The organism is Dyadobacter sp. BE31 (assembly GCF_031457695.1).
In the GTDB taxonomy this organism is placed as follows: Bacteria; Bacteroidota; Bacteroidia; order Cytophagales; family Spirosomataceae; genus Dyadobacter.
Window position 1 is genome coordinate 1 of sequence record NZ_JAVDXA010000008.1, and the last position, 115,343, is coordinate 115,343.

The 115,343-nt window shown below is 49.2% G+C and carries 95 protein-coding genes and 4 tRNA genes (1 of these 99 running past the window's edge); 51 read left to right on the forward strand and 48 right to left on the reverse strand.

What is annotated here, in order from left to right; all coding sequences use genetic code 11:
* The first annotated feature begins 143 nt into the window (after window positions 1-143).
* Window positions 144-746 carry a recombinase family protein gene (locus tag J2Y43_RS29940; protein WP_309991377.1) on the forward strand — a complete coding sequence of 201 codons (603 nt, stop codon included), beginning with the start codon at window positions 144-146 and terminating at the stop codon, window positions 744-746.
* 5 nt (window positions 747-751) lie between these two features.
* Here J2Y43_RS29940 and J2Y43_RS29945 read toward each other — a convergent pair whose 3' ends face one another.
* The 9 genes from J2Y43_RS29945 to J2Y43_RS29985 form a co-directional block, all read right to left on the reverse strand.
* Window positions 752-1,318 (reverse strand): hypothetical protein, encoded by a 567-nt coding sequence (locus J2Y43_RS29945; RefSeq protein WP_309991380.1) that lies wholly within the window; start codon window positions 1,316-1,318, stop codon window positions 752-754.
* 33 nt (window positions 1,319-1,351) lie between these two features.
* Window positions 1,352-5,062 (reverse strand): hypothetical protein, encoded by a 3,711-nt coding sequence (locus J2Y43_RS29950; RefSeq protein ID WP_309991383.1) that lies wholly within the window; start codon window positions 5,060-5,062, stop codon window positions 1,352-1,354.
* Between the two features lie 238 nt (window positions 5,063-5,300).
* Window positions 5,301-6,254, reverse strand: coding sequence for a toll/interleukin-1 receptor domain-containing protein (locus J2Y43_RS29955; protein ID WP_309991386.1), 954 nt, complete (start codon window positions 6,252-6,254; stop codon window positions 5,301-5,303).
* A 33-nt stretch (window positions 6,255-6,287) separates the two neighbouring features.
* Window positions 6,288-7,217 (reverse strand): abortive infection system antitoxin AbiGi family protein, encoded by a 930-nt coding sequence (locus J2Y43_RS29960; RefSeq protein WP_309991389.1) that lies wholly within the window; start codon window positions 7,215-7,217, stop codon window positions 6,288-6,290.
* 56 nt (window positions 7,218-7,273) lie between these two features.
* Window positions 7,274-8,098 (reverse strand): SOS response-associated peptidase family protein, encoded by an 825-nt coding sequence (locus tag J2Y43_RS29965; protein ID WP_309991392.1) that lies wholly within the window; start codon window positions 8,096-8,098, stop codon window positions 7,274-7,276.
* A 14-nt stretch (window positions 8,099-8,112) separates the two neighbouring features.
* A complete protein-coding gene (locus J2Y43_RS29970) occupies window positions 8,113-8,589 on the reverse strand; it encodes a hypothetical protein (protein ID WP_309991395.1) in 477 nt (158 codons plus the stop codon).
* Window positions 8,590-8,604: 15 nt separating this feature from the next.
* On the reverse strand, window positions 8,605-11,838 hold the full coding sequence (locus J2Y43_RS29975) for an error-prone DNA polymerase (protein WP_309991398.1): 3,234 nt from the start codon (window positions 11,836-11,838) through the stop codon (window positions 8,605-8,607).
* Window positions 11,839-11,852: 14 nt separating this feature from the next.
* On the reverse strand, window positions 11,853-13,352 hold the full coding sequence (locus J2Y43_RS29980) for a DNA polymerase Y family protein (protein WP_309991401.1): 1,500 nt from the start codon (window positions 13,350-13,352) through the stop codon (window positions 11,853-11,855).
* A 5-nt stretch (window positions 13,353-13,357) separates the two neighbouring features.
* Entirely contained in the window at window positions 13,358-14,095 is a 738-nt protein-coding gene (locus tag J2Y43_RS29985) for an Error-prone repair protein ImuA (protein ID WP_309991405.1), read from the reverse strand.
* A 69-nt stretch (window positions 14,096-14,164) separates the two neighbouring features.
* Here J2Y43_RS29985 and J2Y43_RS29990 point away from each other — a divergent pair, with 69 nt between their 5' ends.
* Together J2Y43_RS29990 and J2Y43_RS29995 are read left to right on the forward strand one after the other, a co-directional pair.
* On the forward strand, window positions 14,165-15,004 hold the full coding sequence (locus tag J2Y43_RS29990; protein WP_309991408.1) for a LexA family transcriptional regulator: 840 nt from the start codon (window positions 14,165-14,167) through the stop codon (window positions 15,002-15,004).
* Window positions 15,005-15,117: 113 nt separating this feature from the next.
* Complete coding sequence (locus J2Y43_RS29995) at window positions 15,118-16,533, forward strand: hypothetical protein (protein ID WP_309991411.1); 1,416 nt, start codon at window positions 15,118-15,120, stop codon at window positions 16,531-16,533.
* Between the two features lie 800 nt (window positions 16,534-17,333).
* Here the strand turns inward: J2Y43_RS29995 and J2Y43_RS30000 are convergent.
* The 16 genes from J2Y43_RS30000 to J2Y43_RS30075 all read right to left on the reverse strand — a co-directional run bounded on the left by J2Y43_RS30000 (window position 17,334) and on the right by J2Y43_RS30075 (window position 33,629).
* Window positions 17,334-17,561: a DUF2442 domain-containing protein gene (locus tag J2Y43_RS30000; RefSeq protein WP_309991416.1), complete on the reverse strand. Its 228-nt coding sequence runs from the start codon at window positions 17,559-17,561 to the stop codon at window positions 17,334-17,336.
* Between the two features lie 24 nt (window positions 17,562-17,585).
* Window positions 17,586-17,891 (reverse strand): hypothetical protein, encoded by a 306-nt coding sequence (locus tag J2Y43_RS30005; RefSeq protein ID WP_309991417.1) that lies wholly within the window; start codon window positions 17,889-17,891, stop codon window positions 17,586-17,588.
* A 298-nt stretch (window positions 17,892-18,189) separates the two neighbouring features.
* A complete protein-coding gene (locus tag J2Y43_RS30010; protein WP_309991420.1) occupies window positions 18,190-18,324 on the reverse strand; it encodes a hypothetical protein in 135 nt (44 codons plus the stop codon).
* 130 nt (window positions 18,325-18,454) lie between these two features.
* Entirely contained in the window at window positions 18,455-19,111 is a 657-nt protein-coding gene (locus J2Y43_RS30015) for a hypothetical protein (RefSeq protein ID WP_309991422.1), read from the reverse strand.
* A 17-nt stretch (window positions 19,112-19,128) separates the two neighbouring features.
* Window positions 19,129-19,440, reverse strand: coding sequence for a hypothetical protein (locus J2Y43_RS30020; RefSeq protein ID WP_309991425.1), 312 nt, complete (start codon window positions 19,438-19,440; stop codon window positions 19,129-19,131).
* 171 nt (window positions 19,441-19,611) lie between these two features.
* Window positions 19,612-20,844, reverse strand: a complete 1,233-nt coding sequence (locus J2Y43_RS30025) for a site-specific integrase (RefSeq protein ID WP_309991428.1) — start codon at window positions 20,842-20,844, stop codon at window positions 19,612-19,614.
* 249 nt (window positions 20,845-21,093) lie between these two features.
* Window positions 21,094-21,180: transfer RNA gene (locus J2Y43_RS30030), tRNA-Ser, on the reverse strand.
* Between the two features lie 68 nt (window positions 21,181-21,248).
* The gene (locus tag J2Y43_RS30035; RefSeq protein ID WP_309991431.1) at window positions 21,249-22,322 is read right to left on the reverse strand and encodes an asparaginase; all 1,074 of its coding nucleotides are present in this window, start codon (window positions 22,320-22,322) and stop codon (window positions 21,249-21,251) included.
* Window positions 22,319-23,089 (reverse strand): TatD family hydrolase, encoded by a 771-nt coding sequence (locus J2Y43_RS30040; RefSeq protein WP_309991433.1) that lies wholly within the window; start codon window positions 23,087-23,089, stop codon window positions 22,319-22,321. The genes J2Y43_RS30035 and J2Y43_RS30040 overlap by 4 nt, the downstream gene beginning before the upstream one ends.
* Before the next feature lie 119 nt (window positions 23,090-23,208).
* Complete coding sequence (locus J2Y43_RS30045) at window positions 23,209-23,832, reverse strand: polysaccharide deacetylase family protein (protein ID WP_309991435.1); 624 nt, start codon at window positions 23,830-23,832, stop codon at window positions 23,209-23,211.
* A 113-nt stretch (window positions 23,833-23,945) separates the two neighbouring features.
* Complete coding sequence (locus J2Y43_RS30050) at window positions 23,946-25,454, reverse strand: glutamate synthase subunit beta (protein ID WP_223408298.1); 1,509 nt, start codon at window positions 25,452-25,454, stop codon at window positions 23,946-23,948.
* Between the two features lie 49 nt (window positions 25,455-25,503).
* The gene (gltB, locus tag J2Y43_RS30055) at window positions 25,504-30,084 is read right to left on the reverse strand and encodes a glutamate synthase large subunit (protein WP_309991440.1); all 4,581 of its coding nucleotides are present in this window, start codon (window positions 30,082-30,084) and stop codon (window positions 25,504-25,506) included.
* A 399-nt stretch (window positions 30,085-30,483) separates the two neighbouring features.
* Window positions 30,484-30,906, reverse strand: coding sequence for an STAS domain-containing protein (locus J2Y43_RS30060; protein ID WP_309991442.1), 423 nt, complete (start codon window positions 30,904-30,906; stop codon window positions 30,484-30,486).
* Between the two features lie 50 nt (window positions 30,907-30,956).
* Complete coding sequence (locus J2Y43_RS30065) at window positions 30,957-31,892, reverse strand: phosphoribosylaminoimidazolesuccinocarboxamide synthase (protein WP_309991445.1); 936 nt, start codon at window positions 31,890-31,892, stop codon at window positions 30,957-30,959.
* A 16-nt stretch (window positions 31,893-31,908) separates the two neighbouring features.
* Window positions 31,909-32,628 carry a tetratricopeptide repeat protein gene (locus J2Y43_RS30070; protein ID WP_309991447.1) on the reverse strand — a complete coding sequence of 240 codons (720 nt, stop codon included), beginning with the start codon at window positions 32,626-32,628 and terminating at the stop codon, window positions 31,909-31,911.
* A gap of 38 nt (window positions 32,629-32,666) precedes the next feature.
* Window positions 32,667-33,629, reverse strand: coding sequence for a VWA domain-containing protein (locus tag J2Y43_RS30075; RefSeq protein WP_309991449.1), 963 nt, complete (start codon window positions 33,627-33,629; stop codon window positions 32,667-32,669).
* Window positions 33,630-33,761: 132 nt separating this feature from the next.
* Here J2Y43_RS30075 and J2Y43_RS30080 point away from each other — a divergent pair.
* From J2Y43_RS30080 to J2Y43_RS30095, 4 genes are all read left to right on the forward strand, one after another.
* Window positions 33,762-33,848, forward strand: a tRNA-Ser gene (locus J2Y43_RS30080).
* 56 nt (window positions 33,849-33,904) lie between these two features.
* Window positions 33,905-33,978: transfer RNA gene (locus J2Y43_RS30085), tRNA-Pro, on the forward strand.
* A gap of 111 nt (window positions 33,979-34,089) precedes the next feature.
* A tRNA-Arg gene (locus tag J2Y43_RS30090) sits at window positions 34,090-34,163 on the forward strand.
* A gap of 193 nt (window positions 34,164-34,356) precedes the next feature.
* Window positions 34,357-34,914, forward strand: coding sequence for an HIRAN domain-containing protein (locus tag J2Y43_RS30095; protein ID WP_309991452.1), 558 nt, complete (start codon window positions 34,357-34,359; stop codon window positions 34,912-34,914).
* Here J2Y43_RS30095 and J2Y43_RS30100 read toward each other — a convergent pair.
* Both J2Y43_RS30100 and J2Y43_RS30105 read right to left on the reverse strand, forming a co-directional pair.
* Window positions 34,906-35,364 carry a hypothetical protein gene (locus J2Y43_RS30100; RefSeq protein WP_309991454.1) on the reverse strand — a complete coding sequence of 153 codons (459 nt, stop codon included), beginning with the start codon at window positions 35,362-35,364 and terminating at the stop codon, window positions 34,906-34,908. The two genes, J2Y43_RS30095 and J2Y43_RS30100, sit on opposite strands and share 9 nt — an antisense overlap.
* Before the next feature lie 402 nt (window positions 35,365-35,766).
* Window positions 35,767-36,825, reverse strand: coding sequence for a hypothetical protein (locus tag J2Y43_RS30105; RefSeq protein ID WP_309991457.1), 1,059 nt, complete (start codon window positions 36,823-36,825; stop codon window positions 35,767-35,769).
* Window positions 36,826-37,123: 298 nt separating this feature from the next.
* Between J2Y43_RS30105 and J2Y43_RS30110 the strand changes: the two genes are divergently transcribed.
* The 11 genes from J2Y43_RS30110 (at window position 37,124) to J2Y43_RS30160 (ending at window position 51,418) form a co-directional block, all read left to right on the forward strand.
* The gene (locus J2Y43_RS30110; RefSeq protein ID WP_309991460.1) at window positions 37,124-37,699 is read left to right on the forward strand and encodes a sigma-70 family RNA polymerase sigma factor; all 576 of its coding nucleotides are present in this window, start codon (window positions 37,124-37,126) and stop codon (window positions 37,697-37,699) included.
* A 112-nt stretch (window positions 37,700-37,811) separates the two neighbouring features.
* Window positions 37,812-38,819 carry a FecR domain-containing protein gene (locus tag J2Y43_RS30115; RefSeq protein WP_309991463.1) on the forward strand — a complete coding sequence of 336 codons (1,008 nt, stop codon included), beginning with the start codon at window positions 37,812-37,814 and terminating at the stop codon, window positions 38,817-38,819.
* Between the two features lie 239 nt (window positions 38,820-39,058).
* A complete protein-coding gene (locus tag J2Y43_RS30120; RefSeq protein WP_309991464.1) occupies window positions 39,059-42,457 on the forward strand; it encodes a TonB-dependent receptor in 3,399 nt (1,132 codons plus the stop codon).
* Window positions 42,458-42,468: 11 nt separating this feature from the next.
* A complete protein-coding gene (locus J2Y43_RS30125) occupies window positions 42,469-43,935 on the forward strand; it encodes a RagB/SusD family nutrient uptake outer membrane protein (protein WP_309991467.1) in 1,467 nt (488 codons plus the stop codon).
* A 9-nt stretch (window positions 43,936-43,944) separates the two neighbouring features.
* Window positions 43,945-45,831, forward strand: a complete 1,887-nt coding sequence (locus J2Y43_RS30130; RefSeq protein ID WP_309991471.1) for a glycoside hydrolase family 97 catalytic domain-containing protein — start codon at window positions 43,945-43,947, stop codon at window positions 45,829-45,831.
* Window positions 45,828-48,140, forward strand: coding sequence for a glycosyl hydrolase family 95 catalytic domain-containing protein (locus tag J2Y43_RS30135; RefSeq protein WP_309991473.1), 2,313 nt, complete (start codon window positions 45,828-45,830; stop codon window positions 48,138-48,140). The genes J2Y43_RS30130 and J2Y43_RS30135 overlap by 4 nt, the downstream gene beginning before the upstream one ends.
* Window positions 48,141-48,167: 27 nt before the next feature.
* A complete protein-coding gene (locus J2Y43_RS30140) occupies window positions 48,168-48,890 on the forward strand; it encodes a ThuA domain-containing protein (protein ID WP_310226715.1) in 723 nt (240 codons plus the stop codon).
* A gap of 71 nt (window positions 48,891-48,961) precedes the next feature.
* The gene (locus tag J2Y43_RS30145; RefSeq protein ID WP_309991477.1) at window positions 48,962-49,426 is read left to right on the forward strand and encodes a hypothetical protein; all 465 of its coding nucleotides are present in this window, start codon (window positions 48,962-48,964) and stop codon (window positions 49,424-49,426) included.
* A gap of 16 nt (window positions 49,427-49,442) precedes the next feature.
* Window positions 49,443-49,772 (forward strand): DUF3817 domain-containing protein, encoded by a 330-nt coding sequence (locus J2Y43_RS30150; protein WP_309991480.1) that lies wholly within the window; start codon window positions 49,443-49,445, stop codon window positions 49,770-49,772.
* Between the two features lie 7 nt (window positions 49,773-49,779).
* Entirely contained in the window at window positions 49,780-50,778 is a 999-nt protein-coding gene (locus J2Y43_RS30155) for a c-type cytochrome (RefSeq protein ID WP_309991482.1), read from the forward strand.
* A 49-nt stretch (window positions 50,779-50,827) separates the two neighbouring features.
* The gene (locus tag J2Y43_RS30160) at window positions 50,828-51,418 is read left to right on the forward strand and encodes a TetR/AcrR family transcriptional regulator (protein WP_309991484.1); all 591 of its coding nucleotides are present in this window, start codon (window positions 50,828-50,830) and stop codon (window positions 51,416-51,418) included.
* A 28-nt stretch (window positions 51,419-51,446) separates the two neighbouring features.
* Here J2Y43_RS30160 and J2Y43_RS30165 read toward each other — a convergent pair whose 3' ends face one another.
* From J2Y43_RS30165 to J2Y43_RS30175, 3 genes are all read right to left on the reverse strand, one after another.
* A complete protein-coding gene (locus J2Y43_RS30165; RefSeq protein ID WP_309991487.1) occupies window positions 51,447-52,772 on the reverse strand; it encodes a hypothetical protein in 1,326 nt (441 codons plus the stop codon).
* A complete protein-coding gene (locus J2Y43_RS30170; RefSeq protein WP_309991489.1) occupies window positions 52,759-53,316 on the reverse strand; it encodes an RNA polymerase sigma factor in 558 nt (185 codons plus the stop codon). Before J2Y43_RS30170 ends, J2Y43_RS30165 begins: the two co-directional genes overlap by 14 nt.
* 91 nt (window positions 53,317-53,407) lie before the next feature.
* A complete protein-coding gene (locus J2Y43_RS30175; protein WP_309991492.1) occupies window positions 53,408-54,358 on the reverse strand; it encodes a hypothetical protein in 951 nt (316 codons plus the stop codon).
* Between the two features lie 202 nt (window positions 54,359-54,560).
* Here J2Y43_RS30175 and J2Y43_RS30180 point away from each other — a divergent pair, with 202 nt between their 5' ends.
* Both J2Y43_RS30180 and J2Y43_RS30185 read left to right on the forward strand, forming a co-directional pair.
* Window positions 54,561-55,589 carry a hypothetical protein gene (locus tag J2Y43_RS30180; RefSeq protein WP_309991495.1) on the forward strand — a complete coding sequence of 343 codons (1,029 nt, stop codon included), beginning with the start codon at window positions 54,561-54,563 and terminating at the stop codon, window positions 55,587-55,589.
* A 102-nt stretch (window positions 55,590-55,691) separates the two neighbouring features.
* Window positions 55,692-56,231, forward strand: a complete 540-nt coding sequence (locus tag J2Y43_RS30185) for a hypothetical protein (protein WP_309991498.1) — start codon at window positions 55,692-55,694, stop codon at window positions 56,229-56,231.
* 11 nt (window positions 56,232-56,242) lie between these two features.
* Here J2Y43_RS30185 and J2Y43_RS30190 read toward each other — a convergent pair whose 3' ends face one another.
* Window positions 56,243-59,350: a two-component regulator propeller domain-containing protein gene (locus tag J2Y43_RS30190; protein WP_309991501.1), complete on the reverse strand. Its 3,108-nt coding sequence runs from the start codon at window positions 59,348-59,350 to the stop codon at window positions 56,243-56,245.
* Between the two features lie 354 nt (window positions 59,351-59,704).
* Between J2Y43_RS30190 and J2Y43_RS30195 the strand changes: the two genes are divergently transcribed.
* Window positions 59,705-60,334, forward strand: coding sequence for a response regulator transcription factor (locus tag J2Y43_RS30195; RefSeq protein WP_309991504.1), 630 nt, complete (start codon window positions 59,705-59,707; stop codon window positions 60,332-60,334).
* Between the two features lie 253 nt (window positions 60,335-60,587).
* Window positions 60,588-61,214: a response regulator transcription factor gene (locus J2Y43_RS30200; RefSeq protein ID WP_309991507.1), complete on the forward strand. Its 627-nt coding sequence runs from the start codon at window positions 60,588-60,590 to the stop codon at window positions 61,212-61,214.
* 11 nt (window positions 61,215-61,225) lie between these two features.
* Here J2Y43_RS30200 and J2Y43_RS30205 read toward each other — a convergent pair whose 3' ends face one another.
* The gene (locus J2Y43_RS30205; protein WP_309991510.1) at window positions 61,226-61,870 is read right to left on the reverse strand and encodes a response regulator transcription factor; all 645 of its coding nucleotides are present in this window, start codon (window positions 61,868-61,870) and stop codon (window positions 61,226-61,228) included.
* Between the two features lie 179 nt (window positions 61,871-62,049).
* Here J2Y43_RS30205 and J2Y43_RS30210 point away from each other — a divergent pair, with 179 nt between their 5' ends.
* Entirely contained in the window at window positions 62,050-62,718 is a 669-nt protein-coding gene (locus J2Y43_RS30210; protein WP_309991513.1) for a response regulator transcription factor, read from the forward strand.
* A 112-nt stretch (window positions 62,719-62,830) separates the two neighbouring features.
* Here the strand turns inward: J2Y43_RS30210 and J2Y43_RS30215 are convergent, their stop codons facing one another.
* A complete protein-coding gene (locus J2Y43_RS30215) occupies window positions 62,831-63,964 on the reverse strand; it encodes a hypothetical protein (protein ID WP_309991515.1) in 1,134 nt (377 codons plus the stop codon).
* A gap of 229 nt (window positions 63,965-64,193) precedes the next feature.
* Between J2Y43_RS30215 and J2Y43_RS30220 the strand changes: the two genes are divergently transcribed.
* The 8 genes from J2Y43_RS30220 to J2Y43_RS30255 all read left to right on the forward strand — a co-directional run bounded on the left by J2Y43_RS30220 (window position 64,194) and on the right by J2Y43_RS30255 (window position 77,662).
* Window positions 64,194-67,352 carry a lantibiotic dehydratase gene (locus J2Y43_RS30220; protein ID WP_309991519.1) on the forward strand — a complete coding sequence of 1,053 codons (3,159 nt, stop codon included), beginning with the start codon at window positions 64,194-64,196 and terminating at the stop codon, window positions 67,350-67,352.
* 59 nt (window positions 67,353-67,411) lie between these two features.
* On the forward strand, window positions 67,412-68,215 hold the full coding sequence (locus tag J2Y43_RS30225; RefSeq protein ID WP_309991522.1) for a LytTR family DNA-binding domain-containing protein: 804 nt from the start codon (window positions 67,412-67,414) through the stop codon (window positions 68,213-68,215).
* A gap of 10 nt (window positions 68,216-68,225) precedes the next feature.
* Complete coding sequence (locus J2Y43_RS30230; RefSeq protein WP_309991525.1) at window positions 68,226-69,362, forward strand: histidine kinase; 1,137 nt, start codon at window positions 68,226-68,228, stop codon at window positions 69,360-69,362.
* 513 nt (window positions 69,363-69,875) lie between these two features.
* On the forward strand, window positions 69,876-73,937 hold the full coding sequence (locus tag J2Y43_RS30235; protein WP_309991529.1) for an FG-GAP-like repeat-containing protein: 4,062 nt from the start codon (window positions 69,876-69,878) through the stop codon (window positions 73,935-73,937).
* An 88-nt stretch (window positions 73,938-74,025) separates the two neighbouring features.
* Window positions 74,026-74,847, forward strand: a complete 822-nt coding sequence (locus J2Y43_RS30240; protein WP_309991531.1) for a helix-turn-helix domain-containing protein — start codon at window positions 74,026-74,028, stop codon at window positions 74,845-74,847.
* Between the two features lie 326 nt (window positions 74,848-75,173).
* The gene (locus J2Y43_RS30245) at window positions 75,174-75,851 is read left to right on the forward strand and encodes a GNAT family N-acetyltransferase (protein WP_309991534.1); all 678 of its coding nucleotides are present in this window, start codon (window positions 75,174-75,176) and stop codon (window positions 75,849-75,851) included.
* A gap of 89 nt (window positions 75,852-75,940) precedes the next feature.
* Entirely contained in the window at window positions 75,941-76,828 is an 888-nt protein-coding gene (locus tag J2Y43_RS30250; RefSeq protein ID WP_309991537.1) for an oxidoreductase, read from the forward strand.
* 15 nt (window positions 76,829-76,843) lie between these two features.
* Entirely contained in the window at window positions 76,844-77,662 is an 819-nt protein-coding gene (locus J2Y43_RS30255; protein ID WP_309991540.1) for an AraC family transcriptional regulator, read from the forward strand.
* An 82-nt stretch (window positions 77,663-77,744) separates the two neighbouring features.
* Here J2Y43_RS30255 and J2Y43_RS30260 read toward each other — a convergent pair whose 3' ends face one another.
* From J2Y43_RS30260 to J2Y43_RS30285, 6 genes are all read right to left on the reverse strand, one after another.
* Window positions 77,745-78,659 (reverse strand): pirin family protein, encoded by a 915-nt coding sequence (locus J2Y43_RS30260; protein ID WP_309991543.1) that lies wholly within the window; start codon window positions 78,657-78,659, stop codon window positions 77,745-77,747.
* 29 nt (window positions 78,660-78,688) lie between these two features.
* A complete protein-coding gene (locus J2Y43_RS30265; RefSeq protein WP_309991545.1) occupies window positions 78,689-80,293 on the reverse strand; it encodes an ABC-F family ATP-binding cassette domain-containing protein in 1,605 nt (534 codons plus the stop codon).
* Window positions 80,294-80,471: 178 nt separating this feature from the next.
* Window positions 80,472-80,972, reverse strand: a complete 501-nt coding sequence (locus J2Y43_RS30270) for a methylated-DNA--[protein]-cysteine S-methyltransferase (protein ID WP_309991548.1) — start codon at window positions 80,970-80,972, stop codon at window positions 80,472-80,474.
* A 425-nt stretch (window positions 80,973-81,397) separates the two neighbouring features.
* Window positions 81,398-81,610 carry a hypothetical protein gene (locus J2Y43_RS30275; RefSeq protein WP_309991551.1) on the reverse strand — a complete coding sequence of 71 codons (213 nt, stop codon included), beginning with the start codon at window positions 81,608-81,610 and terminating at the stop codon, window positions 81,398-81,400.
* A 219-nt stretch (window positions 81,611-81,829) separates the two neighbouring features.
* A complete protein-coding gene (locus J2Y43_RS30280; RefSeq protein WP_309991554.1) occupies window positions 81,830-82,240 on the reverse strand; it encodes an OsmC family protein in 411 nt (136 codons plus the stop codon).
* 77 nt (window positions 82,241-82,317) lie between these two features.
* On the reverse strand, window positions 82,318-82,902 hold the full coding sequence (locus J2Y43_RS30285; protein ID WP_309991556.1) for a TetR/AcrR family transcriptional regulator: 585 nt from the start codon (window positions 82,900-82,902) through the stop codon (window positions 82,318-82,320).
* 228 nt (window positions 82,903-83,130) lie between these two features.
* On the opposite strand from J2Y43_RS30285, the gene J2Y43_RS30290 reads away from it, so the two are divergent.
* From J2Y43_RS30290 to J2Y43_RS30300, 3 genes are all read left to right on the forward strand, one after another.
* Window positions 83,131-83,523, forward strand: coding sequence for a hypothetical protein (locus J2Y43_RS30290; protein ID WP_309991559.1), 393 nt, complete (start codon window positions 83,131-83,133; stop codon window positions 83,521-83,523).
* Between the two features lie 81 nt (window positions 83,524-83,604).
* A complete protein-coding gene (locus J2Y43_RS30295; protein ID WP_309991562.1) occupies window positions 83,605-84,246 on the forward strand; it encodes an SCO family protein in 642 nt (213 codons plus the stop codon).
* Window positions 84,247-84,335: 89 nt separating this feature from the next.
* Window positions 84,336-84,917 carry a DJ-1/PfpI family protein gene (locus J2Y43_RS30300; protein WP_309991565.1) on the forward strand — a complete coding sequence of 194 codons (582 nt, stop codon included), beginning with the start codon at window positions 84,336-84,338 and terminating at the stop codon, window positions 84,915-84,917.
* 72 nt (window positions 84,918-84,989) lie between these two features.
* Here J2Y43_RS30300 and J2Y43_RS30305 read toward each other — a convergent pair whose 3' ends face one another.
* Together J2Y43_RS30305 and J2Y43_RS30310 are read right to left on the reverse strand one after the other, a co-directional pair.
* A complete protein-coding gene (locus J2Y43_RS30305; RefSeq protein ID WP_309991568.1) occupies window positions 84,990-86,105 on the reverse strand; it encodes a hypothetical protein in 1,116 nt (371 codons plus the stop codon).
* 88 nt (window positions 86,106-86,193) lie between these two features.
* A complete protein-coding gene (locus tag J2Y43_RS30310; RefSeq protein WP_309991571.1) occupies window positions 86,194-86,757 on the reverse strand; it encodes a hypothetical protein in 564 nt (187 codons plus the stop codon).
* Window positions 86,758-87,149: 392 nt separating this feature from the next.
* On the opposite strand from J2Y43_RS30310, the gene J2Y43_RS30315 reads away from it, so the two are divergent.
* Window positions 87,150-88,049 carry a DMT family transporter gene (locus tag J2Y43_RS30315; RefSeq protein WP_309991574.1) on the forward strand — a complete coding sequence of 300 codons (900 nt, stop codon included), beginning with the start codon at window positions 87,150-87,152 and terminating at the stop codon, window positions 88,047-88,049.
* A 26-nt stretch (window positions 88,050-88,075) separates the two neighbouring features.
* On the opposite strand, the gene J2Y43_RS30320 is transcribed toward J2Y43_RS30315, so the two are convergent.
* The 3 genes from J2Y43_RS30320 to J2Y43_RS30330 form a co-directional block, all read right to left on the reverse strand.
* Entirely contained in the window at window positions 88,076-89,056 is a 981-nt protein-coding gene (locus J2Y43_RS30320; protein ID WP_310226718.1) for a glycosyltransferase, read from the reverse strand.
* Between the two features lie 175 nt (window positions 89,057-89,231).
* A complete protein-coding gene (locus J2Y43_RS30325) occupies window positions 89,232-89,645 on the reverse strand; it encodes a response regulator (RefSeq protein WP_309991579.1) in 414 nt (137 codons plus the stop codon).
* Window positions 89,638-91,251: an ATP-binding protein gene (locus J2Y43_RS30330; RefSeq protein WP_309991582.1), complete on the reverse strand. Its 1,614-nt coding sequence runs from the start codon at window positions 91,249-91,251 to the stop codon at window positions 89,638-89,640. Before J2Y43_RS30330 ends, J2Y43_RS30325 begins: the two co-directional genes overlap by 8 nt.
* Before the next feature lie 443 nt (window positions 91,252-91,694).
* Between J2Y43_RS30330 and J2Y43_RS30335 the strand changes: the two genes are divergently transcribed.
* From J2Y43_RS30335 to J2Y43_RS30410, 16 genes are all read left to right on the forward strand, one after another.
* A complete protein-coding gene (locus tag J2Y43_RS30335) occupies window positions 91,695-92,054 on the forward strand; it encodes a DUF4180 domain-containing protein (RefSeq protein WP_309991586.1) in 360 nt (119 codons plus the stop codon).
* Between the two features lie 4 nt (window positions 92,055-92,058).
* Window positions 92,059-92,622, forward strand: a complete 564-nt coding sequence (locus tag J2Y43_RS30340) for a Crp/Fnr family transcriptional regulator (RefSeq protein WP_309991590.1) — start codon at window positions 92,059-92,061, stop codon at window positions 92,620-92,622.
* Between the two features lie 74 nt (window positions 92,623-92,696).
* The gene (locus J2Y43_RS30345) at window positions 92,697-93,026 is read left to right on the forward strand and encodes a multidrug efflux SMR transporter (RefSeq protein WP_309991591.1); all 330 of its coding nucleotides are present in this window, start codon (window positions 92,697-92,699) and stop codon (window positions 93,024-93,026) included.
* Window positions 93,027-93,096: 70 nt separating this feature from the next.
* Window positions 93,097-93,783, forward strand: coding sequence for a phosphoribosyltransferase family protein (locus tag J2Y43_RS30350; protein WP_309991594.1), 687 nt, complete (start codon window positions 93,097-93,099; stop codon window positions 93,781-93,783).
* Between the two features lie 160 nt (window positions 93,784-93,943).
* A complete protein-coding gene (locus J2Y43_RS30355) occupies window positions 93,944-94,171 on the forward strand; it encodes a hypothetical protein (protein WP_309991596.1) in 228 nt (75 codons plus the stop codon).
* Window positions 94,172-94,305: 134 nt separating this feature from the next.
* On the forward strand, window positions 94,306-95,307 hold the full coding sequence (locus J2Y43_RS30360; protein ID WP_309991601.1) for an aldo/keto reductase: 1,002 nt from the start codon (window positions 94,306-94,308) through the stop codon (window positions 95,305-95,307).
* A 52-nt stretch (window positions 95,308-95,359) separates the two neighbouring features.
* The gene (locus J2Y43_RS30365) at window positions 95,360-96,277 is read left to right on the forward strand and encodes a helix-turn-helix transcriptional regulator (protein WP_309991604.1); all 918 of its coding nucleotides are present in this window, start codon (window positions 95,360-95,362) and stop codon (window positions 96,275-96,277) included.
* 111 nt (window positions 96,278-96,388) lie between these two features.
* Window positions 96,389-96,952: a dihydrofolate reductase family protein gene (locus tag J2Y43_RS30370; RefSeq protein WP_309991607.1), complete on the forward strand. Its 564-nt coding sequence runs from the start codon at window positions 96,389-96,391 to the stop codon at window positions 96,950-96,952.
* Window positions 96,953-97,111: 159 nt separating this feature from the next.
* Window positions 97,112-97,666 (forward strand): hypothetical protein, encoded by a 555-nt coding sequence (locus J2Y43_RS30375; protein WP_309991610.1) that lies wholly within the window; start codon window positions 97,112-97,114, stop codon window positions 97,664-97,666.
* A 59-nt stretch (window positions 97,667-97,725) separates the two neighbouring features.
* Window positions 97,726-99,369 (forward strand): helix-turn-helix domain-containing protein, encoded by a 1,644-nt coding sequence (locus J2Y43_RS30380; protein WP_309991612.1) that lies wholly within the window; start codon window positions 97,726-97,728, stop codon window positions 99,367-99,369.
* Window positions 99,370-100,156: 787 nt separating this feature from the next.
* Window positions 100,157-102,814 (forward strand): T9SS type A sorting domain-containing protein, encoded by a 2,658-nt coding sequence (locus tag J2Y43_RS30385; RefSeq protein ID WP_309991615.1) that lies wholly within the window; start codon window positions 100,157-100,159, stop codon window positions 102,812-102,814.
* 118 nt (window positions 102,815-102,932) lie between these two features.
* Window positions 102,933-103,574 (forward strand): LuxR C-terminal-related transcriptional regulator, encoded by a 642-nt coding sequence (locus J2Y43_RS30390; RefSeq protein WP_309991618.1) that lies wholly within the window; start codon window positions 102,933-102,935, stop codon window positions 103,572-103,574.
* A gap of 79 nt (window positions 103,575-103,653) precedes the next feature.
* Entirely contained in the window at window positions 103,654-106,263 is a 2,610-nt protein-coding gene (locus J2Y43_RS30395; RefSeq protein WP_309991621.1) for a zinc-dependent metalloprotease, read from the forward strand.
* 215 nt (window positions 106,264-106,478) lie between these two features.
* A complete protein-coding gene (locus tag J2Y43_RS30400; RefSeq protein ID WP_309991624.1) occupies window positions 106,479-107,852 on the forward strand; it encodes a proprotein convertase P-domain-containing protein in 1,374 nt (457 codons plus the stop codon).
* Between the two features lie 134 nt (window positions 107,853-107,986).
* Window positions 107,987-109,981, forward strand: a complete 1,995-nt coding sequence (locus J2Y43_RS30405; RefSeq protein ID WP_309991627.1) for an SdrD B-like domain-containing protein — start codon at window positions 107,987-107,989, stop codon at window positions 109,979-109,981.
* 268 nt (window positions 109,982-110,249) lie between these two features.
* Entirely contained in the window at window positions 110,250-110,942 is a 693-nt protein-coding gene (locus J2Y43_RS30410) for a hypothetical protein (protein ID WP_309991630.1), read from the forward strand.
* A 287-nt stretch (window positions 110,943-111,229) separates the two neighbouring features.
* Here the strand turns inward: J2Y43_RS30410 and J2Y43_RS30415 are convergent, their stop codons facing one another.
* From J2Y43_RS30415 to J2Y43_RS30430, 4 genes are all read right to left on the reverse strand, one after another.
* On the reverse strand, window positions 111,230-112,165 hold the full coding sequence (locus tag J2Y43_RS30415) for an NADP-dependent oxidoreductase (RefSeq protein ID WP_309991633.1): 936 nt from the start codon (window positions 112,163-112,165) through the stop codon (window positions 111,230-111,232).
* Window positions 112,166-112,200: 35 nt separating this feature from the next.
* On the reverse strand, window positions 112,201-113,019 hold the full coding sequence (locus tag J2Y43_RS30420) for an enoyl-CoA hydratase/isomerase family protein (RefSeq protein ID WP_309991636.1): 819 nt from the start codon (window positions 113,017-113,019) through the stop codon (window positions 112,201-112,203).
* Between the two features lie 91 nt (window positions 113,020-113,110).
* Window positions 113,111-114,007: an AraC family transcriptional regulator gene (locus tag J2Y43_RS30425; protein ID WP_309991639.1), complete on the reverse strand. Its 897-nt coding sequence runs from the start codon at window positions 114,005-114,007 to the stop codon at window positions 113,111-113,113.
* 474 nt (window positions 114,008-114,481) lie between these two features.
* A protein-coding gene (locus J2Y43_RS30430) for a fumarylacetoacetate hydrolase family protein (protein ID WP_309992427.1) crosses the window boundary here: on the reverse strand, window positions 114,482-115,343 show its 3' portion. 2 nt of this gene lie beyond the right edge of the window; only the last 862 of its 864 coding nucleotides appear in the window; its start codon straddles the right edge of the window (only 1 of its three bases is visible, at window position 115,343); the stop codon is at window positions 114,482-114,484.

A 115,343-nucleotide genomic window follows, 5' to 3' on the forward strand; every position in this document is an offset into this window, starting at 1 on the left:
GGTAAAATTGTCAGCCCATCAGAATCTCTCAGATCAGAACCTAAATTAGAGGGGTCAGTATGCCCGGTACGGGGTCAGCTTCAACGGAATATCCAATCAAATTACAGTATATTGCGACGATAGGGGTTATAATGTAATTTGAGATGATTTTTGGGTACGTACGGGTTTCGAAGAACGAACAGAATCAGGACCTGCAATTCGATGCTCTCCGAAAGGCCGGGTGCGAGAAGATTTTTCATGAGAAAGTATCGGGTGCGTCGAAGGAGCGCCCCGAGTACGCCAAGATGGTTTCCGAGCTCCGAAAGGGCGATGTAATCGTTGTCTGGAGAATTGACCGCTTAGGCCGGGCCACCTATGAACTCATAAAGCTGATGGTGGAGTGGAAGGAAATGGGGGTTGACTTCCGGAGTATTTCTGAGGGGATTGATACGTCTACTAAGATGGGAAGGCTCTGGTACATGTTGAGCTCTGTGTTTGCGGAAAATGAAAGAGAGATTTTGATGGAAAGGACATTAGCAGGAATGGAAGCTGCCCGCGCAAGGGGCCGAGTAGGAGGCAGGCCAAAAGGACTTACAAAGAAATCTAAGGAGCTAGCAAGTTTGGCTGCGATATTATACCAAAGCAAAAAATACACGACGAAACAGATCTGTGATCAATTGAAGATCGGGAGTAAAGCCACTTTGTATAATTATCTCAGGCATGAAGGAATTGAGATCGAGGGCTGGGAGAGGTCAAAAAGGATGTAGGGACACTACTTATCGCCTCGTAGTTCATTGCGGCCCACAAAAATTCTAACACTGTACTTTTCGTCTGTTTCTGTAGTAATGTCATTGCCGTATATGTCTTGATAGATAAAGCAGACAACTGGCCAGTCAGTATTAAACAATGCCATAAGATTTACTTTTTGCGATTCCCCAGCCATGATTGGTGGGAGCACCTTCTCGGAAAGGTACGTACCATCAGTATTCTTGATCGTCACTCGGGGATTCAAAGCCGGACCGATACCGATGTTTTTTACAACCTTATAGTTTGCACTATCCACTTGGAGAACCAAAATTGGCCTGTTTCGCGCGTCTTCAAGTTTTTGACGTTCTTTTTCTCGATTTGATTCTAAAACGCTAACGTAATAGGTCAGCGCGAAAATCATGATTAAACTAACGACACTTAACCATAGTGTAAAAAAATCACTAAAATGAGCCCAGATTTCCAAATCATGGGATAACTCCAATGACCCAAACATTTGGTAGTACAGATATACTGGAACAGAAATAACAATGAGCGATGCTGCGGTTGCTGCCTGTAGAATTGTTACTTTCATAATAGTTTAATTCGTTTCGAAATTGGGTTCAACCTACCTGTTTCTTACCATTCGTTCATCAACATCTTTTTGCTCTTCTTCGATGGCTCGTTGAATTTCTGTAATTTGCTTCCCTGCCCAAACTTGCAACTTAATTTCCGGAATTTCTTGCCATTTTTTCAACATCGGCAGAAGGGACGAAGGATGCACATTATGCGGTTCAATTAAAGTCCGTGAAACGAGACGGTATTTAAGAGCCTCTAGCACGCCTGAGTGCGAATGGTAAGTCCGGACATAGCTTTCAGTAGCCGGATGCCAAGTTATGTCGCTGTCAACCTTAGAAATAATAGGCAACCATGCGATAACCCACTTGGCTCTGGTGTCCAAGTCCTGCTCAACCCATCGCATATACGTCTCCTTAGCTATTCCAAATATTAGGCCTGGCCCAAGATGGTCGGTGTAGGTAGGCGACAACAAATCGTCGAAAGGTATATTTGTCGTTCGATCGAACCAAGGTAACGCTGATTTCCAAATCTCGTCCGGAAACCGCCCAATCAGGTATTCAAAGCACTTGTAGATTACGTCGTGATATCGACGCGAGTGACTTAATGTCGCCATGGTATCGAACAAATGTACGCCGAGGCGATATGCATCTGTTGAAGTAATAGAGTCTGTACTAATAAGAGACTCGACTAGACTGTCGGTATCGACGTTCGTTTCATCAAATAGGTCAACTGCAAAGAGAACCCGAAGAGTCAGTTCATGAAGTTCTTTTGACCTTTCAGGTTTGTGGTCGAGTACATGGGAAAGGATAATAATTGATGCTACAACGCCTTCTTGACCAAAACTAAGGATCTTATCAATAAGCCGATGCCAGGCCTCGATAGGTAAGTAGCAAAGTTTCTGTAAAAAGTTGAAAATGTTAAAGTCTTGTGGATGAATTTTACCTGAGTCTAATAGATCAATAAAAATTGTCGCATCCTCTGTGTCAAAGCAATATATTTCGTACGCGGACAAGGGATTAATGCTTTGGTTTTGTAGTGTGCCTGATTTTATTAAGTTCGAAATACAGTTTCTCGCTAAGTCGATTTCTTTGAGGGACATGCCAAGGATTATCCCTCTAATAACATCGATATTTGGACTACCTTTTCCCATGCCGAGCTCAGTAACAGCAATGTTGAATAGGTGCGCCGGTGAATTAGAGCATTCCGCTAATTTCTTACAAAAGAACAAGGTGTTCTCTGCATCACTCCAAAGCAGATTCTCGATCAGGGACGCGATGCTTTGGCTATCGTTGACAACCGATTCCGCTAAGCTGTCGAGAATCTGCTGAGAATGGTAATAATGTTCAGGCGAGCGCTCTTCAAAAGTTGTTTCCGGATCTTGTAAACCATGCAGCCATTGTGTGTGTAGCAGGATCATTTCATTGTGGCTTTCGGGAAGAAGCGACTTGTATAACGTTTTGATTTCGTCTACGAAATCAGCTTTAAAATCTTTACTTTGAAAATATATCCATTCATTTAGTTCTTTGATGATTAAGAATCGAGGCATTCTCTCTTCTCTAAAATCGTTTACGAGATCGTGGATGTACGCAGTGTCAATTCTATCCAATAGTACTTTAAAGTGGTCAGTTATTACCTTTCGTGCAAACAGCGATAGTTCATCTTCCTCATTGATAACCTTTTTTAATAGACGAACACAAGAAATAATGTAGTCACTTACTTCTGTCTCGTCAATTGGTTCGTATTCTTTAAGAGGCTTATGGCTTCCTATCTGACCAATGCCAATATGCCATTGCCTGAAATGTGGAAATTGCAACATGTTATCGATTGCCATGATGGATAGTTCTTTTTCTGAACGATCGAGGGATGCTATTCCATTTTCCAAGATTCCTAACCGATCCGCTAAGGATGCCTCCGTGTTACAAAAATGAATTTGGAATAGTCTTTTGAACTGTCGGCGTGAATTGTTGTCAAATTGGAATTGAGCTTCACCAATTGCAAATTTTCGAAATCTCATGACAGCACGATGAAAATACTTTTTAGGAAAGAGTAATTTCCCAAATGCTTCTACGATCCAAGTTCTTCCCTCGATTACGCTTTCGATTTCCGCGATACTGGCTCTATCGATGATTTTTTCAAGAGTCGTCAATGCCGCATCTGGATTTATGTGAACTAACCTATAAAAGCATTCTGCGCCACTGCTGTTTGAAATCGCAGCAAGGTTTCCGAAATTCTGGTGCTGTAAAAGTACATTAGCAAAATGTTGCGCTTCAGTCGTTGTATCAATCCATTGGAATCGCCGCAATAGGCTCAATTTAAGGCCGATAGGGGCTATGTTGAAGAAAGTAAGAAGTTTTCCTTCAGGTAATGATCTCACACGTTGCTGAGCAAGGATTGCCGCAAGTGGTATTGGATTTATCTGCCATAGGTCGCCACGATGCCCTACAATACCTCGATCTATAAACCTACTGATATGTTGTATGAAATCGTCCTCTGTGACAGATAGTAAATGAGTCGCAATAAACTCAGCCTCACGCCCCCATCGCTCAGAAAAGCCTACCCAATCAAACAGACATAGCGACTCGATTGATCGTTGAACTGCATGATCTGGTACATCTTTGTTCCATAAAATTCTTAAAATTAACTCCTGTACTGACGTTACCAAGTGTTTCTGATTGTGCGCTTGTTCGGCAGCCAAGATGGCCATTCGTGGGAAGCCCTCAGACAGTTTAATTATGAAATGAACGTCATCTGCGGCTAAGTTTGGCGTTTTGGATCTAATTATTCCAAACAGAAGATTGTTCGACGCCGGTTGCATGGAGACTGTTAGGGTTCTTGTAGACCTGTGAATTCCAGTTTCGATGTCAATTGTAATTATACGAAGTTTGGACCCAGTATAGTTGACAAACTCGACGAGCTTTTGGTGCAGTTCATCAGGGCACTCATCTACAATTAAGATGGTTGAGTATTGAAGTTCCGCAATCTCGAGAGCCAAAGATCGTATTTTGTCGTCTCCAGTATATTCGGTATATACTATTTCACTTTGGTGAACCTTTTCGCCAATTGTATCCAATTTGTTGAAAATTTCATAAGCAAATCGAGATTTTCCATACCCAGATGGGCCGCAAATCCTGATTGATCGTATCCCGTTTAACTCAAGTTGTTCATATATTAATTCGCGAATACTATCAAAATCAAGAATGTTTCGATCGCCGTTTTTATCGTCTTTAATATTGCTACCGGTTATCCAGTATCGCTTTTCTTTATCGTTGACCCACTTATTATTTGCAACAAGCTTTCCCAACATAGTATGTGTATAGAATCCCGAATATGGACGGGTTCTACCCTGAGAATTTAACCAGAGCGCAACACTTGGGTGTGACATTACCCAATCAGAAATTTTATTCGCATCGTAAAAGTGCACTTTGTTAGAATCAATTTTTTTTCCTCCTGCAGCGACAATTTCACAGATGGATTTTTCTAACGTTTTAACTTTCTTTTCTACACACGGTAAAGAGCACAATATCAGATAGTCTGAGTTCGTTTCAATTGCTTCGCAGATTGCCTTATTTAGATACTTTTTCCCCTTTTTACCTTTTATTATCTCCCGTTCAATGTCAGAGGTGTCGAACTTCTTAGCTGCTTTTATCTGAATAATGCATCTATTTGATGGTAAATAGTTAGTATGACTAATTTCAGATTTCCACTCAATTCTCGCATCTTCGCCCCCGTCTGGAACTGTAATTTGCAGGGGTACGCTCATCGCCCTCAATGGTATGTTGAGATAACGGCTCTCTGCGAACAAGAGCAACCTTGTCAGACTAACCAATTGTGTACTATTGAGTTCAGCTATTTGAGACGCGGATGAATTGAAGATCATTTAAGGGCTGAGTTAATTTTTGATACGACGGTTAGATGCCATTCAATACCAGAACATTGGACTTTTGGAAATTATAGAATTACTTTATACTTGTGACTTCAAAAAGGTAGTCTAGTTAGCTCTAATTGAATATTGGCGTGCCGTCTGTTTGGATACGGTAGTCAAACAATACTTCGTCGTATAAAAAGCGATTTGTCGCCGCTTCCACGTGGAGAATTTTTATAGCACAATAGAAACCGTTGACATTTCTGAACACAGCAACCTGCCCCGAATAAATCGTCCTGGATCGGGATGTATAATCAAGCTTGGAAGCATCTCCGACGCCTGAGATAGCAGACTGATTACCTGCGGATGCGACAGAATCTATTGTATCTGAGTCACTAAGAACGTAGATTACTCCTGTCCCTGCGCGGCTAAACTGTATTTCAAATAGGAGGTTTCCAGTTCCTACGTTGTAAAGTCCATCATTATTTGAGTAATCGAAATCTACTGTTCCCTGGATAGATGGCGATGAGAATCTTTCATTTTTTGCCACTAAACGCTGTTGACTAAACATCTCGATATTTCTGAAAGGATTTTTACCTATTTCTGGTATGGGTAAAATTGGTTCGTCCAATAATTCTCGTAATAAAGCGATGTAGTTTGATTCATAGAGACGTTCATCAGTAAAATCAATATACATTCGCCCTTTCAAGCATGTGGGCGTTTTTGATTTTTCCGCACTTGTTCGAATAAGCGGGAGTACCCAGCTGGTGTTTTGATTGTCGAGCAGTTCTGCCGTGAATATTGTTTTTTCGTATCCAGCACCGCCTTTTCCGTTGTTTGCTTTGTCATTGTAACGATCGGTACAAATGCAGACCACCCGGTTTGCTTTGGATAAGCCAAGCTCCATGAACAATGCCAGATTTGACCCTATCCGAAGATTCCATTGATCAAGGATGACGTCTACGCCATTGGATCTAAGTCTACTTGCGAGGCGAAGGACCCAGCTTTTATGTTCTTGGCTGTCGTGGGAGTACGATATGAAAACTTTGGGTGCTTCGTAACCTTTATCCTCATTTTCAAGATTTTCCACTGGTATTGTTTTGAGTTTTACGGATTTGTTGGTCTAGTTGGCAAAGATGTTGTTTTGAATATTTTCATAAGAAATTAATTTGCTTATCAAAAGATAGATATCGTCCCTGTTTTTCAAAGTGTTTCCTCCTATTGTGGATTCATTGTCGGCTGACAACAACCACTTAATGATTTGTTTAAGTGTTTCATCGGTATCAACTATAATGTACTCTATATCAGTAGATTCAAATTTCAAATTTTCGAATTTTCCATACAAGTCACGTTTGTTTTTGTGGAATTCCCATACGTATTTTGTGAAGAAGTTTTCGATATTTTGTTCAGGAAGAAATCCGGCCCGTTTTCGCCAGAAAGAAAGGTCTCCATAATATGGCAATCGTTCAATTTTACCTGGAATGTAGCGCCACTCTCTCTCATCGTAAAACGTGTAGTCTGGAAATTTAGGTTCACTTGATTTAAAGGCGCCTCCGTAGTTATAGTCGCCTACGATAGGTTTAAAGTATAAGTCTGCTTTTAATACTATTTGTTTTTCCACTTCATTGCGGAAGGAAGTATAAATCTCGATATAATCTCTTCGATAGGCAGATTCGGTAAATGCGCTCAGTGTCTCTGTTGCCAGTAAATCTTTGAAAGCCATTGATGCGGTCGCTGTCGAATCCCGAAATGGCCCGTCAGGGTCTGAGTATATTACGGGTGAGCAATTTTTTATGCCCCAGGCTCTCGAAAGACCAAGGCCGAACGGGGTTCGTCCTCCATATATTTTTACATGATTTTTAACTAACGAGATTGGAATGTCACAAAAGCATACCATTGGGATTGCAAGGGCGAATTTTGCGTGTTTGTTTCTCCCCTTCAAGATTGAGTTAGTTTCGATAGAAACGTTTACTCTGAAGCCATTTGAAATTATGCTTTGAAATTTTTCGATATTGTTTGTGAAGTGAAATAATGCGGATGAACTTATTGGCATGGCGAAGGTTTACGGTTGAGACTATTTCGTATATTTCGAGGTGGCTTATGCACTTTTCAGAATAGAGAAAATTGAGATGGGGTAGCTTGGTCGTCACCCAGTGGCGGCAAATTTTCATACCGCCAAAATTCAAATTTTGGCTTCCCGTCCGGCCGCGGCTTCGTTGCTCTGATACTAAAAACCGTGTGGTAGTCCAGTGCTTCCGATGATAGCATGAAATCAAACAAAGCCTTCATATCCGCATCCGTAAAATGCTCCGAAAGCCAAAACTCTTCCAGCTCTGGCGTCAGAAACAGTGGCATCCGGTGACGAAACTCGCCGTCGTTATGAATGTTCGCCATGAGCTCATTAGCCGTCCGCGTAAGCATCCCAAAGCTTGCGCTCTGTCTTTTTTCACCGGCTGGTCCGATCGATTCAATGACTTGAAACAGCCCTGGCAGAAACTGCATCTTGCGGTCTTTGGGCCAGATGTAGTAGGGTACTTTCTTTGCCCAGCCTTGGATCGCACGATGCTCATAAGTACCTGTTACTGGAATAAGACACCGGTTCCGCCGGATTCGATGCGCGTAGGAGCGGGTGTCACCCAGCACGCGCTCGGACTGGATGTCGGCCATTTTGGTACGGCGCTTCCGACGCTCGACTGGGTTTTTCTCGTAGACAGGATCCAGCGACCATTCCATTTCAGAGAGGACAAGTTCTGTTCCCTGGCGCGTGATCACCGGGTACTCAGGAAAGGCAAACGAGCTGATGTGATCATAGATGGGCGAGTCTTGGACAATTCGCTTATCTTTGATTTTGGGAAAAACCTCCTTGGTCACCTCAATATCGCTGTGAAGGGATATGTCGTAACAGAGCTGACGTCGGAGAAGGTACTGCATCATATATAAAAGGGTGCTTATCTTATCATTTCATACAGGTCAAACTCATGCTCGGGCCCGTTCGCTGTGACCGTGGCTTTAAGCCTACCGAATTTCAAATCGATCTGGATCACGATCGCATCGTTGGAATTGACCGGCATATGAGCTTTGATGTAAGATATCATATTCCGCTGATATAATTTAATCATTTTCTTGTTCCAGGTCTCTTCCCGGAAGGTGCAAAGGAAAAGGCTGTACCGGGGATCGTTGATCAGCGCGGTGATCTTTTTGATGTCAGCAGAGAGATTAAGCAGCTTTCCTTCCTTGTCCGAGAGCTGGGCGGCATGCGCTTTGCCTGATTTCTCGTCCTTATAGGGGGTTGCCATAAAGCCAAAGCCTTCTTTGATCCCCGGCCAGTTGAATCGTTGCAACACGATGAAATGGTTGCCGTGCTGAGTGATGCGCCGGATCATGGGCAGGTTCAGGATTTCGAAAGGGTTGTAAGCGGCTACCATGGCACAGAATACGGGTTAACGGAAGTTACGCCCGGAAGGAAAGATTTCCAATTGCACGGGCTTCTTTCGGACCTGGGTTTTGCGGTTAACAGCCTGGGAGACATATTCATCTTTTTCATCGGCGCGCGAGAGGGTCAATACATCCGGATCTTCATCTTTTTGGTTGAGATTTCGCAGCAGCGGGGACATATCATAGCAGCGCCGGACGACCACATGGATCACTTCCCCTTCGATTTGCAGCTTGCCTTCAACCATCAAAAGCCGCGAGCGAAGGATCTCCTTCCGATATTTTTCGAAAAGGCTCTGAAAGACCACCAGGTTAGCCACACCTGATTCGTCCTCGATGGTGATAAAGCAAACCCCGCCGGCAGTTCCCGGCCGCTGGCGCACGAGCACCAGGCCTGCAACCCGGACAAACTGCTTGTCGCGTAGCCCCGCAAGATCAGCAGTCTTGAACACCCGTTTGGCGGCAAGATCTGGTCGTACAAAGGAAACCGGATGCGCTTTCAGCGAAAGCGAAGTGGACATATAATCCTGCACAACATGCTCGGAAAGCGAGAGCTTTGGCAGCTCGACCGGGGCTTCGAACTCGCTAGCTGACCGGTGACCTTTAAAAAAAGCGCCCATCGGCCGGTCGGAGAGCGCTGTCGCCTCCCACATGGCCTGACGCCGGTCCATTCCCATCGATCGGAACGCGTCTGCATCGGCGAGCTTTTCCAGCGCTTCCTGCGATACGCCCACATCCCGCATTAAATGGATTGCCTTGTAGGGCCCGGTGCGCCCGGCGATCAAAGCCAATGCATCTCTTTCGGCCAACCCTTTCACCTGCCGGAACCCCAACCTGATCGCCCTATATTCCCCTTCTGGTTCTTCGAGGGTGTTGTCCCAGCTGGAAATGTTCACATCCACCGGCCGCACTTTCACCCCGTGCTTTTGGGCATCAATCACAAGCTGGGATGGCTGGTAAAAACCCATAGGCTGACTATTTAATAGCGCAGTGGTAAACACATCCGGATAGTAACACTTCATCCAACAAGAGACGTACACCAAAAGCGCGAAGCTGGCCGCATGGCTTTCGGGAAACCCGTAGCTTCCGAAACCTTCCAGCTGCCGGAAGATCCGGCGCGCATATTCTTCCGTATATCCACGTCCGGTCATGCCGTCGATTAGCTTTTTTTCAAACTGGGTGACAAGCCCGTTGAGCTTAAAGGTTGCCATGCTGCGCCGGAGCTTATCAGCTTCGGCAGGGGTGAAGCCCGCCGCGACGATCGCGATCTTCATCGCCTGCTCCTGGAACAGGGGAACACCCAGCGTGCGGCCGAGAATGTCTTCGAGTTCCTTGGAAGGATATTCGACCGGCTCTTCGCCGTTCCGGCGGCGCAGGTAAGGGTGTACCATATCCCCCTGGATCGGGCCCGGCCGGACTATGGCGACTTCGATAACCAGGTCATAGAAGTTCTCGGGCCTGAGCCTGGGCAGCATCGACTGCTGCGCCCGGCTTTCGATCTGGAAAACCCCGATCGTATCAGCATGCGAGATCATCTCATACACCTTCGGATCATCCTGTGGCACCGTGGCCAGCGTGTAAGTTTTCTGGTAGTGGTTTTTCAAAAGGTCAAACCCTTTGCGGATACAGGTCAGCATGCCCAAAGCAAGCACATCGATTTTCAGAAATCCCAGCGTATCGATATCGTCTTTGTTCCATTCGATATTGGTGCGGTCTTCCATCCGGGCGTTAATGATCGGGCAAAGGTCGGTGATTTTGCCCTGGGTGATCACAAACCCGCCCGTATGCTGGCCCAGCTGGCGCGGAAAGCCCATGAACTGCTTGGTCAGGTCCAGCACTTTCAAAAGGTGTGGGTCATTAGCGTTAAAGCCTTGATCGGAAATCCGCTTTCCTTCAAACCACTCATCGGTAAACTCCCAGATTGAGCTGGAAAGTTTGTTTATCGCATCGACCGACATCCCCATCGCTTTGGCCACATCGCGCACCGCACCCTTCTGGTGGAGCTGGGTGACGGTGGCCACGATCGCTGAGCGGTCACGGCCATACTTCTGGTAGATGTACTGGATTACTTCCTCCCGGCGCTCATGCTCAAAGTCTACGTCGATATCCGGTGGCTCGTTACGGGCTGATGATATGAACCGCTCGAACAAGAGGTCAAACTTGGTCGGATCAACGCTGGTGATGCCAAGGCAGAAGCAGACGGTCGAGTTGGCGGCAGAGCCGCGCCCCTGGCAAAGGATGCCGCGCTCACGTGCGAAGCGGACAATATCATAAACCGTCAGAAAGTAGGCGGCATAATCCATTTCAGCTACGAATTTGAGCTCATGCTCGATCGCGGCCGCTACTTTTTCCGGCACCGGTTCCCCATAAAAATCCCTGGCACCTTTCCAGGCCAGGTACGTCAGCTCCTGCTGCGGGCTGCGGTCGCCGCCAGTGATTTCTTCGGGATACACGTATTGCAGTGTGTCGAGCGAGAAGGTGCAGGCTTCTGCGATTTCCTGCGTGCGGGCTATGGCGTCGGGATACCCCCGGAAGATCCTGAGCATTTCGGCCTGGTCTTTCAGGTAGCGCTCCGCATTCTGGTGAAGCCGGAAGCCGGCATTGTAGATTGTGCATTTCTCACGCACGCAGGTAACGATGTCTTGGAGCTGCCTGCGGTCCGGGTGATGGTAATGCACATCGTTGGTAGCCACCAGCGGAATACCCAGGCGCTTTGAGATTTCAGAAAGCCGGAAGAACTTTTTGACATCACTTTCCACGTAAGAGCGGGTAGCAGCCAGGTAAAGCTCACTGCCCAGCTCCGCGCGGTACTCGCGCAGCGCCCTTTCAAAGCCCGGATCAAACCCAAACGATGCATTCAGCGTCATTGGCGCAACGGCAATGAGCTTCATTCCTTCCGCATGCTCATAAACATCCCTTCGGTAGAGATCACATTTTCCTTTCTCAGTCCTTCGGTTGCCCAAGGCCAGCAGCGCCGAAAGCCGCGCGTACGCGGGCTTGTCAGTAGGGTAGGCCAGAAGGCTGGGCCCATCGATCAAGTCCAACCGCGCCGCCGGGATAATATCAAAGCCTTTGCCGCGTGCAGCTGAGTGCGCGCGCACGATCCCGGCCAGCGTGTTCCGGTCTGTAATGGCAATCTTGTTATAGCCGTAGTGGATCGCCTGCTCGACGAGCTCTTCGGGATGCGAAGCGCCGCGAAGGAAGCTGAAATTGCTGGTTACCTGTAATTCGGTGTACTGCATGGCAGGGGAAGGTTTTATGCGAAAAAGCCGTGGATGAACCACTCGGCGGTGAGCTCTTCATTGTAGTGGCCAAGCCGGAAGATCCAGTAGCGGCCTCCGTGCTCATCTTCGACAGCGTAGTAGTCGCGGTGCATGCCGCCCGTGATCCACCATTCCTGCTCGATCCGGTTTGGCCCGTCCGCCTTTTTAATCCGGTGGATATCGCCTTTATAGCGGAAGAGCATAGGCGGGTAATCCGGTACCGGGGCCGAGACAATGATCCGCTCGGGCTCTGCCAGCAGCTGCACCGGCCGGTGCTGGTCGGTCCGCCATTCTATTTCCGGCTGATCGGTTAGCGAGTTGGCCTCGGTGATCGCGCGCTCTGGCCAGTGGTGTTGGGCGGGAAGGTAGCGGTGGATGACGCCAGTGCCCGCCCGCGCTGAAAGCCGGTCGATCAGCTCTGCGATTCGCGTAATCTTATTACCGGTGTTTAAGTCCCATAGCGCTTCCTGCCCGTTAGCCAGCGGCTCAGTAACCGGGGCTTCCATTACAAACAGTTCAATGCCTAAGGCTGGCTCGATGCTGGCAACTTTCAGCTCGAAAAGCTTGAACATATGCGAGGCGCTACATGAGGGCCCGCTGGTGCCGATCTGAATCTGCTGGATCTCTCCGTCGATCCGGTAGCAGCGCAGCACCGCCTGCCGGGCTCCCTGGCCGTCTTTGACAAGGCGCTCGCAGAGCTTTTCCAAAAGCTTCTGGATCGCGATCTCGATGCCAGCGGCCGTCTGGATTGGTTCCAGGCTGGAAAGCCGCTCCTGATAGGGCTCACAAGGATGTACCGGCTCAAAGGCCTCGTGTGTGTTGCCGAGCGCTTTGCCGATCTGGTCGAGTGTGGCCTGGCCAAACCTTCGGCGAAGCACCGAGGGCGGCATATAGATAAAGCTTTTAATCTGGTAAAGCCCGAGCTTCTGCATTTTCTCAATGACTGGGGCCGGTAACCGCAGCGCATGCGGCGGCAGCGGCAAGAGCGCAGACAACTGTTCGCCTGGCGCTATGATCGGGAAACTCCGCGAGTAGCGAGATACCGCCCAAGCCGTGCCGATCGTATCAGCCATAGCGGTACGCACATCATAGCCAGAGGATTTCAGGCGCGTTGCAATGTCTTTCAGGTAAGCTGCTTCTGATCCCCAAAGGTGCGTGCATCCGGTAGCGTCCAGGATCAACCCGTCAGGCAGGTCAACGGCCACCAGCGGCGAGTAGCGGATCGCCCATTCCGCCAGGGCGCGTAGCAGCTTTTCAGGTAGGGCCTGGTCATAGTCGAGTACTTCCAGGTCCGGCTGCACTGCGCGGGCGTCGGCGAGCACCATGCCCGGCTCGATACTCAGCTTCAAAGCATCCCGGCTGGATGCTTTCACCACCATCCGGTTACGCTCCTTGGCGGCCAGCACAAAAGGTTTGCCTTCCATCTCTGGCCGGGTGAGCAGCACGCGGTCTACCAAAAGGTGCCTAAGCCATATCGCCACATATCTTTTCATGACCGCTATCCAACCTTGGATATATACTGGTGAAAAGAAACAGAGTCATCAACGAGCTCGAAATTGCCATCGCGGAATTCGAGCGACCAGCTGCCTGGCTCGCCGTTACGTACTTTTTCGATCTCTACCTGCCAGCGTGGGAACCCGATGCCAGGTAGAATTTGGTCTTCGACGCCGGGGAGCGGGCTGATCCGCCAGCGGCAGACGGCGGCAACTGGATTTGCAAGGCGAGGGGACACCCTGTGCAGAAGGCCGGTCACCTTGCTTTCTTCGACGGTGAGCTGTAACCGGCGCGACTCGGTCAGGTTGAGCTCTTTGATCTCACCGACAACGACCGACAGCGCGTCACATTTGAGCGCTTCCTCGATCGCCCACAGAAGGTCTTTGTCTTTTTTCAGATCCACGAAGATCACCCGGTCCGGTGAGACGCCAAACTGGCTCAGGCCGAAAGGGTAAACTGTGCGGCGAGTGCCCACCCAGACGCAGAGCCCGTCCTGTTTCATCATCTTACCGGCTAGGGCGGCCATAAAGCCCGATGTGGCCGCGGTTTGCTCTGCTGACTGGCTGATAAACTCATGCATTCCCACGCGGGGGAATACGCTCTGCGGGAAAGCTTTCATTACCGGCCCAAGGCCAAAGTCGTCGTGTTTGACGCCCAACGCCGGCGCACGGAAGCCCTGCAAAGCGGCGATGTCGCTTCTGAGCCTGGCAACCAGCTCACTTTTTTTTAATGCAGTTTCCATAATACTAATGTTTTACTATATTTGGTATTAATAGTACCATTGACGTGATTTCAATAATAACATTATGCCATGACAAGCGCAAAACTTTTTTTCGGTAGCAACATCCGGTTTCTCAGGGAGCGAAGGAAACTAACCCAGGAAGATTTCGCCGAGCAGCTGGGCGTCACAAGGGTGAAACTTGCTGCCATAGAGGCTGGAAGAACGGAAAACCCGTCAGCGGTTGACCTGATCAAATTCTCGGATTTTTTCGGGCTATCGATCGACAATCTTTTTCGCATCGATCTGCGTGGGGTAGGGGAGCTGCCGTTACGGGAGCTGGAAGCGGGGAATGAGCTCTACATCAAAGGGACGAACCTTCGGGTGCTGGCCATTTCGACAGATAAAGCCAATAAGGAGAACGTCGAGTATGTGCCGGTGAAAGCCAAGGCAGGTTACCGGAGCGGGTATGCCAACCCGGAATTTATCGCCTCGCTGCCGAAATTCTCAGTACCAGGCCTTCCGCAAACGGGAACATTCCGGATGTTTCCGACGACCGGCGACTCGATGCTGCCGGTGCCCGAGGGCGCTGACGTCATCTGCCGGTATGTCGAGGACTGGACGGCCATAAAGCCGGGGACGCTATGCATTGTGATCCTGGACGGTGAGCAGGACTTTGTTTTCAAGAAAGTGACGGTTCTTCCAGAAGAGAATAAAATGCTTCTGGAATCGCTGAACAGGGCGTATGAGCCGTATGAGATCAGCGCTGGCGACGTGCTTGAAATCTGGAAATTTCACAGCTACTTTTCCAAGGATGTGCCGGAAAGAGTCTCAGAGGTGCAGCACATCTCGCAGACAATGGACACCATTTTGAAGCAATTAAACATGATACAGGAAAAAATCGGCATCATTCCTGATAATAGTAGAATATAAGGATTTTGTAAGGTTGAATGCACAAACATCAATTGTTGTCACCTTGAACTGAATGATTACTTGGTAAATTCAATTAGATTGGCTAAAATTTACGGAAATAATTCTATTGCCACATGCCATTTTCAATCGAACAAGTCCGGGCGATGTTGATCAGTGTTAATCTACCCGTCGATCAAACCGGACTTAATGCTCTGGTAGAAGGCTTGATAAATTTTCAAAGCGATCAGGCAGTCCTGGGTCGATACGAACACCTATTGAAAGTTCCAAAATATGAGAGCCTGGACGTGTTCGAGTCCAAGGCTCATGCCAAGCAATTTAACGCCACTCTCCAGAGTAGTAATCTACTTCCCTACGGGGATAAAGCAATTCGCTATGATGACAAATCAATAAGTGACCTTTTAGCATACAATATAATCACCTCCGAAGATGTCATTGGTGAAAATGAAATTCGATTTGATCCAATGCCTAAGATGCTACATCTAGTAACATCGAAGTTTGGGGCTACCAACCATAGCAACAGCATTTATGTTGACGAGAATCGTGCTCTTGAATTTGTTGAATATTTTAAAGATTTTTCCCTATTAAATTGGGCCAAGATACAAGAAGATCCAAATTTTCCATTATCCTACGATGTTCTAATGGCTGGAAAGGATCTTTGGGACTGGGATAAAATTTCGGCATCGGGTAAAATTAGATTTGATGAATTTACAATTGACCTGCTAAGTGAATTCCTCAATTTCTCAATTTTGTGTAAAAACCCTCATGCTCAATGGAACAACAGCTTGATAGAAAAATACCAAGACAAAATCAACTTTAAATCATTAAGCTCCAGTCCTTACCTTCCATTTCATCACGATTGGAGATACTTCTATGAATCTAAGCTTGATCTTCCGAGTTTGGTCAAAAATCCAAGAGTATATTGGGATTTAGAGCTCTTTGAGCGATATATAAAACCCACATTTTCAGATAATTACCTAGTAAAAAAGGATGATATATTCTTTCAACTTATTTCTTATGGTCGGCTCTCTACATCTGTAATATCTGAATGTGAGAAACTATTAGATCAAAAGATAACTATTGATCGCTATGTAAGAAGAAACTCAGATGGTTACAGAGATTATTCCACTGAACATAAATTATGGGAATTCTTCACGACTAATCCCAATATCTTTTGGGATGATGAATTGTTTCTTCGATATTATAAAAAGATAGAGATTAGAGCTATAAGAGGTAAGATTAGATTATCCGTTAGGAGCTTATCCGAATTGAAAGACTATATTGTACCATATAATACTGGTGATATAGAAGATTATGACGGAAATGTAGACGTGTATCCAGCTCAACCATTGTTTGAAGTTATAAAAAATAAATGTTCCATATACGGGTTAAACTATGACAATTTCTTGAAAAATGAGATATCTTGGTGGGGAACGTTTAACAGTAACGAATTTTTAAACCCTTCAATCAACGCAATTCTAAAGAGGTACTTTGGCATTCGTGACGAACATTTGTTAACTGTGGCAAGGTGAGTTTTCTTTTTTTATTTGTTTAAGTATTTGTAAATGCTGACCGTTGCTTAGGTCAGCTTCTCTAAGAAGGGAAGAAGCTTCTGCCCAAATCAGCAGTTACCATTTCATAGTGCTGATATTGTAAGTATGGGGAAACTGTAAATCTAGGAATTCGATTCCTAACCTTACAAATTCTATTTAACATAAGAAAAGTTATAGAAATTCGGCAGCGGCCCGACGATTTGGCCGACCAAGAGGCCCGGCGTCCAGGGTCGCACCAAACGGGCGTTTATTGCGACCAGAACCATTTCTGATTTTGTCCTGCATCAATTAAACTTAATGAACTCCTGGATGCTCTTCCAAATCATTATTAGTGATATCCCCATGATCATCACATACAAAAATGCCTCGTGGCGGACACGACCCGACCCAGGAAGAGCAGCCGCCCCACTCGTTAAATCCAGCCTGACCTCTATACTATCGGCTTTCATTGTGCTGCGAAAAAACTTGCTCCCACAGGTGAAATCATGTTCTACTCCTTGATATTCAGCATATATGTGATTTGGAAATTTCAATGTCCCCGCACCTCTTTCCCGACGTGTAATTTTCATGTACACCAATTTCCCCCTGCTTCCTATTTTATCCTTTCGGGCGGCATTCCGGTACATCCCAAACGTCAAGAAAATTAATAATAAAGCTAATCCCAGCGACAGAATTAGCCAAAACAACCTGTACTTTTTATAATCTGCCGCTGGCTCTGCGCTCATAAAATCAATCACTGCCGATTCAAAAAACAATAGAACTTAAATAACCGTATCGTCTCAGAGCTTCGAGTAGGTGTAAAAACCTTCAAAACTCAAATCTTCATCCAGATCCGGCCAATGGATACCAAAGGGGGATAGCTCAAGTTTCTGACGCTCTGCCAGAGAGCCATTGAAGAGTTTAGGAAACCATTTTAGCGGCTGACTCCGCTCTTCTCCAGATGTCGTTTGGATAAAGATGCACTCATCCTGAAACCAAACAGATTTAACGCTAATTTCCTTATCCATGCTCGTCCAATTTTAATCTGATCCTTATCTACGCATATTCTTGCTTTGGGCCACCAGGTATGAAACCAAGACGACCATGTTGACTGGGATATAGCAAGCTACAATCACCATGATCGTTTGATCTTGTAAATTTTCGACTGCGTATCCGAAAGCAATGAAGCACAGCCCTAACAAGCCTAAATAACTCCCGCCAAGTCTGGCTGCTTTCTCTTTATCAATGATTTCACCTCCTTTGGGGACATTGCTCAGCCAACCGACTTGTCTGAAACGCCAGATAGCGATACCCAACAAAATCACCAAAATACCTACCGATGCCAATATCCAGTTCATACCTGTTAATTTAGCGACCAACAAATAAACAAACCCCGACCCATAGAACTCCGATCACCGACACCATAGCGGTCTTCCACCGCCCAGGCCAGTGCCGGATCGAAAAATAAAGCGCTACTTCCACGGCGAAACCTGCTGCACCTGCCAGCAAAAAATACCGGAGCGGCAGCCTATCGGTTGAAATAATTCTCTCCAATGATGAGTAAAACATCGAATACAAAAAGTATCCGATAATCATAAACCGCGACGCGTCCCGTGATAGCTCTTCCTTTTGGGCCTGATCCATGCTCTGTACATTTTATTGCTTGAAATACAGCCAAGTCCACATCACCCCGCCTATCAATGCCAGCGCGCCGGCGATCAGCTTGTTGGTGGCCGGCCTGGGCACCTGCCGGATTGGCACTCCATTCTGGAATGCGCCCTTGACCTGCATCGGCTACTGGTAATGAGTATTGTATGTCATATTTTTTAGCAACTAAAGTGATTTGTTTAACACTTCATTACCTCTTTTGAGGTTTAAATTTTCTCACACTCGCAAATGTAACTGTTAGTATGATTCCAATTTATTTAACTGAATCTTTCTGGGCACCAACTTGGAAAAGCTCATTAAAGATGGCCGCTTTTTGTATAATTGCCTGCCGGTCAAAAACATCATTGGTACCTTTGCGAATTTCTATAAGTCCGAACCACCCAGCAAAATGCTCAACAAAGCGCCATCTGTAGATCAGTGCTGGTTCCAGGTAAAAACCTTCAAACCGTGTTGAGGGAACTGGTTCCTGCAAATGGGGAAATGCCTGAATGACTTTGGAAGCGTAGAAGCCTGTCTCTTTTTCTTGGGCTCCATACCGGTGCAGCAGATAAATCGAATACGCCCAGCCGAACTGGCCGATCTGGGCATCGGCTTGATCCAAGTAAGCCCAATTAAATTGCGTGGTATACGTGTCAAATACCTGCCAAAATAGAATATTGCGCTCTTTGGACAACGATTTTTGGCCTGATTGAGTAAGCGATAATGCATTGCCTCGCTTTTTGACATCGGGGCTTATTAGGATGCAGGCTTTCAAAGCCTGTATGAAAGCCACATTATCCTCGGAGATCTTTTTCGTATAACCTTTTTGTATATCGTCTTGTATTAAAAGCTTGCGCTCATACAGTTCACGACAAACCGACACGGGTAAATTTCCTTTGGGGGTCAGCTTAATTGGCCCATTTGAAAGCATCCCGTAAAGAATTTCTATTAGACAAAGAAAGGGACCTGGTCTATGGTCGTGTCAGCAGGTGTTGGATGCCGACGGATAATGGAGCCGTGGCCGAAGGGGTCGTTAAGGAGCAGATGCATCTGCTCGGCGGACAGCCCATCAAATCCGGCAACCGGTTTTCGGTTGCGATTTTGCATAAAAGCGCTCAACTTTTGGTTGAGCTCCTCTTGAGACCAACGTCCCCCGGCCGCATCGGGGTGTGCGTCGAGAAACTCCCGCATGATCTCGTCAGCGAACCCCATAACAGTTGTGATTATCTGGCTGTAAATATAGTAGTCCTGCGAAGTCATGCCTAGCGGTTAGGCTAAATTTCAACAGCAGGTCGTGAGAACCCTGTATGCCGCAGTCAGCGCGTGGGTGGAAAATATGGTCCCACAGACCCCCTTATTCCGTGACGGATTGACGATTCTAGGAATGCCGGAGCTCCTGGCACGGGAGCTCGGGCATTCCTAGAATGCAAGTCAAGAAGGCTGGCATTGCTTGACTAGTATACCTTTTAATTTAGCCATGTCGTCAGCAATCTTCTTGTCGACAACTTTGGCATATTGCTGAGTCGTTTTGATGTTTCGATGCCCAAGCATTTTAGAAACGCTTTCTATCGGAACTCCATTGGTAAGAGTAACAGTAGTGGCAAAAGTATGTCGCGCCAAATGGAATGTGATGACTTTCTTTATACGGCAAACATCTCCAATCTCTTTCAGATAAGAATTCATTTTCTGGTTTGACAGAACGGGGAGTAACCTGTCTTTTGCAATGCACTCAGCGAAGCCGGCGTATTTGTCGAGCACAATTTGAGCCATCGGCAAAATTGGAATACGCGACGGAGTATCTGTTTTCTGTCTTTTTATTGAAAGCCACTTTTCGCCGTCTACGCCGTCAACAATCTCGGAACGTTTGAGCTTGTAGACATCGGCATACGCCAATCCAGTGTAGCAGCAGAAAATGAAGATGTCTCGGACGTGCTCAAGTCGCTGATTATCGAAATCCCTGTTTGAAATCGTCTGAAGCTCAGCCGGAGTGAGCGCCTCCCTATTGACTTCTTTCAACGTTATTTGGTAGTTTGCGAATGGATCTCGCACTAGCCAACCCTTCTTGACACAAATGATGACGATTTTTTTGAAATTCGTCAGGTATTTCATTGCCGTGTTGTGGCCTAGCTGCTTTTCCGCCTTCAACCAGAACGCATATTCTGATATGAAGTCGTAGTCAAGCTTTGTGATATCAAATTCAGTCGCTTTATATTTCCACTCAATAAATGCCTTTGTGTGGTCGAACGAGGTTTTGTACCGTCCAAGCGTTCCCAAGGCATAGTCACTGCCTACCATCCGCGCCAATTTCTCGTTGTGATCCCGAAAAACTTCAAGGATATCTTTCGATTTGTCCGACACACCATTAATTCTGTTCCGAAGCTTTTCAGCACTCAGTTCGACGTTCGATTCCAGCATCTGCTTTTGAATGTCATACACTTTGAGTTGCATGCTGTCGAGATAGCTATTCAAAACTCGTGCATCTTCCCGTGTCCCGTTTTTGCGACCTGTAACCGAATTCCATTTTTCCGGCTCGCATTCTCTCTTTGTGGAAATCTCAAATCGTTCGCCATTGGTTGTTATCCGCAGATATATCGGTAACGGGCCTTTAACATAGCCGCTTCTTTTTTTCAGGTAAAAGAGCGTTGTGAGGTTTCTAGATAACATAATGATAGTTTTAAGTGAATTAAATCTACTATCAATGCCGTCAAAAAATCAAGATGTTTCCTTCGTAAACAGGTTGTAATTCAGTGTGTTATATCGGTTCTGGTGAGCAGATTGTTTACTTTGACAATGCTCACCAAATGCTCACCAGAATATTGGGTAAAATTGAATATTCTGGCAGAGGCTTAAAAAAGAAAAAGCCTGTAAATGACTCATTTACAGGCTTTTGTTGCTTTTTGTTACTCTTATCAGCAGAGAGGAAGAGATTCGAACTCTCGATGCAGTTACCCACATACTACCTTTCCAGGGTAGCCCCTTCAACCACTCGGGCACCTCTCTATCGGGCTGCAAAGATAGCAAAGGGATTGTTGTTTCCAAATGCAAATTGCAGAATTAGTGCCGGAAAATCATACACTCATTTCTCCGCGCAGCGGCTTGCCGAGCATGTCGATGCAGGCGCCGCCGCGGCTTTCGCAGGCGAAAACGTACATCATTTTGGTGATGGCGGCTTCGGCGGTAATGTCCGAGCCGCTGATAACGCCGATCTGTTGCAGGAATTTGCTGGTTTGGTACTGGCCTTGCGACACGCGGCCACCGTCGCATTGGGAGACGTTGAAGATCACAATGTCGCGCTCGATGGCGTTGCTGATCGCATTCAGGAACCAGGGCTCGGTGGTAGCGTTGCCGGCGCCATAGGTTTCGAGGACTATGCCGCGCAGGCCTGCAATGTTCAGGATCGATTCCACCACTTGCTGGCTGATGCCCGGGAACATTTTCAGGAAGGCCACGTTGCTGTCAAAAGCCTTATGCACTTTCAGCTGCAAGCCGGGTTGGTAAGGTTTGATGTACGGCAAGTTGTACTCGATGTTTACGCCTGCATTCGCGAGGGCAGGGTAGTTTTCGGAATGAAATGCATTGAAATCGGAGCTTTCCTGCTTTTTCGAGCGGTTGCCCCGGAGCAAGTGCGAGTTGAAATAAATACAAACCTCGGTAATGATAGGATGACCTTCGGCGTTTTTGGCTGCCGCTAATTCCAATGCCGTAATCACATTCTCCCGCGCGTCCGAGCGGGCAACGCCTATGGGCAGCTGCGCGCCTGTAAGGATGACGGGTTTGTTCAGGTTTTCGAGCAGGTAACTCAATGCAGATGCCGTGTAGGCCATCGTATCTGTGCCGTGCAGGATCACAAAGCTGTCGAACTGCTCGTAATGCGCCTCGATAATGGTCGCCAGCTCGATCCAGATCGACGGATGCATGTTCGATGAATCGATCGGCTCGGACAGCGAGAGGAAAGTAATGTCAAAATCGAGTCGGCTGATTTCAGGAACTTTCTCGATGATCTGCTGGAAATCGAACGGGACGAGTTGCTTGCCCTTCGTTTCGTATACCATTCCCAGCGTGCCTCCGGTGTAAATTACGAGCACGGAACCGACCGTCGGTTCGGGGGATATGGGGTTAATGTGTATTTTGGTATAACTCATTGTGCTACTTTTTTGAGCATGCTTTTCGCATTCGAGGTGGTGGCGGCGATCACGTCCGCTTTGTTCATTTCTTTCAAATCGGCTACGCGTTGGGCTACGAGATCAATGTAAGCGACTTCGTTGCGTTTGCCGCGGAAGGGAACGGGCGCGAGGTAAGGCGCGTCGGTTTCAAGCACCAAATGCTCGATATCGACGTGGGGAATCACTTTGTCTAATCCTCCATTCTTAAACGTAGCCACGCCGCCAATGCCGAGCTTGAAACCGAGTTCAATGGCCCTCTGCGCTTCTTCCAATGTGCCTGTGAAGCAGTGGAAAATGCCGGTCAATGCGGGATCAGCGAAATCTTCGATGAGTTTAACGGTTTCCCAAAACGCGCTCCGGCTATGAATGTCGATCCAGAGGTCATGCTTGCGCGCGAGACGGCATTGGTATAGAAATGCTTTTTCCTGCTGTTCTTTGAAGGTAACATCCCAAAAAAGGTCCATACCGATCTCTCCGACGGCGATGAACTCATATTTGCTCAGCCATTCCTCCATGATCTGTAATTCTTTTTCAAAACCTTCCTTCACATAAGTGGGGTGCAGGCCGATCATCGGGAGGCATTTACCGGGGTATTTTTCAGCGAGTTCGAGCATGCCGTCGATGGTCTCGTGGTCGCAGTTGGGCATCCATATTTGCTCTACACCGGCATTCCAGGCGCGGTCGAGCATTGCGGTGCGGTCTTCGGCGTAATCGTCGCTGTATATGTGGGCGTGGGTTTCGATCATTTTTTTGTGCTTTAAGCCTTAGGCTATAAGCTTTAAGCTTTTTTATTGTTGAAAAAAATGGGTGATTATGCAAAGTATGTACAGCAATAGCTTAGGGCTTATAGCTTAAAGCTTACAGCCTAACGCATTCCCAAAGCTTCAAACCTGTAACCGCGTTCCGTAAAGTGTTCCAGGTAGCGGGGGAGGGTGTGAAGCATGTTTTTGGACGCCTTAATGCTGTCGTGAAAGAGCACGATAGAGCCGGGGCGGGTGTGTTGGATGGATTTTTTTAAACAAATTTCAGGGTTGATCTGCGGGGAAAAGTCGCCACTGAGCACGTCCCACATGATGATCTGTTTATCGCGCAAAACCACTTTCGACTGGCTTTTCTTAATGCGGCCATATGGCGGACGAAAGAGTTTGGTCTCGAGGTTCAGCTGCTGCGTGCATTGCCGGATGTTTTCCAGGTAAATGGCATCCTCCGTTTTCCATCCGTTCATGTGGTTGAATGTGTGGTTACCAATCGAGTGCCCGCCGTTTCTTACCATTTCATACACATCGGGGTGTTTGAGTACGTTATTGCCAATGCTGAAAAACGTGGCTTTGGCATCGTATTTGGCCAATAATTCCAGGACTTGTTCGGTAATGTCGGGGATAGGCCCGTCGTCGAATGTGAGGAAAATACTTTTCTCTTTCGTAGGAATATGCCAGGTAAAACCGGGGAAGAACGCTTTCAGCCAGAATGGAGAATGATGCAGGAACATGCTGTCGATGAAATTTGCACTTCAAATATAAAGGGATATAAAACAAGAAGCTGCCGGGTGGGGCAGCTTTCTTGCAATAACAATATATAGAGGCTGGCTTAAACCTGTACCGCTTACGCGTGTGCAAATACAGGATTCAGCATCGATACAGCCTTGGCTTCAAGGAATGACTCGCCCATCAGGTACTCGTCCACCGAACGCGCCGCTTCACGGCCTTCGGAGATCGCCCAAACAACCAAAGATTGTCCGCGACGGCAGTCGCCTGCTGCGAAGATCTTCTCGTTGGAAGTCGATTGGTACCCGTTGGTTTTGATATTGCCGCGCTCGTCGAATTCCAGGTCGAGGTCGCTCAGCAGGCCTTCTTGCTGCGGGTGCAGGAAGCCGGCTGCCAGGAACGCCAGGTCACAAGGAATGGTGCGCTCGCTGCCTTCCACCTCTCTCATTTGCATACGACCTGTCTCAGGGTCTTTCTGCCAGTCGAGGTCGACGATTTTCAATGCGGTCAGATTACCATTTTCGTCACCGATGAATTCTTTGGTGTTGATAGACCAGTGTCTGTCGCAGCCTTCCTCGTGCGAGGTCGACGTGCGGAGCATCATCGGCCAGTTTGGCCAAGGCGTGCTTGCGTCGCGCTCTTTCGGAGGGATAGGCATGAGCTCGATCTGCGTGACGGATTTCGCACCGTGACGGCCCGAAGTACCTACGCAGTCGGAACCTGTGTCACCACCACCGATTACCACTACGTGCTTGTCGGTAGCGAGGATTTCGCCGTTTGCATAAGCCACGCCGCGGTGATCTACCACGCGGTCGATACCGGCTACGCGCTTGTTCTGCTGGCTCAGGAATTCCATTGCGAAGTGTACGCCTTTGAACTGGCGACCTGCGATTTTTACGTCGCGAGGAACGGTCGATCCCATCGTGAGCAACACAGCGTCGAATTCATTTTGCAATTCTTCGGCTTTGATATCCACACCCACATTCACACCGGTACGGAATTCAACGCCCTCAGCTTCCATTACCGCCATACGACGGTCGATAATGCTTTTGTCGAGCTTGAAATCAGGGATACCGTAGCGTACCAGACCACCGATTTTATCCGCTCTTTCGAGCAATACCACCGAGTGACCGGCCTGGTTCAGCTGGTAAGCGGCCGCCATACCCGCAGGCCCCGAACCTACCACGGCTACTTTCTTGCCGGTGCGGGTTTTCGGAATGCGTGGTTTAACCAAACCTAATTCAAATGCTTTTTCGATGATCGATTTCTCGATGTACTCGATTGCTACCGGTGGCTTGTTGATGCCCAACACGCACGATGCTTCGCAAGGAGCGGGGCAAATGCGACCTGTGAATTCAGGGAAGTTGTTGGTAGACGCTAATATTTCGTAGGCCAGTCCCCAGTTTTCATCATACACCGCGTCGTTGAACTCGGGGATGATGTTGCCCAGCGGACAACCATTATGGCAAAAAGGAATTCCGCAGTCCATACAACGGGCTGCCTGCTGTTTGGAATTAGAGTCGGTCGGTGCGGTTTCAATCTCACGGTAGTCCTTCAAGCGCTCTTCTACGCTTCTTTTTTTCGGCAACTCCCTTTCAAACTCTAAAAATCCGGTTGGTTTTCCCATTCTTATTACTGATTTAAAAAATTCTGATAGTTGATCTTGAAACTGAAAATTACTGGTGTACCACGTCTACGACGATGTCTTTGTACACCACGTTCTTGTCGGCAATCTGCTGTGCGAGCGTGATACCGCGTCCTTCCAGCGCTTTGCGGAAGTCGGATGGCATTACTTTCACAAATTGCTTCACAGATTCTTCCCAGTTCTGGATCAGTTGGAAAGCGATGTTGCTGGTCGTGTACTGGAAGTGTTTATCCAGGTACTCGCGCAGGATGCCTTTGTCTTCATCCGTAAGCGCTTCAAGCGACACCATTTCTTTATTCACTTTCTCTTCGAAGGTTCCGTTTTTGTCGAGCACGTAAGCCACACCGCCGGACATACCCGCCGCGAAGTTGCGGCCGGTTTCGCCGAGGATAATCGCCAGACCGCCCGTCATGTATTCCAGACCGTGGTCGCCGACACCTTCTACCACCACTTTCGCGCCCGAGTTACGTACGCAGAAGCGCTCGCCCGCGGTTCCGCGGATGTAGGCGTCACCCGAAGTAGCCCCGTAGAATGCCACGTTACCGATGATGATGTTCTCTTCCGGCTTGAACTTCGCGTCTCTGTCGGGGTACACGATCAATTCGGCGCCGCAGAGGCCTTTTCCGAAGTAGTCGTTCGCGTCACCTTCAAGTTCGAGGCGTACACCCAATGTGTTGAATGCACCGAAGCTCTGGCCCGCAGTACCGCGGAACTTGAAGTGGATATTGCCGGTTGGCAAGCCCACGCCGCCGTACTTCTTCGAGATTTCGTTAGAAAGCATCGTTCCCACCGACCGGTTCAGGTTGTTGATCGGGAACTCGGCGTAAACTTCATCCTTGTTCTCCAATGCGGGCTGTGCCGAACGGATCAGGTCGAGGTCGAGGATGGCATCGATACCGTGATCCTGCTCTTCCTGTTTGAATTGGGCTACCGAAAGGTCTCCTTCTTTGTACAGGATCGCGTCGAAGTTCAGGTTTTTGTATTTCCAATGTTTGATATCATTGCGCAGTTCGAGGTACTGAGCCTGGCCAACCATTTCATTGACCGTTCTGAAACCCAATTGCGCCATGATCTCGCGCAGTTCTTCCGCCATGTAGGTAAACATGTTCACCACGTGCTCAGGCTTACCCGAGAACAATGCGCGGAGTTCTTTGCGCTGCGTGGCCACACCCACAGGGCAGGTGTTCAGGTGGCATTTACGCATCATGATACAGCCTGCGGCTACCAATGCAGCCGTTGCTACACCCCATTCTTCGGCGCCGAGCAATGCGGCGATCGCGAGGTCGCGGCCGGTACGGAGCTGTCCGTCGGCCTGAACGGTTACCCGTCCGCGCAATTTGTTTCTTACCAAAGTCTGGTGCGTTTCGGCCAAACCAAGTTCCCAAGGCAGACCCGCATGGCGGATCGAGCTCAATGGGGAGGCACCGGTACCACCGTCGTATCCCGAAATGAGGATGTGGTCGGCGTGTGCTTTCGCTACACCGGATGCCACGGTTCCTACGCCTGCTTCGGACACCAGCTTCACGCTGATACGTGCGGCACGGTTGGCATTTTTAAGGTCGAAGATCAGCTGTGCCAAATCCTCGATCGAGTAAATGTCGTGGTGAGGAGGAGGAGAGATCAAGCCTACGCCCGGCGTGGAGTGACGGGTACGGCCGATCCAGTCGTCCACTTTGAAGCCCGGAAGCTGACCACCTTCACCCGGTTTTGCACCCTGGGCAGTTTTGATTTGCAGCTCGCCCGCATTGCTCAGGTAGTGGCTTGTTACACCAAAACGTCCCGAAGCAACCTGTTTGATCTGCGAGTTCATGCTGTCGCCGTTCGGTAGCTTGTTGTAACGCAGTTCGTCTTCGCCGCCTTCTCCGGAGTTGGACTTACCGCCAATGCGGTTCATCGCAATCGCCAGGGTTGTGTGAGCTTCCCACGAAATCGATCCGAAGGACATCGCACCTGTTGCGAAGCGTTTGAAGATATTTTCAACAGGCTCTACCTCGCTCAATGGAATCGGATTGCCTTTTTTGAATCTCAGCAATCCACGCAATGTCAGCGCCTTGTGGCTCTGGTCGTCGATCAGTTTAGAGTACTTCTTGAACTGCTCGTAGCTTGCATTGCGGGTAGACTGTTGCAGCAAATGCACCGACTGCGGGTTGAAGATGTGCGCTTCACCACGTTGTTTCCATTGGTAGACACCACCTACTTCGAGTCTTGGCTTCTGCTCCGCGCTTTCGTGGTAGGCCACTTTATGGCGGGTCAGGATTTCGCGTGCAATCTCAGGAATGCCCATACCGCTGATCCGCGAGATGGTTCCTGTGAAATATTTGTCGATTACGTCCTTGTTCAAGCCCACGCATTCGAAGATTTGCGCACCCTGGTACGATTGCAGGGTAGAGATTCCCATTTTCGAGAATATCTTCAAAAGCTCCTTGTTAACGGCCTTGATGTAGTTGTAATGCAGTTTTTCGTCGGTGAACTCGCCTTCGATCATGCCCTTGCGGTTCATGTACGAAAGCGTTTCGAACGCCATGTAAGGGCAGATACCCGCAGCGCCGTAGCCGATCAATGTCGCTACGTGGTGGGTTTCCCAGACGTCTCCCGCTTCTACCAACAGACCCACTTTACCACGCAATCCTTCACGAATGAGGTGGTGGTGGATGGTTGCCGTTGCTAGCAATGAAGGGATCGGTGCGTGGTCGGAGTCGATGGCGCGGTCGGAGAGGATAAGGATTTCAAATCCGTCTTCGATAGCGTCTACCGCGTAACGGCAGATTCTTTCCAATGCTCTTTCCAGTGCTTTTCCGCCTTCGTCGGCGCGGAAATAGGTATTGATCGTTTTGGCCTGGAAGCCGTCTTTATCTACAAAACGCAGCTTGTCGAATTCCTGCACCGAAAGGATCGGATGCGGCAATGCGATCTGACGGCAGTGTTTTGGAGTTTCTGTAAGAATGTTCTCTGTGCTGCCTACGAAAGAGATCAAAGACATGATCGCACGCTCGCGGATCGAGTCGATCGGCGGGTTGGTAACCTGTGCGAAAAGTTGTTTGAAATACGTAGACAAATGCTGAGACTGTTCCGAAAGAACTGCCAGCGGAGAGTCAGTACCCATGGAACCGATCGCTTCCATACCCGTCTGAGCCATCGGCCCGAGGATCATGCGTAAATCTTCCGAAGTGTAACCGAATGCGACCTGACGTTTCAGCAATGCATTTTCGTCATATGCGCGGTAGGTGCGGATCGGGTGATCGAGCGCATCCACGTGCAGCTTGTTCTCATCCAGCCATTGCTGGTAAGGCTGCGCGGTACAGATTTGTTTCTTGATTTCTTCGTCAGGAACAATGCGGCCCTGCTCCATATCCACCACGAACATACGTCCGGGTTGCAAGCGGCCTTTGGTTACTACTCTCGACTGATCCACTTCCAACACACCCGCTTCCGAGCCCATGATGATGGTATCGTCGTCGAGTACCCAGTAGCGTGAAGGGCGCAGACCGTTACGGTCGAGCGTAGCGCCTACCATTTTACCGTCGGTGAAAGAGATCGACGCTGGGCCATCCCATGGCTCCATAATAGCCGCGTGGTATTCGTAGAATGCCTTGCGTTCTGCGTCCATCTGCTCGTTGCCGTCCCATGCTTCGGGGATCAGCATCATCATCACGTGTGGCAATGAGCGGCCCGAAAGGTGCAGCAATTCGATCGCGTTGTCGAGGTTAGCGGAGTCGGACTGGTTCCTGTCGCAAATCGGCAGGAGCATGTCCATTTCTTCTTTGGTGAAGAATTTCGACTCGAAAGATTTTTCCCCGGCGCGGATCCAGTTCACGTTTCCTTTCACGGTGTTGATCTCACCATTGTGCGCAATGTAGCGGAATGGCTGGGCGAGCTCCCATGAGGGGAATGTGTTGGTCGAGAAACGCGAGTGTACGACTGCCAATGCAGATACCACCGACTCGTTTTCAAGATCCGGGAAGTAATATTTCAATTGGGCAGTGGTGAGCTGTCCTTTGTATGAGATGGTACGGCATGAAAGCGACGAGTAATAGAAATTCTTCGCGCCTTTCACCGTGTCCTTAATCAATCGTGCAGAAACCTGGCGGAGAATGAACAGCTTGCGTTCAAACGCCATATCGTCCGTAATGTCGTCCGGACGTTTAATAAAAACCTGCTCTACTGCCGGTTCAACGGAGAGAGAGCCTTCACCCAGGGTGTTGTTCAGGGTAGGTACCTTTCGGTAGCCGAGCAGTTGCAAGCCCAGCATCTTGATCTTTCGGTTCAGGATATCCCTGCTTTCTTCCCTGGCAAGCTCATTGCCGGGGAAAAAGATCATCCCTACACCATACTCACCTGCCGGCGGCAGGTGGAAGCCCAACTTGGTAGATTCTTCTACAAAGAACTCGTGAGGGATCTGAATTAAAATACCAGCACCGTCACCGGTGTTAGGGTCAAAACCAGTTGCACCCCTATGCTCCATCCTTTCGAGCATATGAATGGCATCAGCCACGATCTGGTGCGACTTACGACCCTTGATGTTAGCCCGGAAACCGATTCCACATGCATCATGCTCAAATTCCGGGCGGTACAGTCCCTGATTTTCTACCATTTGTTCAGACATTTGCGACATTTATCGAATTGTAGGTAATTAACAAATTCGTAATTAGAATCTGTTTAAATAAGCACTTTAAAAGGAAAGCGAAAACGCCAGTGTGTGATGTTTTGGGTAAAGCCACGCAATATACCCATAAAAAATATTTGGCTTATTATGGGAATGGCAAAATTTTCTATCACTAATATGCATTTGGCCGAATTATTACAATTATTATCAAAATATTGATAAACGTATAACGAATACCCGTATTGGTTACCATTTTGGAAAGCTGCAAACGCCGTTTTCGTCGACTTGGAGGATTACAAAAAGCGCCTAAGGAAAATATAAAAAATGTGGGAATGACATCAAAAAAACGTCCCGCCGAAGCCCGGCGGGACGTTTCCCTAAGTAACTGAAAATTATATTATTCAAATATTAAGGCTCTTTCGATTCGCTCACACCTTCGTAATCTTCGTCGTCATAATCGTCGTCTCCCGCACCGAATTCGTTTTCAAGACTGTGCATAAAAACAGCGTCGATCGCTTCTTCTTTCGTAGGCAAAACGGTGAGGTCGGGAATGCGCAGGTCTTCCAGGGTATCCATGAAATCGTCGTCACGGGTCACGATCACGAGCAGGCCGAGGTCGTTGGCGCAAAGGCGGTTTACTTTCTTTAAGGTGGTGATCCCGGTCGCATCCAGTGACTTCACGGTTTGCATGTTGACGATCAGGCTATGATAGCCCTCGCGGAAGAGGCCGCGGGCTGTTTCTTCGAAAGAGGCGGGTACATCGCCGGCGAATGCAGGCGCATCCGTTTCGATGTAAACGTATTGTTCTTTCTTTTCCAGTTTAAAATCCATTTCGGTTGTCGTTTTGTCAAACAGATATTTTGTCAAGTGAGTAGCGGTCCTCAGGCAATCGCACGCAGAATGGCCTTCTCGATTCGTTCCAGCGGGTGGTCCAGGTTGTTTTTCTGGAACTTCATGCCCGTCACTTTCTCGAACAGCTCGATATAGCGCTCCGAGATCGAGGTCACCTTTTCGTCGGTCATTTCGGGCACGGTCTGGCCATCTTTGCCCTGGAAGCCGTTCTCGATGAGCCATTCCCTTACAAATTCCTTGCTAAGCTGTTTTTGAGACACACCTGCGCGCTGATTTTCCTCATAAGTGTCTTTATAGAAGTACCGTGAGGAATCGGGTGTGTGGATTTCGTCGATCAAATAAATCGTGCCATCCAGCTGGCCGAACTCATATTTGGTATCCACCAGGATCAATCCCTGATCGGCCGCCATTTCGGTGCCTTTCGCAAACAATGCGAGCGTGTAGCGTTCGAGGTGCTCGTACTCGTCCTCGCTCACGAGCCCCTGCGCGAGGATCTGCTCGCGGGAAATGTCTTCGTCGTGGCCTTCATGTGCCTTGGTCGTAGGCGTAATGATAGGCTGGGGGAGTTTGTCGTTTTCTTTCAGCCCTTCGGGCAATGCCACGCCGCATACTTCACGTTTACCGGCTTTGTATTCACGCCACGCGTGGCCTGCGAGGTAACCCCTCACCACCATTTCCACCGGGTAAGCCTGGCATTTGATACCAATGCTCACATTCGGATCCGGCACCTCTTCGAGCCAGTTGGGCACGATGTCGGAAGTGGCGTTCAGGAAGTGCGCGGCGATCTGGTTCAAAACCTGTCCTTTATAAGGGATAGCACGCGGCAGGATCACATCGAATGCCGAAATGCGGTCGGTGGCGATCATTACCAGACGTTTTTCAAACGAATAAACGTCACGGACTTTCCCTTTATAGAAGGCCGTCTGGCCGGGGAACTGGAAGTTGGTTGCTGGTATGCTGTTCATTAGATTATGGGTAAAATTACCACTCGATTTCGCTCTTTTGTCCGGGCTTCGTATTGTACTGCTTGCGCCGGAGCTGGTAAATATATTGGGATTCGTTCGATTTCATGGCATCGAGAATCGCCCGCGCCTGTTCTTCGGACATGTTCATCGCCTTAAGGCTTTTGAGCAATTCTTCCTTTTTGAGATCCTCGCTCACCTCGCGTATTTCCTGCGGCGGGGCTGGCGGAGGTGCCGGTTGCACCTGGTTCGTTTGCTGCTGGTTCGACTGGCGTTTCCGCGTGGTCATGTCCGATTGCTCGTCGACACCGGAAAAGCTCTTTTTCAGGATAATATAGTTGGTCCTTGCAAGTGCATTGCCCGGTTCGAGACGCAATGCGGTTCTCAGGTTCGTCAGTGCACTGGCGGTATCCTTTTTGTTGACGAGGATCAATGCGATCTGTGCGTTTGCGACCGAGGCAATGCTGTTATTCTCAATGTCGCTCAGTAGCCGGTAATGTTTCAAAGCCTGCTTGTAGTCGCCTGCTTTATATAAGGAGTGGGCCAGGTTCAACCTTGCAGCGGGATCTGAAAAGATCGAGCCGTAAGTGATTTGCCGGTACAGCTCGGCCGATTTAGTAAACTCCTTTTTCCGGAAAGCCTGCTCCGCGTCGAGCTTTCTCTGGTTCGCCTTGGTAATGGAATCGAACGTACGGTTATCCCAAAGCCAGAGCAGGACATAAAGGATCAAAGACGTCATATCGGTTCACATTTGCGTGCAAAAATAGGGAATTGCGCTTAGAGTCGGAACGTTCCGATGGTAATTAAAACATCGAGCAGGATCAGTACCAGCGCCGCGCCCAGGAAATAATAGTACTTGTTGGAAACCACCGTGATCGTCCGCGAATCTACCAGTGTCCCTTCTGCCTGGTTAATATCGCTGATCAGTTTCTGGACGTCGTTCTTTGAATTGTTGAGTTCATAATAAGATCCGCGTGCCGAATTGGCAACGCCGCGAAGGAAGTTCTCATCCAGTTTGCTGATCACCAGCTTGTCGTTTTTGTCCATGAGCGGCTTGCCGTTCTGCTGGATGCTGATACCCACTTTTGTGCCCACGGCTACCGAATACACCCCGATCCCGAAGCGGCGGAGGTTATTGAATAACGCATTGCTGCAACTCGAACTGTTTTCCCCGTCCGTGAAAAGCACCATCATCTTGGCGCGGCTCGTGGGAGCTGCCGCGTTCATTAGCTTGGTGTAGGCCATTTCAATGGCGCCGCATACATTGGTACCATTCGTCGGGAGCAAATCCGTTTGCAGCGACTGTATGAAAAGTTCGAGCGCGGCCACGTCGTACGTGAGCGGTACGTGTATGTACGCGTCGTTCGAAAAAATAATGATCCCGATACGGTTCGACCGCTCGTTCTCCACGAAGCGGTTCAATTCAAACTTTACTTTTTCCAGGCGCGAGGGCGTCACGTCGGCGGCGTCCATCGACTTCGAAAGGTCGACTACCATAAATATGTCCTTACCCTTCGCCTGAATATCGCGCTCGGCCTCTCCGAACGAAGGTCCGAGCAGGCTGATGATCAAAAGTGAGAAGGTAATGGTGCGTAAAAAGAGTTTGATGATAAGTGTCCGGGCAGTGGTTTGAAGCTGTCGGGCGACCCGAACAGTGCGTATGATATAGGCTGTGTAAGCGAAAATGAAAAAAAATATAAAAAAATATTCGGCGCTCTCAAAGGGGTAATTCCAGTTCATAATGAACGTATTGTGTGATTTAAACTTGGGCAAAAATAGGCATTTCGCGCTTCTGGTGAAGTTTTTTTTCTTGGAATGTTTGCTTTTCTGAAATCGAACCAGCTATATTTGCACCCAAGAACGACGGACGAAGGAGGGATGGGTGAGTGGCTGAAACCAGTAGTTTGCTAAACTGCCGTACTCGCAAGGGTACCGCGGGTTCGAATCCCGCTTCCTCCACGCGGTTTCCGAACGTTCGAAAATGCTCCTTCTTAAAGTAGAAAGAGAAAAATTATCGGGGAGTGGCGCAGTCCGGTAGCGCATCTGGTTTGGGACCAGAGGGTCGCAGGTTCGAATCCTGTCTCCCCGACAAAAGCAAAAAGGCAGTAAGCCGTATGCAGTAAAACTGCACTGCTGACTGCCTTTTTTTATGACCTTAAATGGCGCAACTGCCTTCTAAGCAGTAGGTTCTCAAATATCAGGTCCCGTAGCTCAGCTGGATAGAGCAACTGCCTTCTAAGCAGTAGGTCTTTGGTTCGAATCCAAACGGGATCACTTCAAAATCAAGCACTTAGATTAGTTTCTAAGTGCTTTTTTGTTGCAATGAATTTGGAGTTGCAATACAACTTGCAATAATGAATTGCAAAAAGAAAGCCCGACGTAATGCCGGGCATCTTAGTATTGTGGTTTGTGTAGGGAAAGAGTAACCGTCGCTTACTTTGTATGTTAGTTTTACCCTTTCTCTATCATGGCAAGAAAAGCATACAGAAGCGACAATTCCGTTCAGGCTGAAATAAAAATGCTCGCTGACTTTGGATTTGATTATGCCGACAAGGCTGGCATCCGGTACGATAGTAAATCATATCGACTAGTAAGAGAAAAATTCAATCCATACGACGCGAACGCAATTGTGCTCTACATAAATCAGGTTAAAATCGGATACGTCGAGCGAGGAGTTGCAAAGCTGATAGCGCCGCAAATGGACGAGGGTGACGTTTTCAGCGCGAGGCATGTCCACTCTACAAAAGGGAATCATTATGAAGAAAAATTCGACAACAAGTATAACGATGGATACTACCGCAACCTGACCGTTCAAATCTACAATGAGTCTGCGATAAGCCGAGATAAAGGACAGCCGCTACCAACGGAGGTCACGAATTCATTATCCACATTACTCCGAAATCCGTCTCTGTCAGATAAGCACAACGAACGGGATCGAGTTGGTGGAGGAGGCTGTGGATGCATGGTATTGATGGTCGCATTAAGCGGGTTAGCGTCGCTGATTCTAGTATTCACGCTATTTTGAATATTCAATGCCCTGATTCGGGATCCCGTTTGAGACCCGTACCATTTCTCGGAAAGTATAAACATACATATCTCCGAGAGCCCCCTTGTTCTCTATATCATGAACGAAGTCGTGGTCGAGCTGCTGAATAGACTTCCCCTTGATTTTGAGCCTGTTGTTGTTAGTTAGCAAGAAAGTAAATCTAGCGCTCCAAGTAAATTTCACATTCTTTTCTTTAGTCTGGATCATGCCCAGCTCCGAATTCATATTATCCACCTCGTATCCTTTGTCAATAATATGAGAAACGAGCTGTGCTAATAAATCCTTAGAAGATCGTGTGCTATCAAGTGTTAAGATTATAGTCTTTGTCCCTCTCGGGATTTTCGAAACCTGAGCTTTCAGCTGTTGATCCGATTGTGCAAAACAGGTTGCAGAGCACAATACTAAGAATGCGGCTATAAGGATCTTCATACTTAATCGAGGGGTTCGGTTCTGGCGTAACATAATATATCTCCCTAACATCCGCAAGGGAGAGCTCGAAGTCAGGATAGGTTTCCTTGGCAGGATCTAGTGAATGTCAGACGATAATCCCGTCATCAACCCTGTGATAAGTTATTTCATTGATCTGGATGCCATCGACAGTTACGAGGACAAAGTATTTGTGAGCATGCAGCTTTCCTCGCTAATATTTGTGTTGCGGTTTGAGTGCCATTAAAACATCGCCCTGCACAAAAGAGCCCCTCATGCCATTATCCATGCTGTCTAAGCAGCAGGTCTTTGCCGGGCCGCCGGGCGGTTCGAATCCAAACGGGATCACTTCAAAATCAAGCACTTAGATTAGTTTCTAAGTGCTTTTTTGTTGCATAATCCCATTCACGGCTTCGAATACGAAGAAAATACGATTTGCTTGTCGGCATTATAACGGAGCATCCATTGTTCGCCCCGGCCGTTATCGAGCCAGAAAATGTAGCTTGTGACGCCTTCATATTCGTTCCGGTAACTTCTCATGAGATTATAGCCTACATCCAGTCCGAAATTGAGAAAATGGGAGGGGGCGCCGAGAATATCGGTAAAGGTCGATATCTCTTTTCGCGTAAGGTTGGTATCGAAGCTGCGCCCTGTGAAGTCTTCGTTGTATTGCCTGATCTGATTGAAGCTACCTACCCATATCAGATTGTAATCCTTGTCGAAGAGCAGACTTTGCGAATCAACCCCCAGAAATCTGACAATGACTTCGTATGTTTTTGTCCCATCGAGGTTAATATAAATGGTACCACCCCCGAATTCGAATTCGTTGTTTCGGGCGATCATCTGCCTTGTTTCTTCATTGAAATTGGTGAGCGTGTTAACAAATGTAGGGTTAGGTTTACTTCGTTTTTGGATGAAATCGATAATGGGGTCTGGTAAATCGTTGATGTTTCTGATATGGTACAATCTTGGATGAGGGGACATGTAAATGGAAGAGGGCCCAAAAATTGCCACGAAATCCATTCCATTCAGGCGATAGTTTACGGCAGGAGTAGCTATATATCCATCGAACAGGGTAATTGTGCGGTAGTCCGAAATCGCGCCCCCTTTGATTGTTGCATTTTGAAGCTTGTTGACCAAAGAATCGGGTACTTGCTCTCCGCTGGTTCGTGCAGTTGAAATAATCTCGGTGTTGTTGGCAATGGCCGAATACCGTTCGTCATCCACGTTGAATGCGAATTCAAACACCTTTCCTTTTTCGATGACGGTACCCGACAAGTTCCTGGCATCGGGATATTTCTCATAAACCAGGCGCTGCACATGCTCGGAAATCGTCGGGCCGTTTGGAACGGTTTCTTTCATCGTGCAGCCATACATGAGTAGAAGCAGGATCAAGGCAAGCACGGTTAGCCAGCGGGAAGCGTAAAGGTATTTCGATGAAGAGATTGCGGGATTCGTTTTCAAGGGATTAATCAATGCTTTCGCTAAGAAATGTTCAAGTGAGGTTGGATCACATCTCAACCAAATGACAGACGGATTTGTTCACCTGAACCGTTGCCTTTCAGATTCAAATAAACACAGATCAGGAAGCTGGCGTGATGGACGGAACGGATTGTTGGCAACGTATATGTTTTATCGGTAGTACTGTTTTTTGGATTTAAACTGATTTCTACGGTGTTGCGGGCCGTGTAAGGGAGAGAAATAGGACATTACGTCTTTATTTTTTTGTTATTTTTGTTTTCGTATCTCGACAATCCCTTTCATGTATATCGACGAAAATGCGGCGGACGATGCTCTGGTAGCCATGCTGATAGATGGCTCGGAGGCTGCATTCGACTTGATTTATGAGCGTTACTGGAAAAAACTCTATAATGAAGCCTACAAAAGGCTCAACGATTCTTCGGATAGCGAGGAAATCGTCCAGGATGTTTTTGTCGATCTTTGGAATAAAAGAGAAAACCGGCAGATCGATAACCTTCACGGATATTTGCTGGGGGCGGTGAGATACCAGGTTTTTGCGGTCTATCATAGGCGGAAAAACCTCCCCGCTTTCGAAGAGCCGCTCGATTATATGGCGTTTTCCAGTGACGACGCCGATTCGGGCTACATGAGGGATGAACTCCTGTCGAGTATTCACCTGTGGCTTGAAACGCAGCCGGAAAAACGCCGCGAAATTTTCCGGTTACGCTACCTGGAAGGGCTTTCCACCCTGGAAATCGCCGAACAACTCGATATTTCGAGAAAAACGGTTCAGAATCAACTCAATACATCACAGCAAAGCCTGCGCGAAAGTATCGGTAAGCTCCTTGCCATTGCCATTTTGCTGCTTCGCCCGTAGCCGTTCACACCAGTTTTTGGGGTGTTCTGGAAAAATTTTTGAAAAAATTAGAAGTTCGTCTGGGACTTTTTCGGGAATTCCTGCACTGGTTAATAAACAGCGTTTTATAAACATGCCAAGCGGAAATAGGAATAAGTTCAGGTCGATCGTCGCCAGGTACCTCAGCGGGAGTGCCGATGAGGAGGAATCGGACATGATCGAAAAATACTATGAACTTTTCGCAGGAAAGCCCGACCGGCTATCGAAGCTCTCGCCTGACGAGCTTGTGGACATCCGGGAACGGATGAAAGGGAACATTACCAAACGCATTGCACCGTCGGCACGGTCACGGCCGCTTCTGCCCGGCTTTTTCTGGCGCGCGGCAGCGGCTGCACTCATTCTGATCGGTGCGGGCTGGGTTTTCTTCCTGGTAAGGGAACAGCGGAAACCCGGAGTCAGTCTATCGGTGGGGAGGAAGGTGGTGCACCATTCTGTGAAAGGCCAGACGAAGTTTGTGGTGCTTCCGGACGGAAGCCGGGTCGTTTTACATGGCGACACGCGGATCGAGTACGACCGGGATTTTAACCGCCAAACCAGGGAAGTATCGCTTACGGGGGAAGCTTATTTTGATGTGGTGCATTTAAATGTGGGTGGCCGGAAGCCTGCCTCCTTTGTGATTAAAACCGGTAAAATCAGTACCACAGTACTCGGAACAGCATTCAGTATCAAATCTCTTCCTTCGGAAAGCGAGGTAGTGGTGACGGTTACGAGAGGTAAAGTGCGGGTGGACGACGGCGATAAACACACCAGCCTGCTTACCGCAAACCAGCAGGTGACGTACAACACCCACACGACCGTCGCGGACGAGAAAATCGTGAAATCGCAGGAGCTTACCGCCTGGGTACAGGCCGACATGGTATTTCAGGAAATGCCTTTTGGCGACCTGGCGGAAACGCTGGAAAAACGTTACGGCGTAAAAATTTCTTTTCAAAACCCGCAATTGCAGCAATGCCTCATCACCGGACGGTTTTCAGGGACAGAAACCCTGGATGAAGTCTTTAAGGTGCTGACGCTCACGAGCAACACAAAATATTCCCTGGAAAGCGGCGAACTGGTATTAAGTGGCGAGGGGTGCCGCTGAATTAACTGATAACTAAATTCTTATGAAACAGATTTCCATCCATTCGGGCCGGGCGCCGTAGCTTCCCGGTAGTCATATGAAAAAGCTCCCCGGCCTTGGACAGCAATAGGGAGCTTTGAATAGAAAATTCGCTAAAACAAATTTCTAGACATTACAAATATATGAAAAAACCTATATCCGTAGGCAGAAGAACTGTGCCTATCCGGCAAGGTATCTTGTGTCGATATCTTTGCAATCTAATGAAGATCAGCGTTTATGGTGTCGGTGTTTTGATCATGGCAACGCAACTGCTGCTGGCAGGGGTGAGCGGCGCGCAGGACATCAGAGATGCCAATGTCACCTTGGGTTTAGAAAAATCTTCTTTAAGGGAAGCACTTCAAACGCTTCAAAAGGAATCGGGCTACAACATCTTCTATCTTTCAAAGGCAGTCTCGCCTTTTGACAACATTAGCCTCCGAAAGGAATCGCGCACGGTTCAGAAAACACTGGAATTGATTCTGGACAGGACTAACCTGGCGTTCAGGCAGGAGGGCAAAAATATCATTCTCACGGAAAAAGAAGTGGTTATTCCCGAAACGAAGACCCGGGCGCCTGTCAGGGGTAAAGTGACCGACAAGGACGGGCAAGGCTTACCGGGCGTGAGTGTCATCATCAAAGGAACCAGCCACGGGACCATCACCGATCAGAATGGCAGCTATAATCTTGAATTACAGGACGACAAGCCGGTACTGATATTCAGCTTTGTGGGCTATGTGGCCCAGGAGCTGGAAGTAGGCACGCGGGAAGTGCTGGACGTGGTACTGGCAACCGACGAAAAGGCATTGGAGGAAGTGGTGGTGATCGGGTATGGTACCCAGAAGAAGGTGAACCTGACCGGCGCGGTAAGCAACGTAACAGGCTCCGAGCTGACCACCCGGCAAGCCCCGAACACGACTTCGCTTTTGCAGGGAAGAATGCCCGGCGTGCAGGTAACGCAAAACTCCGGGCAGCCGGGCGCGGAGAATGCGAGTATCCAGATCCGCGGGCAGGGCACATTCAGCGGCGCGGGGAACGATCCGCTCATTTTGATCGACGGTGTGGAAGGTAACCTGAACAACGTCAACCCGAACCAGATCGAGAGCATTTCCGTGTTGAAGGACGCGGCTTCGGCGGCCATTTACGGTTCTCGGGCAGCCAATGGGGTGATTTTGGTGACGACCAAAACGGGTACGGCAGGCCGGTTGAATGTCGATTACAGCTACAATTTCGGCAGCCAGCGGGCTACCTCGGTTTATGACAGGATCACGAACTCGGTACAGTTTATGGAGCTGCTCAACAAGGCCATCGCCCACACGGGAACCAACGCCAACCAGCTCTACACGCCCGCACAAATCGAGGAATACCGGCAGGGAAGCATTACCAATCCCGCGCAATATCCAAGTTATGACTGGATGGATGCCGTTTTCCGGACTTCGCCGATGCAGCAGCATTATGTGAGCGTGAATGGCGGCAAGGAAAATACCACTTACAATTTCGGAGCGGGTTACCTCAATCAGGAGGGTATCCTGATCGCGACGGGCTACAAACGGTATGACGCCCAGTTCAATTTCAAAACGAGCCTGAACAAGACAATTACCTTCGGCACTAACCTCGCTTTTTCCAAAGGCGACCGGAATGAGACGGCATTGAACACCCAGTTTGACGGAAATTCGACCGAGGACCAGATTTTGAGCGCCTTGGCAGCGCACCCTACATTCACGCCGAAGCTCCCGGATGGAAGCGGCCGGTATGCTGCCAAAGCTTACATTCAGGAGGGCGGCAACAAGAACCCCGTTGCGCTCGCAGAAAACGGCGGGCGGTATGTCAGGAATTACTACGCGCTGGCGTCGGCATTTATGGATGTCAATATTTTGCCGGGTCTGAAAGGGCAGATTAAAGGTGCCGTCAAATTCAACGACCGGCAAACCAAAGTTCACGTGGTGGGTATTCCGGCCTATATGTTCTTACCCGATGCCAGCGGACAATATCTGTACAACACCCAATGGAATGGTACCGTGGGTGAAAACAACCTGACGGTCCGGAAGGAAAATGATGTGCAGTACACGGTATTCGGTACTTTGAACTACACGAAAAAAATTGGTACCAATCACGACCTGAATGCATTGCTCGGTGTGAGTCAGGAAACTTTCCGGTATGACCGCTTGCAGGGCTTTAAACGGAATGCGCCGTCCAACGACCTGCTCGAACTGGGTGCGTATTCTCCCGGTGGACAACTGGCCGATGGCCTGGCCTATGAGTGGGCATTGCAATCGGTGTTTGGTCGGGTAAGTTATAATTTCAAAGAGAAGTACCTGCTCGAAGGGAATTTCCGGTACGACGGCTCGTCGCGCTTCCCGAAAGGCAATAAATGGGGCTTTTTCCCGTCGGCATCGGCAGGATGGAGGCTTTCGGAAGAGCAGTTCCTGAAACAGGTTACCTGGCTCGAAAGCTTGAAAGCGCGCGTATCGTGGGGGCAGGTCGGCAACCAGAACGTAAACCGATCGCTGAGCGGTGAATCGGTACCTTATCCCTACCAGCAGGTTTTGAATCCCGTGGTGTACAATATCGGCGGCTCGTTGCAGCAAGGCGTAACGCAAACCGACCTCATCAACCGCAACATCACCTGGGAAACCACGACTGTGACCGACGTCGGTTTTGACTTCGGGCTGTTCCGGGCATCGGTGTTCGGGAGTGTGGATTGGTATTCCAAAAAGACAACGAATATCCTGCGGCCCTTGCAGGTACCTGACTTCATCGGCGTGGCCGGTCCGACGGTCAACCTGGGCGAAATGAGCAATACGGGTGTTGAAATCTCATTGGGTTACCAGAGCAGGGTCAAGGACTTCCGCTACAAAATCCAGGGAAATTTTGAAACCTACAAAAACAAGGTGGTGAAGTTTGGCGCGCGGGAAGTGAACAATGGAAATGGCACGGTAACCCAGGAGGGCTTGCCTTACAACTCCTATTTCATGTATGTTTTTGATGGTATCTATCAAAATCAGGGTGAAATCGATAATGGTCCGACGCCGCTCGTGAAGCCTAAACCGGGCGATATGAAGTACCGCGACATCAGCGGGCCGAATGGTGTGCCGGACGGTAAAATCACGACCGACGACCGTATGGTTGTAAGCGGTGCATTTCCGAAGTTCAATTACGGACTGACTTTCAATGCGGATTATAAAAACTTTGACCTGGGAATCTTCCTGCAAGGCGTGGAAGGCCGCAAGATTTACATTAAGGAGTGGGGGATAGCGCCTTTCCGGCAGGCAGGACCGCCGCCCACGTTCTGGGAAAAGGCCTGGGATGGCGAAGGCACGTCGAACACCATCCCGCATATCTTTAACGAAAACTACGCGCCCAACACCCAGGTATCCGACTGGTGGCTGCAAGATGCATCCTATTTGAGGTTGAAGAACTTTCAGCTGGGTTACAGCTTCCCTGCTAAGCTGATCAACCGCGCGAAAGTCCAGATGCTGAGGCTGTATGTTTCTGGTGATAATTTGCTGACATTCAGTAAATTCTTCAAAGGGATTGACCCCGAGCGCGCATCCGCCAGCGGCCGGGCGGCTATTTATCCGCAGGCCAAGATCTACTCATTTGGTGTTAAAGTCACATTTTAATTCGTAATGCCATGACAACCAGATTCACAAAAAATATATTTCTCTTCCTATTGACTACGGTGGCGTTCGCCTGCAAGGACACGCTGGACAAGAACCCGCTGGCCAATCCGAACTCGGAGAATTTCTGGAAAACGGAGACAGAGGCCAACAAGGCGCTGATAGCCTGTTATGCCAAACTCAAAGAACCCATTATATCCAACGGTCCGGCGCAAAGCGGAAACTTCCTCTTTTGGGAATCGCTGTCCGATAATGCGTCCAACACCTCGGGTTACGAGTCTTTTGATGTAGTGATGCGCGGCGAGCATAATTCGGCCACCACCGGGATCGTCAGCAAGTCGTTCACCATCGGGTTTCAGGGAATTGCAGCATGTAACTACTTCCTCGCCAACATCGACCGGGTAACGGTTACCACCGACGCAGTGCGCAACCGAATGAAAGGGGAAGCACTGTTCCTGAGGGCTTTTTATTATAATGACCTTACGCAGCTTTATGGCGATCTGCCTATTCTGGTGAAGCCCGCGGAACTCGACGACAATATCCGTGCGGTTCCCAGGTCCCCCAAAGCGGAGGTAGTTGCCCAGATTCTCAAAGACCTGGACCTTGCCATTTCATATCTTCCCGCGAATGCGTATACAGACGGGCGTGCGGTTAAGGGTTCGGCTATTGCATTAAAAACGAGGGTATTGCTCAATAACGAGCGGTATAGCGAAGCGGCCGATGCGGCGTGGAGCCTGATCGGCGATGCCGCGAATCCTTTCAAACTAGCTGATAACTACTCCGGGATATTCTTTGGAAACCAGGCCAACAACCGGGAGATCATGTTTTCTGTTCAATTCAAGGCGCCGGACGATTACCATTCGCTCGACCAGGTGATCGGCGCCCGGATGTCCGTATTCCCGACAACCGAGCTCCGGGATGCCTATGAACCGAACGATCCGCGCCGCAAAATGACCATTTTTGAAGCGGGCGATCCGTGGGCTTATAATCCGGCGGGTTTTAAACAAACCGGGAGTCTCGCGGAAGGACAAATTCCTTATACAGGCATGGCCTTCAAGAAATGGGTTAACCCGGCGATCAACAATGGATCGGGCTCGACATTGAGCGAGCAGCATATGGTGAAAATCCGTTACGCCGACCTGCTGCTGATGTATGCCGAGGCGATGTTTGAAAGCGGGAAAGGAGGCGACGCCAACGCATTGAAAGCACTAAACGACGTGCGGGCAAGGCCGGGTGTGGAAATGCCTGCCAAAACTGCCCTCGCGCGCGACGTGATCCGAAACGAACGGCGTGTTGAGCTGGCTTTCGAAGGGTTGCGCTACAACGACCTTGTCCGCTGGAAACTGGCCGACAAAGTGATCCCACAGGTCGCTTACGATGCGAAAGGCACGAAACGAAAGTTCAAAGCCTACCTGCTGCCGATCCCGCTCGGGCAAATGGACATTATGAAAGGGGTTTGGACGCAAAACGAAAATTACTGATAACAGAAAATGATGTTTGATATAAAGAGATTGGTGGTGCTGGTCCTTCTGGCATCTACCCGGCTATTGTCTGCGCAAAATTTGACCGTCAAGAGCCCTGATAACAGGATTGCGTTTCATCTTTTTACGAAAAGTGACTCCCTTTTCTACCGCATTGCTTGCGACGGCAAGGAAGTGATCGAAGCTTCGCCCATTCGTATGTCGCTGGACGCGAAGTCCATTACCGACAAAGTCAGCATAGGCAAAGCGGAGCGCTACCAGGTGAAGGAAGAGTATCCCTGGAATGGTGTTCATTCCGTAGCCAAGAGCCATTGCAACGGCTCGAAAATCAGCATCAGCCAGGGCGTGTTGCGGTACACCGTCGATGTGAGGGTGTTTAACGATGGCGCGGCATTTCAGTTGACTGTTCCCGGCAAGCCCGATGTCAGGCGCATCGCCGACGAATCCACCGTTTTCAGATTGCCTGCCGGAACCACGGCCTGGTACCACGACCTGTACATGCATTACGAAGGCGAATATGCGCGTAAAAACATGGATACCGTGCAAGCGGCACAGTGGGCGGCGCCTTCGGTGACCTTCCGGCTGCCGGATAGCCAGCTCTACCTGTCGGTGACGGAGGCGGATCTTAAAAATTACGGCGGAATGGCTTTGCAGACCGACGGTAACAGGGGAATGGTACTGAGGTTGCCTCAAAATCAACCGACTTCCTACCCCTACAAATTGCGTTACAGTGCCGAGGACGTGCTCCGGCTGGCGCAGCCTGCGGTTATCACCGGAACGGTAACCACTCCGTGGCGCGTGATTGTGGTTGCAAATGGGTTGAATGCCCTGGTTAACAGCGACATCGTGCATAACCTGTGCCCCCCGCCGGATAAGAAACTTTTCCCGCAAGGCATTAAAACCGACTGGATCCAGCCCGGCTCCGCAGTTTGGAAGTACCTTGATAATGGAGGGGAAGGCACGCTGGAAACGATGAAGGAATATTCCCGGCAGGCTGCCGAGTTGGGTTTCAAACACAATATCCTCGAAGGTTTCTGGAAAAAATGGCCGGATGGCGATCTGAAATCGCTCGTAGACTACTCCCGGGCAAAAGGCGTTCACATCTGGTTGTGGGAGCATTCCAAAGAGCTTCGCGACGCGAAAACGCGCCAGGCGTTTTTCAAACATTGCCGTGACCTGGGCGTCAGCGGGTTGAAGCTCGACTTTTTTGACCATGAGGCGAAAGAAGAAATTGATTTGTACCAATCGATCCTGCGCGAAACGGCGGAGTTGCAGCTCATGGTGGATTTCCATGGCGCCAACAAACCGACCGGTCAGGAACGCACCTGGCCCAACGAGCTGACGCGCGAAGCAGTAAAGGGAATGGAAGCCAGTAAGCTGAAAGACCGCGCCGGGCATAATGTAACCTTGCCGTTCACCCGTTTCGTGACAGGGCACGCGGAATATACACCCGTGCATTTTGGCGAGCGCCGGAAAAACACCACCTGGGCGCATCAGATCGCCAGCGCTGCCATATTTTCGGCTCCATTGCTTACCTATTCGGCTAGTCCGCAGCATTTGCTGGAAAACCCCGCAGTGGACATGATCAAAAGCATTCCGTCCGTTTGGGACGAGACGATCGTACTCCCGGGATCTGCCATCGGTGAGGCGGCCGTGTACGCCCGCCGGAGCGGGAAGAGTTGGTTTCTCGCTGTGATGAATGGCGCTACTCCCAGGCGCATTGATATCCCGTTGAATTTCCTCGGCGAGGGTACTTTCAGTGCATCCGAAGTAAGGGATTCGGCTGAAAACCCTGCCAGTGTAACACTTGGAAAGGGAGGCTATGACAAAAACGGCAGCATTTCCCTGAACCTGGGAGAGGGAGGCGGTTTCATTGCAAAATTTGTACGCCCATGAAAGCGATTTTAAGGATAATGACCATTCCAGTATTATGCATTTTGATGGTGGTGCTATTAAACTCACCGCAAGCGGCAAATGCTCAGGAGATTTATGCAGGACGTTATAAAGCCGTTTTCACCAGCGCACCTCGTAAAGTACCGACCGCCAAAACACCCGACGGGCCGTTGGCAGGAAACGGGGACATCGGGCTGACGCTCGGTGGCGACCCCGACAAACTGCGGTTTTACCTAGGCAAGAACGATTTCTGGCGTGCTTATCCGGTTTATCCCGGCGGCGGCATTGCCCTGCCGGGATGGTTGGAAATCAACATTCCAGCGCTCGCCGGAGCCGATTACTATGCAGAGCAAATACAGGACAAAGCGGAGATCGTCGCCAGGTTTAAGAAGGATAATCTTTCCATATCGGTGAAAGCCTGGGTATCTGCTACGGCCAACACCGTTGTAGTGGAGCTGGGGGCCAACGAGACGTGCGCCATGCATTTTGCATTGAAAGCGGCTGAGGGAAATACGTCCGTCAATGCGGAAGGTACCCAGGCAGGTACGTATTGGGTAACGCGCTCTTTTGAAAATACTCCATTGCTTGCATGGCCCTCGCATGTGGCGATGGCCGCAAAAGTATTGGAAACGAAGCCGGGGGCCGATGGCAGCGTTACCTTGGCACCCGGCGGCAAGGTAACTTTGGTGGTAAGCATGTATTCCAATCACGATTCGAAAGATTGGAAACAAAAGGCCATAGCCGAGGCGAAAGCAGCGACGCCTGCGACGATTAGCCGGTTGCAGCAAGAGCACCAGGCATGGTGGGCAAAATATTGGAGCCGGTCGGCAGTACACATCGGTGACCCGTTCCTGGAAAAGTATTACTATGCATCCCAATATCTTTTCGGGGCGACTTCGCGGGCGGGCAAATTTGCGCCGGGCATTTGGGGACCCTTTATCACGAAGGATTCGGCTGCATGGGGTGGCGATTACCACTTGAATTACAACTACCAGGCACCTTACTGGGCCGCCTACTCTTCCAACCACATCGATGAAACCGACAATTTCGACAAGCCTCTGCTCGATTACATGGAAAGTGGGAAGCAGCACGCCAAAGAATTGCTTGGGATCAGAGGAATCTATTACCCGGTCGGGATTGGGCCGCTGGGGCTGGTTACTACCCGCTGGCCACTCACGCCCGATGAAATGGAGAAAAGGTACGCTTCCCGCGAAAATACCATCGATGGAGGGTACAAATTCCTGGGACAAAAGATCAATGCGGTGTTCGGCGTGGGCAATATGCTCATGCGTTTTTACAGCACATATGATGCTGCGTATGCGCGCAGGGTGTACCCGTACATGCGCGAATGCGCGAATTTTTGGGAAGACTATCTGAAATTCGAGAATGGGCGGTACGTCATTTATATGGACCACTACAATGAGGTGATGCCCAACCTGAAAAACAAAGGCCAATGGCGCCAGCTCCTGGGTGATTTCAACTCCACATTATCGGTTGGGTTGGTCAAAATGCTGTTCAAAGGGATGGTCGATGTGAGCGAATTTTTAAATGTCGACAAGGAAAGAAGGCAGAAGTGGGAGCATATTGTAACGCATATGAGCCAGTTCACAGTGGGTGAAACGGATGGCAAGCCGAGCCTCAAAAATGTCGAATCCAGCCCTTCACCGATCCATAGCAGGGTAGAGGGGCTCGCCAGGGTGTCGATTCACGGGCTGGTGCTGCCGGGAGGCGTATGCGGGCCGGTGACGGATTCTGTATTCAACCGGGTTCTGCTGAGCGATATCGGTCGTTGGAAAGACAAAATGAAAGCACCGGGAGAGTGGGCCAATACACTGGGTAATGGTGTCGAAACCTGTTTTCCTGCCGCGGTCAGGGTAGGATATGATTCTGACGAGGTGATGAAGCAACTTACAGACCGCATCAAGCGCCAGTCACTGCCTAATCTCTGGATTACTGCGGAAGGTGGCGGTATAGAGACCCTGTCGGCCGTTCCACTGACGATCAATGAAATGATGATGCAGAGTTATGAAGGCGTCATCCGGATATTCCCTAATTGGAATAAAACAAAAGATGCCAGCTTTGACCAGCTTCGTGCATATGGCGCTTTTCTGGTCAGCGGTGAGTTGCAAAAGGGCAAAATCGGGCGTGTCAAACTGCTGAGTGAAGCCGGGAGACCTTGCGTAATGGAAAACCCCTGGCCCGGTCGTTCGGTGCAATTGCTTCGAAATGGAAGGAAAGCGGAGCAGCTGAGTGGAAAAACGTTTTCTCTTGCGACTTCGAGGGGGGAACAGTTGGAATTCATCGGTCTTTAAGCATCATTCTCAACCCGTTGATCTGCTATGAAATCAATGTTGATGACCTTTTTACTATGCATTGTTCACCTGGTGGCCATCTCCCAGGATAAGTACCGCCTGCTGGTGATCACAGGCGGGCACGGTTTCGAGAAAGTACCGTTTTACAATATGATGGATTCATTGGGTAATTTCTCCTATGACCGGATAGAACAGCCCAAAGCCAATGAACTGATCGCTTCCCCCGAGGTAGACCGGTACGATGCGCTGGTTTTTTACGACATGAACGATTCGATTACGCCCGTTCAAAAGCAGGCCTATCTGCGCTTGCTGCAAAAAGGCAAAGCGATGGTCTTTCTGCATCATTCGTTGGTTTCTTATCAGAATTGGGATGAGTTCAAGCGGATAATCGGCGGTAAATATTATGAAAAGGTTACCATGGTGAATGGGAACTCGGTGAAATCGAGCTACCAGCACGATGTGATCATTCCGGTGAAAATAGCGAATCCGGCACACCCGATCACGAAGGGACTCGCCGATTTTGAGATTTATGACGAGGTGTACGGGAATTTCCTCACCCAGCCAGCTATCCGGCCATTGCTGAGCACGACACATCCCGGAAGTTCAAAATACATTGCGTGGACCAACCCGTACGGTCGCAGTGAGGTGCTCTTCATTCAGCTGGGCCACGGGCCGGAGGCTTTTGGCAACTCCAACTACCGGAAATTGCTGCGTCAGGGCATTGAATGGTCGATCAGGCGGCATCGTTAAAAATATCTTAAACCAAAAACATACTACTTAGTATGTTTTTGGTTTAGCTTTGCATGGAAACCAATAAAACCATGCATCAAGCACTTCTTATCTTACACTCCATCAACAGATGGCTTGTCCTGGCAAGCCTCTTCTATGCAATCGGGACCGCCCTGTCTGGCCTTCGGTCGGGCAGGGCGTTTTCCGGCGCCGACAATGCCGTCAGGCACATTACGGCCACCATTTCGCACATCCAGTTATTGCTCGGGCTCTCGCTTTACATGATCAGTCCGGTGGTAAAATTCGATGTTGCCGACACCGTTGGTACCGGACTGGTCAGTGAGCACACCTTCTTCCGGCTGATTCATATTGCTTTCATGGCTGTTGCGGTCGTCGTTGTCACAATCGGATCGGCCAGGGCAAAGCGCATCCAGTCGGACAAGGAAAAATTCAGGACAATACTGGTCTGGTTTGGAGTTGCCCTGCTCATCGTCCTTGCAGCCATTCCATGGCCGTTCTCTCCCCTGGCTAAGCGGCCCTATTTCAGATCATTTTAACTACCAGCTATTTCTTATGTTGCAACTACTCAAAACGCCGATCGGGCGCCTGAGAATACTCGGTTTTTTCGAAGGTATTTCGTTGATCGTCCTGGTTTTCATTGCCGTTCCCCTGAAATACTGGGCTGGCGAGCCTATGCTGGTGAAGGTTGTCGGGCCGGTTCATGGCCTGCTTTTCACGCTGTTTGTATTGGTAACACTGAGCGCCGGGGTGACTTACCGATGGAAATTTTCGGAGATCTCCTGGAAGGTCCTGCTTGCCTGTGTCATTCCATTCGGGACTTTCTACATCGACAAGCATATTCTTGCAAGTGAGCAAGCTGTCCGGGAGAATAGTCCCAATTAATATGGCTGTGTTGAGGACAGACGGAGAGCCGCGTACCGGACTGGTGGGCCTGCGGTGGCTGCTTCTGGGGGCGGTATGGCTGGCGGCGTGCAACAGTGCTCCGCGCACGATTGAAAATAATGTTTCTTTCAAAGGCAAATTGTCGGAGTATGCATTGTTTAAAGGCAATATGCCGGAACTTCTTCCGGCCGACGGCGTGGTGCCGATCCAGATCGGCTCATCACTCTTCACCGACTATGCCGAAAAGCAGCGTCTCCTGAAAATTCCGGATGGGCAAAAGATGGTCATTCAAGGCGACGGACTTCCCTCATTTCCGGATGGCACGCTGCTCGCGAAGACGTTCTACTATTCGAAGTCCGGCAAGGGGACGAGGCTGATCGTAGAAACCCGCTTATTACTGTATTCCGGCGGCAAATGGAACGCCGCTACCTACCGGTGGAACGAAGCACAAACCGACGCGGAATTGTTGGTGGAAGGAGCCACGGTGCCGGTATACTTCGAAGACAGGTATGGAAAATACCGGCATTTGGAATACAAAATTCCGGCGCAGAACGACTGCGGGACCTGCCATCGTTCAGGCAATGAGCTGGTCCCGCTCGGTCCTCAAATGCGGAATCTGAATATCGCTATCAATGTGGGAGGTGAAAACGTGAATCAGTTGGCCTACCTGATGCAAAGAGGAGTGCTCGCACAGGCTGACATCACGGGAATCGCATCGCTTCCTGATTACAAAGATTCGTCCCTGGCATTGGCACCGCGGGCCAGGGCTTACCTCGAAATGAATTGCGCGCATTGTCACCGCGAAGCCGGTTCAGCGGCCGGTACATCACTGGATCTGAGTTTTAACACACCATTTGAGAAAACGGGTATGGGCTATAACAAGGAGAATATGGTGATCCGGATGAGCACGATGGGCGAATACCATATGCCTAAAATCGGCACGACGACACCCGACGAGGAAGGTGTACGGTTGATCAGGGACTATATTAAGGGTCTGGCGGACTAAATTGACCTGTAAAAATTGTAGGTTTGGGGAAAATGGATTGAGCAAACCAATGAAAAAGGCAGAAGCGACCCGGTTGACTATTCTTGAAAAGGCATTTGAGTTGATCTATGTGAAGGGGTACCAAACCACGAGTATCGACGACATTATCGCGACTACCAAAGTGACCAAGGGCGCCTTTTACTACCATTTCAAAAACAAGGACGAAATGGGCCTGTCGATCATCAACGACCTGTTGAAACCGACACTGGCAGATAGCTTTATCGGACCTCTGCAAACCGGCGCTGATCCCCTGACAGCCATTTACGATCTGATGTACAATCTGCTGATGGAAAACGAATTTCTCAAAGTGGAGCATGGTTGCCCCGCGGCTAACCTCACCCACGAAATGACCTCCTGGAATGCAGATTTCAATAAAGCACTCAACGAGTTGACCCAGCAATGGATCGATGCGATGATCGATCTGATCGAGCGTGGTAAAACGGACGGTGTCATTCGCAAAGACGTAAATGCGCGACAGGCCACCATGTTTGTGATGTCGGGTTACTGGGGCATTCGCAACTTTGGCAAATTGGAAAGAAGCAAGGAGGTTTACTTGTCTTATCTGAACGAGTTGAAAAAATATCTCGAAACCTTGCGTTAATCGGCAGCCCCGCCGCGTTTTATTGCCGCTACTTTGTTCTGTTCATCCGCAAGCCCAGCGATAACCCGACCTGATTGGGACGTACCTTGATACTATATTCGGCAGTAGGCACCTTGTTGAAATTGTACTCGAAATAGGGGCCGACGATGAAGTCTGTGGTTTTGTTCACGGTGAAGATCTTACCCGCTGAAATCGAGCCGGTGAGGAAATTCCGCCCACTGGATTGCAGTTGCCGCGAATAGTCGGCGCCAATTTGCGCGAAAAAGCGCCCGCTACGTTTGCCTTTGAAATCGAATTGCTTTTTGATCCCTACTCCTGCCAATTCCACTTTGCTGGTTACCGTCTCGGCTTTTCCAAGCCGCTCAAAAACATAACGGTTAGCTCCCTGTTCATCGGCCTTGAATTCATCAATTGCATAAATGTATTCTGCTTTCCAGCTGAGGTGACTGTAATGGAACAGCCATTGTAAACCCAGCGTTTGGAACCCGGCGCTGAACTTATACCCCAGGTTCGCGGTCGATACCGGGAATGAGACTTTCAGGATGCGCGATTCGGCATTGGGCAGCAGGTAAATGCTCTGAAATGTGTTGGTTGCGGAAAGATTAAAAATCCAGGCAAAGGATTTTTTATCGGACGGCTGATAGCGCGGGAAATCGAGCTTTTCCCGCACCGGCCGGGGCTCCGGTTCCAGCAATGTCGAATCCTCCACATTTGCGTCAAAGCTGATTTCCGGCATGGCCAGATCAACAGGCAGCGGAACCAAGCGGCCGGTTGCGATCTCGTTAGCGTCAATGGCACGGGAGGCAACAGCGTTGTCCTGTATTTGAACGGGCAATGCGGGCTCGGTCTCCATGACGGGCAACGTGTTGTTTTCAGCAGGAAGAACCGGCCCCGCGCCGGCCTTAACCTTATAGGGTACCGGCTTTGCATGCTCGTGCAGTATACTGGCGGGTTTTGCCGGGGTTGCTGTCCTCAGTGGTCTGCGAACGTTCGGCTTGGCCGGATTCGCATGAGCGCTACGATGCGTATGCGACGGTTGGTCGGCGCTTACCACAATGCTGCCGTGAAGCGGTACCACATTAGTACCTTCTTTGAGTTCCTCGTTGGTTGCCCGCGAGCGGGTAATTGCCCGGAGGGAAGCGTAACGTTCGTTCATTTCCTTGACCCCGAATCCGAGCAGGAGCAGAAGCACCGCGGCAGCAGAAAGCAGCAGCGGTCTTACCCTCGTCGGTTTGTCGAGGGCTTCATATATTTTCTGGTCAATGGACGCGCCAGGTTTTCTTTCAAAATTCTCAAACGAATCGTGAAGGGCCTTCTGAATGGCATCGTTTAATTCGTCATCAAAAGATTTCATGCTGCTTGATCCCTTTTTGTTCCAGTTTTTTAATTAAAAGATTCCGTCCCTTCAACAGTTGGGAGCGGGATGTTACCTCTTTAATGCCCAGCATTTCAGCTATTTCCGCATGTTTGTACCCGTCAATGAAATGCATGTTGATCACAATCCGATAGCCGTCGGGTAGCTCGTTGATGGCTTCGAGAAGCAGGCTGATGTCCAGCTTGCTGAACAGGAGCGTGTAGTCGTTGTTCTCCCAATCCAGTTTGACATCGTCGTGGGATGCGCTCAGCATTTCCTTGCGCGTCACCTGGTTGTAGTAATCGATCGCATGGCGGACCATGATCGTCTTGACCCAGTTATCGATCGCCTGAGGATTTTGAATATCGTTGATCTTCGCGAAAATCCGCAATATCCCCTCTTGAAAAATGTCTTCCGCCTCGGCCACGGTTTTCGCATACCGAAGGCAAACACCCAGCAATCTGCTTTTGTAGCGGTCATAGAAAACAGCCTGTGCCCGCGAGTCCTGCCTTTGGCAAGCCTTCACGAGCTCCGCTAATTCCATTTTGGTTTTTGTTTGAAATAAGGCCATTCGCAAGTTTGATCGAAACAGAGACTGTTAATGGCTGACTGTTCGAAGGTCCTGCATGAACAAGCTATCTAAAGACATAGGATGAGTATTGGTCATAAATGATTTCCCCTGTGGTGGCGTTGACAAAAACTTCTCTCAGTTCATTAATGAATGTGCGTGTGCCTTCCACTCCCGATTTTTTCTGAAATACATACCGGACACTTTTCAGGCCGTCGAACTGCGATTCGAACGCGACGGCGGTAGGCGTCGTGAAGTCTTCATATCCCTCGCTTGCCTTCGCCAGCAGCTCCGCATTTCCCACCTCATTATTAGGCTTGTTGACGACACCCGTGCCGTCGGAATTGCGAGCAATCCATAGCAGCGCCCCGTCCTCACTGAAAATCACCGGGAACAATTGCGAAGCAGGGTAGATGTAATAGGCCTTCTTGCCGTCGGAGTCGGTGATGAGACTGATCGTGGCGTCGGTCAGTGATATCGCCTTTTGCTGGCAGAACGACTGGATTGCCTGCGGCAAATCCCCGGTATCGACAGCGAACGACTCGGTGGGCGCTTTGGCCGTCAGTTTGATAATGTGCCAGTCATTGAGGATGTAGTAGTTCAGCAGAAAGGGCTTCCCGTTGAAAACGTATCGCATCCTTGCCCCGTTATCAGTGGCTTTGTCGGCCAGCTGCACGCCGGATATCGCCCCGCCTCTTACTTTCAGCTTGTCGGTAAGGTCTTTGTAAAGCGAAAGGTCTGCCGTTTCGCGGTACACCTGGGCAACGATCGCCGTAGGACTCACCTGTGTTTCAAAATTGGAAGCATTACTGACAAACTTTGCTTTCCATAATTTGTCTTTCAATAAAGTTTTGAATACAAATTTCGCCGCATCCGGGTAGTCATCTTTAATGGCCGTAATGGTCGCCTCGGGAACGGTTTCAGTATCGGGTTCCTGCACATCGACAACCTTATTGCAACCGATCATGATCGATATGCAGAGGATTGTGACAAAAAGTGCAATCTTTTCGAAGTTCATTAATATTATAATAGAGCGTATTGCCGACTTGTTTGCTTTACAGACAGGGCAGCTGCCGAAAAGTGTTGCCTGTGTCGACGAATTTTTTTTGAAAATGTTTTTGGAGATATAAAACCTGAAACGATTTATTTAAATATCAGGCAACGTTTAAAATCCGAAAACAGGTCTATGATGTGAGTCCGCAAAACTACGCCGAAAATCAATGAGATTCTTTTTACTTTTCGCAATCGTACTATTAGCCATTCACGGATGTAAATCTCCTGAAAATCCGGGAACTACGCCACAGCCTTCTTTGGAATTACCGCAGTCGGTTAAGGATTTGATTTATAAATCATACCCGTTGGCAACCAATTTGAAAGGACTCTCGGAGGTTGAAAAAGGGCGGGTGTATGAGCTGTCTTTTGAAAACAACAATGCCGGGTACAATGCAATAGTCGGTACATCCAGTATTCTCCGGGTAGCGGCTACGGTCGGTGAAGCGGTACCGGACGCATTGGTTGCAAAGGTTCAGAGCCTGGCGATCAGGGGAGGCAAATTGAGCAATTACAGAAAGCTGGTTTATCTTAATGAGCAGGATTCTTACGGGGCTGATTATGAATTGAATGGCTTGAAATATTTAGTGCGGTTTGTTAACGGAGGCGTGACGCTCACTAATTATGAAAGAGGATATGCTACAAGAGAAATTCACGATTTGCCCGATGCAATCCAGCAATATATCACCGCACGAAATAAGCCGAACCCGGTATTTGTGAATTCACTTACGAACCTTAACGACCTGAGTCGCCAGTACATTATCAACAATAATGAATTGGTGTTTTCTGACTGTACAACCAGTTTAATGCCTGACGGTAGCAAGCAATATATGGTTTCCGTTAAGTTTCTTGGCGCGACTAATCTTCCCATTCTTTTTAAGGAAGACGGGCAGGTGGTATGGGTTGGTGCCTTTAACAGGATACGCCAGTTTAATCAGGATTTCAACGGCGGACCGGGCTTTGGGCTACCTAATCTGACCTCCAAGGAAATTACCTATTTTCGAGACTTGCTGGCTGCATCTTCGCAGTTTATGGGCTTTAACCTCGACAACTTTGTTAATTTCAACGGTAGTTTTCGCAATGAATACGAAGACAACCGGGGATATACATTCGATCTCAGCAACGGCAAGAATGAGCGCTGGTATTTATGCTTTAACGGCGACAAGGAATTGGTATATTCTACATATTCTTATTATTGATTAGTAGGGAATTAGTTTTGGTATAGGTAATTGAATCATCCAAAATTGAAACCGGGATAATTATCATTCACTCTCAACCGTTAAAAGGCAAAGCCTTCATACGTGTTATCAAGATATTTGTTAATCCTCTTCTTCTGTTCTCAATATGCCTCCGCGCAGCCGTACTATACGCGCATGCGCGGGGCTTTTGGAGCCGATGCATACGGTATCGCGCCCAGGGCAGCGGTTACCGCCGAAGCAGCTTTCGGTTATCTCAAAAAATCATTCTGGAATGTTCAGGCAGGCGTGGGCGCCATTACGAGCGCGCATTTTCGCAGCCCTACCGTTTTGGGAGCATTGACCCACTGTTTTGTTTTAAATCCCTACAAACGCAGGCCGTGTATTCCCCAGCCGGGCAGCTACCTCGTCGAAAGCTTTTTTGAAGCCGGGGTAGGCGGTTTCCTGGTTGATCGCTATGATAACGGCATCTATTACAATCCGGACAAACAGCGGCTGCTGACACCGTCCGGCGTGGCCGGCTTCCGCTTTCACCTGGTGTCCCGGAAATGGATTTATATGCTCAAATTGCGCTATACCCCGCCACTACTACATAATGCCCTCGCCTCACATGCGGGCGTGGGCGTAGGCGTGGGCTGGCGTTGAGTGCAGGGTGTTCAGGCCTTCCGAAACTCAATGGAAAATGCTGCACCGGAGATGGATGTTGCCTTTATGCGCACATGAAGCATTCCGGCAAGTTCCTTCACAATCACCAGGCCGATCCCGTGCATGTCGGGTGCGTTGTCCGGCGACTGCGGGTAAATGGTATCGTCATCGCCGTTGAACCAATTCAGGACGGCTTCGGGCAAACCCGGGCCGGTGTCGGTCACAAGTAACCTGACTACCTCATTTTCCCGGCTGGCCGTCACAATCACCGAGCCCCCGGAGGTATATTTGTTGGCGTTGTCGATCAGGTTGTGCAGGATAATTTTCAACAATTGCCGGTTAGATTTGAGCAGGAGCGTTTCGGGGATATTGTTGACAAATTTGTTTTCCTGTATTTTGAATGAAGTGTTAAAAATGACGGCGATTTCATCGACCAGGCCTTGCACGAAAAATGTGTCGTGTGCCACCGAAGCTCCCGACATCTGTGATTTGACATACGACAACATGTTTTCCAGCAGCAGAAGGACCCTTCCGGAAGACTCGTTGACACTGGATCCGATTGCTCCTACCAATTCTAACTCACCCTCTTGGAGCAGGTCACGCACCTTTCCGGACGCGAATTCGATCGATCTCAGCGGGCTGCGGATATCGTGGCTGATGGATGCGATCAAATGCATTTGAAGACGGGTTTGCCGCAGGAGCTCCTGTTCAGATTCCTTCAATACACTCAGCGTGTCCTGCAAGTTGCGGGTCTTTTCCGACACCCGTGATTCCAGCACCCGGTTCAGTTGATCGGCCTTTTTCAAGCGGTTTTTAAAATAGAAGTAAATAGCTACCAGTACAAGAGTAATTATCACCAACTTGAAAGGCCAGGTATCGTACCAGGGGTAGGGGACGACAATCGTAAGTGTAGCCAATTGAACAGAATTCGGGCCAAATCCCGTGTTTTTGCGGATTTTCAGGGTATAAGTTCCTGATGTAAGGTTGTTCAGGGAAATGAAATGCTGCTCCTGCTCGATGGGGAACCACGTTTGTGTGGACGAGGGACGGTCTTCTTCGGAAATGGTATAGTACAATTGCTGATTCTGTCGTTCGGCCAGGTAGGGTGATGAGAAGAACACGCGCAGGTCACTCACACCCGCGAGCTGGATTTTCGACCCATTTACAGGAACATTTCCTGAATTGGCTTCAATACGGTCGATGAAAATTTTGGAATGCGGCGTATCGACCGGTATTTGTTCCGGTTTGAAAAATACCAGGCCACCCATAGATGGCAACGATACGTAGTCGTTCCTTAAACGAATCGCGCAAGGTTGGCAGCCGCCATTAAATTCGTTGATCCGGAAGCCGCTATGCTTGCTGTAACGATGGTAATAGAGCCGCGTACTGTCGCCGTGGCTGGCAAAATCGAGCAGGTCGCTCCGGAGAATGCGGAACAGGCCCTGGTTGGTCGGGATCCAGAAAAAGTCCTTGCGGTCGTGTACAATGCAATGGGCGTTGGAAAGAAAGTGGTCCCTATCCAGTGGAAAACGTAGCGGTCTCCCATTTTGTACGAGAAAGAAACCATCGTCGTCGGTGGTGAACCATAGCTCGCCCGGGCGCGCCAGCAAGAGGCTTTTGATGTAATGCCCGTTGGTCTGCTGAATGGTGGAAATGGTATTTCGCGCGAGATTTACTTTGTACAAGCCCGGATGCGTCCCGACCCACAACACATCATTTCCATCTTTAACCATATAGGAAACATGCTTTATCTTATCTGTTAGGGTGTGCACGGGCATCCCGCTTTCACCAGGGTCGATGTATTTCACGCCGTCTGTCTCCATGCCAAGCCAGACGCGGCCGCTCGGGTCTTCGTAAAGAAAAGAAATGTTACTCCCCAGGTTCCAGACTTGCTCCAAATGTTCACCGGTTGGATCGTAGCGGTACAGCTGTTTGTACGACCAGCCGTATCCGGCGATCCAGATGTCGCCTGAACGGCTTTTGACGATCGTGTAGCCATTGATGGCCTTTCCAAGCGGATGAGGTATAACGCGTGAAAAGTTCTGGCCGTCGTTGCCTTTTCCAATCACGTAAAAATGTGGGGTAATAACCGAGCTATCGGACAGAGTCGCCTGAGCGTAGTAAACATTAAGTCCGGGATCGTCGGTATCAATGCCCAGCGCTTCGAAAACCTTCAAATCGTATATAAAAAGACCGTTGGTGATCGTACCCAGGTAAAGCCTTTGATGGCGGCTGTCGTAGAAAACCGAAGTAAGGCCATTTCGTCCGAAGTCGACGTCGGCGAGCAGGACGGTGGTAAGCAGATGTCCCGGCGCCTTTTCCGATAATGCATATAGTTTAAGATCCTGATAAATAAATGCTTTTCCCGACAAATCGTCTGCATAGAGCTTGTAGGGCTTCCTCAGATCTGGCTTTTCCGGGTTTCCGTGTGCGGGGGCCAGGGTAACATCCGAACCTGCGCGCGCAGGACCGCTGGTGGCTATGAGCCGGATGTTGCCGACTTCGTCGTCGTAATAGAGGTTTGTGCCGATTCTGAAAAGCCCGATAGGGGATGATAATTGGGTTTCGTAAGTCCTTTGTTTCTTCCAGCGGGCGTAAAAATCGATTTTGCCGCCCTGGCTCCAAATGTAAAAATCGCCGTTTGGCTTGGGGAGCAGAAACAGGTTATAGGTAGGCACAAAATCTTTGTTCCAGCGGTCGGGTAGGCCCAACATGTACATCAGGTCATAGGGCCTTGCGCCGGGTTTGAACATTTTGTGAATGCGATGGTCTAGTGGGCTTTTATCGGGGATAGCTTTGCCATCGGCGATTCGGATGTGGGTCAGTTTCTCTCCCACCGCATACAACCGTTCATTCCGTCCTTCAATGTCCGTAATAAAGGAGAGAAAACTGCTGGATTTCAGTCCGAGCTTGTCTTTGTCGAAAGTGACGAACGACTGGCCGTCGAACCGGACCAGCCCCATGTCCGTGGCGAGCCAAATGAAACCCTCCTGATCCTGTGTAAGTGCCCTTACCGTATTTTGCGGCAGGCCGTTGTCGCTGGTATAATGCCGGACGCTGTATTTTGTCTCCTTAGCCGCTGGCTGCGAGGCGACCTGCAATGCGAGAATTTGTAACAAAACACAGACACATGTCCCTATCCTTCTCACGACGCGGCCAATTGGCCTTGATATTATCGCATTCACCTGAATCTGATCATTCACTGCGTGTGTACTTGGGGGTTAGGCATATTCGGGTTTGAAGGCAAAGCAAACGAAAACGATCTGTTGCCAGTGACAAAAAAATGACAGAAAATCGTAAATGCCTTCGTCGAAACCATAGAAATGATTCTATGCCTTATTTGCGATGTGCCGATTGCAACAAAACACGTTTCACGCTACTTTTACCGCTATCACCGGCTTATCTGTTTATTCCCGCACGTCCCGCCCGGACGTGAACATTGCTTGTATTGACCGGCCCATGGGCATTACCATATGAAAATCCTTATCATCGACGACCAAACGCTGCTACGCACTGGAATGCAGCTATTTCTGGAAACCATTTCTGACGATTACCGGCTTTTTGAGGCAGCGGACCTGACATCAGCCAGGAGCGTTCTCCGGGAAAATCCCGATATCACAATGGTGATCACCGAGGTGAAAATGGATGGATTGGTTTCGTCTGAGATCATCCATTTGCTTCGTTCTGCCAAGCCAGGCATTTCGGTATTGTTCTACTCCGGTTTGTCGGAGCGGATATTTGCCCTGCCAGCGCTGAGGGCCGGCGCCGATGGGTTCATTATGAAACGCGAGAGACCCGCCGATCTGGCAAGGGCAATCGCCGTGGTGGGCTCCGGCGGCAAGTATCTGAGTGTGGATTTACAGGCTTCATTAATCTCGATGATTGATTCGGATCACCAAAAAGAGGCCCTGGAATCGCTGGAAACACTCTCTCAACGCGAACGTACGGTGATGAACGAGGTAGTACTCGGTAAATCGACGAAGGAAATCGCCTACATGCTCAATGTGAAATGCAACACCATAAGCACTTACAAAAAGCGCATTTACAAGAAAATGAATGTGGCTGATACCTTCGAGCTGTCGCAAAAAGCCGCTGGTTTTTAAAACTAATAGAAATCTTTCTATGGTTTAGTTTTGAACAATGCGAGCTAATACGACGTATTTCTAATTAGTTTTGAGGCGGATATGACTACCTGCCAAGTCCGGAATTTCCATAATTGCGTATATTAGTAATCGTTCGTTTTTTTTTAACAAAATGTCAGGTACTCACGCTATACACACACGCCGGAAAATGACTCCCAGGTGAGCCGTTTATTTCACTCACACCCATTTTTAAGCGTTAACCCACTGTTAATCTATGAAAGTGCTCGTTGTTGACGGCCATCCTCTTATGAGATCGGCTATTAAACGGGAAGTAAAAGACCATAAACCGCAGGCCAGGGTTACGCTCATGGCGCAGCTTGACCAAGCACTAGAAGCAATTAAACGCCAATCTTTCGACCTGATCATCATGGAAATAGGCATTCCCGGAGCGAGTATGCATACGATCCGGGAAATGCGGACGATTGCGCACGGCAGCAAAATCCTCGTGTATTCCTCTATGAGCGAGGCTACCTACGCGCTTCCGTCGGTATCGTCCGGCGCGCATGGGTTCTTGTCCAAAGACGTTTCCGGCGACGAATTGCGGATCGCGATCGATATGGTGCTCGATTCGAAGACGTATTTCAGCAAAGCCGTTCAGGAAAGCCTCCTTTCGCAGGTCATTGCCAACGTGGATGTCTCGGCCCATAACCCGCTGCAAATGCTCACATCGCGGGAGCGATTGGTGGTGCATTTGTTGCTGGAAGGGAAGAAGATACGGACTATCGCCGATATGCTGGCCCTGAAAGAAAGCACTGTCAGTACCTTCAAAGCGAATGTGTTCAAGAAGCTGCAGGTGAGTAGCCTGGTGGCGTTGTCGGAGAAAATGGAAATGCTGCGGTAGCCTGTCGGCTTTCAGCAGGTCGTAGCAGCTACGTCGTCGATGATCTTAGATAGCTCGATCGCGCTTGTGACGCCGCATTTCTGGAAAATCTTCTTTTTAAAAGTACTGACGGTACTTAATTTCAGCTCCAACTGGGTGGCGATCTCTTTGGTCCACAAACCTCTGATGAGCAGCCTGCTGATTTCCAGCTCCCTGTCCGTTAACCCGATCCACTTCCGTCGTTTGATTTTGTTGTAATTCTGGGGCAACTGAGTCACAAGCTGCTGCCGGACCACCTCGCTGAGGTATTTCTTTTCGTTCACCACCGCCGACACCGCTTCCCCGTACATCCCGGGATCCGATCGCTTCGATAAGTAGCCATCCGCGCCGGCCTGCACGTATTTCAATGCGTATTTGTCTTCCGGTAATCCGCTGAATACCAGTATTTTTGCAGTTGTCCGGGCTTTTTTAATCATGTCGATCATCTTGACATCCTGGCCGCCGGGAAGATGAATGTCCAGGACGACAAGATCGATGGGTTTTTCCTGCACGATCCGTAGCCCCTCGTTAAAATCTTCGGATTCCAAAACCGTTGCATTTTGAAATAGTTCGCGTATCACCAGGCGCATACCCATTCTCACAATGGCATGATCCTCAATAAGTAATGCATTTATCACAGGCAGTAAGTTTGATTTATAACAGTGCGGATAGCGCTTTGTCATGCCAAAACTAGACAGGGACGACTATGCAGACAATGGAGATGTTGATCTTTGACTGTAAACATAGTACTACACTTTTGGGTGGAATTTCACGGAGTTTTTGTTACTTCGGGATATTACCGACAACCACTATACCATTGCAATCTTTCCCCGCCCGACTCTTACTCGTTGAAGACCACGATATTGTCCGCATCGCAACCAGTATGATCATCCAGGAAATGATCAGCGACGCTGTCGTGGACACGGCTGCCAATTTCAAGGAAGCGGCGCAAGCAGTCACTTCGCAGCGTTACCAGCTCATTATCCTCGACCTGAATATTCCAGGCACCGACCACTTGCTGACGATCGAAAAGTTGCGTGCATTGCAACCGGATTCTCCCATACTCGTTTTCTCGGGACAAAAGGAAGAACTGTACGGTTTGCACTGCATTCGTGCGGGCGCAGCCGGGTTTGTCTCCAAAGAGTCGAAAGCAACCGAATTACAGGAGGCCATTCGTGTCGTGCTCGGGGGCCAGAAGTACCTTAGCCCGGTGGTCCGTGCGCAAATGCTCGGCTCCATGCTGCAACAGGGCGTATCCGACCCCGCCGAGCTTTTATCGGCCAAGGAACTGGTGGTCATGGAAATGCTGCTGGAAGGCAAGTGGACGAAAGATATTGCCGGTCAATTGAACTTAAAAAGCACTACCGTCAGCACATTCAAAGCCCGCATTTTTAAAAAGCTGGGTGTGACCAATTTGCTGGATCTTGCCAGGCGGGTTGAAATGTATCATCTATCCAACGGGGATGTTGTTTCAAATCATAAATGACAAGCTAATGATCATGGCAGAAAAACTGCTTCAATTGCTGAACCTCTTTATGCAAATAGCCACCGGAAATTTCCCGGCGGCTATTCTTTTATGATGTTGAAGAAGCGTTATGTTACAAATGCCAGATGAGGTCGTCGAAATTGACTTTTTCGGGATGCAGCGCCTTCACCAACGCGCTGCCGATGCCGGCGATGCCCTCTCCGAATGCCAGGTTTTTTTGCATATTCCAGGAATTTTCGAGCGTTTTATAGCCGGCAAATCCGTCGGGGTGGATATCGAATCGCAGGATTTGCCTGTACCAGAAGCCGGCGGCGTTTTCGAGCGTCTGGTCGTAGGTAAGTCGTGCAACGCGATCGAACAGTAATGCGAGGCCGGCTGCACCGTGTTGGATTCCGGCATCCTGAGTAGCGCTCAGGTGCTCTTGCCGGCATTTGGCATATTTTCTCAGCATTTCCAATCCTGCCCGTGTCCAGGCTGGATTGCCGAATGCCGCGCCGGCGCGCAGGAGCGCATAGCCGGTTTCTGCGTTCGCGTCGGTTTCCTGATTTTCTAGGTAAATGATCGCTTCATTTACGATCCCTTCGAGGAAATCGGCCGGGCAAAGGCCCATGTCGATGGCCCGCGCGAGGAAAAGCAGCACGGCTGTGGTTTCGGTAGGGGAGAAAACGGCTGGCTTCACATGGTGCCCGTTCAATCCCGACTTCCAGTAGCAACCCTCGTCCGTGGGTATTGCGTAGCGCACGATGCCCTGCACGAGTTCATCGATGATCGGTTGCGCCAACACCCTGTTGTAATAGCTTCTTTGAAGGAAATAAATGCCATATCCGAGTGCCCCGCTGCCAAAGCCTCCCAGGTTTCCAATGTACAATTCGGAACGCATTTTTTTAAGCAGCACAGCGTCGATGTCGCTCAGAAAAACATTGGGATCGAGGTCCAGCACGCTCACCTGGCAAAGGTATTGCGCGACTGCGCCCAGGCTGGCAAAATCTTGCGGATAAGATTTCAGCGGATCGCTGTCGACCAGATCACAGGCATGATCGAACACCTCCCGGGCAACATCCAGATATTGTTTTTTGCCAGAATGCACTGCATACAAATAGGTGAAGACAGAAACGCCAAGGTACCCCCGGGTAAAACCGAAACTGCTCAGCTGTTTTTTGTGTGTACTTACAACTTCGTAGATCTCATCGATTTTAGCGGCAGCAATCATAGCCGAAAGCCCCGATATTCCTGTTGATGTCGTCATGGTACCCCGTTGGTTTTTATACACAAATGTGACTACAACCGGGAGTGTACACAGAACTTTTTAGACCAACCATGTATCTAATTCGACGAACTGCGAGACGGCCGGCAGGAATGGTCATTCGGCATAGGGGCTGTTTTGTCGATGAAACTTCGTTGTTCGCATAAATAGTTTGTTTTCAGGTAGTTCTGGTTATTAGCTTCATCCAGAGATTGTAAACCTTCCTATTAATATGTCAATTGTATCCCAAGGATTCTTCATGCTGAGACGTCCCCGGCTGCCATTGGACGTTCTTTACGCATTCAATGAGCGGGCCGGTAACAGACCGGAGTTGTTCGAGCGGGAACTGATCCGTTTTTTCTCGCAATCGCCGATGTTGGAGGCGCTTTATGTAGCCTCGCCGGAACTTTATAGTTCATTCACCGGGCTGATCGAAGGTAGGATTAAAACCGGTGTAGACAAGTTGCTGAAAACGTTATACAAATACCTTGTCAGGATGACCACCCGCAGCACCCCGTACGGCCTCTTTGCCGGGTGCGCGGTGGGTGAGATCGGGCAGGAAACCCGCATTGCATTCGACGAAGCCGAACCCTTTCGAAAGCATGTGCGACTGGACATGAACTACGTGGCCGAACTGGCGGACGGGCTTTTGCAAAAAAATGCCATTCGAGATGAAGTGAAATTTTTCCCCAACACAAGCCTTTATCCGATCGGCGACGCCTATCGCTATGTAGAAAGCGCATTGAACAACAAAAAACGGCTGTACGTGCTGGCGTCGGTGGACCGCAATGCTTACCTGGACAAGGTCATTACCGCTGCCCGCGGTGGAGCTACTATCCGCGAGTTGGCGGATGGCATTGTATCCGAAGACGTTAGCCGGGAGGAGGCGGAACAGTTCGTCGACGCGATCGTCCGTGCGCAAATATTGGTCTCCGAGTTGGCGGCTACTGTTACGGGTGAAGAATTCTTTTTCACGATTGTAGACAAACTACGCGCGATAGCGGGCGCGGCGCAGGATTTGGAACAATTGAACAAAATCGCCAGCCTGCTCCAATCGGGAGAACAGAGCGTAGACAAATACCGGGAGGTGGAATCGGTATTGGCGAAGCATTTTGTCACGACCGGCAGTAAGGACCTGGTGCAGACAGACCTTTTCCTTCAAACACAATCCTGCACGATCAACGAGAAGGCGATTGCCTTGCTGACAAAGGAATATCAAAACCTCGCATGCCTGGGTTACCGGAATCCGTTGCCGGAGTTGGACCAGTTTAAGAAAAGATTTCTGGCAAGGTATGAGCAGCGCGAAATGCCGCTGCTGGAAGTGCTGGACTGTGAAACCGGGATCGGTTATGGCGACGCCATGGCGGGCAGGGCGGATAACCTACCCTTGCTGGACGAAATGCAATGGCCGGAGGGCCCTAAGCCTGCCCAGGCCGACGCTTCTGCCACGGCGGAACTGAGGGATGCGCTTTACCAGCAATCTATTGCCGAAAAAAGTACGTGCATTTGCCTCACAGATAATATTTTGAATGAATTTCGCAAAGCGAGCGACGATACCGTGCAAACACCGGACAGCTTTTACCTGTTCGGAAATCTTATTGCGGGTTCACAGCAGGAAGTAGATAGCGGAAATTTTAAATTCGCATTTAAAGCAATGGGAGGGCCCTCGGGCCTGAAACTGATCGGGCGGTTTTGCCATGGGGACAGCCAGCTAGCCGAATGGGCAAAAAAAGCGGTTGCGGAGGAAGAAGCGCTGGGTAAGGACGGTGTGTATGCGGAAGTGGCCCACCTGCCCGAGGCGCGCGTAGGGAACGTGCTCATGCGCCCGCATCTGCGTGAATTTGAAATCCCCTATCTCGCGGGCTCCTCCATGCCGCGTGAGAACCAGATCCTGCCGGAAGACCTGATGGTGTCGGTATCGATTTCCGGGGAAGTGATATTGCGGTCGAAAAGGTTGAATAAACGTGTTTTTCCGCGCCTTACCAATGCACATAACTTCTCCGACGGCTTGCCTGTGTACCGGTTTCTGTGCGAGCTCACCTACCAGCAAGACTACCGCTACCTCGGCTGGGAATGGGGGCATCTCGCTTCCAACACATTCCTGCCGCGGGTCGAATACAAGCATTGGATATTAAGCCGCGCCACATGGAATATCGATAAAAAGATGGTGGCGGATCTGGTAGGCAGTGAGCTTCTGACGGTCAGGGAGTGGCGCGTACTCAGAAATGCATTTAACATTCCCCGTTTCGTTCAACTCCGGCAAGGGGACAGCGAATTGCTGATCGACGGGGATTCCGACTTTGCGGTGGAAATAGTAAGCGATGCCATCAGGAAATTTGATAAAGTCACTTTGACGGAATTTCCCGAATATGAGCAAAACGGCTTTTTGGGGAAGCCGGGAGAAAGCTACCTGAATGAGATCCTGCTGCCCCTTTTGCACAAAAAAGAACCTTTGCCGACCAGGCAAGTCTGGGAACAACAATCGATGGCCGGGCCTGCGGTCAGGCGCGATTTTATGACGGGTAGTGAATGGTTGTATGTAAAAATCTACGCCGGTACGCGCACCGCCGATCGCTTGCTGAGGTCGGTTATAAAGCCGTTCGCCGACCGCCTCATGGCTGAAAGTGCCATCGAAAAATGGTTTTTTATCCGCTATGGCGACCCCGATAACCATATCCGGTTGCGGTTTTACCATGGCAGCGATAAATCCTTCTGGCAGATCGTCCTGGCGGAGCTGCACGCATTGATGGAGCCATACCTGGCTAACGGAACTGTTCATAAAATACAACTCGATACCTACAAGCGCGAGCTGGAACGCTACGGTCATCAGACATTTGAGGAAGTCGAATCCATTTTTTTTGCCGATAGCGTTGCAACGGCCGATCTGTTGAATATGCTTTCCGGTGACGCAGGCGAGCATTTCCGGTGGCTGACAGGCCTCAAGGGAGTGGATATGCTCCTGAACGACCTGGGTTTTACACTGGCAGATAAAAAAGTATTTGCAGGGCAATTGCGGGAGCGCTTCTTTCATGAATTTCGGGGAGATACCCAACTGAATATCCAGCTCAACAATAAGTACCGTCAGCACACTGAAGAAATCAGGAGTTTTCTCGATTCAGGTCATGACGCGGAAAACGGTATCGTCGACGTCATCGCATTACTTGAAAAGCGGTCAGCACGCATCAGGGCTTCGCTGGCGGTTATCCTGCCGCGTGGTGAGGTTTCACTGGGCAGTTTCGCCAGTAGCCTGGTACATATGTTCCTGAACAGACTTTTTGTTTCTCAACAGCGTGAACATGAGTTAGTTGTGTATCATTATTTGAAAAAATATTACGAGTCTAAGTTGGCAAGAAGGGAAAAAGTGGCACATTTGACATTTGTTTGTGCTTAGCGGAATTTGCTTTGCACGGGCAGTAAGTTCATAAGTTACTACCCGGACGTGGTTTAAGTATGACAGGGAAAATTAGTTGCCTCATTGTGGATGATGAGGAACCGGCTCATGAAGTCCTTAAATTTCTGATTTCTAAACTCAGTTGGTTGACCTACGCAGGAAGTTGCTATAATGCATTGGAAGCGCTGGAAATGATCCCGGAGGTCAAGCCGGATATTATTTTTCTGGATGTAAATATGCCTGAGTTATCGGGCCTTGATCTGTTGAACATCGTTCACGCCCCGGATGCGCACGTGATCATGACCACCGCCTATCCTGAATACGCAGTAGACGGGTTTACATTCGATGTTACCGCTTTTTTATTGAAACCCGTCGGCTTCGACCGGTTTTTGAAGGCTGTCACGAAGGTCAGGAGGCTGATCGGCGACAGCCATTTGGCCCATGAAAGGGGGCGGCCGCTTCCTGAGACGGGCACCAGCGAAATGGCCGAACGCCAGCAGGCACCATCTCCGCAAATCCCCGAGCAGCGGCCTGAAACCGCACAGGAAGAATACATGTGGATCCGCGCCGACCGCAAAATGTATTGTGTCTGGTTTAAGGACATTTATTTTGTCGAAGGTCTGAAAGACTACGTGAAAGTGTATTATACCGATGGAGTGCTGGTCACATTGGCTTCCATGGCAGCCATGACTACCCGCCTGCCTTCGCCTACATTCGTCAGGACGCACAGGTCCTACATTGTCAACCGCAATATGATTAAGATGATTGAAGGAAACATGGTCACCATGCTGAACGGCATGAAAGTGTCGATCGCCGTGTCGCCCACGCGCGACGAGGTGCTCCGTCAATTGACTGAAAGATAAAGCCCACTGAATGAACAACGATATTACAAAGAGGGGATCACTCATAGAAAGGCTGCTGTTTCCCCGCACGCAAAAGTTAAGAATCTCCTATCATGTTCTTTTCTGGGTCTTATTTATTTTGTTGCACTACTCCTATGCATTGCCTACAATCTTAAAGAAGAATGCGGACCCGACCGTTACCATTGCAAGTTTTTGCTATTTTTTGAAAATAGTCCCTGAATATTATATCTGTGTAGGATTCTACTACTTGCTCCGCAATTACATAAAGGGGTTTTTGCTTTTTCTGGTTCTTTTCATTTTTGCACTTGTGATCAACCACATTTTTTCGGTGGCGCTGTACACGGGAGTGGACTATTATTTAGGACTGGAAAACATGACCGAGAGGTACCGGATGTTTGCGAACATGTATCTTGCCCCCTTCAATCTCCGGGACCCGAATACGTGGCTGGTGATTAGCAGTGATATATCGGAGGTTCAGTTCTTTATATTGCCTGCTGCGTTGAAAACTGCAAAGTTTGCGGCCAATGAACGATTTATTCGGCAAAAGATCGAAGACGACGCCCGTAACATGGAGTTGAAGGCGTTGAAGTCGCAGATCAACCCACATTTTGTTTTCAATGTGTTGAATGCCGCCTATGCCAAGGTTTTACCTGTTTCTGAAGATGCCGCTGAATACCTCCAGAAAGTTTCTGAAATATTGCGGTTTTCGCTCTACGAGATGAACGATGAGTTTATCAAGTTGGAAACGGAGCTAGCCTATATGAAGTTGTACATCGAACTCGAATCGATGAGAAGTAATCGCCGCTGTCATATCAACGTGGAGCAGCATGGGGACATGAAGGATACCTACCGAGTTCCCACCGTTTCGCTGATCACCTTGGTTGAAAATGCATTTAAACATGGCGTGCACTCTACCCGGCATGATTCATTCGTGGATGTCCAGGTCAATGTTTCAGCTGGTTTGTTAACGTTTGAAATAACGAATAGCAAGCCATCACAACCACTGCGAAGTAAGTCGGGGAGTGGCGGTATTGGGCTGGTTAACCTCGAACGACGATTGGGAATATACTACCCGGGGCGGTACAAATTGGAGAAGTCGGAAACTGAAAGTGAATTCTGCGTTTCTGTACAAATTCCGGTCGAATAGCCTGGAACGAAGAGAGTAGCGTTTTGGTCGAACGTTTACAGATATTGGTATAAAAAGTTGAAAAATAGCATTTTCGTCGGGTTACTTCGGGATATTAATAACCCATAAACAACAATTAGCCTGATGAAAACGCAAGCATCGTTCGAGACAAAACTTCAATTAGTCAGATTCACAGTAGCGCGACTTAATGCTATTTCAAAAGCAAGTGGTAACAAAAATTTTACACGTCCGGAAACCACGACCAGCACAGCTTCATGTAGAACAATCCTGATGTAAAGGGCTAGCCATCTCGTTAAGAAAACCGGCTGTCTGAACGCTCTTTTGAGCAGTTCAGGCAGCCGGTTTCTTATTCTCCCCATCCGATCCGAAAGGCAAATGCAACCGGATTATCACAAGTTTCACCGCTACATAATAAGATCGTTACAATGGTAATAACTGCAATTATATTAGCCAGAACTGTTGTTTTTTATTTTATCGAATTGGTTAACAACTATTTGTATCGAACCATTGCCAATGAAAAACCATTACAAATTGCTCATCGCTTCTCTATTTGCGTTTTGTCTTTTATTGCACAAAAAGATTTATCAAACGCTCCCATTTCAAAATTCGGTAGCGCCGGTGACGCATGTGCAAACAGCTGGCAACGCCGACGCCCTGCTGCCCGATAGTGCCTTGTCAGGCATTAGGGAGGTAATTGCCAACCGCGAGTATCACGTTACCTACGATGAAGAGGCCGGCGTTTTTCAAAGCCCGAACCGGAGACAAAACCTTCGGGCCACTTATGCCCCAGGTGCATTGACACTCAAAAAACGCGTCGATTCGACGCATTCGGATTTTACATTAAAGCTCCTCAATCAGGGCGTGTTTGGTGATGGAAAATTACTTTATGCAGTCGCGCAGAATGGCGACGCCAGCAGCTACGAAAACAAAGTGGTGATTGACCACGGTGCGTTTTCAGAAGAATTTATCAATGATGAAAATGGCGTCCGTCAGAATTTCATTATCGAGCGCGCTCCCAAGGGTGTGAAGTCACTGGCAATAAAGTTGGCTGTTTCCGGTGCAGCGGTTTTGGATAATGGAGAAAATGAACTTCGATTTATAACCAAAGTTATCAAAGGGGGCGCGACGGAGGAACTCGTTTACAATGGCCTGAAATGCTGGGATGCCGCCGGGAAAATCCTGGATGCGACATTGGCCTATCAAAACAATCAGATCGAGATTACTACAAACGTTGAGCAAGCGGTATTTCCGGTAACCATCGACCCGATCGTAGGCGGTGGACCGGCTAATGCGAATAAAAGGCTGGAAATTCACCAGACCTATGCCTGGCTGGGCTATTCGGTGTCGAGTGCGGGCGACGTCAACGGCGACGGGTACAGTGATGTGATCATCGGAGCGCCTAAATACGATAACGGGCAAACCGACGAAGGCGCTGCATTTGTATTTCCCGGAACCGCCGCCGGGCTGAGCCTTGCCGCGACGGTGCTGCAAAGCAACCAGGTGAATGCACAGGCAGGTATGTCGGTATCGAGTGCGGGAGACGTGAACAAGGATGGATACAGCGATGTGCTGGTGGGCGCACCTTACTACGATGCCGGCCAAACCGATGAAGGTGTGGTATTCCTGTACCTTGGTAGTGCAGCCGGCCTTAGTATCAACCCGGTTCAAACGCTGAAAATGAACCAGGCATCGGCCAACCTGGGCATTTCCGTGGCTATGGCCGGTGATGTGAACGGCGACGGGTACAGCGATATCCTGGCCGGCGCGCATCAGTACGACAACGGTCAGAATAATGAGGGTGCCGCTTTCCTTTATTACGGCAATGCGTCCGGCGTGGGTGTGAGCCCGGTGACCTTGGAAGCAAATCAGGCCAATGCAATGATGGGTTATGCCGTCTCGTCGGCGGGTGACGTTAATGCCGACGGTTTCAGCGATGTGGTTGTAGGTGCGCGATTGTACACCAACGGTGAACTTTATGAAGGGGCCGTTTTTGTATACAAAGGAAGTGCATCCGGCATTGTTACCGCCAATCCTTTTAAGGTGGAAGCTAACCAGATCGACGCGCGGCTGGGACATTCCGTGGCAACAATAGGTGATGTGAACGGCGATGGCTTTTCCGACGTGCTTTTCGGAGCATATCAATACAAGCAAAGCCAGACCAACGAAGGAGCCGCGTTTCTGTATTTCGGCTCGGCACTCGGAGAGACGATCGGGGATAAAAGGACACTGATCGGATATCAGAAGGAGGGCCAGTTTGGATGGGCGGTGGCCGGCGCCGGCGATGTGAATGGCGACGGTTACAGCGATTTCGTGATCGGAGCCAGGTACTATGAAATCACCAAGCCTAACGAAGGTGCCGCGTTCCTGTTTTATGGCAATCCTACCAAGAATTTCCCGAACAGAAGCGTGGTGTTTTCGGGTGAACAGGCCGATGCCTGGCTTGGTACTGCCGTGGCCTCTGCCGGGGATGTAAATGGCGACGGGTATAGCGACCTGGTCATAGGAGCATACACCTACGATAATGGGCAGACCGACGAAGGTACAGCGCTGATTTATCATGGCGGCGGTCTCACAGGGAACACGTCGGCCAAAAGCGTGGTTGTGGACTCGGTCGCAGCGCGCCGGTTTGGATCGGCGGTGGCGAATGCGGGAGATATCAATGCAGATGGTTTCGATGATGTTGTTATCAGCGCGCCTGGGACAGACCCGCTTACTTCCGGCAGAACGTGTATTCTGTACGGATCCATAGGCGGCATCCGACCGCCATGGTACAATGCGCCGCAGAAATCAACGACGATATTGTTTGGCCGGTCCGTAGCAGGGGCGGGCGACGTCAATGGGGATGGTTATGCCGATGTTATTATTGGCAATCCAAGTTATGGCAATATTCCGAATGGCGGGGAGGTAAGGATTTATTTCGGTGCTGCCACGGGTATTGATACCGTTGGTTTTCAGGTTTTATATGAACCGCTGGGAGGTACCAAGTATGGCATGTCGGTAGGCGGCGCAGGCGACCTCAATGGTGATAATTATGCGGATATTGTCGTAGGCGCGCCCAAATACAAAGTGGTAAATGACACCAGAGGAGCCGCGTATGTTTACTACGGCTCGCCAACAGGGGCCGGTACGGTTCCCAAAGTGCTGCCCGGAAAGAATAGCAATGCAAGCATGGGGGCCTCCGTCGCAGGGCTGGGTGATACCAATGGCGATGGGTACGGTGATTTGATCGTCGGTGCGCCGACTACCAATACCGGAGCCGTAGAGGGTGGCGCCGCGTGGATTTACTATGGTTCTTCTACCGGTGTTGAAAACACCAGTACTTTTTTCAAGAACGACAATGGGTATGCGCATTTCGGCACATCGGTAGCTGCTGCCGGTGATGTAAACGGCGATGGTTTCAACGACGCGGTTATCGGTATTCCCGAACATGGCTTATCGAAACAGGGATCGGTTGCCGTGTATCTGGGGGCTTCGGGAGGCTTTACGCAGGCCAACCAACGCTTTTATCCGGGAAACTGGGCGAATGCAGCGTTCGGAATCTCCGTATCCAGCGCCGGCGATGCAAATGGCGATGGTTATAGCGATATTATCGTTGGAGAAAACAAGTTATCCCACCAGGTGGCTCAGAGAGGAGGATTTACGGTGATCCCGGGAGGACGGACCGGTGACCCGGTTCCTTTGAGTTGGGAAGTGATGGGCGATGCCACGCTGGACCAGATGGGGGCGTCGGTATCGGGCGGTGGTGATGTAAATGGTGATGGATTTTCGGATATCGTCGTCGGTATTCCCGGACGGGACGGTGTGAACGGCGATGCAGGTGGCGTGCAAATTTTCGATGGAGGGGCAGATTATCAGGATCCGATCTGGGGCAATATCATACAAGCCAAACAGAACAGCGTGAGACTTTATAATGCAGACATGGCGACACCCTATGTGCCGAAAGTTTCTCAACCGACTTTCGGGGTCGGTCTCGAGAGCCGGTCCTTTTTGGGACGGAACAAAGGTAAGCTGGTATGGGAAACCAAAAGCAATGGGCAGCCTTTTTCGAGCCTGCCGAATACGCCTATCAGCAACAGCGTGCAGTCGACAGGCGCTCAGCCGGCATTTACCGATCTTACTGCGGCAGGGACAGAGTTGAAAGCCCTTGTAACCAAACTAGACCCCGAAACAAAGGTGCGGGTGCGCGTCCGGTATGAGCCTGCGCTTGCATTGACCGGCCAGATGTACGGCCCATGGCGCTATGTGCAAGCGTATATAGAAGGGAAGAGTGTATCTCCGGCCCCTGCTGAGGACATTGCAGCCAGACTGGCCGTACCGGCGGAACGGGGAGTGAATGCGGAAGTAAGCGTGTCGGTGTTTCCCAATCCGGCGAGCGAAAAGCTCTTCATCCGTTCGAATGCCAACAACACAATCAAAGGGGTGAAACTGATCTCGCCCAATGGGGCAGTGGTTTATCAGGGAAGCAATGCTCAAACCGAAATTGACTTGAAAGGCCTGACTCCCGGTATGTATATTTTGATATCCAAACACGCCGACGGCTCGCAGACGTCCCATAAAGTAATGGTCAAAAAGTGATAGTGCGGTTTTCGGTCAGTAAATTTGTGAACGCGCCAGGAGTGATCTCCGGCGCGTTCACATAACCGGATCTTACTATCAATAGCCCATGGCGCAACATACCGATTTTCCATTGCACGAACTGCCGCCCTCGCGCTTTATGGCGTCGGATAGCGGTCTGGCATTGGGGGATCACGCGCCGAGTCACCGCATCAGTTTTTTTGCTATCGTCTGGTTTTCGGAGACCGGCGGTACACACCACATCGACTTCGAGTCATTCCCGGTGAAAGCCAACGACGTGTTTCTGCTGGCGCCCAATCAGGTTCATTCTATTCCTGCTGCCAAGCTTCCGCGTGCACGCACCATCGTGTTCGCACATGACATTTTCGACCGCATCGACGAGCCGCATTTACGCCAGCTATTCCTGCCGTTTGAAAACGAGGCATTCGCCATTCCGGTTGAAATGCAGGGGCCGTTGACGCACCTTTTCGACCTCATACTTCTTGAATGTGCAGGAGCCGCGGATATTACATTGCTCCTCAAATACACGACAGCCTATCTTACCCATCTTTACCGCTTCGGAAAGCGGAACCACAGAGTGGCCGGAGCCGAAGACCACCGGTTGGTAAAGCTGTTTCAACTGATGCAGAGACATTACCGGCAGGAAAAGTCGGCGGCATTCTACGCCAGGGAAATCGGCCTCACGCCTAAAAGAGTGAATGAGCTGCTCCGCGATAAAATGAAAACAACCGTTAGCAAGCTGCTTTATCGCCTCATGCTCATTGAAGCAAAACGGGAGCTGCATCACCGGCAGCATTCGGTGAAGGAAATTGCCTATGGACTGGGGTTTAGCGATCAGTCCTATTTTGCACGTTTCTTCAAAAAACAGACCGGCCTCACGCCGGAAGAGTTCCGCGCCGGTGCCCGCTAACGGATGAGGTAACCCAAGCGGATGTTCAGATTGTCCTAACCTTCGGACAGATCGTGCGGGCCGATCGGATCCGCTTTTCCGATATTTGCAATATCAATTTTGCGTATGCAAAATACGGGCCGACAACCCGTTATAGACTAGCATGAAGTGGCTTTGCGGCCTTCTGTTTCGAATAGTGTTTTCGTGTGTTTTGGCAAAAGTGGCTGCTTTTTCATAGCAGCCACTTTTTTGTTTTTTATACTAAAAATGTAACAAAGCACGCTATGCCGTTGTTGACCGATGAACAGGCGGCTCATATACGTCAGCCTGAGCATTGACTACTTGAAATGAAACAAATCCTCGACAACCCGGCCTGGCACGCATTGCGTACGCACAACCGTGCGCTCGGAAACGTACAGGAAGGCTCGGCATATTTCCGGCCGGAAGTTTCGCCCTTCGTGGCGGTGGAAGGTCCGGCGCTGGAAGGGCTGGCCGCCTTGCATAATGCCCTTCCTTTCGATAACAATGTGATATTCGTCAGTAACGAAAACGTGGAAATACCCCGTCCGTGGCAGCTTTTGGCGGCGGTGCCTGGCTACCAGATGCTTTACCGCGGGCCGGCGTATCAGGGATCGGACGGTCCGGTGACTATTCCGCTCACCCCGGCCCATGTGCCTGAAATGGTAGCGCTCACGAGCCTCACCGCTCCCGGTCCTTTCTCGGAGGAAACTATCCGTTTCGGGCATTACGAAGGGATTTTCGACGACGGTAAACTCGTGGCAATGGCCGGCCAGCGGATGCATCCGGAAGGCTACGCCGAGATCAGCGCCGTGTGCACCCATCCCGATCACCTGGGCAAGGGGTATGCAAGGCATTTGCTGCTCCGGCAGGTAAACCGCATTCAGCAGAACGGCGAACAGCCTTTCCTGCACGTGAAGGCGGATAATACGCGCGCGATAGGAGTTTACGAATCGCTCGGTTTTGAGATCCGCACCGAAATATACTTTTACGTATTGAAGCAATGAGCTTTTTAACAAAGCAACTCTGAGCTTTTCAACAAAGCAGGGCCATGCGGCGCAAGGTACTTTTGTATTGTACTTAAAACACAAAGACAATGACAAAAGTATGGTTTATTACAGGCAGCTCCCGTGGATTGGGACGCAACCTTGCAGAAGCAGTTTTGAAAAGCGGAGATAAATTGGTTGCCACAGCACGGAACACCGCGCAGCTCGATGACCTGGTTGCACAATATGGCGATCAGATTTACCCTGTATCGTTGGATGTGACGGATTACGAGCAGGTTTACCGCGTGGTAGCCGACGCCGTTTCGCATTTCGGACGCATTGATGTGCTGGTGAACAATGCCGGTTTCGGGATCATTGGTGCTGCTGAGGCTTATACCGATGAGCAGGTTCGCAGCCAGCTGGAAACGAATCTTTATGCGCCGATCGAAATCACCCGTGCTGTGCTACCTTATATGCGTCAGCAAAGAAGCGGCCGTATTTTACAGATCAGTTCGGTAGGAGGCCGCGTCGGCAATGCGGGGCTCACCATGTATCAGGCGGCGAAGTTTGGGCTGGGTGGATTTACGGAGGCATTAGCCAAGGAAGTAGCACCGCTGGGCATTCATGTTACCAGCGTAGAACCGGGCGGTTTCCGTACAGACTGGGCGGGTGCTTCCATGACCTACGCCCGTGAAATCGAGGGTTATGAGATGGTGAACCAGCGTACCGATTATTTCAAATCCGGCAAATTCGTGCCAGTGGGCGATCCGGAAAGGGCAGCTGATGTGATGGTGGCTTTGGCAGTGCATCCCGCGCCGCCCGTTCACCTTGTACTGGGCAGTGAGGCGATCGGCATATTGAAAAGCGCCGACCTTGCCCGTAAGGCAGAGATGGAGGCGTGGGAGGAGGTGAGCATTTCAACCGACCACCACGAGTCGGAGGATTTTCTGGAAACCTCCATGGGTAAATGGTACACTGGTATCAAAAAGAACGCCTAATAGCTAACTTTGTTCATGGCCGATCTTAAATCCAACAAACAGAAATCTCCCATCGCGTATTCCTGCTATTTCACGCGGAACCGCGAGGGGGAGCAGTTTGCACCCGAGCATGTGTTCAGCTACCAGATTTCCGGGACGCTTACGATTAATAACGGGGACCAGGAATATGTTTTCAAACCCGGCGATTACCGGTTCACCAGGCGCAACCAACTGCTGAAATTCATCAAACAACCACCCGCAGACGGTGTTTTTAAATCCGTTTCCGTTTACCTCGACCAGGAAACGCTGAGGAGTTTTGCCATGGAGCACGGGTATCAGGCGGATCATGCACGAAGCCAGGATGCGGGGTCGGTGATTGCATTGAAAGGAGGCGGTCTGGTGAAGGGATTTATGGAATCGCTGATGCCGTACTGTGAGGACGACCAGCTGATTGATGCGGATTTACAGGCCTTGAAACTGCGGGAGGCTATTATGATCCTTTTGCGCGCGTCGCCCGCGATGAAAGATATCTTGTTCGATTTCAGCGAGCCGGGCAAAATCGATCTGGAAGCATTCATGAATAAAAACTTCCATTTTAATGTGCAAATGAACAGGTTTGCTTACCTGACGGGCCGGAGCCTGGCGACATTCAAGCGCGATTTTGAACATATATTTCACACTTCGCCCAGCCGTTGGCTGCAACAGCGGAGATTGCAAGAAGCACATTACCTGATCAAGGAAAAGGGGCGTGCCGCCTCCGAAGTGTACCTCGAAATCGGTTTCGAAGACCTTTCGCATTTCTCATTTGCATTTAAAAAGATGTTTGGTGTGCCACCGTCGAGGCTGGCAGGCTGAAAAGTGTAGATATAACCGTTGTGCAAATTTCCTGATGGCTCATGGTATCAGGAAATTTGCACAACGGTATGTTGTGTGACTATCAGGAAAGGGGCTCGGGTCGGGGAGGGGCACCGGCCGGGCGGGAGTAATCCTCTGGTAAGGGGATAAACTCATGATCGTCGGCCGGCGGGAGCTGAATGCGCCCTTGTTTCCAATCTTCCTTGGCCTGCTCGATGCGTTCTTTTCTGGACGAAACGAAGTTCCACCATATAAAACGTTCGCCAAGCGGCTCGCCGCCGAGCAGCATTAGCGTTGTATTCTCCCGAGCTTTGATGACAGGCTCCGCATTCTTATTAAAAACCAGCATTTTTCCGGGCTGATAAAAGTGGCCACCGGTTTCCACCGAGCCTTTTACTACATAAATAGCCCTTTCGGAATATCCGTCCGGAATCCGGAAAGTGGCCCCCGCCTCCAAAACGACGTGCAGGTAAAACAGCGGCGAAAGCGTTTCCACGCCGTTCGACAAGCCAAATGCATCGCCGGCAATGAGCCGCATCCATACACCGTTATCGGTGAATACGGGTAGTTCGCTCTTCGTATAGTTCCTGAAAGTGGGAGTCGATTCTTCATCCTTTTCAGGTAGCGCGACCCACGTCTGGATCATTTCCAGCCCACCGGCCAGTGCCGCAGGATCTTCGAAACGCTCCGAATGTGCAATACCGCTCCCGGCTGTCATCCAGTTTACCTCGCCGGGCTTGATGATCTGCTGCACCCCGGTACTATCGCGGTGCGTAACTTGCCCGTCGAACAGGTAGCTCACCGTCGAAAGCCCGATATGCGGGTGCGGGAGCACATCCATCGCCGACGGATTGGCGGGAACCGACCCCAGCGGCCCCGCATGGTCCATGAATATGAACGGCCCGACCATTCTTCTGAGGCGAAAAGGAAGTATCCGCTTCACCACCACCGACTCACTGATTGCCGCCTTCCGGGCTTCGATTACGATATCCAGCATAGGAATGTTTTTGGGTTAAAGATAGGCAATCATCCGAGCGTAAGTTCCCTTTCTACCTCAATCTCCCGCAGAAAATGTGCGTCGTGGGATACTACTAGCAATGTACCTCGATACTCGTTAATCGCCGCGGTGAGTATGCCGATGTTTTGAATGTCGAGGTTGTTGGTCGGTTCGTCGAGGATGATCATATCCGGCGCTTGCGTGGCGATGGCCAGGGAACAGAGCATGAGCCGCATTTTTTCGCCGCCGCTGAGGTTGGCGCAGGGTTTATCCCAATATTCCCGGGCAAATAGAAAGCGGTTGAGCCGGATCTTGATATCGTGTTCCTGCAAAGCCCCCGAACTGAATTGCTGCGCCTGCTCGTAGACAGTCAATGCATTGTTGATCAGTGAGTAATCCTGGTCTATGTAAATCGATTTGAAATCCGCTCGTTCCATGATGGCCGGCGTTTCAGTGCCTGTTAGAGGTTGAAGTTCGCCCAGGATCATTCGAATCAACGTCGTTTTACCGGATCCGTTGGTTCCTTTGATCGCAATGCGCTCGCCACTGGTAATCTGGAAGTCGAGATTCTCGTGCCACAGTGGCTGGCCGTCATAAGTGAAATTGACTTGCTTCGCATTGATCAGAATTTTACCCCTATGCAGGGAAGAATTGTCAAAATCGAGCTTCATTTTATCGGCCGCAGGCAGTTCGCTTCGTAAATGGCTGAGCTCCTGTGCGATTCCGCCCACTTTTTCGGCGTGAATGCCTTTCATCCGCGCAGTACTTCGCTCGGCGCTATTACGAAATGCGTTCTGAACGATTGTAGGCAGCCCCGCCTTCTCTTGTTTCTTCTTTCCCCGTGCATCCAGCTTCTGCTGTCGCTCCATCGCCTCCCTTTCTATTTCTTTAGCCTTGCGAAGCGCCTTTTCTTTCGCTTTCACATCGAGATTCAACGCCTCGTTTTCGATGGCCTTTTGCGCCGCGTAGAAGTCGTAATTGCCGCCGTACACGGTAATGCCCCTTTTGCTGAGCTCGCAGACTGTATCAAGTAGATTCAGTAGGGTTCTGTCATGGCTCACTATTACGAGTGTATTACTTGTCGAGCGGATATAGTCGTATAAAAGTATCCGGCTAGTGGCATCGAGGTGGTTGCTGGGCTCATCGAGCAGCACAATTTCGGGCTCATGAATCATGATTCCCGCCAGGAAAACCTTTGTTTTTTGCCCGCCGCTCAACTCGGACATAGGCTGGGACAAGGATATTCCGTGAAGTTGCCAGTGCGCGAAAGCCTCCTGGCAGCGCTCTTCGATGCCCCAGTCATCATCGAGTAATTCAAGGTTGATGTCTGTCAAATGCCCTTCCAGGATTTCCCTGAGCGCCAGTAATTTATCGTGAATGCCCAACGCTTCCGCAATCGTCAAGGCATTGTACTGGCCAAATAATTGGGGAACGAAATAGGGTTTTGAATCCGCCCCTGCCGTTCCGGACGTGGGCTTTAACCTTCCCGCCAAAATGCCGAGCAACGTAGATTTACCCGCGCCATTATTGCCTATGAGCGCGATTTTATCCTGTTTATTTACAGTAAGATTTATATCGGAAAACAGCACATCCCGGTTGGGGTGTGCATACGTAACACCTTGCAAAAAAAGCATAGAAAATTTCTTTTGAGAATGAATAATAGCAGCCGCCATCACGGCCGCGTGCATTTATTTTCCTGAAAGAAATGGTCTCCTACACCTGGTGTTTCCGGTTGGTGAATAATGATGCAAAGATAAGAATAAATCCCGAAAGTGTATTAGGTTAACAATCGGTTACTCTATTGCGACCATTTTAGTCAAACAAGCTGGTTTGGCGATATGGCGCTTCCAATTCCAGCAATAGCGCTTTATTTTCGAGCCCACCGCCAAAACCGACGAGCTTGCCGTTGGCGCCTATTACCCGGTGACAAGGTGCTATAATGGGAATGGGGTTCTTGTTGGCTGCGCCGCCTACGGCTCTTACCGAGTCGGGATTACCGATCAGCCGCGCGATATCGCCGTATGTTCGCGTTTCGCCGAAAGGGATCGTCAGCAATGCTTCCCATACCTGTATTTGAAAATCGCTGCCTACGAAGTCGAGTTGCAGAGAGAAGGTTTTGCGCTTTTTAGCAAAGTATTCGTTCAGTTGCTTCTCTGCTTCGAGCAGCAGGGGATGGTACGGATCTTCAACGCCGCTGTCAATGCTTGATTTTCGCGGGTCATAGTTCCAAAGCACTGCTCTCAATCCTTTCTCGCTGGCAATGAGTGTTAGTGTGCCGGTCGGCGATGCCATTCTTTTGAAGAAGATACCCATCTTTGCTGCATTTTGTCCTTATGCAACAAAAAACCGGATTTTATTGGTTCGAATCGGCAGTGTATGTAGCTGTGAAATCCGAATCCCGTCAGTAATCCGGATTATTAAACCGCTTTTTCAAAGTGGTAATTGAAATCCACAAAACCGCAGCGCCTCCGTAGCCCGTGTAGAATTTGTCCATCTCCATCACGGCCTCAGGTTTACACAAGTCCATAAACACATGAAGGACTAGTTTAAAACCACTCGTAAAGGACACAATCTGAAACCCGGTACTGATCAGATCGGGTAGGTTGGTTTGAATAAAACGGTTTTGAAACCAAAATGTAAAGAAATAAGCAATGCTTCCCAGGCCGGCCAATACAAAGATGATTCTGGGAGCGAGAACATCCCTGATAACTGAATTCAGTACCTCAACCAATTCAAAGTCAGTTCCTGGTGATGGATGCTTTGCTGTTTTTGTACCCGGAGCAGAGGGCGATGAAAACTCCAAATACGCCGCCGGCCAACGCGCCGGAAATGTTGGCTATGCTGCCGCCAACTACGGCGCCGCCCATGGAAGTGGAAATAAGTGAAGGAACCAGGGAGCTCCATTGATCCCCGCTGCATTGTTTTTTAGTTGTTGTGATGGAGGATTGCATGGCAGTGTGTTTTCAAGGTGATTAACAATTTATCTAGTACCTGTTACAAAAGTACAAGGTTCGGTTGTGGGTGCAAAGCCATGTAACCCCTCAATTTTTGGTGATTATTGTAGTATTTATTGTTAAGTAATTGGGATGGTGATTGCTAAAAGGTACAAAAAAAGTGATGGATAACTTGCTGAAAATCAGTCATCCATCACTCCTCAATAACCAGTCTGCTTAAAGCAGCGTTGCATTCAACACGATTTCGAAGCTGAATGCCTGGCTTACCGGACAGGTCTCTTCGGCGCCTTTGGCGATGACCTGGAACTCTTCCTCTGAAATGCCCGGTACTTTGGCTTGCAGCGTGAGTTCGGATTTGGTGATTTTGCCGTTATCGAGCGTAACAACCGACTGCGTTTCGAGCGACTCAACGGCGTAGCCGGCCTGTGTGAGGTCAAGGTCGAGTTTCATGGTGAAACATCCCGCGTGGGCGGCAGCAAGGAGCTCTTCCGGGTTGGTGCCGATACCGTCGGCAAAGCGGCTGTTGAACGAGTATTGTGTTTTGTTGAGTACGGTACTCCCCGTTGTAATATGTCCGGCGCCTGTTTTGATATCACCATTCCATACGGCTGTTGCTTTGCGTTTCATGATCTTTTAGAGTTTAAAATGGAAAAAATGGTTTGAAAAATAAACTGTACTATTTGGTACAAAATTGGATAAAAAAATTAGATTAAGACCTTCAGGTTCATACGGACCAGCTCGGCGAGCTTCCGCTGGTCGGGTTCCATTCTGCGCGTCACGTTGATGCCGTTCCAAAGGTTCACCAGGTAAGTTCCGAGTGCGTCGGCGGGTTCCTGGGTTTGCAGCAACCCCAGATCCTTGCCTCTCTGAACAGCTTCCGTGAATATTTCTTCCAGCAAGTGAAGGTATTTCGCGGCAATCATTTTCAGGCCGGCATCGTCGGCCGAAACTTGTATCAATGCATTACCGAAGTAGCAGCCTTTGTTACCAACCGGCGATTCGTTGCCGGTGAGCGACAGGAAGAAATCTCTGATAAACTGCACCGGGTCAGCACAGGTTGTGAGCGCGTCGCGGATGGCTTTGAAGTTCAGTTCAACGACCCGCTCCATCGACTTGCGGAACAGTTCTTCCTTGCCACCTTTGAATGCGAAATAAAAACTGCCTTTTCCGATTCCCATGGCATTGAGCAGGTCGTCGGCAGTCGCGTTGGCATATCCTTTCTCCCAAAAGACTTCCACCGCCTTGTCCAGGATCGCTGTTTCGTCATATATTTTAGGTCTGCCTGCCATTGTTTGCTTCGTTTGATAATACAAAGGTATAATACTTTACTAATTGGTACAAAATAAAAATGAAAATATTTTTTGAAGGACGTTTTGGCTGGTTTCGATAGTGGCGATGGAGGAAGGGGAGGATGGAGGAATGGGTGTCCCCTGTTGGGTATTACGGATTTGGTATCTCAACCATCGGACATTAGCTTTGCAGAGCATTTATTCATTATTAAAAACTGCTTCCCTTTTTTGAAAGCATCCGGCAAACAATGGATTACCCTGGGCTTCGCGCTTCTGATGCTTGTCAAAGCGTGGGTTATTCCTTTGGTGTACCTGGATTATGAATTGCGGAAGGAATATATCATCGCGAACCTCTGTGTGAACCGCGACAACCCGATCGCAGTCTGTGAAGGCAAATGTTACCTCGCCGAGAAGATTGTCGATGCGAAGAAGCAGGATGAGCGCCGGGCCGAGCAAACTTTCATGGCCAACCTGTTATTCCAGTCTATGGACACCGCTAAGCCATTCATTTTCAAGTATCCGGAGCATTTTGAAGGGCGGTTGAACGTAACATTTGACTATATCTCTCCATTCCTTTCCCGCACGGTAACTGCGGACATTTTTCATCCCCCATTGGCTTAGGGAGCCACTTTTTTGAGTTTTCGAACGGCGCGGCCCAAAGCAGCGTCCATCCTTTCCATTTCCTTATTTTCAAAACTTACTATGCGCTTGCATACCCGAAGAATCATCGTCGGTTTGCTGGCAGTGGCTATGCTGCCTGCCTGCAAAGACCGCAAACTCCCTTATCTGGGAGAGCCTCATACCGTTATTAAAACGGTTGGAGGAAAAGCCATCGAGGAAACGGACTATCCGTCGATTCCGGCATTTTCATTCACCAATCAGGATAACAAAGCCGTCTCCGAACAGGATTTCAAAGACAAAATCTACGTTGCCGACTTCTTCTTTACGACCTGTCCGACGATTTGCCCTGTGATGAAAAAGAATATGCTCAAAGTGTACGATGAGATAAAGGATAACCCGACCGTCCGGATTCTGTCTCACACCATCGACCCGGAGCATGATACTCCCGCAGTTTTGAAAACCTACGCCAACGACCTGGGTGTGAGCAATGCAACCTGGCAATTTGTGACCGGCGACCGGGAAAAGATCTACGATATCGGTCAGCGGCATTACCTCATTACCGCCGCCGAGGACGCCAAATCGCCGGGTGGATTCCTGCATAGCGGGCATTTTGTGCTGCTGGACAAAGACCGTCACATCCGCGGCATGTACGACGGGACCACCGATGAAGGCACCTACGAGCTCATCCGGGATATCCGAACGCTGCTCAAAGAATATGAATAGTAAAATCGGTCTCCGGAGGAACCAGGAGGCCGATTTTCATGTAGCTTTAAGTGCAATACAACATCTTTAATCACTAACCTTAAACCATTATGTCGAAGAAAATTCTGTTGCTGGCAGGGGATTATGTTGAAGATTATGAGGCTATGGTGCCTTACCAGGCCTTGCTCTCTGTCGGGTTTGAAGTGGATACCCTTGCCCCCGATCGCCAAAAGGGAGACACTGTGCCTACCGCCGTGCACGACTTTGTAGGTGACCAGACCTACAAGGAAACGCAAGGCCATCGTTTTGCGATAACCGCCGATTTTGACGGTGTCAATCCGGCTGATTATGACGGGCTTTACATCGCAGGCGGACGAGCGCCCGAGTACACACGCCTCAACAAGCGTGTGTTGGAAATTACCCGCCATTTCTTTGAAGCCAACAAGCCGGTGGCAGCCATTTGCCACGGGATCCAGATACTTACCGCCGCAAAAGTGCTGCAAGGCCGGACACTGACGGCCTATGTAGCCGTAGGCCCTGATATCGAACTGGCCGGCGGAACCTGGAAGAATATCCCGGCCGATCAGGCGATTGTGGATGGCAACCTGGTTACTTCGCCCGCATGGCCCGGTCACCCGGCCATTTTGAAGGAGTTTTACAAACTGCTCGGCGTGCAGATCAGCGGTATTTAAAAGATGTTTTGAAGCTAAAAAAGCCAGACTTGCATTGCAGGTCTGGCTTTTTTAACGATGTATGAATTGGAATTAAAACTTGAAGGAAACACCTGCATTGATCGAGTAATCAGCAAATGCAGCGTCGCCGCGGGTGAAGACGCCGCTTTTGTCGGAATACGCTTTGTCGGTTACGCTTTGGGTGCGGTTTCTGACGAATGCAACCGGTACCGTAGCGAAAAAGCTGAATTTCTCTCCGGAATAGGTGATGCCGGGCTCCACGCTCCACACGTAACCGGGCCGACGGAAATCGCCGCTGCCGCCTACGAGGTCATGCACGGGAATACCTTCCAGGCGGGCGCCGGCAGCCACTGCCCAGCCTTTCAAAAATGGATTAAGTGAATAGCTGAAACCTCCACGCGCCATGTATTGGTCGGGGACGCTCATAATAGCCTCGTTGGCAAGGCGTGGTGAAAGGGTTTCGCGGTAGGTGCGTACGCCATTCTGCTCTCGCGGGTTCACGAGGTAAAAGAAATTACCGTATACGCCGAAGTTGTGGAAGATGTTGTAAAATGTATTCAGCTCTACGGTCACGCCGGTTCCGCCATCGCCCAGCTGAATGGACTGGTCGACGGTACGCAGCTCTTTTGTGCCGTTCGGGCCTACATTGTACCAGTAATCCTGGTAGTTGTAATCGCCGGTAGGCAGCTTGATACCCAAGCCAAGCTGGATATTGCCCCGGTAGCTCTTTTTCGGATCAAATAGCCAGCGGTAAGCGGCAATGCGCAGATCGCCGATACCAAACGAATGCATACTATGCCGCTCATTGAACTTGTTGGCACCATTCACCAGCCCGTGTTCGTAGAGTGAAGAGCGGGCATTTGAAATGATCGGAAGATCGACCATCAATGACCAGCGGTCGTTCAGAATGCGCATGATATTGATATCGACCGACGCCGTGTGATTGATCACCTCGGTGTGCTGGACGAGCCGTTCCTTGTTTTCGGTTTTGCCTGAAAAATGGCGGAATGATTTGAAATAACGGGCGCTGGCACTCACTACCCACTGGCTGTGGTTGCTGCTGTCGGCGTGCGCGATCATGCATGCATTACCCGTGCCGCGAATGGCGACACAGCCTTGGGAAAATGTATTTTGGGTAGCGCAAAGCGATATCAGCAATGCGAGTGACGATTGTAGTAATTTTTTCATTACAAATTTGGTGAATGTTCCTGGGGTTGAGTACACGCCTCTTACACCTGCCGGATTTGCAGGGTTACGGGGCTTTTAAAAAAGATGCTTAGGTAAGCAGGCGGTCAGGCGGCGGTGTGAGGACGGCATGACAGGTTTCGAAAACCGGACAGGAATATTGGTCTGTTGCTGATGGTGTTGTTTCGATCCATTCCATGACAAAGAAGACATGCTTCTTCGGAGAGGTCATGAACTCTTTCAAAAAAGATTTGAGCAGCTTCGCGTGGCTTTTGGGCATAGTGTTTCCCGGTGCCGTGCTGACGGTTTCATTCTGAATATGGTCCACGAGCTCCATGTACCGATCGCGGGCATTCTGGTCGTACTCGCAATAGACGTACAAAGTGTCGTTCAGAAGCTGTTTGGTCCTGATCTGATAATACTCGCCTTCATGCCGGATCTTACCTTCGGAAGGTTCCGGAACCGACCAGTCGGTTTGGTAAGGCAGGGAAACCGGTACTTTCACGACGATATCGCGCGAGTAGGCGGTGCGTTCGATGTGCTCACGGCCAGCCGCTGTTGGCACATACTGATCCTCACACAGATAAAGCACCGAATAGCCCATCATGTTATAGAGTAGTAATGCAAAAAGCAGTAGTGATAAAAATCGGCCCAAATTTCTTTCCAGCGGTTTTTTGGATGCAAAGGTAAATAAAGTCAAAAAAATGAAAATATCGTACAATATTTTCGAGTCTGAAACCGGAAAAAAGAAACTTTGGATTGATCTTCCGGCGGAACCGCCTATTTTTGCAGGACAATTACCATTCTTATGTCCGAGAACAGACTTCTTTTCTGCATTTCGCCTCCTCCGGTAGCCTGAACGGCTTAATGACCGGAATCTATTTTGGTACTTCCCGTTTCTTCGGGAGGAGATATTGTTATTCCCTGTTACCATTGTTCATAAAGGTTGTTGAGCCTGAGCCCTTCCGAGGGGTGTGCTTAACCCGTTCGCGCTGTACTCACCGCGCCGATAATCATTTTTAATACCTTTTTTGAACAAATACTCCAATGAAACAAGCTTTCATCAAGCTACATATAGCGATTATTCTCGCCGGGTTTACCGGAATTTTCGGAAAACTTATCACGGTCAATGAAGGACTGCTGTCGTGGTACCGGATCTGGCTTGCAGGCATTCTGATGCTGCTAATCCTGGCGGCCACTCAAAAGCTCGAACGCATATCTTTCGGCGATTTTATCCGCACTTCACTGACCGGGCTCTTGCTCGGCCTGCACTGGATTTTCTTTTATGGAAGCATTAAGTATTCCAACATTTCGGTAGGGGTGGTCTGCTTCTCGCTGGTCGGCTTCTTTACGGCCATTTTCTCGCCGTTGATCAACCGACGGCGTTTCGTACTTTCCGAATTGCTGCTGAGCCTGCTCACATTGATGGGTATCGCGTTGATTTTCAGTTTCGACTCGCGGTACCGCCTCGGTATCGCGCTGGGCGTGGTGTCGTCGGGGCTCGGGTCGCTTTTCACCATCAACAATGAGCGGCTGGCGCATTCCTTCAAAAGTGAAACGGCCACCGTGTACGCCCTGATCGGCGGAGCTATCGCATTAACCCCGCTCATGCCGCTGTACTTCTACTTTTTCCCTGTCACGACGCTCGTACCGTCATGGGCGGATCTGGCCTACCTGTTGCTGCTGGCGTTTTTCTGTACCGTAGTTCTTTATATGCTGCAAACGCAGGTCCTGCGCCGCATTTCAGCCTTCACGGTCAATCTCAGCCTGAATCTGGAACCGGTTTACACGATTATCCTGGCCATTCTGATCTATCATGAAAACAAGGAGCTCCTCTGGTCGTTTTACCTCGGTCTGGGGCTGATCATATTATCGGTAGTGCTGCAAATGCTGCAAGTGATGCGTGCCCACCGGAATGCGAGCCCGGTGGTGGCGGAGAGCCATTGAAAAAAAAAGCGCCGCGGAGCGTGTGTTCAATGCCGCCCCGCGGCGCTTTTCAACTGTTGTAATGCATTTTCAATTACGCCTTCCATGAGGCCTGATGTTCCCGCGAGGGTGCGTGTAAATCCCTTATAGCCCAATGCTTCGGGAATGTCTTTGCTCAGGTTAATTTCTCCCTGCTGCCTGCTCAAAGCGATTTCCCGGGTTTGCAAATGCGCAGCCAGGTATTCCTGCTCCGACTGCCCGGGTGTGGGAATGAGTAATGCCTTTTTTTCGAACATTGCGAGGTCCATCAGCGTCGAATAACCGCTTCTGCAAATGACGAGCCGTGCGTGTGCGAGCGCGTCCGCAAGCTCATGCGCGCTCGCATAGGTGGTGTAGGTGATATGTCCGGGCAAATGCGTATGCGCTCGACCGGAAGGATTGCCGGCGATGATATGGAAATGGTAATTTGTGGCTAATGCGGCCTGTTGAAGCATTATTTCTTCCAAAATGCCTCGCATGGGCTCCGGGCCGGAAAGCAAAATGAGGATGCTGTTGTTATGACTCTTTTCAGAAGCGACCGGGGCGAGCAGTTGAGAGAGTAGCCCAATGTAATGCGAATTCGCGGGAAGTTGCCGCGGGTGCGACAATGCACCGGCCAGCCCGCCATTTTCCCGCGCATCAACCACCCAGCATTCATCGAATTTCTCCAGCATCCGGTAATGCATCCGGCGCATAAGCGAATCTGCTACCGCGCCGAAACCCGTCATGATCTGTAACTGATGGGTCAGGATCACTGATTTTAAACCTTCGATTTTCAATCCATATCGATTGTCGGAAATCACGAGGTCAAACCGGTGTGTGGCTTGAGTGTCGTGCAGCCATTTTCGTTCCCTGCGGATTGCTCCCAGAATTTTCGGGATTTGAGATAATATTTTCAATATAAAAGTGCCGCCGCTGCTGCTATACGTAATGCCGTAACCGGGAAGCATAAGCTGCGGCACATCGGGAAAGTTCTTTTTTAACAGCACCGCGGTTGCACCGGAAGCCGCAATGGTTACCTCGCATTCTTTCGCAATAAGGTACCGGATGACGGGGATACAGCGTGTAGCATGTCCCAGTCCCCAGTCCAGCGGCGCTATCAGGATACGGAATGGCAGGGTAGATTCAGAATTTGGTTACAAAGCAAAAATAGGGGGTTTGCCGCTAATTCGGGCCGAGAAATGACAGTACACGCTCGGTAACCTCTTTCAGCGGCGGAATCTGGACGGGCTTCTGGAGGTAATCCATCACATGGCCCGAACCCATGGCCCGGTCATAATCCTCCACTTCCGAGGAAGAACTCATCATGCAAATCGAAATGGGTCGGGGGACGTCCGGTTTCAGTTTTCCGTATTCGTTCAGGAATTGCCAGCCGTCCAGGATAGGCATATTAATGTCGAGCAATATCAGTTGGGGAAGTTTCAGCGCGTCCTCTTTGTGGCTGTTGAGATAGTCCATCGCCTCCCGGCCATTTTCAAAAAAGATGATTTCCCGGGCTATTTTGGCTTTTTCAATAATGCGTTTGAGGAGGTAAGTGAAGATTTTATCATCGTCCACTACGCAGAGTATTTCAAGCATTTTCGTTAAAAGTAATTTTGAATGTAATACCCGCGTCGACCTTACTGAATACCTGAATGTTCCCGCCCTGGGCTTCTATCTGATTTTTTATCAAAAATAAGCCAACTCCGTGAGCATCTTCGTGTTTATGGAAAGTTTTATATAAACCGAAGATTTTGTCGGCGTGAAGCGAAAGATCGATCCCTTTGCCCTGATCGCTGTATTCCAGTACTTTAAGACCTTTTTCGTTACGATAGAACCGAAGCTGAATCACCGGGTGCTGATTGTCTTTTTTGTATTTGATACCATTGGAAATCAGGTTCATCAGAATGCTTTCCAGGTAAATGCGCGGGAATACGATCTGTTCTTCCATAAAATCCATCCCGATTTCCGCTAAGCTGGTATGCAAGCTTTCGTCGAGCACACCGAGAACCTGATCCGTCACTTCCCTGATATTCAGCTTTTCACCTTCCAGGTGATTGTCGCGGATCTTGATAACCTGTGAAAGGTCGTCGAGCGTGCCGTTCAAATGCCTGGACACCGTTTTGATTTTCTGAAAAAGCTCTTCATTGTCCTTGGTAAGGGTCGATTCATCCACAAAATCCGCAAGCAGGGCGATGTTGCTCGAATGGTTGCGCAGGTTGTGAGAAAGGATATGGGTGAAGCTTTGTAGTTGGCTATTCTTCTGAGCCATCTGATCGATCGATTTGACCAGTTTCAGTTCCAGTGTCTTGTACCGGTCGATATCCATGATAATGCCTCTGATCGTGTTCACCTGGCCGCTGGCATTCAGCGAGGGCGTGGCCGAAAAACGCACCCATTTGCGTGCGCCCGTGGCGGTGGTGATCTGGAGTTCATGATCCCAGGAGCTGCCGGTGGCAATGGACTCCCGCAGCGCTGCGCGGACAATCAACTGGTAAGGTTCGGGGAAGAAGCGGAGCAGGTCGGTTTCGTTCTGGATATGCTCTTCGTTGGTTTCCAGGATGTTGCCGCAAGTGGCGGTCCAGCGGAACTGGCCGGTAGCAGGGTCGTATTCCCAGCCGCCGAGTTTGCCTACATTGCTTGCAGCGCTGAGCAGGAACTCGCTTTCCGCCAGTTTCTCTTCTACGGATGTGCGTTCGTCGATTTCCCGTTGCAGATCGGAAACAGACCGGAGCAAGAGCACATTTGGGAAGATTTTGAACAGGTAATAAACCGTCGTCATCGAGATGATCGCCGTGGCAAATCTGACGAGCGCACTGAATCGGTACACCGGAATCCAGAAGATCAATGCGTCGATCAAATGCGTAGCGCCGCAGAAAGCGATGAATGCGATGAAGAGCCAGATCGTTTTAGGGAATGGAAAGTCTTTTCTGCTGCGAACGAACCGGATCAGGAAAACGGGTATCAGGAAGTAAGCGGCCCAGATGAGAATGTCGGAAACAATGTACAGCCAGCCATGGAAATCCGACCACGAGCCGCAATACCAGCGGGCAGGCCATTCCGATTGGCTGAAAATCCCCCGAAAGAATTCTGCTATCTGCTCCGGTAACCCGTCTTGGCTTGCTTTTAAGGGGGCTGAGCCCGTACGGCAAAGTGTTATACGGTCGTCTGAAATGGCATGATGTTGCGCAGTTTCCGGGGTCATGGATGCTTAATTAACAGGAGGCGTATTCGAATATTAATGATAAAACTCATGCCAAACAACCGCGAATTCGTTTTAGAAACTAGCCTGCCCTATGCCGTAAAAATACTATTCGATTTGATTTGTAATAATAGTTTTAATGACATGCGTAGATCGCAACCAGGAAAGCGTGTAGGGGGCTTTTTAACTGACGATCGGTCTGGCATTGAGCATGAATTAATGCCTGATTGTATCCTAATTAAAGGCAACTGCCGCCTGATAAAGCGTCGAGTCGGTCAGTCAGCCGGTCGTGATTGGTTGTATCTTTTATTCTTGAAAGTCAAAAACGCGGTTAGAATAAATAATTTGAAATGTAGAAAAAGTTCAAACTCTGTAAGTGCCCGGCTGAGGACTTTTTGACTAATTTAGCAGGCCGCGTTAAACATACCACGTGGCGTATTTTTGCCATGAACATTCAGATCCATCAACACAACGAAACCGCGATTGCGGAAGTAACATCCGATCAGATTTTGATCCATACCCCCGACGAAGGCCTGCAATTAATGGTCGATTTGTATTACCAGGGTTACGGCGAGATGATCTTGCACGAACAAAATATCGCCCCCGAATTCTTCGACCTGAAAACAGGTATTGCGGGCGAAATTTTGCAGAAATTTACTACCTACCGCGTCCGTCTGGCCATTGTGGGCGATTTTGCACATTATGAAAGCAAAAGCCTGCGCGATTTCATCTTCGAAAGCAACAAAGGCAGGCAGGTTAATTTTGTACCTTCGGTGGAGGAAGCTCTTGAAAGATTGTCAACATGATGCGATGGAAATAGATGAAATCCTCGAACGTTTTCACCCACTGCCGCCTGGTTCGAAGGAGGCTTTGATAGCGCGTGTTTCGGAGGTGAAGTACCCGAAGGGACATGTACTGATTCGCTCGGGCAAGGTGGAAAAAACGCTCTATTTCATCCGTAGCGGCATCGTGCGTGCCTACTCCGACGCTGATCGCGGCGATGTTACGTTCTGGTTCGGAAAGGAGGGGGATGTGGTGATTTCCATGAAAAGCTACGTCTCCGGCCAACCGGGTTATGAGCATGTCGAAACCCTGGAAGCGTGCGATTTGTACCAAATGAAGGCGCAGGATCTGGAATCACTTTTTGCAAGCGATATTCATATTGCCAACTGGGGACGCAAACTGATCGGCCAGGAGCTGATTAAGACCGAAGAGCGGCTTATTTCCATGCAGTTCAAAACCGCCCAGCAACGCTACCTCGACCTGATGTCCGGCACCCCCGACCTGCTTCATCGTGTGCCATTGTGCCATATTGCTTCCTATCTTGGGATCACGCAGGTGAGCCTGAGCCGCATTCGCGCGGAGATCAGGTAGCGACTCTCTTTTTATCATTTGTAAAATTTTTTACCGATCCGGCGCCCGACCTTTGTATGCAAAAACAAAGTGTTATGAACTGGATTATTTTGATTGTCGCCGGCCTTTTTGAAGTCGGATTCGCCTCTTGTTTAGGAAAAGTTCGTGAAACAAGTGGAAACGAAATGTATTTATGGTTCACGGGATTTATCATTTCCCTGGTTGTCAGCATGGCATTGCTTCTGAAAGCGACGCAAACGCTCCCTATTGGCACGGCTTATGCTGTGTGGACGGGTATAGGAGCGGTGGGAACGGTGCTGGTAGGGATACTGATTTTTAAAGACCCCGTCAGTTTTTGGCGGATATTCTTCATCAGCACGTTGATCCTCTCCATTGCGGGACTGAAAATGGTTTCGCAGCATTAATCGCTCGCGGTTCCGGCATCACTTTTTACCAACCCGGTTCTGTGGATTTTTTTGTACAGACGTGAAACCTATGAACCGAAGCAACGATATCGTTTTTGCCGACCGCAAAGATGCGGGACTCCAACTAGGACATTTCCTGAGCGCACGCTACAAGGGCTCGGACCCACTCGTGATGGGCATTGCCCGTGGCGGCGTGGAGGTAGCCTATTACGTCGCGCAGTGCCTTGAAACTGACCTGAATATGGTCATTTCGCGCAAGTTGCCGGTTCCCGGCTGCCCGGAAGTTGGTTTCGGGGCTATTGCGGAAGATCTGTCGGTGTACATCGCTCCCCGGTTCAGGCGGTCGTTGGAACCGGAGACTATCGGAGAGATCATCGACGAGCAGACGGACGAGGTGAACCGCCGGATCGGAGTCTATAAACATGGCAAACCGCTTCCGGATTTGCGGGGGCGTACCGTGATCATCGTCGACGACGGCATTGCGACGGGCGTAACGCTGGTACCCGTAATACGCCTCTGCCGCAGTCGGGGCGCCGACCGCGTGATCGTGGCCGTGCCGGTGGCTGGCAACAACTACGATGCGCTCCTCGATGACGCCGATGCCATGGAAATACTCGTTATGCCCGAATGGTTTTACGCAGTAGGGCAGGTGTATGCCTCCTTCCGGGACCTTACCGATGATGAGCTGCTAGCCATCGTCCGCAAGGGCGCTTACCTGCGCTCGGGCTGGGAGCATGTGCGTAGTTTGCATTCCTGACCTTCACTAGAGCCGGGCTGCATCCAGATGTGAAGTTCTGTGACCATCCCGGATTTGAACGGCTCATCCCGGATAAATTTCCTTTGCTTAGAAATACTTGGATGCAGGGTTGGATTGCGGTATGTTGGGGAAAACAATTGCTACACCAATCAGCCTGACCATGCCTACTTTCATCCGCAACGAAAAACAGCCGCGCGCCATCAATCTGGATAATATCGATAGTATTAAAATCGAAAACGGAATCCATTATGAGATCGTCTTCGAGCGAGGACTGCATAATGCCGGATTAGGGGAGCTGTCGGTGATAGACCGGTGGCGGTTTGATACTGAGAAAGAGCGGGATAAAGTTCTGAAATGGATTCTGGATAGCTATGCGTTGAAGTTCTGACATGGCTACAATCGACGCTCGCTGCAAATGCTCTGACCGGGTTTCGGATACAAATCCCCCGGAAACGGTTAATCCTGCTGGAAAGAGGCTGCCTAGTTTTGCGTGGATTAAAAACAAACGCAAAATACCAAAGTATGAAACTTGTAAAATTAGGCAGCCAGGGACTCGTGGTGCCCCAGGTGGGGCTGGGCTGCATGGGCATGACCGGCATGGCCCATATGGATATTTACGGAAAGGCCGATGAGGCGGAAGCCATTGCGACTATCCATCGTTCGTTGGAATTGGGTGGGAATTTCTTGGATACGGCCGATCTGTACGGGCCGCTGGTTAATGAGCAACTGGTGGCAAAAGCGACGAAAGACCGCCGGCATGACTATCTTCTTGCTACGAAATTCGGTTGGGAAATCGATGATAATGGTCAAATAACCTGGAAGTTCCGGGCAGACAAGGAGTACGTCAAAAAGGCGGCCGAAAGGTCGTTGCGTAACCTCGGGACCGACTACATTGACCTGTATTACCTGCACCGGCTGGACCCCAACACGCCGATTGAGGAGACTTTGGGGGCGATGTCGGAACTGGTGAAAGAGGGTAAGGTGCGTTACATCGGATTGTCGGAAGTATCGGCTGAGACCATCCGCAGGGCGCACGCAATCCATCCGATTACCGCCGTGCAGACAGAGTACTCGCTTTTTGAAAGGAATGCGGAAGAAGCCGGCATTTTGCAGGCGCTTGAAGAATCCGGCATTGGCTTTGTGGCTTACTCTCCACTAGGCCGGGGGTTCATCAGTGGTGAGCTGAAAAGCCCGGATGACCTGGCCGAAGATGATTTCCGCCGTTCGATACCGCGGTTTCAGGGAGAGCAGTTTTATAAAAACCTGGACTTGTTGGCTGAAATTCAGGCGATAGCGGCCGAAAAGCAGGTGACGTCGTCGCAGCTGGCTCTCGCCTGGGTGATCGCCAAGGGCGTGGTGCCGATTCCGGGGACCAAGCGGCGCAAATACCTCGAAGAGAATATCGCTGCAACGGATATCCGGCTAAGCGAGGACGATCTGGCAAGACTGGAAGCCGTGATCCCCCTCGGGACCGAAACGGGCGACCGGTACGACAAGGCCGGAATGCAGGCGATCGACCGGTAACCATGATACAGGCAGGGCACATGTTCTGCCTGTATGTTTTTATATTTAGCTTATGAAAATACAGCCCCCTCATATTGTTCATTCCATTTCTGAGCAGCACCGGATACTTGCATTACCCAAGCCGGTGCATCCGTTGGTAAGTGTTTTCAGTTTCGATGAAATGGATCACGCGAACGCCGATACGCGTATAAAAACGCTGGTTACGAATATGTACTGTGTTTCGCTTAAACGGAATGTCGCCGGCAAAGTGCGTTATGGGCAGGGGTTCTATGATTTCGACGAGGGCATTATGTTTTGCACCGGGCCCGGGCAGGTGACGGGCAACATCACGGAGGATCACAAGCCCGTTGGCTGGTGTGTTGTATTCCATCCCGATTTCATACGTCGTCATCCGCTTGGCCAACGGATTAAGGATTATGGTTTTTTCGACTACTCCGTTAATGAAGCGTTGCACCTTTCGGAGCAGGAAGAGGGGCTGATTATTTCTTTGGTGAAAATGCTTCGCGATGAAATCAGTGCACGGATCGATGCGTATTCCGAAGACGTGATCGTCGCTCATCTCGAACTGCTGCTCAGCTACGCACACCGATTTTACGGCCGTCAGTTCATTACCCGGAAACCGGTCAGCAGCGATGTGCTGGTTCGCTTCGAAAAGCTGGTATCCGATTATTTTCAAACCGACCGGCCGGTTTTGGAAGGGCTGCCCACTGTGTCGTACCTGGCACGTGAGCTGAACTTTTCAGATAACTACCTCAGTGATCTTCTTAAAAACCTCACGGGCCAGAATGCGCAGCAGCACATTCACCGCTTTGTGATTGATAAGGCCAAAGAGCTCCTGGCGCAAACCAATTTGACCGTCGGTGAAATCGGGTTCCAGCTCGGTTTTGAATTCCCGCAGTCGTTTAGCCGGCTGTTCAAAAGCAAAACAAGTATGACGCCTTTGAATTACCGGAGGTCGTTGGCTAGATAAAAGAGGCTGTCCGTAATTCCCCCTCTATTTGTCCCGAATAGCTACGCGATGTTGTGCTGCATCTGTCTATTTTGCATTAGTTTAAAAACTGATCATTAGACATCCGATAAAATGGGAAAAATAATAGCCGGGATCAATATGACACTGGATGGCGTTTGTGACCATACGAAGGTGACACCAGATGATGAGGTCCATCACCATTATGATCAGCTGCTGCGCGAGGCCGACGTCATTCTGTATGGGCGGATAACCTACCAGCTGATGGAGTTTTGGAAGACTATCCTCGAAAAGCCGACGGGCAATCAATCCATGGATGAGTTTGCGGTGGCGATGGATCGTATCCCGAAGATCGTTTTTTCACGCACGTTGCGCGATGTCGACTGGAAAAGTGCAACGCTGGCCAAGCGGAGCCTGGAAGAAGAGGCTCTCGCACTCGCACAGCAGCCGGACAAGCGCATTCTCGTAGGAAGCCGGAGCCTGATTATCGACCTGCTGCGATTGGATTTGATCGATGAATTTCAGCTGATGATCCACCCCGTTATCGCAGGAGAGGGCTTGAAGTTGTTTGAAGACATCCGCGACAGGAAACTTTTGAAATTGATCAAAACAAAAGCCTTCCATTCCGGCGCCATTATACATTATTATGAACCGGCGGAAAAGCAGATCGGTAATTGAAAAGGCCTTCTGCTGCCGAATACTTCACCTGCCCATTGTAAGTGATAAACGCGATTTTCATAAGGATGTAAGCCTTTCACTGAATCGTGCCACAAAATACTTCAGACGCAACGCAAAATTTTTGATAGTTTAGAGCGAAAAAAGACAGATCGCTCTTCTATGCTTATTAAATGGGTTAAAATTCTGCTCGTCGTTGGTTTGGCGCTCGTGACTACCGTCCTGATGCTTCGTTATATGGATGTAACGTCGGCGGCGTTCAGCTTCGGATTCAATTTTGCGCAGATGTTCTGGGTTTCGGTACTTGAAACTCAGCTCAAACCGGCGCTCGATTCACCCTATTTCAACGCTTTTCCTTTTGAAAAGGACGGGAAATTGTACCGTAGGTTGGGTGTGGAGTGGTACCGGGCTATTCTGACTAAAAGTGGATGGGAGAAGTTAAGGCAGAAGTCGACTCCCATTAGAAAGAGCCTTCGTGATTTTGAGGCCTATGAACGGGCAAGCAGGGTGGCGGAAGCCGGGCATTTGGTGGCAGGTGCCGTTGTTTTAATCGTCACCGGCTACGTTATTGTAGCCTACTCGGCCAAGGCTGCTCTATGGCTGGTTGTATTTAATGTGTTCCTGAATCTTTATCCTGTTCTGTTACAGCGGTACATCCGTCCAAGACTGCTGCGTACGATCGAGAAACTACGGAAAAGCCACCTGGTGGCTAGCTAAGAGGCAGATTCGATGCCTGCCATTTTGCAAATATACCCTCTGAATATATCTTAAATAGTATGGTCAAGCACACGATTACCAGGACCAAAGGGCGCAGGTTCAATCCATTGATTTTGTTGGTGCTGGCTACGGGCTCTTTTGCCTATGCCCAGGAGCCGGCTTTTGACCAGGCGTACGACCGCATATGGAAGCAGGCAGCCAGCCAAGATCTAAATACGGTCCTGGCGTCGGCTGACTCGTTGTACCAGTCTACCTCTGTGCCGGTGCATCGCATGCGAACCCTGATGCTCATAGCAAGGCTTCATCAGCAAAAGGAAGAACTGGAAAAGTCGGTGGAATATGCCCTGAAAATAGACCAGCTCGCCGTGGAAAATACCAATTATACCTGGCAGGCAAGAGCCAATGCGTACCTGGCCGGCCTCTACCGGATGATGGAACTGTCCGGAAAATCCAGAAGCTATTCCCAAAAGGCGCTGGCAATCGTTCCCAAAATAGAAGATGCAGAACAGGCCAACAGCACGCGGGGACTGCTTCTTCAGGAGCTGGGTTTCGCGAGTATGGACGAGGAACACTACGAGCAGGCCATCCGGCATTTCAAGGAAGCTGGCAAAAGCATGGACAAAATCACCAAGAACCGCGAATTCAATATTATGAACAATGAGCGGCTTTTAGGAGATAATTACCGGCTGCTGACCCGTTACGATACCGCACTTGTACATTATCACAGAGCACTCAAACTAAGTACCACGCAGCCACCTCATTATGCGATCGGGCTGATCTACAAAGGAATGGCCGAAACGCTGATGGAAACAGGTCGCCTGCCGGAGGCCAAGATTTATCTGGACAAAGCCGAACGCCTTGCCGACGAATCACAATATCTGCAATTGAAGGATGTTACGTACGACCTCTCCAAAAGGTATTATGCCCTGGTAAAGGATTCGAAAAAGCTCAGTAAGGCACAAGAAAAGAGCAATTCGGTGGTAGATACGATACTGAACAAACGGGCGCAGGTGCTGAACAAGATGTATGCCCAACTGGATAAGGAAACGGTGAAAGTGGAGACGCAGGATAGCCAGAAAAACGCGACTATCCTTGCCGCGATTACACTGATCTTTTCAGGCGGCGTCTTTTTTGTCGAGTACAGAAAACAGCAAAAACGTGAGCTGGCTCACGTGCGGAATGTGCTTGACAATCTGAATAAGGGGCAAACCGGGACCTCAATGGAGCATACCGGCATCGTGTCCGCGATCAACGAAGAATCGGATGAGATATCGATGGACGACGCTATTGAAGGGGAATTGATGAACGTTGGCGAGGAAAATACTACCAGGCGAATGATGCCGATAGAGACAGAACACAATCTGTTGGAAAAATTAGGTGAATTCGAAAAATCAGATGTTTTTCTAGAGGGGGGCTTTTCTCTTGCTTCTTTGGCTATACAGTTGGACACAAACACAAAGTATCTGTCGTATTTAATTAAAATGCACAGAAAGACAGATTTTAATAGTTATATAAATAGCCTTCGCGTTGATTTTGTCATGAAAATGTTACAGAAGGACCCAACATGGCGGCAACAAAAGATCAGTTTTTTGGCCACCGCTTCGGGCTTTTCTTCCCATAGCCAGTTTGCAGCAGTGTTCAAAGCGCACACCGGGATATCGCCTTCTGTTTTTATTAAGCATCTTGCCGGCGAGTTGGATTAGGTACACAAATCACCTCTATGTATCCCGTTTCCGATAGCGTATGATACGTCAAACTAGCTTATGACGTATTTAATCAACTATTTAAAGCTACTATAATAGTATGGCCTCGTAGGGTCCATATTTGTTCTACAAAGTATTTGGAGCGTCGATTTTAGGCACTTTTGAACACTTGCGTTCAATGGTCTCTTAGCTTTGTATAGTTATATTTCAGTCTATGAATTGTGCAATAAAAGAAAGAATTTGTGTCGAAATTCAGGAATTTTGGTGCAGTACCGGTTGAAATTCAGGAAGAGGGCGCTTTACCTTTGTCTCGGTAGACATGCAGCAGTTTATTGATGTCGTCGTCGATTTACAAATACTTTTTCGAACAGCTATCGTGCTGTTACCGTTGGCAACGAACTTGCAAGGATAGAAAAATGGCTACATGTTACACAGTTCCTGATAACAAACACAAACCACCGTCGAATGTAAAAAGCAATGCCCCCGTCGACCAAAAGCTTACCCGCGTTATAGCAGGCAGCATATCTGCCATACCGCGACGTCAATAATGTCTGTGATTTAAAATGTCATGTAACGCCAACTATACGTGCGTTGCCAAGGCAGACTGGTGGCAGCGTAAAAATATTTCACTATAAAACCTACCTATTCAGAAACACCTGGTTTATATGTCAACTAAATGATGGCGTATCGGAACTTAAAATCGGTATGCTTAATGGGTACGTATATAGCCAATCGTTTGAGATTTCTATTAACCCTCTCATACTAAATATTCAAAAACAAATCGTCTATGAAACATCTGTACAAATTTGTCCAGAGAAGGCTTCTTTTCTGCACACTGCTCCTTTGTGCACTAAAATCGAGTGCCGCTGTTGAAACGTTTCCGTCGGGTTCTTACATAATTAATATGGGAATAGTCCCCCAGACAGTGAATAACGGATTAAAACCGTATGGTTTGATATATGAATTACTAAAGACCCACAAAATTCCTGTCAAATGGGTTATAAATCAGGCAAAAGGAAAAGACGGGATTGATTTCACCTACAACGGAGTTGACTATAAAGGAGGCACTTTTATCATCCCCGGCCAATATGTGACCCCGGCTATTCAAAGCAGGATTACTTCATATGGCGTGACAGGGACCACTGCGGGTGCATCTTTTGCCGCCGACGTGACTTATACCTTGAGTTCGGCCCCTGTATGGACCCTGAATGCGGAGAACGATGGCATTGCCGAGAAGTTTTTTTCGGAAGCCGGGCTTCCTTCTACCGCTTACAACCATAAGCTTCCGGCGGCCCTCGGGGCTTGCGACGACATTTTTGTCATGCCCCATTCTGACCCCGCATGGAGTACCCACGGTAATCTCTATGACTGGGTAAAGAACAATCATGGATCGGTATGGGCAGGTTGCAGAAGTGTGAGTATTATGGAAAACCTGTTTAATCCGTCAAATACATCCCAACAACTTAATTTTCTTGCCAATAACGTCGGGGCAGCTGGCAATGCATTGATCCCCTATGGAGATCATGATGACCCGCGGACGCCATTTGTTCACCAGCATTTCGGCAGCCCTGCAGCCCAATACATGGGTATCACCGACGATGCGCATACAGGTGGCTCGGAACAAACCTATCTGCCGGTGGCCGGCGGTAGCTGGCGGTCGACTACGCAGCTGATTGCCTACGCGCCGGATCAAAAGCAGGTGCTCAATGGAATTTCTCCCGGGCAGGCGGCCATCATAGCCTTTGGTCATGCATATGGCGATAGCAATCTGGGATACGTGATGTATGAGGGAGGGCATGATATCAGCGGCAAAAGTACTGCTTCGATCGCAGCACAGAGGGCATTTTTTAATTTCAGCTTGTTAGCGGCCCTTGAAAAGACACCGGTTTTACAAAGCAGCGGGATACAGAAAAACGGGAATGCCTATTCCGTTCATGTGGCAGCTTCTTCACCGGCCGGTTCGGCTTTGCAATACAAATGGTCTTCCAGCTGTGGCGGTGTTTTTGCAGATCCCAACAGTGCGGCCACGACGTTCACGCCTGCGGAGGGAAGTACGGATTGCGTTCTGACATGCGTTGTTACCGATGCGTGCGGTAGAGAGAGTTTCGCATCCATTCCCTTTAAAGTGGCCAACTACTCTATCAGCGGGCGGATTTCGAATGATGCCGATGGCGGGTTCGTTAATGGTTCAGGTACCAATGCCGGCGGAAGTTTGTATGTAAGTCTCATAAAAGACAACGTAATTGTTGCGACGACAGCGGTAAAGTCTGACGGAACCTATACCTTCACCGACCTTGCCGATGGAAACTATCAACTTGTGTTAAACACGACTCCCGCCGGTAGCACGAGCGCTCAATTGCCGGCTGGCTGGCAAAATACCGGGGAAGGTACGGGACCTGTTACGGTCGATGGCATCACACCGGATGGCAGCATTGATGGAAGCGTCTCCGTCAACATAAGTTCGGGTAGCCCTCTTGCCATTACGAACGTTAACTTCGGGGTTCAGCACCCGCCACTAGCACAAGAGCAGACTTATACGATTAACGGAGCAAGACCCAAACCGGGAGATAGCGTTGTTCTAAACGGAACCGGCACGGGTACACCTGGAAATAATTCCTCGCCCGGACCGCTAAGAGGAAGTGATCCCGAAGACCAACCTGTGACAGGTTCTCTTCAAGGTCGTAGCGTTGTAATCACTGCCTTACCTGATAATGGGGTGCTTTTCTATGGAAATGAGCCTGTCGTGCTGTCTGGCGGACGATACCTGATCGGAAATTATGATCCTTCACTTCTGAAAATTCAGCTGACGAGCGGTACCTACACGGCTATGACATTTGAATATGCATTTGTTGATCGCGCTGGTGTGCAAAGCCCTTCGGTTGCTTACACAATAAACCTGGGGGATCCTATGCCAGTGACGTTGGTCGGCTTCAACGCGGCAAGGAACGATGCTCGTCAGGCGCTACTGAGGTGGGAGACTACTTTCGAATCCAACAGTGATTTCTTTGAAATACAACATAGCGTTACCGGCAAGGATTGGCGGGTTGTGGGGACTGTAAAATCGCATGGAACAAGTGAAGTACTAAGAAAATACGATTTCCTGCATCAGGAGGTTTCCGACGGTACCAATTACTACCGGCTCCGGATGGTCGACTTTGACGGGTCGTTTGCTTTTAGCAAAATCCTTGCTTTGGAGTTCAAGACCGAAATGAAAATCTCGGTCTATCCCAACCCAGTCTCCGACCGGCTGCATATAGCGGTCGATAGGCCCGAAGCCATCAGCAGAATCCGGATTTATACCAGCGCAGGTCAATTGGTGAAGGAGCTGACCCTTCTCCCGGAAAAAGGGATCGATGTGGCGTCATTGGCTAATGGAATATACATACTAAAAGCACACTATGAAGGTGGAGAGAGCGTTGCCGAAAAAATTCTGATTTCCAGGTAAGCAGCGCCTTTCTTCGCCGGCCCGTTCAGAACGGCCTAAAAAGGATAACCCGTACGGATCGGTACGGGATCCTTTTGTTCGACTCATTAACCGCGCAATTTGATTAATTCATAGCCCGATGAAAATTGATATTATTGGTAAGGCTGCCCTGGAACGATGGGGACTTGCCAAAATAGTAAGCGAAAAAATCGAGAATGCAGAAATTACCAGTTTATCTGAATTTCATCACGAGACACTGGGAGAAACGTTACCGGCCGATATAGTCATTCTATGTCTCTCCCAACTTGACACCATACATGAAAACCTTGCGCAGCTTCGGGCAGCCTCCAACCGGTATTCCAAGTCGCGCATACTTGTGTGGGAAAACGTATCCAGCAAACACCCGTTCCTGAACTTACGTGCTTACCTGAGTAAGGGTTTTGACGGTTATGTAACCTCGCTGGATTTTTTGGAAGTATTTGAACAGTGTTTAAACAGGCTATCGTCGGGGAAAACTTACATATGCCCGGACGGTGTGGATTGGTTGTTGGGTTTGGCAGGCAGAGCCGACCGGGAGGCCGTCGAGCTGACCAGAAATGAATTGGATATTGCTTTTCGGCTCTTAGAAGGATTGTCAATTAGCCAGATAGCCCGGGATTCCAATCGAAAAGCTTCCACGATAAGCACAATAAAAAAGAACATACTCCGGAAGACCAACACGAAAAACGTGATGATGCTCGGCAAAGTGCTGAATTTCGATCAGAAGCGTAGCTACGCATGATGAGGAAACAACTATTTGTTCGCGGCTCAGTCTATGTTACCGATCATAAAGCCATCATATCAATTCACCGTTATACGCTATGAAGATTCATTTTACAGTTTTACTTGCTTTTCTTTCCCAGCTTGCCTTCGCACAGAAGGGTTTCTTTGTTGAGACAAAAATCAGCGCCGCCGCGCGGGCACGTGAGATGGCGACCGTATCTCAATTTTCGGTGCACCGCATACACAGCGCGGGCCTGAAAAAGTACCTGGCCCCGGCGCAGCCTGAATTTCCCAGAAAGCTGGCAGGTGGTATCCCGTTGGAGGTACCCTTGCCCAATGGTACTGTGGAGGTTTTTGAGCTATTCGAGTCTTCGATCCTGGCGCCGGCAGTCGCAAAAAAGCACCCTGAAATCAAAACCTATTCGGGTAAGGGAAAGCAGCATCCGAATTATTCGCTTCGGATCAATTTCACTTCCAGCGGGTTCAGTGCGATTGTTTTAGGGGTTGAAAACGATGCGGTCTATTTTGAGAAGTTTGATAAGAATTCATCCGACAGTTTGTACCAAAGCTATTTCGCGAGGGATGCTGTAAGCCCGGAGACCGGCAAATTGAAAAATGCAAACAACCGCTGCGGTGCGCTGGATGTGAAGCTTCCTCAGACATCCGGCCAAAATGGAGCGAGTCAGCGCGCAAATGCCGCCCTGGCTACCGGAGGCACATTAAGAACATTCAAACTGGCGATGGCTGCGACCGCCGAGTTTACGGCACATAAAGGTGGGACGCAAATTTCGGGGTTCAATGCATTGACAAACTACGTAAACAACCTGAACGCCGTTTATCAGAAAGAGCTGAGCGTGGCCCTTGTGCTCGTAAGCGATGAAACGCTGGTTTATACCGACGCCGCTACTGATCCCTATAACAACGACGACCAGGACGCGATGCTTACGCAAAATCAGCAAAACCTGGATGCAGCGCTCGGCAATACCGGCTATGACATAGGCCATGTACTGGGGTATGCAGGTAGCTCCGGCGGCGGACTTGCCGCCAGTCCTTCGGTTTGCGTTTCTTCTGAGAAAGCTCAGGGAGTATCAGGGGTAGGGGACGGCTCCTACGCGGAGGTTTTTGATTTTCAGCTTGTTGCCCATGAGGTGGGGCACCAGTTCGGTATGTCGCATTCATATAACAGCAACGTGCCCGTATGTACGACCCGCTCATTCGGAACGTCCGTTGAGCCCGGCGCAGGAACCACGATCATGAGCTATGGGTACACGTGCAGCAACAGCGACCCCGGTTCGGGATTGGTAGGGAATGATGACTATGAGGCTCCATATGCCCCGTTTCTGAACTTTCACGCGGTGAGTCTCGACCAGGCCAACACGTACATCGCCACACTCGATTGCTTTGCCGAAACCGCTACCGGTAATGCCGTGCCTGTAATTACAGCCATGCAAACGGCGTACGTAATCCCTAAATCCACTCCTTTTGTACTGGAAGCGCTCGCCACAGACAGTGATGCGGCAAATGTGCTCAGCTACTCGTGGGAAGGTACAAACGTCAGCAGCGAGTCAGACAAGGCAATGCTGACCGCATCGACCATTTCGGATGATACCAAACCACCGTTTTTCAGGTCTTACCCGCCGGTGGAATCCAATGCGAGCAGCATGCCGGGTAAAAGATATTACCCCAGACTTTCAGCGGTGCTGGATGGGTCAAATTATGCGAAAGGCGATAAACTTCCTTCGATTGGCATTGCAACAACCCACACACTGACCGTACGCGATAACCTGGGCGGCGTAGTGTCGGAAAAGGTAACGGTAGATATCGACGGCAATTCTGGGCCTTTCCTGGTTACCAATGATCCTTCGGGGACAAAAAAGGGCAATAATGCGCTGACTGTCGAGTGGAGTGTGAACGGTACCACAGCGGCGCCTGTCAATTGTACGCTGGTTGACATTTCGGTCTCTCTGGATGGCGGAAACACGTTCCCACTGGTTCTTGCAAGCGGTGTGCCCAACTCAGGGTCTGCGGCCATCACCTTGCCCGATACCAGCACCACGGAGGCCAGAATAAAGGTCGCTGCCAGCACCAGTACTGCCGACGGCAATTCGCCGAACATTTTCTTCGATATATCAAACCAAAATTTCACCATCGAAAAATCGTCGATGCCTGTCAGGCTGATCTCTTTCGACGTATCAGCAAAAGAGTCCGGCACGGCATTGCTTTCCTGGAAGACAACCGACGAAGTCAATAATGCGGGCTTCGAGATTGAAATGGGCTATAACCCCGGCGATTTCGTGAAAGTAGGCTTCGTGGGCGAAAACGGCGGCAATACCATTAACAACTATCAGTATTCAATCGATGGTCTTGTAGCCGGCAGATATTATTTCCGTCTGAAACAGATTGATCATGACGGCACCTATGCATACTCTAAAATTCAGGCGTTGCTGATCACCGGCAAAAGCGGGGAAGTGGCGGCGATTTACCCTAATCCTGCCGGGGACAAGATCAGCATTAACACCAACTTCTTCCAGAAATCGACACCGGTCTTCACCCTATTCGATTCGAACGGAAATATTGCATTAACCTCCGTGGGGACCATAACCGGCTCCCGGTGCGAAATAGATATCAGTAAGCTTGCCCCTGGGCTCTACACGGTTACGACAAGTACCGGCAGCAACCCGAGACCCTTGAGGTTCTTTAAACTGTAAGGGAAGCCTGATATTCCGGAATTGTCTATAGATAACGTTGAGGACAATTTACTAAGACCGCTGGCATTGCCAGCGGTTTTCTTCGGACATTGACTTTTGGAGCTTTTGTGGAGGCCAGGTAAGTGACAATCATGACAGTCAGCGGTTAAAGGAAGAAAGGTTGAGGATGCTAACCGACAGTTGTTGTCGCATTGAGAAGATATAAAAATTAAAATATGACTTATCGATTTACTCAGCTACAAGCATTTAGTAGATTTTCTTTATTGCTCTTCTTCTTATCTTTTTTATCAAATCAAAATTTACTTCATGCGCAGTATTTCAATACTCCGGGAGCCAAAATAAGAGACTTTGAAGGAGTATTTAGAATTGACTCGATCCCTATAACCGTAAGTGGTCTCCCGCTAAAAATAGATTCCTCTTTCGGCCTGGCAAAGGTCTGCCTGAATATCGATCATTTGAGAACCTCTGACTTAAAGATCGAACTGCTAAGTCCGGACGGTACTTCGATTTGGCTTACAAACAGGAATGGATCAGAGACCGGGCAGAACTATATGAATACTTGCTTCAGGAGCAATGGGTTCAATGGTTACATTCATAGCGGTAAGGCGCCTTTTGCAGGCGAGTTTATTCCAGATGGCCGCATGTCCTTTTTGAACAATAGTCAGAATCCCAATGGTATATGGTATCTGCTTGTTCAGGACCTGGCCGCCGGCAAAAAAGGTGTTCTCAATTATTTTAATCTTGAATTTTCGGCCAATCCCAACCCCAACTCGGGCTTGGGCGGTTGCTCTTTCGAATCACCTGAACTTTGCAGGATGCCGGAAAAAGGCACTGCTTTGTTGCCAGACCTTGTAACCTTACCGTTTTTTACGGACAACCAAATCAAGGAGTATCCACAGGACGATCAGAATTACCCCGGTCAGCTGAAGCTGGCCATATCGATTGCGAATTTAGGAGACGGCCCCATGGAGGTTTTCGGGCTACATGAATGGCGGTGTGCCGACACTATTGTGGATAGTACCACCGTTTGCCCGGATGGAAAAAAAGCGAGGCAAATTCTGTATCAGCGGATTTATTCACTCTCTGAAAACAAGAAGCTGAGTTATACGGATGTCCCAACAAACTCAAACTACTACGATGACAAACCAGGGCATAACCATTATCATGTTGATGACTGGGTGGAATTTCGTCTGGTAAAAGTTAAAAGGGGAAGGAAAGGCAGGGTAAAACACAAAGAGGTTATTGCGCAATCTTCAAAAATAAGCTACTGCTTGTTTGACTCGGGCATCTGCAATGACAACGATAATATTTGCCGGTTTGAGAACATCAATTACGGGGCGGGCAATCTGGCCAATTATGGTTTGGGGGCATACAGTTCCTGCCATTCCAGCAAACAAGGCATATCCGTGGGGGCGTATGATACTTATGGTATGATGTACGAGGGACAGTTTTTGACCATACCAAAAGGAACCAGAAATGGTGATTACCTGGTAGAGGTCGAGCTGGATCCGCTGAACAAAGTAGCCGAAAAAAACAAGGCTAACAACCTCTTGAGTTTTCCAATAACCTTGCGTAAGCAGGTACCCTAGACCGTGGTACCGGCTATCTATTCATTTAAAGTCGCAGCGAGATTATCTATCTGAAAATAAGCTCTTACCGCACTATTTAAATCTCTGTCATATTATTCTACAATTGTTCAATTATCGCGTTTCCATTTATTTCTATGAATCAAAAAACGTTTACATTTCTTCTATTGACCGGATTACTTGTTGCAGCATTTGTCCCATCCAAAAGCGCAGCTCAAACTTGTACGATCAACGTAACATCAGATAATTTCACGGTCAACGGCACAGGCGATCCGGACGTGATATGTATTGCGGCCAGTGTGGTGAATACCCAATTTAATAACCTGGGTACGGGCGATATCATCAAGGTGGCTTCGGGTGTAACCTGGACAATGCCCTCAGATCTTAATTATAATGGCCTTGTTACATATATTATTGAAGCAGGGGCAATTGTGAATACAAATGCAGGTGGTTCCAATGGGAATCTAATCATTAATAACTCGGGAACTCTAACTTTCGCAAACGCTTTTATCAGCTTTGCTGCCAACGGGGGGAGTACACTTCAAATTAACAACAAGGCGGGAGGTATCATAAACCATCTAGCCGGTATCGCTTTCAATTTTGGAAATGGCTCAGACTTTACCAATGACGGTACAATGAATTTTAATAACCTCGAGCTGGCCGAATCCTCAAATCCCACTAATTCGGAGACGGGTGTAATTAACGTAAAAAGGAACTTTAACCTGCATTCGCATGGCTTTCTTAATACAGGTAAGATAAGCACCACTTGTGAAACAACGGGTATACCGGGCGCTGACTCACAGGCATGTAGCTTTATGATCGGGGACAAGGGAGCGTTTTCGGCAGTGTTTGCAGAGGGCTCCTGTACCAGAATTAATGGTTTCGTAAATATCAGTGGACCCACAAATATTAGTGGCTATTTCGAGAATGACAATGGTGACTTCATGATCAATAAACTTGTGAGTGGGCTAGGGGGAACAATTGTTGTCAAGAACGGAGTAAGCTCAACGAATGGTGACGGAGGCATAAACAATGCGACGCTGCAATTTTATGATGTAAACACGGCAATGGGCGCTGGCCCGAATGGCGCTCCTGCCGCACATGGCCTTGATCAGAATGCAGGAAATACTGTGGACGCATTTACCGTTCCGGGTATTCAGCCGGTAAACCCATGTGAACTGGCCAGTATAGGCGACAAAGTATGGGAGGATAATGGTCCGGGAACGAACCTTAACAATGGAATTCAGGATGGTGGTGAAGCTGGTGTTGCGAATGTGACTGTTGAATTGCTGGATGGAAATGGTAATTCAATTGACAGCGACCCCACTGCGCCGGGCGTGCAACCCACTGTGACGGTTACCGATGCAACGGGTAATTATCTGTTTAGCAATCTTACTCCGGGACCGTATAAGATAAAATTCAGTAAACTTCCCGCAGGATACGTGTTGTCTCCGTCTAAATCGGGTTCGGATGATGCAAAAGACAGCGATGGCGGGCCACTCGCGAATGGGGCAAGCACCACGCAGGTTTACACCCTCGCGGCCGGACAGGCGAATTTAACCGTTGATCTCGGTATCGTCAGTGAAGTGGCCCTTCCTGTTACGCTCACTCATTTCGACGCCTATCCCGAAAACAACAGTGTTCAACTTACTTGGAGTACCTCGCAGGAAAGCAACTCCAAGCACTTTGAAGTGGAGCGTAGTGCCGATACCCGTTCATGGAATCAGATCGGAGTTGTATCCGCGTCCGGCAATAGAAATGGGTTGACAAACTACCATATGACAGACCTTTCTCCTCTTGAAGATATCAATTATTACCGCCTGAAAATGGTCGACCTCGATGGTACGTTTGCATACAGCAGGATCAAAAGTGTTCGTGTAAATGAGGGGAAAAAAGTGGTGTCGTATGTATTCCCGAATCCGGCATCCGACAAATTAGTCATCGCTGACAATAATGCTTCTGGGATTAAAAGTGTGCTTATTTATTATAGCGACGGGAAACTTGCACTGAGTACTGATAAGGTTACTGACAATGAAATCAACATCAAATCACTTCCAGCTGGAAAATACCTGATTAGGTTGATTTACAATGACCATACAATGAAGGCGAGCCAGGTATTGGTAACCCGTTAAAACACTAATCGCAAAGCAACCTATAATAGGCAACGTAATATCCCACGGCTAGGTTTTAGGGGGCTAAAAATATGTTTTTAAGAAGAAGGGACTTAAACAATAGTCCCTTCTTCTTTTTCAGCATGTAAACCGCCGAAACCACTCAGTAGATGAATTGTTTGGAAACACCAGACGGATATTTGCCCAAAACGTCGTAAATATGAAGGAATTACTGGGTAAGATGTCAGGTGATTGAAATCGTACAAGGGGACATTAGGAAAAATATCGCATGCTTAAATTTCTTTTCTTGTCATTAACCTATTGGGCGATATATTCCAATGTTTTCTTGGAGGGTAACACAGGCAGGCCTGCAATTAGTGACACACTTTTTTTTTCGCATGCTGAACTCTCAACTGTTGATCGCCGATGTTTCCAATTTCTGGCAGGCTACCGGTTGAATTCCGGGGTATTCATTTCTAACTATTATTCAGTCATTGATAGTCTATCGCTGGATTTGAATGATGATAAATTGACAGACAAAGTTCTTGTACTGGAACCCAGATCGCTAAACCCTGACGCAACTACTTGCGATCTCTCGTTTGACCGAAATCCTAAGCGGCTTTTGGTGGTGGTGATAAACGCGCCTCTGGCAGGTGCGAAAATCAGGGAAGTCTATAAAAGTGTTCTTTCTGACGCGGGTGGAGTGCTATCTCACTACGATGGAATCCATGTTACGCGAAATGGATTTAAAGTTGTTCATACAGCGGGGGCAGCCTACGCCTGGGAATATTCTATGGAGTTCTCGACGGGAAAAAATCGGATAACATTGAGAGAAATATCCAAAAGATGCTCATATGGCGATAAAAGTGATAGTCTGCTCTTTCGCTATCATCGGCTAGGTTTGGACAAAGTCAATGTGCCTGATACCCTGTCTAATCAATGCAATTGTGATGCTATTTGGTCAAAACTAAATAGCAAGTAGGGAGGGCGGGTCTTTTACAGGATAGCTCAGATGCCAGACACGATCCCGGTCCGAATCCCGCTTAGTCCTCACAGCGGGTATCGAATCCCAAATCCACATCCGATATTGTAAAATGATTTTTTTGCGCTTACAGACACAAAAAAGCCCCTCAGCTTGCGCCGAGGAGCTACCGTACCTGCAATGGGACAAATGTCGAACCGCTTTTTAGAGCGTCTGCCGAGACAGAGTGCCATACATTTGGCACTCTGTTAACTGCGGATAGTAAAATTGCTCGGGAAAGAGTCAGCTTACAACACGACGACGACCTTACCAACAGTTCTGCCGGACTCAATCTGCAAATGGGCCTCGCGAATTTGAGAAAAGTCGAACGATTGTGAGACATGCGGCTTAATTACGCCCTTTTCCAAAAGGGAAGCTATTTGCTTTATATCATCTCCGCTTGATTTGACTAGAATAAAGTAGCCGTTCACTCGCTTTTCTTTCGCTCGTTCACTTACCTGGTCGCTCAGTCCGGTTGGAATGCTGATAATGGTTCCGCCTTCGCGGGTTACTGCTATGGAGTTGTCGATGTTATATCCTCCGATTGTATCCAGAACGAAGTCGTATTCACGCGGTTGAACCTGCCAGTCAAACCCACGGTAATCGATATGCCGATCTACTCCCAGGCCTAGCACGAAGTCTTTATTTTTAGATGAGGATGTGCCGGTAACAATTGCGCCCAGATGTTTAGCAAGCTGTACTGCAATGTGGCCCACACCACCGGCAGCTGCATGAATCAATACACGCTGGCCCGCCTCTACCTTTCCGTTCGTTACCAAAGCCTGCCATGCAGTCAGGGCAACCAGGGTCGAGGCGGCAGCCTCTTCAAACGAAACATTGACTGGTTTGATGGCAAGCTGACTCGCCGGGGCTGCAACGTATTCCGCGTAGGCTTTTCCATGGCCTGGAAAATTCACCATTCCAAAAACCTCATCGCCTGGTTTAAAAGATTCGCTCCGGCTCGCTTGTATTACACCCGCAATATCCCACCCCAGGATAATTGGTGACGCATCCTTCAGGGCGGCATATAGTCCCTTGCCCTCGCGTACTTTCGTATCGACAGGGTTGACACTGATGGATTTTACTTTCACAAGCACCTCGCCGGTCCCAATCTCCGGAATCGCGGTATCGACGTACTCCAACTGGTCAACGCTGCCTGGTGCGTTTAATATGATAGTTTTCATTACAATTAAAATCAGTTGACTATTGAAATTGTGTGTCAGAGGTCGCTTTGGTAAATGTGCTCACCAAGATTGAGTTCAAGTTCTCCGTTTTGCTGCAGACCCTTACCCAGTAATTTCTTGATTCGTTGTCGCGCTTCCGGCCATTCCAGGGATGCAAAGAATTTGACCTGGGTATCGTTGATATCTTCATTTCGGGGAAGGGGTGCCCGCTGATTCATGATCGATTTGATCGACGCAATTGCTTTCTGATCGAAGGATGCGATTCTTCTGGCAAAGTTGTCGACAAATGAATCCAGCTCAGCATCGGGGATCGCCCGGTTTACCCAACCGTATACGGCGGCTGTCTGGGCATCATAATCCTGTCCGCTCAAAATGATTTCGAGCGCTCTGGCCTTACCGGTAAGCAGATGCAGGCGCTCCAAGCCGCCACCGCCTGGGAATGATCCTATTCCAATCTCGACTTGAGCGAGAAACGCCTTTTCTGCACTTGCGAACCGAATGTCAAATGCCTGGGCGAACTCGCTTCCTAGTCCCCTTGCCCTGCCGCGAATGGATGCTATGCTAACGAAACTGGCCTGTTCTAATCGCTTGGCCATATCAGGCCAGGCAATCGAGAGACCTGTCTTGCCTGTGCCTTTCGGAAAATCATTGACGTTGAGCAGCTCTACATGCGCCACAAAAAAGTCCGGGTTGGCACTTTCGAAGACAACGACTTTCAGTTTGTCGTTGGACTCCATTTCATCCATTAATACCATCAGTTGTTTGGAGAACTCGGTGTCAAACATGTTGATCGGGGGATTGTCGAACGTGACTTTCCAATAGCTCTCGCTGATTTTGTCGGTCTTGAAAATCATGGTTGTGTTTAGATAGTTATTGAGCAATAGTTAGAATGCTCAAAGCTATAACCCGGCAATTTCGGCCAGCTAACACAAACCAAGGAGATCCTTACACTTTTCCCTGATTTCGAGTCTCAAGGGGGGATTTGCCTTTCGATTTTTTAAAGAGACGCGAGAAGTAGGGGGCATTGTCAAAACCAAGCTGATATGCTACGTCCTGTACATTCATATCGGTTTGGGTCAGCAAAATTTCTGCTTGTTCGATAACATAGTCGTGTATCAGGGTGATGGTATTTTTCCCTGTTTCCTGCCGCACCAAGTCGGTGAGATAATTGGGTGACAGGTTGAGCTTTGAAGCCAATGCGGATACAGTGGGTACCCCGTGCACTGGCTCGGAGAGGTTATTGTAATGTTCTTGCAGAAGCTGTTTTATTTTCGAGATGATCGTACGAGCAGGAGCTTGATGGTCGCGAAACTGCCGCTCATAGTAGGTTTCGGCATATGTAAGTACCACGTTCAATAGGGAAAGAATCACGTCTACATTGGCATCGGCTTGCTTTTCGAGTAGCTCCGTATGTATCCTGGTGAAAAGCCAGGTGATGGTTTCTTCCTCCTCTGCGGTCAGAAACAAGGCATCGTCGATTTCATAGCTGAAATACTTATAACGACTGATCTGGCCGGCGATGGGATTTTTTTTGATAAGATCAGGATGGAAGACAAAAGCGTAGCCGTCCCAAAAAGTGAGCGTGTCCCATGAAACGACTTGGCCGGGTTCGCTGAATAGCATCAAACCGTTTTCCGTCTTGTATTTGCCACTGCCATATCTGATGTCTCCTGAGAAATTTTTCTTAAATGCGACCTTAAAGAGATTGACCTGAATCTCAGTGCTTTGGGCTGGAAAATTGGGGATGGCCTGCTTGCAAATCCGGCTATCCATCAAAGGGTGCATCGGGTTCGACAGGTTTAAGTATTTATTGTAATGGGTTAGGTCATCAAAAACTTTCATACCACGAAGGTAATCAGAATGATATAATGTGCCATGCAGGGGTAAGACAGCAAAATCTTATCTTAAGGAATGGTCGGGAAATTACGGAAATATTATCGGCTCCAGTTCAGCCCCCACAACCGGAGTCGAATCAAAATGGCGACAAAATGATATCCTACAAAGTTTTAATTGTAATTTTTTTGTGTTTCGAGCACAAAAAAGCCCCTCAGCTTGCGCCGAGGGGCTACCGTACCCGCAACGGGACAAATGTCGAACCAACTGCTTATTGATTTGCGTAAAATAGCTGAGTTAAGTGACTTTTTGTCCAAAAGGAGTATTTTGTGAGAATCCAACAATAGGACCGGCTGTATCGAAAACGGCCGCGGTCCCTGATTCCATTCACAGACGAATAGTAGGTTGTAGGTGAGCAAAAAGGATGTATAACACCTTTATGCTCTATGGTGAGAGTATTATTGAAAGCTGAAAAATAAGATTTTATCGATCTTTCTTGAACGGTACTACTTTTTGTCGTTGAGTTCCTAATCCTTCACCCTTCAAAACAACTTCGTCGCCCACTTGCAAAAAAACGGCTGGTTTATGACCAAGCCCAACACCGGCGGGTGTACCTGTGATAATCACATCCCCCGGAAGTAAGGTCATATACTGGCTGATATAGCTCACCAGATAATTGATGCCGAAGATCATATTGGCCGTGTTTGAAGATTGCATGACCTTCTCATTAACGCTTAGTTGCAGGGCTATATGCTGAGGGTCTGGGAGTTGACTCGCGGGTATGAAATAAGGTCCCAAAGGGCCAAACCCATCAAAGCTTTTCCCCTTTGTCCATTGACCAGTTCCTTCCAATTGATAACTACGCTCACTCACATCATTGACCAGGGCATAGCCTGCAATGTAATTTACGGCTTCCTGTTCAGAAAGTAGCGCCGCTTTCTTCCCAATTACAATTGCGATCTCGACTTCCCAATCCAGCTTCTGCGAGCTAGGGGGCATAGGAATGGGATCAAACGGGCCCGATAATGAAGACGTTGCTTTCAAAAAAATTACTGGTTCCTTCGGGATCGCCATACTGGCCTCCTGGGCATGATCTCGGTAATTTAAACCAATGCCGACTATTTTTGACGGACGGGCAACACAAGGCCCGATCCGAACGCTCTTATCGACTGGCAGGCACTGAGCAGCATAAGTAGCCAACCAATTTTTCAGGCGGTTAATACCGTCTGTTTCAAAAAATGATTCGTTGTAATCACTACCGAATTCAGAGACGTCCAGCCGTCTGCCATCGGGATATTCAACACCTGGCTTTTCATACCCACTTGGGCCAAAACGAAACAGTTTA

Coding starts and splice junctions, on each gene's coding strand:
- J2Y43_RS30025 (WP_309991428.1), bottom strand. CDS start 20,844: ATGTTATCTAGAAACCTCACAACGCTCTTTTACCTGAAAAAAAGAAGC.
- J2Y43_RS30255 (WP_309991540.1), top strand. CDS start 76,844: ATGGCCGATCTTAAATCCAACAAACAGAAATCTCCCATCGCGTATTCC.
- J2Y43_RS30145 (WP_309991477.1), top strand. CDS start 48,962: ATGCATCAAGCACTTCTTATCTTACACTCCATCAACAGATGGCTTGTC.
- J2Y43_RS30415 (WP_309991633.1), bottom strand. CDS start 112,165: ATGAAAACTATCATATTAAACGCACCAGGCAGCGTTGACCAGTTGGAG.
- J2Y43_RS29970 (WP_309991395.1), bottom strand. CDS start 8,589: ATGGTAGCCGCTTACAACCCTTTCGAAATCCTGAACCTGCCCATGATC.
- J2Y43_RS30285 (WP_309991556.1), bottom strand. CDS start 82,902: ATGGCAGGCAGACCTAAAATATATGACGAAACAGCGATCCTGGACAAG.
- J2Y43_RS30370 (WP_309991607.1), top strand. CDS start 96,389: ATGGGAAAAATAATAGCCGGGATCAATATGACACTGGATGGCGTTTGT.
- J2Y43_RS30000 (WP_309991416.1), bottom strand. CDS start 17,561: ATGGATAAGGAAATTAGCGTTAAATCTGTTTGGTTTCAGGATGAGTGC.
- J2Y43_RS29950 (WP_309991383.1), bottom strand. CDS start 5,062: ATGAGCGTACCCCTGCAAATTACAGTTCCAGACGGGGGCGAAGATGCG.
- J2Y43_RS30350 (WP_309991594.1), top strand. CDS start 93,097: ATGAACCGAAGCAACGATATCGTTTTTGCCGACCGCAAAGATGCGGGA.
- J2Y43_RS30345 (WP_309991591.1), top strand. CDS start 92,697: ATGAACTGGATTATTTTGATTGTCGCCGGCCTTTTTGAAGTCGGATTC.
- J2Y43_RS29980 (WP_309991401.1), bottom strand. CDS start 13,352: ATGAAAAGATATGTGGCGATATGGCTTAGGCACCTTTTGGTAGACCGC.
- J2Y43_RS30040 (WP_309991433.1), bottom strand. CDS start 23,089: ATGATCGAAACCCACGCCCACATATACAGCGACGATTACGCCGAAGAC.
- J2Y43_RS30015 (WP_309991422.1), bottom strand. CDS start 19,111: ATGCTTTCAAATGGGCCAATTAAGCTGACCCCCAAAGGAAATTTACCC.
- J2Y43_RS30280 (WP_309991554.1), bottom strand. CDS start 82,240: ATGAAACGCAAAGCAACAGCCGTATGGAATGGTGATATCAAAACAGGC.
- J2Y43_RS30385 (WP_309991615.1), top strand. CDS start 100,157: ATGAAACATCTGTACAAATTTGTCCAGAGAAGGCTTCTTTTCTGCACA.
- J2Y43_RS30375 (WP_309991610.1), top strand. CDS start 97,112: ATGCTTATTAAATGGGTTAAAATTCTGCTCGTCGTTGGTTTGGCGCTC.
- J2Y43_RS30110 (WP_309991460.1), top strand. CDS start 37,124: ATGTATATCGACGAAAATGCGGCGGACGATGCTCTGGTAGCCATGCTG.
- J2Y43_RS30120 (WP_309991464.1), top strand. CDS start 39,059: ATGAAGATCAGCGTTTATGGTGTCGGTGTTTTGATCATGGCAACGCAA.
- J2Y43_RS30200 (WP_309991507.1), top strand. CDS start 60,588: ATGAAAGTGCTCGTTGTTGACGGCCATCCTCTTATGAGATCGGCTATT.
- J2Y43_RS30300 (WP_309991565.1), top strand. CDS start 84,336: ATGTCGAAGAAAATTCTGTTGCTGGCAGGGGATTATGTTGAAGATTAT.
- J2Y43_RS30125 (WP_309991467.1), top strand. CDS start 42,469: ATGACAACCAGATTCACAAAAAATATATTTCTCTTCCTATTGACTACG.
- J2Y43_RS29990 (WP_309991408.1), top strand. CDS start 14,165: ATGACAAGCGCAAAACTTTTTTTCGGTAGCAACATCCGGTTTCTCAGG.
- J2Y43_RS30240 (WP_309991531.1), top strand. CDS start 74,026: ATGGCGCAACATACCGATTTTCCATTGCACGAACTGCCGCCCTCGCGC.
- J2Y43_RS30340 (WP_309991590.1), top strand. CDS start 92,059: ATGGAAATAGATGAAATCCTCGAACGTTTTCACCCACTGCCGCCTGGT.
- J2Y43_RS30225 (WP_309991522.1), top strand. CDS start 67,412: ATGACAGGGAAAATTAGTTGCCTCATTGTGGATGATGAGGAACCGGCT.
- J2Y43_RS30170 (WP_309991489.1), bottom strand. CDS start 53,316: ATGGAATTAGCGGAGCTCGTGAAGGCTTGCCAAAGGCAGGACTCGCGG.
- J2Y43_RS30140 (WP_310226715.1), top strand. CDS start 48,168: ATGAAATCAATGTTGATGACCTTTTTACTATGCATTGTTCACCTGGTG.
- J2Y43_RS30175 (WP_309991492.1), bottom strand. CDS start 54,358: ATGAACTTCGAAAAGATTGCACTTTTTGTCACAATCCTCTGCATATCG.
- J2Y43_RS30005 (WP_309991417.1), bottom strand. CDS start 17,891: ATGAACTGGATATTGGCATCGGTAGGTATTTTGGTGATTTTGTTGGGT.
- J2Y43_RS29940 (WP_309991377.1), top strand. CDS start 144: ATGATTTTTGGGTACGTACGGGTTTCGAAGAACGAACAGAATCAGGAC.
- J2Y43_RS30045 (WP_309991435.1), bottom strand. CDS start 23,832: ATGTTCCTGCATCATTCTCCATTCTGGCTGAAAGCGTTCTTCCCCGGT.
- J2Y43_RS30405 (WP_309991627.1), top strand. CDS start 107,987: ATGAATCAAAAAACGTTTACATTTCTTCTATTGACCGGATTACTTGTT.
- J2Y43_RS30260 (WP_309991543.1), bottom strand. CDS start 78,659: ATGCTGGATATCGTAATCGAAGCCCGGAAGGCGGCAATCAGTGAGTCG.
- J2Y43_RS30265 (WP_309991545.1), bottom strand. CDS start 80,293: ATGCTTTTTTTGCAAGGTGTTACGTATGCACACCCCAACCGGGATGTG.
- J2Y43_RS30180 (WP_309991495.1), top strand. CDS start 54,561: ATGAGATTCTTTTTACTTTTCGCAATCGTACTATTAGCCATTCACGGA.
- J2Y43_RS30245 (WP_309991534.1), top strand. CDS start 75,174: ATGAAACAAATCCTCGACAACCCGGCCTGGCACGCATTGCGTACGCAC.
- J2Y43_RS30390 (WP_309991618.1), top strand. CDS start 102,933: ATGAAAATTGATATTATTGGTAAGGCTGCCCTGGAACGATGGGGACTT.
- J2Y43_RS30220 (WP_309991519.1), top strand. CDS start 64,194: ATGTCAATTGTATCCCAAGGATTCTTCATGCTGAGACGTCCCCGGCTG.
- J2Y43_RS30150 (WP_309991480.1), top strand. CDS start 49,443: ATGTTGCAACTACTCAAAACGCCGATCGGGCGCCTGAGAATACTCGGT.
- J2Y43_RS30270 (WP_309991548.1), bottom strand. CDS start 80,972: ATGGGTATCTTCTTCAAAAGAATGGCATCGCCGACCGGCACACTAACA.
- J2Y43_RS30420 (WP_309991636.1), bottom strand. CDS start 113,019: ATGATTTTCAAGACCGACAAAATCAGCGAGAGCTATTGGAAAGTCACG.
- J2Y43_RS30360 (WP_309991601.1), top strand. CDS start 94,306: ATGAAACTTGTAAAATTAGGCAGCCAGGGACTCGTGGTGCCCCAGGTG.
- J2Y43_RS30135 (WP_309991473.1), top strand. CDS start 45,828: ATGAAAGCGATTTTAAGGATAATGACCATTCCAGTATTATGCATTTTG.
- J2Y43_RS30100 (WP_309991454.1), bottom strand. CDS start 35,364: ATGAAGATCCTTATAGCCGCATTCTTAGTATTGTGCTCTGCAACCTGT.
- J2Y43_RS29985 (WP_309991405.1), bottom strand. CDS start 14,095: ATGGAAACTGCATTAAAAAAAAGTGAGCTGGTTGCCAGGCTCAGAAGC.
- J2Y43_RS30020 (WP_309991425.1), bottom strand. CDS start 19,440: ATGACTTCGCAGGACTACTATATTTACAGCCAGATAATCACAACTGTT.
- J2Y43_RS30075 (WP_309991449.1), bottom strand. CDS start 33,629: ATGAACTGGAATTACCCCTTTGAGAGCGCCGAATATTTTTTTATATTT.
- J2Y43_RS30165 (WP_309991487.1), bottom strand. CDS start 52,772: ATGAAATCTTTTGATGACGAATTAAACGATGCCATTCAGAAGGCCCTT.
- J2Y43_RS30305 (WP_309991568.1), bottom strand. CDS start 86,105: ATGAAAAAATTACTACAATCGTCACTCGCATTGCTGATATCGCTTTGC.
- J2Y43_RS30335 (WP_309991586.1), top strand. CDS start 91,695: ATGAACATTCAGATCCATCAACACAACGAAACCGCGATTGCGGAAGTA.
- J2Y43_RS30095 (WP_309991452.1), top strand. CDS start 34,357: ATGGCAAGAAAAGCATACAGAAGCGACAATTCCGTTCAGGCTGAAATA.
- J2Y43_RS30065 (WP_309991445.1), bottom strand. CDS start 31,892: ATGAACAGCATACCAGCAACCAACTTCCAGTTCCCCGGCCAGACGGCC.
- J2Y43_RS30315 (WP_309991574.1), top strand. CDS start 87,150: ATGAAACAAGCTTTCATCAAGCTACATATAGCGATTATTCTCGCCGGG.
- J2Y43_RS30070 (WP_309991447.1), bottom strand. CDS start 32,628: ATGACGTCTTTGATCCTTTATGTCCTGCTCTGGCTTTGGGATAACCGT.
- J2Y43_RS30010 (WP_309991420.1), bottom strand. CDS start 18,324: ATGCAGGTCAAGGGCGCATTCCAGAATGGAGTGCCAATCCGGCAGGTG.
- J2Y43_RS30410 (WP_309991630.1), top strand. CDS start 110,250: ATGCTTAAATTTCTTTTCTTGTCATTAACCTATTGGGCGATATATTCC.
- J2Y43_RS30355 (WP_309991596.1), top strand. CDS start 93,944: ATGCCTACTTTCATCCGCAACGAAAAACAGCCGCGCGCCATCAATCTG.
- J2Y43_RS30400 (WP_309991624.1), top strand. CDS start 106,479: ATGACTTATCGATTTACTCAGCTACAAGCATTTAGTAGATTTTCTTTA.
- J2Y43_RS29975 (WP_309991398.1), bottom strand. CDS start 11,838: ATGCAGTACACCGAATTACAGGTAACCAGCAATTTCAGCTTCCTTCGC.
- J2Y43_RS29960 (WP_309991389.1), bottom strand. CDS start 7,217: ATGCCAATAAGTTCATCCGCATTATTTCACTTCACAAACAATATCGAA.
- J2Y43_RS30425 (WP_309991639.1), bottom strand. CDS start 114,007: ATGAAAGTTTTTGATGACCTAACCCATTACAATAAATACTTAAACCTG.
- J2Y43_RS30050 (WP_223408298.1), bottom strand. CDS start 25,454: ATGGGAAAACCAACCGGATTTTTAGAGTTTGAAAGGGAGTTGCCGAAA.
- J2Y43_RS30325 (WP_309991579.1), bottom strand. CDS start 89,645: ATGCTTGAAATACTCTGCGTAGTGGACGATGATAAAATCTTCACTTAC.
- J2Y43_RS30130 (WP_309991471.1), top strand. CDS start 43,945: ATGATGTTTGATATAAAGAGATTGGTGGTGCTGGTCCTTCTGGCATCT.
- J2Y43_RS30115 (WP_309991463.1), top strand. CDS start 37,812: ATGCCAAGCGGAAATAGGAATAAGTTCAGGTCGATCGTCGCCAGGTAC.
- J2Y43_RS30160 (WP_309991484.1), top strand. CDS start 50,828: ATGAAAAAGGCAGAAGCGACCCGGTTGACTATTCTTGAAAAGGCATTT.
- J2Y43_RS29995 (WP_309991411.1), top strand. CDS start 15,118: ATGCCATTTTCAATCGAACAAGTCCGGGCGATGTTGATCAGTGTTAAT.
- J2Y43_RS30295 (WP_309991562.1), top strand. CDS start 83,605: ATGCGCTTGCATACCCGAAGAATCATCGTCGGTTTGCTGGCAGTGGCT.
- gltB (WP_309991440.1), bottom strand. CDS start 30,084: ATGTCGCAAATGTCTGAACAAATGGTAGAAAATCAGGGACTGTACCGC.
- J2Y43_RS30060 (WP_309991442.1), bottom strand. CDS start 30,906: ATGGATTTTAAACTGGAAAAGAAAGAACAATACGTTTACATCGAAACG.
- J2Y43_RS30275 (WP_309991551.1), bottom strand. CDS start 81,610: ATGCAATCCTCCATCACAACAACTAAAAAACAATGCAGCGGGGATCAA.
- J2Y43_RS30195 (WP_309991504.1), top strand. CDS start 59,705: ATGAAAATCCTTATCATCGACGACCAAACGCTGCTACGCACTGGAATG.
- J2Y43_RS30035 (WP_309991431.1), bottom strand. CDS start 22,322: ATGAGTTATACCAAAATACACATTAACCCCATATCCCCCGAACCGACG.
- J2Y43_RS30330 (WP_309991582.1), bottom strand. CDS start 91,251: ATGACCCCGGAAACTGCGCAACATCATGCCATTTCAGACGACCGTATA.
- J2Y43_RS30365 (WP_309991604.1), top strand. CDS start 95,360: ATGAAAATACAGCCCCCTCATATTGTTCATTCCATTTCTGAGCAGCAC.
- J2Y43_RS30395 (WP_309991621.1), top strand. CDS start 103,654: ATGAAGATTCATTTTACAGTTTTACTTGCTTTTCTTTCCCAGCTTGCC.
- J2Y43_RS30380 (WP_309991612.1), top strand. CDS start 97,726: ATGGTCAAGCACACGATTACCAGGACCAAAGGGCGCAGGTTCAATCCA.
- J2Y43_RS30250 (WP_309991537.1), top strand. CDS start 75,941: ATGACAAAAGTATGGTTTATTACAGGCAGCTCCCGTGGATTGGGACGC.
- J2Y43_RS30230 (WP_309991525.1), top strand. CDS start 68,226: ATGAACAACGATATTACAAAGAGGGGATCACTCATAGAAAGGCTGCTG.
- J2Y43_RS30215 (WP_309991515.1), bottom strand. CDS start 63,964: ATGACGACATCAACAGGAATATCGGGGCTTTCGGCTATGATTGCTGCC.
- J2Y43_RS30235 (WP_309991529.1), top strand. CDS start 69,876: ATGAAAAACCATTACAAATTGCTCATCGCTTCTCTATTTGCGTTTTGT.
- J2Y43_RS29945 (WP_309991380.1), bottom strand. CDS start 1,318: ATGAAAGTAACAATTCTACAGGCAGCAACCGCAGCATCGCTCATTGTT.
- J2Y43_RS29965 (WP_309991392.1), bottom strand. CDS start 8,098: ATGATGCAGTACCTTCTCCGACGTCAGCTCTGTTACGACATATCCCTT.